The sequence below is a fragment of the Mesorhizobium sp. WSM4823 genome (assembly GCF_055811195.1).
Window position 1 is genome coordinate 154,907 of record NZ_JBVVQL010000003.1, and the last position, 108,288, is coordinate 263,194.

Genomic DNA, 108,288 nt, shown 5'->3' on the forward strand with positions numbered 1-108,288 from the left:
AATACCCCGGGCCCCGCCCGGGGGGGGGGGGGTTTTGGGGCTCACCATTTGCGGGGCCCCCCCCCCACCCCCCCCCCCTCCCCCCCCGCCCCCCCCCCCGGCGGGGGGGGGCGCGGGGGGGGGGGGGGGCGCTTCGGGGGTTTCCCTGAAGTGAGCCTGAAACCGAATTTGGGAACGAAGAGATGAACACGAAATTTGCTGCTACGGTGCTTTCCGCACTGCTTTACGCGCAGGGCCTGCTCGGCTTTGCCGGCCTCGCCACCGTGCTCCTGAAAGATCGGGCCCATGCCAGTGAACTCGGTACGGCCAACGAGATACCGTCAGGTCCGCCGCTCCTCGTGGTGCGCTGAATGGAAGCGCATGATCCCGAAATCGGAGACGATTTTCGCTGGGAATCATGCGCAGAATTGAAGGGCTGCAGCAGCCTTAGTGAGACAGCCCAGCCGTTAGTCGGCGAACTGCGTCGGCGGATCGAACCGGTAGCCCGCACCACGTATGGTAGTGATGGTTTCGGTGTCGAGCTTGCGGCGCAGCCGCACGATGCGCGAATCGATCGAGCGATCGAAGGCATCAGCATTCTCGGCGGGCGCGGCGGCGATGATGTCGTCGCGCGTCAAGACCTTGCGCGGGCTGGCCAGGAACAGCCTGAGCAGCGCCACCTGACCCGGCGACAATTGTTCTTCGGTGCCGGAGCGATGCATGACCATGGCCGACCGGAGGTCGACCGTCGCGTTCTCCAGCACCACCAGTTCCCCGGCATTCCTGCCGCGCCGCGCCAGCAAGCCGCCGATACGGGCTGCGAGTTCCCTGACGTTGAGTGGGCTTTCGACAACGTCGGCAGCACCAAGTTCGAGCGCCAGGACTTTGTCGACGAGATCGGCCGGCCGGCAGATCAGGATGAAATCCGGACCGCCCTCGCCGCCATGGCGTCTGAGCAGATCACGCCCTTCCGCTTGGCTGAGGCTGTCGCCGACGACGACGACATCGATGTCCTTTCCGGAAAGCAAGGATTCGGCCTCCCACGGCTGCCGCACCGCCCGCACGTCGTGACCGCGCCGCTTGAGATGGTCGGCGAGATCGGTCGCGACCACTTCGGCGACGGAAACAAGCGCGATGATCGATCGTGCAGCCATTTTTTGCGACCCTGCAACCGGCAACCCAAGATGAGCGCTGGACATGATGTTTATACCCAATCTACTTTCCGCTGAAAGCGGGAGCGAGAGCATAGTGCGGGCACGAATTGTCATCGTCGAGGACGAGCCCGATCTGAGAGACGCGGTCGCCGAGTATCTCGGCGCCAGCGGCTACGATGTCGCCACGGCCGAGAGTGCCAGCGCCGCGCGAACCTTGCTGGAGACGCAGTCGTTCCATTTGGCCATTCTCGACATCGCGATGCCGGGCGAGGACGGCCTGTCGCTTGGCCGCTGGCTGCGCTCGAAAATGCCGATCGGCATCATCTATGCCACCGCCGCCGGCACTGCGCTCGACCGCATCGTTGGGCTGGAACTCGGCGCCGACGACTATATCGTCAAGCCTTACGAGTTGCGCGAGGTGCTGGCGAGGGTGCGCAGCGTGCTGCGCCGCGTTCCGCAGCCGACCGAGCCGCAGGGCGCCAAGGCCGAAGCAACTGCCAACCGCCGTTTCATGAGCTTTGGCTCCTTCCATGCCGATCTCGACGGCAGGTTTGTCACCGGCGCCAATGGGACGGTCATCGACATGGCCAAGAGCGAGTTCGACGTGCTGGAGGTCTTCCTGACACGCGCCAACCGATTGTTGACGCGTGCGGCGATCTCCGAGGCGATCGGCTTCTTGGAAGACACTGAATCGTCGCGCGCGGTAGACATCCGCATCATGCGGCTGAGGAAAAAGATCGAGGCGGACCCGGCCAATCCGAAATTCCTTCGCACGGTCCGCGGCGAAGGCTATATCTTCTCGCTGCCGACCGGCGAAAGCAACTGAGCGGCGCCACCGCTGGCACCACTCTGGCCTGGCGTCACTCCGGCCTGACGTGACTCTGGGCTGTATGACTCTGGCCTGACGTGACTCTGGGCAGGCATGATTCTGAATGACGATTGACCATGACGGTTGAGGCAACACGCACCGATATGCAAGGCGTCAAGCAGGGCGCGGCGATGGCTGCTGTCCATATCGTTCGCCGGCTTCGCGAAGCTGGCGACTGGCAGCGCGAGATCGAGAACATTCTTGAAACGCTCTGCGGGCCCATGGATTGCCAGCGCGGCATCCTTTTTCGTCTGCGCGAGCTGCCCGGCCAGGGTTTTGCCCAGTCGGTCGCGGCCTACTGGATCAACCCCCGATTTGGCGGCGAACTGGCATCGCCGACCGTGATCGTGCAGTCGGTGGTCAATTCGGACCCACTGCTGGAGCGGCTGGCCGAGGACGAGCGGCAAGGCAAGATCTTCGCCGGACACACGCGCAACCTCGAAGGCTTTCTGAGAGCCGATTTCGAAAAGCAGCACATCAAGTCGTTCCTGTCGGTGTCGGTCTTTGCGCATGGCCATCTGTGGGGCACGCTGGCTGTCAACGATTGCGTGAACGAGCGCGAATGGACCGACGAGGAAGAGGCGACGCTGCATATCGTGGCACTGGCCATCGGCGACGCCATCGAACGATCGCTTTCCGATGCCCATGCCAGCGAAGTCATCCGCCGCACCATGCTGCAGGCTTCGCTCGACGCCATCATCGTCATCGACGAGACCGGTTCGATCATCGAATTCAATCCCGCCGCTGAAAAGATGTTCGGCTACCAGCGCAGCGACATCCTCGGCAAGGACCTGCTCGACACCGTCGTTCCGGAATATTATCGCAAGGGCTATGTGTCGGGCGCCGAATACATGTCGGGCCGCGGCGCGCCGATGGTCGGCCAGCGGATCGAGACCGTCACCCAGAATGCGGCCGGCGAGGTCTTTCCGATCGAGCTGACGGCGACCGAGATGCGGGTTGCCGACCGGCGTCTGATCTTCGGCTCGATCCGCGATCTGCGCGACAAATTGCGTGCCGAGGAGGAAATCGGCCGGCAGCGTGAAAAACTGCACCAGAACGAGAAGATGGCGGCGATGGGTTCGCTGCTGGCCGGCGTCTCACACGAACTCAATAACCCGCTTGCCGTGGTCGTCGCCCAATCGACGCTGCTGCACGAATTCGCCTCAGACCCACAGACCAAGGTGCGGGCCGAGAAGGTGCGCGCCGCCGCCGAACGTTGCGGCCGCATCGTCAAGAGCTTCCTGTCGATGGTTCGCCTGCATCCCGCGTCGCAGGCCGAGACCGACCTTAACCAGGTCGTTCGCGCGGCGCTCGAAGTAACCGCCTACGGCGCCAGGTCGAGCGGCATCATCATCGATACCGATTTCGCCAGCGGCCCGCTGCTGGCCATGGCCGACGCCGACCATGTGACGCAAGTGGTCGCCAACTTCCTCATCAACAGCCAGCATGCTTTGGCCGGCATTGCCGGCGACCGGCTGATCAAGGTCCGCACGTTTCGCAGCGACCGCGGCAATCCCTGTTTCTCGGTCGAGGACAACGGGCTGGGCGTGCCGGAAGCGATACGCTCCCGCATTTTCGAATCCTATTTCACCACCAAACCGGTCGGCGTCGGCACCGGTATTGGCCTGTCGATCTCCAAATCGATCATCGAACGGCACAATGGCAATGTCTGGTTCGAGGAAGTTCTGCCGAGAGGCGCGCGTTTCGTCGTCCAGCTGCCGGCGATCTCCGCCGGCGTCGCGACTGCCGGCGAAGGCCCGGCGCGATCGAGCGGATTGCGCCATGCTTTGATCATCGACGATGAGCCGGATGTCGCCGCCTCATTGTCCGACATTTTGGAGTTGATGGGCATCAAATCGCGGATCGTGCCGGCCTGGGCATCGGCCGCCGCGACCTTGACCGGCCATATGCCGCCGGACATCGTCTTTTCCGATCTGCGCATGCCCGGCATCAGCGGCATATCGATCTATCGCGAACTGCTCGCCGAAATGCCTGATCTGGCACGGCGCTTCGTGCTGGTCACCGGCGATCTGATCGGTGCGAAAGCCGAAATCGAGGCGTTGCCTGCGCCGCAGCGGCCGCAGATATTGGAAAAGCCGTTCAGCACGCTGGACGTGCGCGGCGTGCTGTCTGCCATTGCCGAGCAGGTCGCCTTGGGCAGCTAAGGTCGGATTGTAGAACCTTAAAAGAAAGCTCCCGACCGGCGATGCGGCGGGAGCTTGCCTGGAGCGCTGGAGGTCGCTCGGGGCCTCAAAAAACGTTCGGCGTACCGGTGGCTGGCGCGGCATTGGCGATCACGCGGACCGCGCGAGCCTTGTGGATGCCGGACTGCTCGGCGATGACGCGCAGGCAGTCCGCACTCTCGGCGCCCCAGGCCTGCCCCTTGCAGACAAAATCGATCTCCGGCATCGGCAGGCGCGAGGTCTTTGTCGTGGTCGGCGCACCGTCGACGATATTTGCCGGCGGGTTCAGCGACGCGAAGGCTGGGCCAACCGTCGGCGCGAACGCCATGCCGGCAAATGCGGCGGCGGCCAGTACCACGAACAGCGCCATCGGATGGTCGTTGGCGCGCTGGCGCAGCGCCAGTCTCGGCCGCCGGTCGTTGCGCTCCGGAGCTTGCAGACGGAGATCACGGTAGGCAGGCTGGATTTTCGTATACATCGCCGTTCCCTTCGTTGATTTTCTTTTTCTGATGAAACGACCCTAGTCGCGCTCTGTAACAGGCCAACGATGATGCGTATTCGGCATTGTAACGGGCACGAAACCGATGTTTCGGACACGTCTCGGAAAAACCGGTCACAAACCGCAGAGCGGTGACGCTTTAAGTCTTGCTGATTGTAACCGGGAGCGCGCCCCTTTGAGCATCGGACCGGGCAAACCCTGGGCTGCCTTTCCACCATCTGGAGCTCTGTTTTTCCACACCGCTTTCATGGCTCAAGCCGAGATGGGGACGACTATTCGAACCTTGGCTAACACCCGGATTTCTTGGGGATTTCCACAGCCTTGAGCGTTTCGATCTCGACCTGGAAAGCCGAAGGAGCTGAAATAGGAAAATCACCTAATCACTCAACCCATTGCATTTCAATGAAAAATATGGTTTTATTGAATGAGCATTCAACAAAAGAAGAGCCATTTTATGAACCCGCACCTCCGTGACGTGGCGATCCCCAACAATTGGGACCGGCGGGGCCTGCCGGGCTGGAGTTATCATTCCAACGCCCTTCTCGAACTCGAGAAAGAGTACGTCTTCCGCAATCACTGGCAGATCGCCGGCCATATCTCGGACGTGCCGAATGCCGGCGACTATTTGACCATGGACGTGGTCGGCGAGCGGGCGCTGATCGTGCGCGGCAAGGACGGCGTGGTGCGCGCCTTCAACAATATGTGCCGCCATCGCGGCAGCCGCGTCGTCGCCGACAGCCAGGGCACCTGCAAGAATGCTCTGGTCTGCCCTTTCCATGGCTGGGTCTATAATCTCGATGGCACGCTGCGGGGCGCTGCCCGTCCGCGCTCTTTCCCGGATCTCGACAAGACCGAATTCGGCCTGATGCCGCTCGATCTCGAGATCTGGATGGGCCTCATCTTCATCCGCTTTCGCAAGGGTGGCCCGCAGCCGCCGGTGGCCGAGATGCTGAAGCCGATTGAGGCCGAGAGCGCCCATTACGGTGTCGCCGAGATGGTGCCGTCCTGGGGTATCTGGACTCAGAAGAGCCCGGTCAACTGGAAGTCGGTGCGCGATGTCGACAATGAGGGCTACCATGTCGCCATGGCGCATCCCGCATTGCAGGATCTTTACGGCGCGACTTATTTCGACGAGCCGTTCATCAACGGCGTGTCACGCTCCTTCGCCACCTACAATCCGCATGCCGGACGGCGCTGGAGCGTCGCGCAATACCTCAAGATCGCGCCAGAGGCGACGCATCTGCCAGAACACCTGCGCAAGGCCTGGATCTACTACGGCATCTTCCCCAACAACGCGCTGTCGATCATGCCGGAATCCGTGCAGTTCTACCAGGAATTCCCCCTGTCGACGGGCGAGACGCTGCTGCGCGGCGCCATCTACCGCTATCCCGACGAGACCAGGGAGCAGGCAGCGGCGCGTTATCTCGCCTACCGCATCGATCGCGACACCATGAACGAGGACGTGCAGCTTTCCGTCTGGTCGAACGAATCCATGCTGTCGGAAGCGTTCGGCGGCTTTTATCTCTCCGACCTCGAATATGGCGTGCGCACCCACCACGATCATCTGCGCAAGCAAATCCCGGTGCTCGGGCTAGAAACGGCGCCGGAGGAAAAGGACATGTGGGCGCTCAACGACGCATTGAGGTCGCAAGTATAAGGCGAGGCGCCGAAGCTGCCGATCTCCCCTCTTGAGGGGGAGATGGCCGGCAGGCCAGAGGGGGTCGCTTCACATAGAACGCCAACCTCGATCTACCGCAGTAGTCTCGCCCGGCGGACCGACCCCCTCTGTCGCCTTTGGCGACATCTCCCCCCCAAGGGGGGGAGATCGGCTCTCACCCCTGCCACACCCCTTCTCTTCGCAAATCGTCCATCGTGCGCGAAATGCCTTCGCGCAGGATCGACACCATGTCATCGATCTGCTCTCGCGTAATGATCAGCGGCGGCGACATCACGCACATGTTGATCAGCGGCCGGACCAGCAGGCCAAGTTCATGGCAATGCGCGTCGATGCGCTTGCCGACATCCTTGTCGAGCTGCAGCGGATCCTTGCTTTCGCGATCGGCGACGCACTCGACGCAAGCCATCAGCCCGAGGCCGCGCACTTCGCCGACCAGCGGCAGCTCTTCCAGCGTCTTCAGCTGCGCCTGGAAATAGGGCGCAACCTCACGCGCGTGCGTCAGCACGCTTTCTTCCAGGATATCGAGGTTCTTCAGCGCCACCGCGCAGCCGACCGGATGGCTGGTGTAGGTCAACCCATGGCCGAACATGGCGTCCGGATGGTTTGAGCGGCGCAGCTCCTCGAGAAGCCGTTCAGAGATGACGACGCCGCCAAGCGGGAAATAGCCTGACGTGACGCCCTTGGCAAAGGTGATCATATCAGGGTCGATGCCGAACATATCGCCGGAAGCAAAGACATGGCCAAGCCGGCCGAAGGCGGTCACCACCTCATCGGAAACATAGAGAATGTCGTTGTCGCGGCAGATCTCGCGGATGCGCTTGAGATAGCCGTCTGGAGGCACGACGACGCCACCCGACGCCTGCACCGGCTCGCCGACGAAAGCGCCGATCCTGTCGGCTCCGACACGGGCGACAGTATCGCGGAATTCGTCGACCAGGACATCGGTGAAGGCTGAAATGCTCATGCCGCGCGGGCGGCGGAACGGATCGGGCGACGACAGCTTAACGACCAGATCGTCGGCGCCGTCCATCCAGTCGCGATCGCGCGGACGCCCGTTGAGCGAAGCCGAGAGATAGGTCGAGCCATGATAGGCGCCGCCCCGGCTCAGGATCAGCTTCTTTTCCGGACGGCCGCGGACATTGTTATAGAACTGCATGAAGCGCAGCGCCGTCTCCACGGCCGAAGAGCCGCCGGTGGTGAAGAAGACATGGCTGAGGTCGCCGGGCGCATGGCCGGCGATGCGCATGGCGAGTTCGGCAGACGGCGCGTTCATCGTGTACCACGGCGTGTTGTAGGACAGCGCCATCGCCTGGTCGTACATCACCTTCGCGAGCTCCTCGCGGCGGTGGCCGATATTGATGCACCACATGCCGGCCGGCCCATCGATCAGCTTTTTGCCGGTGCTGTCGGTGATGTAGATGCCGTCGCCTTCACCGATCAGGGCGCGCGCCTCTGCGCCGACCGAACCGGCGAACGGCCAAGGCTGGACGAGGTGGCGCTTGGCCAGCTCGACGGCATCGGCGGGCCCAGCCGTTTCAGTCGCCCTCAAATCTCTTGCAGCCGCCATCCGTCGCCTCGCATTGTTTCGTCGCAAATACCATCGGACACGAAGCCCGGCACCAAGCACCGGAAAAACCGGTCTTCTTCGCCACATTTTGAATATCCGTTCAATCAATATTGCAGAAATAGCGCTTGATTTCAATCGGCGGATGCGCGCATGATGAAAGAAAGCCGGCAAGCTCGGAGCGCGATCAGCAAAATGGTCACCGGTTTTGCTTATCGATCGCGCTCCAGGCATATAATTGGGAACAAGCCGCCGGAACCAATGGGATGGCGAATGGCAGGACAGTCCGGGCCAGAAACCGAAAACGCGCCTGGAGCCCTGCCCGAGGGCTTGCAATGACGGCGGCCGCGGAAGGGTCGCCCGCGTTTGGCATGACGCGGGCCAGGCGAAATGCCCTTCTGCAGTCCGAACCCGTCCAGGGCTTTGCCCTGATCAGCCCGACCTTTCTCTACGCGCTCATACTTCTGGTCCTGCCTATCCTGGTGGTCGTCGCGCACTCTTTCTGGACCCAGAACTACCTCACCATCGATCGTACCTTCACCCTGGAAAACTACCGCATCGCGCTGACCGAGCCGATCTATCGCGACCTGCTCTGGCGCTCGCTCTACATTTCGCTGATGGTGAGCTTCTTCACAGTCGTCCTCGCCTACCCGATTGCCTACTTCATTTCGTTCCATGGCGGCCGCCACAAGAGCCTGTGGCTGTTCCTCATCACCATCCCGTTCTGGACCAGCTACCTGCTGCGGGTGATGTCGTGGAAGGTTATCCTCGGCTACAATGGCGTGCTCAATTCCGGCTTGCTCGGCCTTGGCATCATCGACGAGCCGTCGACCGCGCTTCTTTACAATTCGAGTGCCGTCATCATCACCTTGACCCACGCTTGGGCGGCCTTCGCCATTCTGCCGATCTTCGTCTCGCTGGAAAAGATCGACCGCACGCTGGTCGAGGCGGCCAAGGACCTCGGTGACGGTCCCATCCGTTCCTTTCTGCGCGTGACACTGCCGCTGTCGGCGCCCGGCATCATCTCGGCGGCGCTGATCGTCATGATCCCGACCGTCGGCGACTATGTCACCCCGAAGCTCGTCGGCGGCAAGGATGGCGTCATGATTGCCAACGCCATCCAGGCGCAATTCGGCAAGGCCTCCAACTGGCCGCTTGGCGCGGCACTCTCGGTCACCACAATGCTGATCGTGACGCTGATGGCCGGCGCCACCGTGCTGATTATCCGCGCCGCCCAGAGGATGGCACGATGAGGGCTGGCACGATGAGGCTGGCGCGATGACGACGATGCGGCGCTTCCTGGCCAGCAGATGGCTGTCGGCCTATGCGTTTCTCTATGTCGTGTTCCTCTATCTGCCGGTCATTTTCCTGCCGATTTTCTCGGTCAACACCGCCGCGACGCCGAAATTCCCGCTCTCCGGCTTCACGCTCAAATGGTATGAGGATCTGCCGCGCACCCCGGCGCTGCTTGACGCCGCCTGGAACAGCCTGGTCGTCGGCGTTTCGGCTTCCATTCTCTCTACCGTGCTCGGCATTCTCGCCGCCCGCTCGATCACCCGCTACCGCTATCCCGGTCGCCGCGCCATCAACGGCCTGATTATGGCGCCGCTGGTGCTGCCCGAAATCATCATCGCCATCTCCATGCTCCTGGTGATACTGCAACTGGGTTTGAGCCTGTCGCTGCTCACCATCGTGCTCGGCCATGTCCTGATCTGCGTTCCCTATTCGATGACCGTGCTGACCGCCGGCTTCGAAGGCTTCGACCGCAGCCTGGAGGAGGCCTCCGCCGATCTCGGCGAGAGCGCCTTCGGCACCTTTCGGCGGGTGACGCTGCCGATGGTGGCGCCGGCCATCATTTCGAGCCTGCTCGTCTGCTTCACCATTTCACTCGACGAGTTCATCATCGCCTTCTTCCTGACCGGCACCGAGGCGACGCTGCCGATCTACATCTGGGGCCAGTTGCGCTTCGCCTCGAAACTGCCTGGCGTGCTGGCCCTGGGCACGCTCCTGCTGGCTGCCTCCTTTCTGCTGATGACCGTTGCCGAGATCCTGCGCCGCCGCGCGGCCAAACGCACCCAGAACGAGGGAGGCCTCTATGGCTGAGCGGCTCCAAACCGAACGACCCCACCAGACCGAACGACCAATGATCGAGATTCGCAACGTCACCCGAAGCTATGGTTCGTTCAAGGCGCTGGACGACGCCTCGCTGACCATCAAGGAGGGCGAATTCTTCTCGCTGCTCGGTCCGTCCGGCTGCGGCAAGACTACGCTGTTGCGCATGATCGCCGGCTTCGACAATCCGACCAGCGGTTTGATCTCGGTCGACGATCAGTCGATGGAGGGTATCCCGGCCAATCGCCGGCCAACCAACATGGTGTTCCAGAGTTATGCGATTTTCCCGCATCTCAATGTCGAGCAGAACGTCGCCTATGGGCTGAAGCGGTTGAGGCTCGAACGCTCGGAAGAAAAGCGCCGCGTCGAAGAGGCGCTGGCCCAGGTGTCGCTGACCGGCCTCGGCAAGCGCCTCGCCACCGAGCTGTCCGGCGGCCAGCGCCAGCGCGTCGCGCTGGCCCGTGCGCTGGTGATGCGGCCCAAAGTGCTTCTGCTCGACGAGCCGCTGTCGGCGCTGGACAAGAAGCTGCGCGAGCAGATGCAAGTCGAACTGCGTCGCTTGCAGCAGGCGGTCGGCATCACCTTCGTACTGGTCACGCACGACCAGTATGAGGCGCTGGCGATGTCGGACCGCATCGCCGTGATGTTCGGCGGCAGGATCGCGCAGGTCGCTTCGCCCAAGGAGATCTACCAGCGTCCGGTCAATCGCCAGGTTGCCGATTTCCTCGGCGGCATGAACTTCGTCAAGGCCGAAATCGTTGAGGAGGACAGCGCTTCGCTGGTCCTCGACACGCTGGGCTTCGGCCGCGTCAAGACCGACAAGCCCAGGGCTTTCGTCCGCAATGGCGGGGCTGCAACGCTCGGCATCCGACCGGAGCGTCTGCGCGTGCTGTGGGACAATGCCACGGCGAAATTCGAGGTGGCCGGCAAGGTGGTGGAGCGCCATTACTTTGGCGAGATCACCCATCTGATCGTCGAGATACCGGGGTTGGAAAAGCCGCTTTCGGTGACCGAAACCAACGATTTCGGCGCCGACGACATACCGGTCGGCACCTCGATCCGTCTCGCCTACGATCCCGAGGCGCTGGTGGCGATGGCAGACTGAAGGCCCGAGATGATCTTTCGTGCAGCGATGCGCCCGGCCACAACAGCGCCCTCAATGTAACCCGGGAATGACGGCGACAGTTCGGACGCGGCGAAGTGCAGCGGCGGCGCGCCGGCCAGGATGATGCGTTCGGCGTCGGTCGCCGTCGCATCGACGATGAGATCACTGTAGCCGCCGCCGCTCCAGCGATCATGCGTCCAGTCGCGATAGCTGAAATCGAGCATGTCGGCGGCCTCCGTGCCGAGCGCATCTTCGAGCCTCGTCATCACCTCGGCGCGCAATGATGCGTCGCCGAGCTCACGCCAGCGCAGGGCCAGCGGCCCGCCAACGAAAACGACCAGCGCGGCATGGTCTTCGTCCTTGCTGGCGTCGCAGGCAAAGAGACCCGATGGATCGCGCCACATCACCACGCCGCTCAAGCCTCTTGCACGCCAGAAGGCACTGGGATAGCGCACCAGCACCTTGATCACCGCGCCGCTTTGCCAGACGTCAAGCGCCCGTTTCAGGGCAGCCGGCAACGGCGGCACGAAATCCAGCTTAGAGGCCATCATCGGCGGCACGGCAACAAGGGCCACCCGTGCTTCCACCGAGCCGGTCGCCGAAACCAGGCGAACCCCTTCCGGCCCGTGCTCGATGGTTCCGACCGGCGTGTCCAGCCACACACGATTACCGAGGTCACCGGCCAGATCGTCCGCCAGAGACTGCATGGTTTCACGCACAAAATATTGCAGCTCCGAAACCTCGTTGGTGATGCGACTGTCATTGTCGATCAGATGCCACAGCGGCAGCTTTTCGAGCGCCTGGCACCACAAGCCCTCGATCATCGAGCGGAAGGCGGCCTTGGCTTCGTTGGTGTCATGCTGGCGATCGAGCCAAGCGGCGACGGTCAATCCGGCAATCGTTTGATCGTCCGGCGCGATCGCATTCATGCGATCGCGGATAGCCGTTGATGCAACGTAGGTTCGCTCGGCCTGCCGCGCGCCCATCCGCGGCCGGGTGATGAAATGCCCCTCGACATAGGTCTCGACCAGCGTCTTGCCGCGCGCCTGCAGCAGCGCCATCAGCTCCGGCATGTCCTGGCACAGGAATTGGGCGCCGCTGTCGATCCGCTCGCCGAGTCCATTCTGCCTGGACTCCACGCGCCCGCCGACACGATCGCGCGCTTCGAGCAACAGGAAATCGATACCGGCTTTCTTCAGCTCATGCGCGGCCGACAGGCCAGTGAACCCCGCGCCAACGATGACGACATCGGTTCTTTCGATTTCCGTCTTCAATAACCGGCCTTGATCTTCTCGAACTCTTCGATCATCCGCTGCTTGAGCTCCGGCGCCACCGGCTGCTGGAACAAGGTCTTGTCGAGGAATTTGTCGAGATCGTCAAAACCACGTTCAGCCAGCAGCTTAGGCTCGATCGCCGCCATGCCGGCGGCATTGCCATGGCCGTAACCGAATGTCGTGACCATGTAGCCTGACACGTCAGGCGCGTTGACCGCGTTCAGGAAATCATAGGCCTGATCGAGATTGCCCGGCGCATCCTTCATCAGCACATAGCCGCACACCCAGGTCGACAGGCCTTCCCTGGTGCCGCGGTTCATGGCAATCGGCACGCCCTGGCCCTTAAGCGTGACAAAGGTCTCGTTCCAGCCCCAGGCCAGATCGACCTCGTTGCCGGAGAAGGCCTGATTGATGTCGGTATCGTCGGTCCAGTAGAAGCGGATGTTCTTGTGCACCTGACGCAGGAAATCGGACGCCTCCTTGAACTGCGCATCGGTCATTTTAGTCCAGTCCTTCAACCCGATGACCAGGCTTGCCAGTGCATAGGCGTCGTCGACATTGTCGCCGATGGTAACGCGTCCCCTAAATTCCGGATCGGCGAAGATCCGCAGCGACTGCGCTTGTTCCGCCGTCACATTGTCGGTGCGATAGAGCAGCGATGTGTTGCCCCAATCGAAGGGCATGAACCAGGCCTTGCCGTCGGCGGTGGTGGCGAGATCCTTCATCGCCATGATGCCGGGATTGAGGTCTTTCCAGCCGGCGATGCGGCTGGTGTCGAGCGGCTGCAGCATGCCAGCCTCGCGCCACTTCACCACGCTTTGCGAACATGGGTGCGCAATATCGGCCTTGAAGCCGGCCCGCATTTTCTGGAAGGCCTCGTCCTCGTCGCCGAAGAAAGCGAAGGTCGGTTCAGTCCCGTTTTTGACGGCATAGGCCGGATGAAGCAGCGGATCCTCGTAGCCGGACCAGTCGAACACGACGAGGTCCCCCCCGCCCGCCGCAACGGCGAGGGCAGCGCCTGTGCCGATCGTGCATGCGGCAGCAACGGCAAGGCGGCGAAGCATGGAACCCATGGCGCGAAACTCCTCATCGCGGGAAGCGGCACAGCGACGTTACGGAATTTCAGTGACCTTGGCGAGCCCGTCTGCCCCCAGTTTGTTGGGCAAACGAAATAGGTGAGACAAGCTCAATAGCCGGCTTTGATCTTCTCGAATTCGGCGATCATCTTGAGCTTGATTTCCGAGGGAACCGGTGCCTGGAACAGCGTCTTGTCGACGAACTTCTGCACGTCGTCGTAACCCTTTTCCTTCAGCACGGCCTGGTCGACACCAGCCATGCCCTTGGCGTTGGCCTGGCCATAGCCCCAGTCCTTGACCAGGATGTTGGCGACTTCCGGATCGTTGACGGCATTCAGATAATCATAGGCCTTGTCGGTATTCCCTGGCGCATCCTTGAACAGTACATAGCCGCAGACCCAGGTTGAAATGCCCTCGTCGGTATCTTTCTTGGCCTTGATCGGCACCCCAGCGGCGACCGACTGCACCGTCGCGTCGTTCCACGCCCAGGCAAGGTCGACCTCACCGCCGCCCAACAGCTGAACGATATCGGTGGAATCGGTCCAGTAGGAACGAACATTCTTATGCACCTCGCGCAGGAAGTCCGACGCCTGCTTAAACTGGTCGTCGGTCATCTTGGTCCAGTCTTTGAGACCGATCGCTAGCGAGGCCAGCGCATAGGCGTCGTCGACATTGTCGCCGATGGAAACCCTGCCCTTGAACTTGGGATCGGCCAAGGCCTTCAGCGACTGGACGTCCTTCTCATCGATCTTGTCGGAATTATAGGTCAGCTGCGAGTTGCCCCAATCCCAGGGCATGAACCAGGCTTTGCCGTCGGCGGTGGTGGCGAGATCCTTCATCGCCATGATGCCGGGATTGAGGTCGTTCCAGCCCGATATTTTCGACGTATCGAGCGGCTGCAGCAGTCCCGCCTCGCGCCATTTCACTACGCTTTGCGAGCAGGGATGACCGAGATCGGCCTTGAAGCCTGCACGGGCTTTTTCGAACGCCTCGTCCTCGTCGCCGAAAAAGGTGAAGGTTGGTGAGTCACCGTTCTTCTCGACATATTTCTGGTGGAAACCGGGGTCCTCGTAGCCGGACCAGTCGAACACGATCAGGTCCTTGTCCGCGGCAACCGCAAGTGCGACGGCCGAAGCCGCCAGCACACCGCTCAGCGCCAATGTCAGTGTGAGGCGTCGGGTCATTGTCTTCATTGCTGTTCCATCCTCTTTTTTGATTGTTCAGGCGGTCTTGTCGCCGCCGGCTGTTGGCCACGGATAATGCTTTGGAAATGCCGCTGACAGGAACTCATTCGCCGCCTGCAGCGCGGTTTCGCGGGTGACGTCCTCTGTTCCCATCATCAGGCGCAGCCACAGACCCTCCAGCATGGCACTGAGTGCCAGCGCCATGACTTGCGGCTCGAAGGCGTAGCCGCCGCTTTGCTTGAGCGTCGCGCAAAGGTCGATGAAGACTTTCTGATAGGCCGCGTCGCGAGCACCGCACAGCGCTTGATAGGTTGGACGCGATTTTGCCTCGCCCCAGAAGGCGCACCAAGCGGCCAGCTTGCGCTTGTTACAGATCGATCGGTCGAAATCGGCAGCAACCAGGGCCTGCAACTGGCGGGCAGGATCGTTGCCGGCCCTGGTGAGGGCAGCGCGCCAGTGCGCGGCATATTCGTCGGCCATGTATGCTAATGTGGCGACGAGCAGCTTCTCCTTGCTTTCGAAGTGGAAGTTGACGATGCCGCGCGACAGGCCGGCGCCATCGGCGACATCGGCCATCGTCGTCTCCGAATAGCCGCGCTTGGCCAGCGAATCGATTGTCGCCTCGATCAGCTGCAACTGCCTGACCTCCTTCGACGCCTTGCGACCGCGCTTTTCGGGCTCGTGTTTGCGCGCTGATTCGAGGAGGGCCTCCTTGGCCTCGGCTGTCTTCATGGGCGTGATGGTCTCCAGCATCGCCGGCTATCCAACCGGCTTTCGACCGCGAAGATGAGTGGGGCGGTGCTCGCCGCTGTCAAGAACCTTCTGCATGGCTTCCCAGGTTCGTATGTTCTTGTCGACATAGGCCGCTCCGACGGCTGCCGCGGCTTCCGGGTAGAGCGGCCCTTTGAGACGGTGCAATTCCTCTCGTGCGACCTCGCGATACCAGGCATTGCGGTCGCGCACCGTGACATCGGCAAAGCCTGCCCGGCGCATCGCCGCGGCATAGCGGGCCGGCGACGCCATGGCGAAGGACAGGCCTTCTGCGGCGACATAGGCCTTCATCTCCGGCGACGGCTCGCCGTCATGCGAAATCATCCAGTTCGAGGCAGCGAAGACCCCGCCCGGCTTCAGCACGCGAAAGATCTCGGCAAACAAGGCGTCCTTGTCAGAAACATGCAGCAGCGCATCCTTGGAGAACACGACGTCAAAGCAAGCATCCGTGAACGGCAACGGCCCGGGCGGCGTCTGGACGAAATTGGCGCGATCGGAAAGCCCTCGTGCGGCCGCCCGTTGCCTGGCCATCTCGATCACCGGCCGCTCGACATCGAAGCCGGTGACATGGGCAGCGCCATGGCGCTCGAGCAGATGCAGCGTGATGCCGCCGGAGCCGCAGCCAATGTCGAGGATCGTTCTACCCTTGAGCGCAAGGCCCTCGACAATCCGGTCGACCTCATCGGGCCCGCCGGGCGACAGGTAACCATCGCCCCACAGCGCCTCGAGGAAGCGGATGGCGGTATCGTCATACTCCGGCTCGGCGTCCGCCGTTTCGATCATCAGACTTAGTCCCAGTCCACTCTCGAATGCCGGCAAAGCCTAGCGCATATCGCCGAAAACGCAACATCATTTGTTGAACATTCATTCAGAATGGCTGGACAGAATGGCCATCGTCATGCGAAATTCCGCGCATTCGGGAGCAGATCACGCGAAAATGGCGGGGCGAGCGGGATGAGGATTGGGCCACAATGAAAGCCTGGGATGCGATCGTCATCGGCGGCGGGCACAACGGTCTGGTCAATGCTTGCTACCTGCAGCGTGCCGGCCTCGACGTGCTGGTCGTCGAGAAGAACGACTGGGTCGGCGGCGCCGCCACCAGCCGGGAACTGACGCCCGGCTTCCTCTATTCCAACTGCTCCTACGTCTGCTCGCTGTTTCGCCCCGAGATCATGCGCGACCTCGAACTGCCGCGCTTCGGCCTGCAGGTGATCTCCTATGAGGGCGGCGCGGTGTTCACCCGCGACGGCGACTACCTCGCCAACTACCGCGACCACGATGCCCACCGGCGCGAATTCGCCCGCTTCTCCAGGCGCGACGCCGAAGCCTATGACCGCTATTCCCGTGACGTGACGCGGCAGTGCCGCTTCATCCAGCCGCTGCTGATGCGCACGGCGCCCGACCCGACCAGTTTCCGGCCACGCGACCTCGGCGAGCTTCTTTACCTCGGCAAGAAATTCGCCGGGCTGTCGGCCGAGGAAATGGCGCTGACGCTGCGCTTCTGGACGATGTCGATCTCGGACTTCCTCGACGAATATTTCGAGACCGACGTCATCAAGGCGAACTTCGCTTTGTCAGGCATCATCGGCACCGCACTCGGACCGATGTCGCCGGGCACCGCCTATGTGCTGCTGCACCATTATATGGGCGAGGTCGACGGCTCGGTCGGCGCCTGGGGCTATGCGCGCGGCGGCATGGGGGCCATCACCAAGGCGCTCGCCGCGTCCTTCCAGGCCTCCGGCGGCACTATCCGCACCGGCGCCGAGGTCGACCATGTGCTGATCCAGCGCGGCAAGGCCAAAGGCGTGGTCCTTGCCGGCGGCGAGGAGGTCCACGGCCAGCTCGTCGTCTCCAATGCCGACGTGAAACGCACCTTTCTCAAGCTGGTCGAGGAGAAGGAGCTGCCTGACATCTTCCTGCGCCGGGTCAGGAACTTCAGGATTCGAGGCTCGTCGGGCAAGGTCAACATCGCGCTGGATTCGCTGCCCGAGTTTCCGGCGCTGCCGAAGGATTCGCCGGTCTATCGCGGCGATATGCACTTCACCGACTCGATGGAGCGCATGGAGCGCGCCTATGACGACTGGAAGGCCGGACGCTGGTCATCAGACCCTTTCCTCGACATGGTGATCCCGACGACGCTCGACCCGACCATGGCGCCGCCCGGCAAGCACTTCATGAGCTGCTTCGTGCAGTACGCACCACCGAAGGTGAACGGCCGCGACTGGACCGACGCCGACCGCGACGGTTTTGCCGAAAGCGTGATCGCCCAGATTTCAGACTATTCGCCCGGCTTTCGAGACCGCATCGTCCATATGGAGGTGCGCACGCCGCGCGAGATCGAGGCCGAGGTCGGGTTGACCGAAGGCAATATTTTTCAGGGCGAACTGACGTTCGATCAATTGCTGTTCAACCGCCCGGTGCCGGGCTACGCGCAATACCGCTCGCCAGTCGGTGGGCTCTATATGTGCGGCTCCTCGACCCATCCCGGCGGCGGCGTCATGGGCGCGCCCGGTCGCAATGCAGCGGCCGAAATCCTGCGCGATCTTGCCAAGCCGACTAAGCATATGAGCCCGGCCCATGACGTCATTTGATAAATGGGATGTCGCGGTCGTTGGCGGCGGCCATAACGGGCTCGTCTCAGCTGCGGTTCTGGCGAAGAGCGGCCGCAAGGTGCTGGTGCTGGAAGCCGCCGGCGACGTCGGCGGCGCGGCGCGCACCGAGGAATTCGCGCCGGGCTTTCGCGTCTCCTCGATCGCCCACCTGCTGAACCGTCTTCACCCCGAAGTAGTGAAGACGCTGGAGCTGGAGAAGCACGGGCTGCAATTCGCGCGCGGCGACCTCGTGCCGTCCGTGGCGCTGTCGAAAGACGGCCCGCCGCTTGTCCTGCACGGCGCCTATGGCGAGACGCTGACCGGCGCCACTTCCACGGAGCAGACCGCCTGGACGGAACTGCGTGCGCAGCTGCTGCGCTACGCCGGCATCCTGAAGCCGTTCCTTGCGCGCCGGCCGCCCGATCTCGGCGTGATGTCACTGCTTGAGACGGTGTCACTCGGCCAGGCTGCGATGGCGTTGAAGAAGCTCGGTAAGGAGGACATGCGAGACTTCCTGCGCGTGCTGCTGATGAATGTCGCCGACCTGCTCGACGAGCAGCTTGCCGATATCAGGCTGAAGGGGCTGCTCGCCTTCGATGCTACGCTCGGCAGCCATCTCGGCCCGCGCTCGCCGACCTCGCTGCTCGGTCTCTATCATCGGCTGGCGGGCGAGGCAGGCGGCACTGCCGGCGCGCAGATCCTGCCAAAGGGCGGCATGGGTGCTGTCGTTTCAGCCATCCGCGCAACGGCGGAAAAGGCCGGCGCGACGATCCGCACCGGGACGTCAGTGGCGAAGATCATCGTCGAGAAGGGCCGCGCCGTTGGCATTACGCTCGACAATGGCCAGGAGATCCGTGCCAGGACGATCGTCTCGGCCATCAATCCGGCGACCACGTTTCTCGATCTTGTTGGACCGCGCGAGATCGACACCGGCTTCGTGCGCAAGGTGAAAAACATCCGCATGAAGGGCGATGCATCGAAGCTTCATCTGGCGCTCGACCGGCAGCCTGAATTCGCCGGCGTCGATGCCGCCGGCCACAAAGGCCGGCTGGTCATCGCGCCTTCGCCCGATCACGTCGAGCGCGCCTTCAATCCGTCGAAATATGGTGAGTTCTCGCCCGAGCCGGTGATGGAGATCACGCTGCCCAGCCTTGCCGACTCGTCGCTGGCGCCGGACGGCGCCTGTGTGCTGTCTGCGATCGTGCAGTATGCGCCCTATACGCTGAAAGAAGGCTGGAGTGCCGGCAAGCCGAAATTCCTCAGGGCGATTATGGCTCAATTGGAGACCTATGCGCCGGAAATCGGCAAGACTGTGCTCCATGCAGAGCTGCTGACGCCGGCCGACATCGAGGCGCGCTACCGAATGCCGGGCGGTCACTGGCATCACGGTGAACTGCAGGCCGACCAGATGCTGATGTCGCGCCCTGTCTCCGGCTGGTCGGGCTACGACACGCCGGTCGACGGGCTGTTCCTCGCCGGCGCCGGCTCGCATCCGGGCGGCGGCGTTTCCGGCGCGCCCGGCTTGAATGCCGCCAAACGCATCATTGCGATGAAGGGGTAGGCCATGAATATTCAATCGGCAAAGGCCGAGCTCTACGGCGCCCCCCTCTGTCCTGCCGGACATCTCCCCCACTTGGGGGGAGATTGGCCGTCGTCATCCCGGCTTTCGCCAATTCCCAACGCCCGAGGAATGAGCGGAGGCGCCCAAGCTGCCGATCTCCCCCCTCGTGGGGGAGATGTCCGGCAGGACAGAGGGGGGCGCGAAGGAACGCCGTCATGAATCATCAACCCACCGTCGATCCTTCGACAGCCCGCACCGCCGCACAATCCCATTTCCGTACCCTGCGGCTCGGCACGCCGTTCCAGCCGCGCATCGACGCGCTGGCCAGGACCGACGACTGGTACAATTGGGCCGGCTACCGCGCCCCACATTCGCTGTGGGACGAGGAACTCGAATATTTCGCCATCCGCAGCCAGGCGGCCCTGTTCGATATCTCGCCGATGACGAAGTACCGCATCGCCGGGCCGGACGCCGAGGCCTTCCTCAATCGCGTCACACTGCGCGACGTGACAAAACTCAAGCCCGGCCGTGTTCACTATACCGCCTGGTGCGACGACGAGGGTTTCGTCCTTGACGACGGCACGCTGTTCCGCCTGTCGCCAACGCGGTTCCGGCTGTGCTCGCAGGAGCGGCATCTGCCCTGGCTGCTGGATAGCGCCGTGGGTTTCGACGTGACGGTCGAGGAAGAAACAGAGGCCGTCGCCGGTCTGGCGCTGCAGGGGCCGACCTCGTTCGCCGTATTGCGCGATGCCGGTTTCGCCGGCGTCGAAAGGCTGAGGGTTTTTGATCTAGCCGAGTTCCCGCATGATGGCGGCACGGTCACCATCTCGCGCACTGGTTTCACCGGCGATCTCGGCTACGAGTTGTTCGTGCAGTCTGGGCAGGCGCTGAGCCTCTGGGACCGGCTGATAACAGCAGGCGAATTGCGCGGCATCCGCGCCATAGGCTATACCGCACTCAATCGCGCCCGGCTCGAAGCCGGGCTGATCGTTGCCAATTCCGATTTCGTCACGTCCGAGCATGCCATCCGCGCCGACCGCTTGCGCATGCCGGACGAGATCGGTCTCGGCTTCATGATCGACATGGAAAAGGACCATTTCAACGGCCGCCGTGCCATCCTCGAAGCAAGGGCCAAACGCAAGCTGCGCCATGTGCTGGTCGGGCTGGAGATCGAGGGCAACGTCCCGGCCGAACACGCCATCGTCTATTACAGGAAAAACCAGGAGGTCGGGCTGGTCAGCGCTGCCATGTGGTCGCCGATGGCCAAGCGCAACATCGCCATCGCCTCGCTGGCGCGGCCGTTCGGAGACACGATTATCGACGACCTCTGGGTCGAGATCTACGCCATGCGCGAGTTGCAATATCAGAAGCTGATGAAGCGGGCCAAGTTGGTGCCGCGACCCTTCATCAAGCTCGACCGCCGCACCGCCACTCCGCCGGCTGATTTCTGACCATGACCAGCGAGAAGTACGAATTCGACGGGGAAGCCACTGAGCAGTGGCAGCTGATCAACACGCCGCTCGGCGAAAAATGGTCGGGTCGCACCCGCTACGCAGCCGCCATGTTCTTCTACAAGCGCGGCGAGATGAGCGCCGAGACGCTCGAAGTCTACCGCATCTGCGCGCGGCTGGATGCGACGGATCCGCTGCCGATCATCCGCGATCGCGGCATCGGCCAGGACTGGCTGAAGCGCATGGGTTTCGAGTAAGCCCTCACGCACTTAACCAATCGTTTTTTCCAGCATGTTGATCCAGTTGCGATAGGCGATCTTCTCGATCAGCGCCCGACCGAAGCCCCGCGCGGCGAACGCATCGATGAGCTTCGGCAGGCCGGTGACGTCGCCGATCGCAGCCGGGATCATGGCGCCGTCGAAATCGGACCCGAGGCCGACGCCGTCTTCGCCCAGCGCCTGCAGCAGCGAATCGACATGGCGCACCATGATGTCGAGACTGGTGTCGGCATTCATCCTGCCGTCTTCGCGCAAGAACCCGGTGGCGAAATTCAGCCCGACCATGCCGCCCGACTCGCGAATCGCGCCGAGCTGCCAATCGGTGAGGTTGCGGGAATGGCTGCAGATCGCATGCACATTGGAATGGGTCGCGACCAGCGGTGCGTCGCTGATCTCGGCGACGTCGCGAAACCCTTTTTCGTTGAGGTGCGAAAGATCGACCATGATCTTGAGTTGGTTGCAGGCCTTGACCAGCGCCTTGCCGGCATCGGTCAGGCCCGGCCCCGTATCGGGCGTCGACGGAAAGCGGAACGGCACGCCGTGGCCGAAGGCGTTCGGCCGGCTCCAGACGATGCCGAGCGAGCGCAAGCCGGCCGCATGCAGCACGTCGAGCATCGTCAGTTCGGGGTCGGTCGCCTCGACGCCTTCGATATGAAACACCGCCGCCATCGAACCTTGCGCCATCGCGTTTCGCACGTCGCCGGCGCTGCGGCAGACGGTAAGCGCCGATGCTCGTTCCAGCCTGAACAGGATCGAGGCCATGGCGATGGTGGAATTGAGCGCAACGGCACGGGGGAGTTCCGGCGGCAACGGTTCGTCGTCTCTTGGTGCTGGCGGCACCGCGCTGCGTTTGGCTCTCTCGACCGGCGGCGGAAAAATCGCGAACATGCCGCCGGCAAATCCGCCCCTCTTCGCCCGCGGCAGGTCGATGTGGCCGCCTTGCGTCCCCTCGATGAACAGCTTCTCGACGTCCGCGTCCTTCGACTGATAGAGCCTGAGCAGCGTGTCGTTGTGGCCGTCGAAGACGGGAACGAGATCGGTTTCGGTCATCAGGGGATCATTCGGTTCGATTGGTCGGGCGGGCAATACACCTACTTAGGCAAGACGATACCCACTAGGCAAGACCGATACCCACGAGACGAGACCGGCGACCTACGCGAATGCCTCGGCGATGCATGCTCTTGTGGCTGCCCCGACTATCATCGCGCGCCAAGGCCTATGGGGTAGGATCAACGCTATCGCTTCAGCACGTCGGCCCATTCCTGGTGGCGACGGAACTGGGCGTTGGCGAACGGGCAAAGCGGGATGATCTTCTTGCCCGCCGCACGCGCGTCCTCGACGGCGCGGGTGACGAGGCGAAGCCCCGCACCCTGGCCGCGAAACGCATCCGGGACCTCGGTGTGGTCGATGATGATCTGGTGCTCGCCGATCTTGGTGAACGTCATCTCCGCCTCGGCGCCATCAGGCCCACGCAAGAGATAGCGGCCCTTGGAGCCGCGGTCCTCGAGTTCGATCTCCGGCAGTTGGTCAGGCATTGCTATGCTCCTTCAGCCGGCATAGCGGACAGGAACCGCCGTGCCGCCTCGATCTCGTTCGACTGCACCTCATGGCCGCCGTCGTGCCACTCCACTGTGACATCGGCGCCATCGGCACGCAAATAGGCCTCCAGCCGCGATGTCAGGTTGGGCGGGCAGATGGGATCGCGCCTGCCTGCCGTGACCAGAATGCGGCGGCCGGCGAGGCTGCCCTCGATCTCCGGCTCGAACGGGATCAGCGGATGCATCAGCACCGTCGCATCGAAAAGCGTCGGTGCCGCAAACACCACCGAGGCCAGGATGTTGGCGCCGTTGGAATAGCCGAGGCCAAGCACCAACGAGGGTTTCGCCGCCTCGACATGCGCCTTGACGAAGCCAGCCATCTTGTCGGTCGCCCGCGCCAGGTCGCCCATGTCGTAGACACCCTCGCCAGCGCGGCGGAAGAAGCGCGCAGCACCTTGTTCCGAGACATCGCCGCGCGGCGAGACGATGGTCGCCTGCGGCGAGAGATCGCGCCCAAGCGATAGCAGCTGGCTCTCGTCCGCCCCAGTGCCGTGGAAGACGAAAAGCAGCGGTCCATCAGGCGGACCGGACAGCACCTTGTGGATGTAAGCGTCCTTGCTCATGACCTTGTCCTCAGTCTTCCAGCTTCTGCAAATGCTGTTCGAGATAGGGCCTCAGATGCTGGTGCTGCGTCGGCAGCTTCAGCGCCTCGCCGAGATGGGCCATATCCTCGTCGCGGTCGAAGCCCGGCTCGTTGGTCGAGACCTCGAACAGCACGCCACCAGGCGTGCGGAAATAGATCGCCCAGAAATAGTCGCGATCGATCACCGGCGTTACCTGGTAACCAGTGTCCATCAGCGCCTTGCGCACTTCGAGCTGCTTGGCGCGGTTTTCGACGGCGAAGGCGACATGGTGAACGGAGCCAGCGCCGAGGTCGGCAAAAGCAGCGCCCGGCAGCGACTCGATGTCGACGACATTGGCTCCATTGCCGTTCCTCACCGCCAGCCGTCTGACATTGCCTGCCTTGTCGATCTCCTCATAGCCCATGAATTTCAGCAGCTCTTCGGTGGCGCCGCCATCCTTCAGCCTGAGCGACACCGAGTGAAAACCGCGGATCGCCTCGTCGGCGGAAATGCCAGCTTTTACCCAGGGCGCTCTGGTGTCCGCCTTGTCTTCGACCAGCGCAAACCCGTCGCCATCGGGACCGGCGAAGGCAAGCCGTTTTTCGCCGAATATCTCTTCGCGCGACAGTCCCGTGACGCCCTCATCGGCAAAACGCTTCTCCCAATAGGCGAGCGTGCCCTGGGGCACGGAATAGATCGTCGTGCCGACCTCGCCGACCCCGTGGCGGCCCTTGCCGATGTTGGGGAACGGGAAATACGTCATCACCGAGCCGGGCGTGCCGACCTCGTCGGCATAGTAGAGGTGGTAGACATCCGGCGCGTCGAAATTGACAGTCTTCTTGACCCGGCGCAGGCCGAGCTTTTTTGTGAAGAATTCGTTGTTCTGGCGCGCATCCTTGGCCATCGAAGTGACGTGATGCAGGCCCTTGATTTGGTCGAGCATTTTCCTGCTCCTTCCCTTGTTCCGTGCGGCCCATGCCGCGGTCCACGCCAATATGAGGATACAGCCGTCATTGACAAAGGCCGCAAACGCAGAATGGACTGTGCTGTAAAAGTGAACAATCCGACGACTATGTTCACTTCTCGGAAAATCTGTCAGGCTTGCGCCGTCACCAAATTTCGGCTCCATGAGCGGCACGCTACACATTGAAAGATACAGCGAATGGCCGAAAGAGGCAGACGCCCGAACATTCTCCTGATCACCTGCGACCAGTGGCGCGGTGACTGCCTGTCGGCTGTCGGCCATCCGGTTGTGCGGACCCCGAACGTCGACGCACTCGTTGCTGAGGGCGTACTGTTCAGAAAACATTATGGCGGGACCGCACCCTGCTCGCCGGCACGCGCCTGTCTCTACACCGGCCTCTACCAGATGAACAACCGTGTCTGTCGCAACGGCACGCCGCTCGATGGGCGCCACGGCAACATCGCGCTTTCCCTGCGCGGTCTCGGCTATGATCCGACGTTGTTCGGCTATACCGATGTGTCGCTCGATCCGCGTATGCTGGCACCGGGCGACCCGCGGCTGAAAAGCTACGAAGGCGTGCTGCCGGGCTTCACCGCGCGCCAACTCCTGCCGGAGCACCAGAAACCATGGCTGTCCTGGCTCAAAACACGCGGCGTCGATGCCGCTGTCGGCTTTCCCGACATTCATCGCCCAGCGGGCGACATCCATGGTGGCAGGGTGGAAGGCACGGTGACCAACGCGCCGCCCATCTACTCGAAGGACGAGACCCCAGCAGCATTCCTGACCGGCGAGTTCGTCCGCTGGCTCGGCGAACAGGAGCGCGATACACCGTGGTTCGCGCATCTTTCCTTCCTCAGCCCGCATCCACCCTTCATCGTGCCGGAGCCTTACAACAGCATGTACGACCCGGCCGACATTACAGCCTTCCGCCGCGCCGCGAGCTGGCAGGCCGAGGCAGAAAGCCATCCCTATCTTGCCTATGATCTTGACCGGCAGCAGCGGGCGAATTTCCGTCCCGGCGCCGACGGCAAGGTCCGCGATTGGGGCGACGACAATTTTCGCCGCCTCCGCGCGCTCTATTACGGTATGATCTCGGAAGTAGATGCGCAGCTTGGCCGCATCTGGCAGGCGGTCAAGGCGGCGGGTTCATGGGATGACACCATAATCGTGCTAACCTCGGACCACGCCGAGATGATGGGCGACCATTTCATGCTGGGCAAGGGCGGCTTCTTCGACGGCAGCTTTCACATTCCGCTGATCATACGCGACCCGCGTCGCCGCACAGCGGCCGGCACTAGCATCGACCGCTTTACTGAGGCGGTGGACATAGTTCCGACATTGCTCGATCTGCTTGACCAGGAAACGCCGCCACATCTCGATGGGCACTCGCTGAAGCCATTCCTGGACGCCAGAGAGCCTGACACCTGGCGCGAGGCCGCCCACTGGGAGTTCGATTTCCGCTCGGTTGCCGACGGCGATGCCGAACAGCATTTCGGCATAGGTCCACGCCAGTGTAATCTCGCAGTCGTCCGCACGGAAAAATTCAAATATGTACATTTCGGCGGCCTGCCGCCGCTGCTGTTCGATCTGGAGAAGGATCGAGACGAATTAACCAATGTCGCTGCCGATCCGGCCTATCTGCCGGTCCGGCTGGAGCTTGCCGAAAAATTGCTCGCCTGGCGGGCCAAACATCTCGACCAGTCGCTGGCGCTTGCCGAACTGACCGAGGATGGCGTTGTCGGCCACGTCGCAGGTCTGCTACCTTTCCAGTCGTGAGAAAGGCCCGCGCCGTTGCCGGCACGGGCCTTTTTCATCGTGGGAGCAAACTACCGCATGATCATGCGCTGCTCGTCGCGCTTCTCAGCATAGGTGCCCTTGTCGTAGGCGACCTGCGCTTCGAGCTGCTCCTTGGTGAAGTTCGTATAGAGATAGCGGTTGCCATCCTTGTCGGTCATGAATTTCAGGTTATCCATACCGATCGCCACCTCCTTCTCGCCGACGCCTAGGAAACCGCCAACGTCGATGACGACGGCATCGACCTTCTTGTCGCCCGTCAGCACGACGTCGCCAATCTCACCGACGTTGACATCATTGGCGCCATAGACGGTGGTTCCAACCAAATCCTCCGACCGGATTTTGTCGACCGGCATTTCGGTCAGCGCCGACTTGTCTATCGCCGCGGTCTGGGTCTGGTCGGGAGCTGACGCGTCAGGCGCTGTTGCAGCGGGAGCCTCGGCCTTCTGGTCCATTGGCGCCGGAGCAGCGGTGTCGGGCTTTGCCTCAGGGGCTTGCGCCGTCTTCTCCGCCGGTGCTGGAGCCGCGGTGACGGTAGGAGTGGTGGCTACCGGCGCCGCCGCGTCATTCGATGCGGTGGTTGCCGGGGCGGGATCATAGGACCTGCGGTCGAAATCCGGCAACGCCTCCAGATCCTCCTTGGTCGTCTCGGCCACTAGCCAGCGATCGCCATCCCTCTCCGCCCATTTGGCCTTGTCGAACTGATAGGCCACGTTCTTTTCGCCAACCTCAAGGAAGCCGCCGACGCCAATGATCAGCGACTCGGCCTTGCCGTCCTTGGCCAGGACGATGTCGTTCACGTCGCCGATGTTTTGAGCGTCGTCGCCAGTGCCGTTGTAGACGGTTTCGCCAATGATATTGGTGGCAAGGTTCCCATCGGCGCGTTTCACGGGTTCGGCCGGAGCCGCCGGAGCGTTCTGCGCGGTGGTGTCGGTCGAGCCAGATGGAGCGGCAGGAGCCGCAGCCGTGGTGTCGTTGGCCGCAGGAGCCGGATCATAAGGCTTGCGATCAAAGTCCGGCAGAGCAGTCAAATCGTCCTTTGTCGTTTGGGCGATCAGCCAGCGGTCGCCATTCCGTTCGGCCCATTGCAGCTTGTTGTAATCGAAAGCGACATTCTTGGCGCCAACGCCAAGGAAACCGCCCACGCCGATGACGACAGACTTCGCCTGACCATTTTCATCGAAGACGACATCACTGACATCGCCAATGTTCTCGGCGTCGTCACCTGTCCCATTATAGACCGATTCACCGATGATATTGGTTACCAGGCTGCCTTCAGCGCGTTGAACGGGTGCAGCCGGAGCGGTCTCCTGAACTGCCGGGTCTTGCGACGGTGCCGGGGTTGTGGACGACTGCGCATAAGCACCGGTCGCAAGCAACGCTGCGAGTGCGGTTGTGGTTAAAAGGGTGCGGATCATCGTAATCTCTCCTCGTGCGTTATTCATACGCGCCACGCCCCGCCGGGTGGGAGATCGGTCGCGGCGTCTTCACATATTCACAACGTCGTGACCACGCCGTTGTTCCGACACCGTGGCGCGCACCGCGAAAAAACAATCCGAATCGCTCTCGAAGATGCAGTCGGCCAAGGAGGTCGCTGCTGTATTTTTGCCAGAGCTGCGGAACTTTTTTTCAGTCGCCCCGTTTTAGCCTGCGGCTGGGTCTGTCCTGGCCGATGATGGTCGATGGTTGCCAAGAAAAAACGGAGCGGGGGGATGCGATTTGCGGCGGTGCTGAACCAGGAGGGCGGCACCTTGCGCACAATTGACCTTTCCGCCTTCACAGACCGAATGCGCCAGAAATTGGAGGCAGCAGGTCACTCCATCGATATCGACGTCGTTGCCGGCAAGGACATCGTCGCGACGTTGGACCGCGTTACGTCGAAGCGGGGCATCGACATTGTGCTGGCCGGCGGCGGCGACGGCACCATTTCGGCAGCAGCGGCTCGGTTGATGGGCAGGAAGACGGCACTTGCCATTTTGCCGGCCGGCACGATGAACCTGTTTGCGCGCGGGCTGGGCATCCCACAAACGGTTGACGCGGCTGTGGAATCCTTTGCCGACGGCGACGTGATCGCAGTCGATATTGCAACCGCCAACGGCCGCCCGTTCGTTCATCAGTTCTCGATCGGCATGCATGCCAAGATGGTTCAGCTTCGCCAGACCATGGAGTTTGGCTCGCGATTGGGAAAGATGCGGGCTTCAGTGAAGGCTGCCTGGGCGGCGATCAACAACCCGTCGGCAACGAAGGTGACGCTGACCATCGGCGAAGCCGAGATTGTGACGCGCACTACTGCCATCGGCATCACCAACAATCTGTTTGGTGAGGGTCATCTGCCCTATGCCGACAATCCCGCCGGCGGCGTGCTCGGCATCTATATCACGGTGGCGCGGCGGCGTGGCGAACTGGTCGGGTTCCTCTTCGACATGGCGCGCGGCAAATGGCGCGACAGCGAGCACGTCGAAATCCACCAGGCCGACCGAGTCGTTTTGAAAGTCCATTCGAAGGCCAGGAGACTTCGCGCCGTCATGGATGGCGAACTGGTCAGGCTTGACAGCGAAACGACGATCGAAATCCATCCTGGCGCGCTGAAGGTTCTCGTCCCGGCATGCGTTGCCCAAGCGAAGGCTGCGTGATGCACCCCCGCACGGCCAACAGGGAGGCATCAGCCTTTGGGAAGCTGTTCGTTCCCAGGAAGCTCGCCCTGTTCGGTGGTCGGCGTTTTGTCTATCATGTTGCCGTAAATTTCCGCGATGCCCCAGGCGATAAATGCCAAAAGCAGCGCAGCGATCAGGATACGGAAAGTGTGCCACCCCCATCGTCCCTGGCGGGCTTTGTCTTCAGGAACGGTCTTGGGCATGATCGGCCTCCATATCGATTGGTGCAGGCATGTCGTTTGGCGCGGAAATGTCGTTTGGCGCCGGCGGGCACGGCTGGGCAAACGTGGTTGGGTAACGGTTCCTCAAGGCGAAGGTTCCGGTTTCGGAGCCAGGCAACGGACCTAGCGCGAATGGCTGCAAGCTGATGCACCTGGGGGCCTTGTGGATAGCAGGGTAGAAAAAAAACCGAATCTGCCGGTCAATGTCCTTAGCGCCGTAAGGGCCCAGGATCGACTTGCCGTACTCCACGGTCTCGACGCATTCGACACGGCGGCCGATCCTGACTTCGATCATATCACTCGACTCGCCGCCGCAGTGATGCAGGCGCCAATCGCGCTGGTGACACTGCTCGACGCCGAACGGCAATGGTTCAAATCCTGTGTCGGACTGGATGAAACCGAGGCTGCTACCGATACATCTTTCAGCGCCCATGCCATTGCCGCCGCCGACGGGCCGATGGTGGTGACCGATGCGACCACGGATTCACGTTTCAACGCCAGTCCGCTGGTCACTGGCGAGCACCATATCCGCTTTTACGCGGGTGCAGCGATTGTAGTGGCCGGCGCCCGGATCGGCACGCTCTGCGTGCTTGACCGAAAGCCGCGCGCGTCCCCGTCTGCCGCCAAGCTCAAACAATTGACAACGCTCGCCAGCCTCGCCGCCAGCCTGTTCACATTGAAGGACGCCACCCGCAACGGCGCCAGCGCCGCAGCCGCGCTGGCGCGCGAGGAAAAACGGCGCGGCATTGCGCTCGATGCCGCCTCGCTTGCCAGCTGGGCATGGGATATTCACACCGATATGATTGAGTGCGATGTCCGGCTGTCCGAGTTGTTCAACCTGCCGCGCTCGACCCGGCTGAGGGCGCGCGATATCCTTGCCGCCATCGACCCACGCGATATCTACCAGACCGAGACGCACTTTCGCGACGCGCTGGCCGGCGGTGACGACTATTTTGGCGAATATCGCATCAAGGGCTTCAGTCCGCCACGCTGGGTGGCTACGCGCGGTCGTGTCATCGAGCGCGACAGCCACGGCAAGCCGACGCTGATCTTCGGCGTCAATTATGACGTCACCGAACGCAAGCTCGGCGACGAGCGGCAACGACTGTTGCTGCGCGAGCTGAACCATCGCGTTAAGAACACGCTGGCCACCGTTCAGGCGCTGGCGACGCAGACGGTTCGCCATGCCCACCAGCCGAGCGAGTTTCTTGAGGCGTTCAGCGCCAGGCTTCAGGCGCTGGGCGCTGCCCACAGCCTGCTGTCCGACCGCGAGTGGCGCGGCATCGGTATTCGCGAACTCGTGCAGATCGAGGTCAAGCCGTTCGACACCGCCGCACAGCCGCGCATGACGATCTCGGGCGCCGATCTCCTGCTTTCGCCGGATCAGGCAGTCGGGCTCGGCCTGATCCTGCATGAATTGGCCAGTAATGCGCTGCAATACGGATCATTGTCGGCGGCTGCTGGTAAGGTCGACCTCGAATGGAAGGCACAAGGCCGCAAAGGCGCACGGCGCCTGGTGCTGACCTGGCGCGAAAGCGGCGGGCCCGAAGTTGCCTCGCCCGAACGCCACGGCTTCGGCTCGATCCTGATCCGCCGCAGCCTGGCCAAGGTCATCTCCAGCGAGGTGACCCACGAATTCCGACCGGAAGGCGTGTTCGCTGAGATATCGATGCCGCTGGAGGATCTGTCGAAGTGACGTTGCCGCGATTGTCTGGACGCGAAATGCACAAAAAGAACTAAGTGGACCGCAAGAACTTGTCAGACGCGACGCACTCTTAGGCCATGATTCCGAACCCGAGGTCCGGGTCGGCGAAGAGTGCAGCTTGGTTCTCGGATAAGGCCGGACAAGAGTCCCATCCCGGGACGGGACAGGATCCTGAATCGCTGCGAATTATTTTGCTTCGCCGGCATCCGGATCGTCGGTGTCGGGCTTTGTGTTCTCGCGGTAAATGGCGTAGGCGGCGAGTGCAATCGCTGGGCCGAGAATGGTGCCAAGGCCGCCCTTCCCCTTGAGCAGCGTCGGCAGCACGGCCAGCGCGGCCGTCATGCCGACCGCCTTCATGTCGGCATTGCGCCTCTGCGCTCCGCGTCGGGTGCGCGCGCCAGCCGACAGCTTATGGATGAGCAGGAGGAGCCCTGCAATCACCAGGAAGCCGGCGCCGAAACCAAGGCAGGCTGTTATCGGCCCGTAACGGCCCGCCACCCAGACGTAGGCAGCTCCGATGAGGAACCCAACCCCGCACAGCGCTGCAAGTGCCGCGAGCGCATAGACGATGGCAGCCGTGCGTGCGCGTCGCACGGCTGCCATGGTTTCACCCGCGGCGAACCCCGAGATCAGCGATGCCAGCATTCCCATCTGGCTGAGGCTAACGGCGCGCGAGAAGCGCGAACAAAAAGCCGACGCCTGCGGCAATCGCCAATGACGTCACTGGCTTTTCGCGCACGCTCGCCGCCACTTGCGCTTCGATGTCCTTGGCGTTGCCGCGCAGGGTGTCGAACGCCGCTTCGCCCTGGGCGCGCAATTGTTCGACGCCTTCGGTAGCGGCGCGACGAGCAGCCCCGTAACCATGTTGGCCGGTCTCGGCCAGCTGTTCGGTGAGTTTCTGGATGTCGGCTTTCAACTGCCTGATGTCGGCTTCAAGGTCCGAATTCGTCCGGCTTTCGTTCGGGGACTTTCCTGCGGCAGTCGCCATCACTTGACTCCTTGCGTTTTGCTCGGGTCGAAACGTTCAATCCCCCCCAAGGTTCCGAAATAGGAACAAGGTCTATGAAAGGTTGTTTTCGAAGGTAAGTCCAGCCGGCTGGTCTTCAGCCGGGCGCTCAGATCAATGGCCGGCGATCTTCGTTCAGCCCTTCCCAGCGTGCGAGTTCCTTGAGCCCGTCGCTGTCGACCACCTCGCAGCCGCCGTCGCGCCAGAGGATAAGCCCGCGATCCATTAGTTTGCGGATCGTCTTGTTGGTGTGGACCAGCGACAGGCCGAGCGTATCGGCAACGTGCTGCTGCGTGATCGGAATCTGCAGGGGGGTCCTGCCATTGAGCCCGACCGTCCTGGCGCGGCTGGAGATGAAGGCGATAAGATAGGCTGCACGCTCGAGCGCGGTGCGCCTGCCGATACTGAGCAGGTTTTCGTCCAGCATGCGCTCCTCCCGCGAAGCGATCCAGGTGATGTCATAGGCGAGGCCCGGATGGCCGCGGTAGAGTTCGGGAAGGACTTCTCGATCGAAGACGCAGAGCAGCATCGGCGACAGCGCTTCGACGGAGTGTTGCATCTCGCCCATCAGGCTCCCCTGCAAGCCGATGAGGTCACCAGGCATGGAATAATTCATGATCTGACGGCGGCCATCCGACAGCAGCTTGTAGCGGAATGCCCAGCCCGAAAGCACAGTGTAGAGATGAGCGCTGCGGCTTCCCTCAACCAGAACCGTAGCCCCCTTCTCGACGGCCAGTTCGCCCTTCTTGACCGTGTCGACGAAGACAAGTTCCTCCTTCTCGAACTCCCGGAACGCCGGCAACGGCCGCAGTGGGCAGTTGTCACATGAATAGCGGCGGGTGGAAAAAGAACGGCCGTTCTGGCTAGGCATCAATCCCCCTTCGAAAGCGTCGCCCTCTTCCAAAGAGGCGAGAGCAAACGCCCTGTGGCCACGGAGGTTCCGTCATCTGGGACGGCATGTCTTTTTTAAATGACAGAACGCCAAATAACTTTAGATGACAGGAACCCAAATACAGACCATGACTCCCCTGTTGCCTGCGTTTGCCCTTTTTCTACGCGCCACGGAGACACTGCCACGTGCCACCCTTGCTTGACGGATTGCGGATACTTGTTTTGGAGGATGAATTCCTGATCGCCATGGATGTCGAGCAGCTTTGCCGCGACTATGGCGCCGGCGAGGTGATCATCGCCCGCGATCTGGCTGAAATCGATCGAAAGAGCATCGCCTCGCAATTCGATGCGGCCATCGTCGATCTCATGCTAGGCGGCACTTCGACGCTCGATTTTGCTTCACGGCTGCGCGAATCGGGGGTGCCCTTCGTCTTTGCGTCGGGCTATTCGGACATGGACGAAATCAAGGTGTCCTTTCCCGATATCAAATTGGTCGCCAAGCCCTATTCGGGAGACGATCTGGTGCAGGCGGTGGCGGCGGCGTGCGGGCGCGGACCCCTTGCTTGATGCCCGAACTTGCTTGATCTTGAAGCTCTGAGGTGCGGAAAATCGGCGGCCGTATTCAGGCGGCGTTCGACCCCGTCACCTGAGCCGAAATCGCATCCGGGCCAAACTCGTCATCGGCGGAAATCTTCAGGATTTCCTGCAATCGGGTGCGGGCTCGGCTGACGCGGCTCTTGATCGTTCCGACCGCACAGCCGCAGATCTCGGCGGCTTCCTCATACGAAAAGCCCGAAGCGCCGATGAGAATGATGGCTTCGCGCTGGTCCTCGGGCAATTGCTCGAGCGCGCCACGAAAGTCCTTGAGATCGAGCTGGCCGTGCTGGGCCGGATGGACGGCAAGCCTGGCCGTCATGACGCCGTCGCTGTCCTGCACCTCGCGACCGCGTTTGCGCATCTGCGAATAGAATTCATTGCGCAGAATAGTGAAAAGCCATGCCTTGAGATTGGTGCCTGGCTCGAAGCTTTCATGCTTGTCCCAGGCCTTGACCAGCGTTTCCTGCACCAGATCGTCGGCCTTGTCAGCGTTTTGCGTCAACGACACGGCAAAGGCTCGCAGGCTCGGAATCGAGCCGAGCAGATCCGTCTTGAAGCTCTGGGAGACGGCCGCCATGCCTCAGTCCTTTTTTCGTGCGGGTTGGGCCTGTTCCAACTGGCTGAGCAATTGGGCGAAGCGATCCGGCACACTGTCGGAGACCAGCTCGTCATAATACTGTTTGAGTTTTCGGCCGATTTCCGAGTTTGGCCCGAGCGGGTCGCCGGAAGCAGCCCGGCGCCTGGGTGGAGCGCCAGCCGTGGTGTCTTTCGTCATGTCTTCATTTTGCCCTTTATTTCCAGTACCTGCCGCCTTTCAATACACGACGCAAAGCAAGCGGCACCCCCTCGTCTGGTTGCCCATCCGATCTCAAACGCCCTCCCCTTATATTAGTTCCAAAGCATCGGAACTTTTTCGGAAAGCCGGCGTTTGTATCTCTAGCGCCGATTTTCGGGGCTTGTAATCGGCTTGGCCCGCAATTTATGCAATTACGTCAGAGGGAGACGTCCATCATGAGCCTATCCGCAACCATCGCACCGCACCTGCCGTTCCTGCGCCGCTTCTCGCGGGCCGTTTCGGGATCGCAGGAGAGTGGCGACGCGCTGGTCGCCGCGATGCTCGAAGCCATCATTGCGGACGTTGACATCTTTCCGAACGCGTCGAGCGACCGCATCGCGCTCTACAAGGTCTTCGCCAAGCTGTTCACCTCGGTCGCCATCCGCGTTCCGCAAGAACACCCACAGTCGGCGTGGGAACAGCGCGCCGCCGCCAATCTGAACGCGATCTCACCCCGTCCCCGCCAGGCCTTCCTGCTGGTCGCCGTCGAAGGTTTCAGCGAAGACGAGGCGGCAGAGATTCTCGACGTTGACGATCAGGAGTTCTCCGAACTTCTGGCCGAAGCCAGCAACGAGATTTCCCGCCAGGTGGCAACCGATGTTCTGATCATCGAGGACGAGCCGCTGATCGCCATGGACATCGAGCAAATGGTCGAAAGCCTCGGCCACCGCGTCGTTGGAACCGCGCGCACTCATGCCGAGGCGGTGGCGATGTTCGCAAAGACGCGACCAAAGATGGTGCTGGCCGACATCCAGCTTGCCGACGGCAGCTCGGGCATCGAAGCGGTGAACGAGATCCTGTCGTCAACGCCGGTGCCGGTGATCTTCATAACCGCCTTTCCGGAGCGCCTCTTGACCGGCGAGCGGCCGGAGCCGGCCTTCCTCGTCACCAAGCCGTTCAATCCTGACATGGTCAAGGCGCTGATCAGCCAGGCGCTGTTCTTCGACCGACACGCAAAAGCCGCTGCATAGATTGCTCGTTTTCCACAGATGAATCAGGTTGGCCGCTTGTGGCGAGCAAACGTCGCTTGCGCGCCGAACTTCGCCTGCGCATGACGTTTGAATTCGGGCCGAAAGATTTCCAAGAACGCCTTTTTCGGGAAATGGCGGAACAAACGGCAGCGAGCAACGTTTTTGCCGTACCATTTGAAGGAGATCGATCATGCTTTACTGGGCGCTGGTATTTCTCGTCGTCGCGATCATTGCAGGCGCTCTTGGTTTCGGCGGCATCGCCGGCACCTCGGCCGGTATAGCGCAGATATTGTTTTTCATCTTCCTCGCGTTCCTGATCATCTCGCTTATCGCCGGCTTGTTTAAACGAGCGTCGTGAACGCTCAGTGCGATCGAACACTGGGAGCCGCACCCCTCAAGCGGTTTCCAGCTACCGCCGAGCGGTGTTCTTAACGGAACGTCGCTCGGCGGACCGCTTTTTGGGAACCCATTTTTTCGTCAGCCGTTCAGCCTGGATTGGGCGGATAAGGGCCGATGCAATCCAGACCCGGAGATACCAAAGACAGCGGACGGAGTGATGAGATCATCGCTTTGCGTCCCGCTGAAAGTGGGATGCAGCTTGGCCGGGCCCTTCTTCACGCGTTGCACAATGCCGGCATCTCGGTTCTCTACCAGGATCGCGAGATGAAAACCGTCTGGGCCCGCAACATGCGCCCGCCATGGGCTTCCGATGCGGCCGACAGCGACGGCATCCTGCCGGTGGCGCAGGCGGAGCGTATCGGCGCGGCCAAACGCAACGTCGTCGCATCAGGCAATCCGGAACATCTTGAGCTCAGCATTCCCGCCGACGACGGCGTACGCTGGTTCCAAATATGGGTAGACGCCGATCGCGACGACGGCGGCGCCGTGCAGGGCGTCGTCACCACCATGGTCGAAACGACCGAGCAGAAACGTCGCGAGCAGACCTTGAAGACGCTGCTGCGCGAGGTCAGCCACCGCTCGAAGAACCTTTTGGCCATCATCCAGAGCATCGCTACCCAGACCAGCCGTTATTCAGACACGCTCGGTGATTTCCTGACGCGTTTTCGCGGCCGGTTGCAGTCGCTCGCCTCATCCCAGGATCTGGTGACCTCTTCCAACTGGCGGGGGGCGGCACTACGCGAACTCGTGTCCGGCCAAGTCGGCCGCTATGGAGCCGAGCCCTCGCACAGCCTGCGTTTCCGGGGTGCAAATCCATACCTCAACCCTAATGCCGCGCTGCATATCGGCTTGGCCATGCACGAGCTGGCCGTCAATTCGGTCAGCTACGGCGCTCTGTCGCGAGCTGACGGATTCGTTGAGGTGACGGCTGATCTGACGGCTGCTTCCGCTGGCGAGACCGCCCTTTCGCTGACATGGGCCGAAGCCATCGGAGCCAATGACAATCAGCCCAACGAGAAGCGTTTTGGCAGCGTCGCGCTCGAGCGCATCGTGCCTGCGTCGTTGAACGGTACGGCGACATTTGAAATCACTGGGGACCGCCTCGAATATCGCCTTGTCGTTCCCCGCGGCAATTTCGAGATGGATTGAACGGACAACGTTCAGCCAAACACGGCTCAGGATGAACCCGGCCGCGCCGGCTTTAACCACCTGTTCACCATAACGTCCGATGCTGTTTTCCCAAACACCGCTCCGCACGTCGTTTTCGATCGCAGTTTGCTGCGCAGCAAGGGAGGAATGGCTTTGACGGTTGCCGACATCGACAGGCTGGAACAGGCCGCACGCGTTTCGATGGGAGGATTTCAGGATCTCGAAGCATCCGCCATGCCGTCGCCTCGTACGCCCGGTTACGCCGCAATCGCGCTGGCTGCGGCGGTCGTTCTAGCGGCCGCGTTCCAGTTGATCTAGAGCACCGACCCAAAGTGGCCGGCGGCTTCGCTTGCCTTATGTCGACTTGTTTCTCCAGTCAGTCGCGCGCCAGCCTGCATCGCAGGAACTTTGGCGGATGATGCCCGTTCTTATGGCGAGAGGACTGTCGCCATGGAACATATCGCTGCCCTGCTGCTGGTCATTGGCTGCTCCAACACGATGACCGAGTGCCGTGAACTGCCGGTATCGGTGAGCGTTTTCGAAACCGCTCAGGAATGCACCGCCGAACGCCCGTTTGCGTTGGAAGACGTGCAAGGTCAGGCTCCGCGCATAATTGCCAAATGCCTTTCCGTCGATCCGGCGCTGGAGGATGATTACGACCAGATCGTCTGGAATGTGCGCCCGGACGGCACGCTCGACGCTTCCGTGGAGATTTCCGACCTTGTGGTTGCCTCGAACGATGCGAGCCAGAAACAAGATTCTCTTAGCCAATAACGAAATCGAACAGGCAAAGCCCTTTTTCGCGTGGTAAGTGACGGGTGGAGCTACAAGTGAGGACAAAAGCGAGGAGTAACTCTATGCGGAAGATGATTATTGCCATGGTTGCCTTGGTCGCGGTCAGCGGTTGCAGTACCACCGAGCAGGATGTCGGCGTCGGCGCCGGTGTCGGCGCTCTGGCTGGCGGCCTGATCAACGGCGGCAAGGGTGCGCTGGTGGGCGCAGCCATCGGTGCCGGTTCCGGCCTGCTGGTGCGCAACCTGCGCAATGGCTATTGCCAATACCGTGACAACCGTGGCCGTCTCTATACGGCTCGCTGCTGATCCGTTTCAAAACGCATGAGCAATAAAAGCGGAGACCGGCTCGTCCGGTCTCCGTTGCTTGTGCCCACCAAAACGGTCGCCTTGCGGCAACTTTTCAGCCCGAAAGTGGAATCCTGATTTCCACGTTCAATCCGCCATCGTGAAAATCGCGATTGATCGTACCGCGCAATTCGCGTGTCACGTTCAAGTCGATCAGCTTGGTGCCAAAACCGGTTTTAACAGGCGCTTCAAGCTTCTTCTGGCCGAATTCGCGCCAGTTGAGAACCAGCGTCCTGTCTCGCCTGCGGCCTTCGACCGACCAGTCAACCTTGAGCGGCCAGTCGCCCTTTTTAGCATTGGCCGAATTGCCGGTTTCGCCATATTTCAGCGCGTTCGTCGCCAGTTCGTGAAAGGTCAGGCCCAACGCTTGCGTCGTCGTCTCGTCGAGCAGCACCTCCGGCCCCGACAATATCCCCTCGGGAAGCTCCTTGCCGAACACCTGGCCGAGCTCGATGCGCAAAAGATCGCCTAAATCGGCCTTCTGCCAGCGCGAACGCGTCAGCATGTCCTGGGAGGCCGCCATCGCTTGCAGCCGGGCCGAAAAAGATGACGAAAACTCCTGAACGTCGGTAGCGTGCGACGCCGTCTGGCGCGCGATCGCCAGCACCCGCGTGATCGAGTTCTTGATGCGGTGCTTCATCTCCTGCAGCATCAGATCTTTTTCGAGCAGGCTTTTTTCCGTCGTTTCGTGAAGCAGCGAGACCGCGTCGTAGGCCCGCTCCTGATAGCGTGCCACCAGCGCGATCGTTCCCGCGAGCAGCAGCCCGAACAGGCCGAGCATCACCGGAATGGCGCGCGAGGACGGCTGCGAGAAGGCGCTTGTCGGCCTGAACAGGACAGTCCACGGACGCCCGGCGATGGTGACCTTACGGGAAACCAGCAGCCTGTCGCCGAAAGTCGACACCGGCGGCGTTTCCGACTGGAACAAAAGATGGTCGGCATCCACCTTGCCGTCATAGATTTCGATGTTGACCGGCAGCAGCGGCGTCCGGCTGAGCGCTGTCTGGAACAGATCGCGGGCGCGGAAGGCTGCATAAAGAAAGCCTGACGTCGAGGATCGGGACGCATCGATGCCGTCCGGCGCGGTTTCGACGTTGAGTCGCACGAAAACCAGGAAGCCGGTGAAGGTCTGCGCAGCACCTGTTTCCTGGCCTAGCTGCACCCGCCCGCTGGCGTGTTGCTGGTCGTCGGCCATCGCCCTTTCGATCGCCTCGCGCCGCACCGGTTCGGTGAACATGTCATAGCCGATGCTGGATTGATTGGAAGGATCAAGCGGCTCGAACATCACGATCGGCGTGCGCCATGGCAGCGCCGTCGTAGCCGGATAGATGGGATGGCTGGCGCCATAGTCTTGCAGGATGGCACGCTCGACCGCTGCCTCGTCGCCGGCTCTCGCCAACCGGAGAAAGCCGATGCCGCGCAGGCCGGCGAAATTGTCGTCAATATCGAGCGCGTCGAAGAACGCCTTGAATTGGCCCCGCGAAATCCCGCCATTGCGAGCGTTGAACAGCGCCTGGGTCGATCGCAGCAGCGACAGATGCAGGTCGATGCGGCTATCGATCCGGTTGAGCGCGTCGTCCGCCGTCGCTTCGAATTTGATGCGCGCAGCTTCCTGCGTCGCGAAATAGGCGAATCCTGCCATCGTCAGGCTGATCAGCGCGACGGCAATGAAAGCGACGATCGGGAAGAACTTCTTCAATTGCTGATGCGGCCCATGCGGTTCCCCATCTTTATGCGCAAGTCGTTGCGCCAACACAATGGCGAGGCCAAGCCATCATGGCGGCTGGCATACTACACTACTGGTACTTAGCCGGCTTATTGGAGGGCTTTAGGCGGCGATCTTGAGCGCCCCAGGCCCCGGAATGGCACCGGGCGGGCACTTGCCCAGGATGATCATGCCGAGCACCTCGTCCTGGGTCACATCGCTCGTCCGCGCCGTGCCAACCACCTGACCGTTCTTCATCACGCAGACGCGGTCGGCAAGCTCGAAAACATCGTGGATGTCGTGGCTGATCAGGAAGATGCCGATGCCGTCGGCCTTGAGCTGCATCACCAGTTCGCCGACCTGCGCGGTTTCCTGCGGCCCCAGTGCGGCCGTCGGCTCATCCATGATCAGGATGCGGGCGTTGAACAGGATGGCGCGTGCGATCGCCACCGACTGCCGCTGCCCCCCGGAAAGCTTGACCACCGGCTCCTTGAAGCGCTGAAAGCGGGGATTGAGCCTGCCCATCACCTTGCGCGCCTCGGCCTCCATGGCGCCATCGTCGAGCGTGCCCCAGCCGGTCATCAGTTCGCGGCCGAGGAAGAGGTTGGCGGCGGCGTCGACATTGTCGGCGAGCGCCAGCGTCTGGTAGATCGTCTCGATGCCATATTTCTTGGCGTCGCGCGGATTGGAGATCGAAGCCTCCTCGCCATTGACGAAGATCTGGCCCGAATCGCGCTTATAGGCGCCGGACAGGATCTTGATCAGCGTCGACTTGCCGGCGCCGTTGTGACCGAGCAACGCCACCACCTCGCCCGGGAAGAGATCGATCGACGCATCGTCGACGGCGCGAATGCCGCCGAAGGCAATCGAAATGTTGCGCATATCGATCAGTGGCGTGGGAGCAGTCGTGTCAGCCATAATCGCCTTCCTTAAACGCGCTTGCGGTAGACGGTGTCGAGCCAGACCGCGATCACCAGGACGGCACCGACGACGACGCTCTGAAGCGGTGAATCGATGCCGAGCAGCACCATGCCGGACTGCAGCGACTGCATCAGAAGCGCGCCCAGCATGGCGCCGAGCACTGTGCCGGAGCCGCCGGCCAGCGATGTACCGCCGATGACGGCGGCGGCGATGACCAGCAACTCGTCCAGCGTACCCAGCGCATTGGTCGACGCATTGAGGCGAGCCGATGCAATCGCCGCGCTGATTGCGGCCAGCACGCCCATGATCATGAACACCTTCATCGTCACCCAGCGCGTGTTGATGCCGGCGAGCTCCGCCGCTTCCGGATTGCCGCCGATGGCAAAGACATAGCGGCCGAAACGCGTACGCTTGGTAATGAATGTCATGACGATGCCGACTGCGACCGCGATCAGCACCGGTATGGCGATGCCATGGGCGATGAACAGCCCGCCTTCGGGGACGGTGATGCCGTTCCGTTGGGCGTATTGGCGAACGATGCCGACCGGCCAGGGATAGGAATTGGCGATCCAGACGGCGCCGAGGATGGCGGCGCAGGCAACAACACCAAGCAAGCTCTCCGCCCAGACGGGGCGCAGTGGAAATTTGAACCGCTTGCGCTGCGACCGGCCGTTGAGCAGCATGAAGGCGACGGCCATACAGGCCAGAATGCCGACGATCCAGCTTGCGGTTGCGCCGATCGAGCCACGCGGCCCGCCCCCCATGAGCTGGAAGGTGGCGTCGAGCGGCGCGACGGTGCGCCCGCTGGTCATCAGCCACGCCATGCCGCGCCAGATCAGCAAGCCGCCCAGCGTCACAATGAAAGCCGGAACCTCGAGATAGGCGATGATGAAGCCCTGGAGCGCGCCGATCATGAGGCCGAGCACCACGCCGGCAGCAAGTGCGATGATCCATATCCAGGGATTTCCAACCTGAAATCCCAAGACGCGGATGAGGAATTCGGCCTGGGCCACGCCCATCACCATGCCGATCACGCCTTCGACGGAGCCGACCGAAAGATCGATGTTGCGCATTACGATGACAAGAACCATGCCGGTCGCCATGATCGCGACCGAGGAGGTCTGCACCGACAAGTTCCAGAGATTGCGCGGCGTGAGGAAAAGCCCGCCCGACAGGATGTGAATTCCAACCCAGATGACCAGCAGCGCGCCGACCATACCGAGCATGCGTATATCGAGCTCGGTTGCCTTGAGGAACCGCCCGACTGCGCTGAGCTCGGATTCGCGCGCCCGGTCTTCGGCCGTGTTGGCCACCGGTGAGTTGGATGCCGTGTCGGTCATGATGTCCTCCGACCGGGTTGCCGTCTGGCGCGGATGCCGGAACAGGATGCTATTTGCTTTCCCCAGTCATTTAAAGCGGAAGTCATTTGAAGTGGAAAGCCTCTCGAAAAACGCCGCGGCCTGACAGCCGCGGCGTTCGTTTCCCTGCGAAGTTGTCCAGATCAATTGCAGGCCGCAACGCTGCCTGCGGCGACGCCTGCACAGACTTCGTCCTTCTTGATCCAGCCGGCGTCGATGACAACGTTGAGATTGTCTTTGGTGATGGCAATCGGTGTCAGGAACAGCGACTTGACGGCATTGCCGCCCGGCGTGGTGAAGTCCTTGACGCCCGCAATGTCGGTCATCTGCTTGCCATCGGCCAGCTGCGAAGCGATCTCGGCAGCGTTCTTGCCGAGCTCGCGCGCGTCCTTCCAGACCGATACGGTCTGTGTGCCGAGCGCGATACGGTTCAGCGCCGCATGATCGCCGTCCTGACCCGATACCGGGACGGATCCGGCCAGGCCTTGCGCCGTTAGTGCCGCGACGACGCCGCCGGCGGTGCCGTCATTGGCGGCAACCACCGCGTCGACCTTGTTGTCGTTGGCGGTCAGGAACTGTTCCATGTTCTTCTGGGCATTGGCGGGAAGCCAGCCGTCCGTATAGGCCTCGCCGACATTCTTGATCTTGCCGCTGTCGATGGCATCCTTGAGCACTTCCATGGAGCCGGCGAACAGGAAATCGGCATTCGGATCGGCGCCGGAACCCTTGATGAAGACGTAGTTGCCCTCCGGCTTTACCTTGAACACTTCGCGGGCCTGCATGCGGCCGACTTCCTGGTTGTCGAAAGTCAGATAGAACACGTCCTTGTTCTCGATCAGCCGGTCATAGCCGACGACCGGAATGCCTTCGTCCAGGGCCTTCTGCACCGCCGGCCCGATGGCCGAGGCATCCTGCGCCAGGATGATCAGTGCATTGGCGCCCTGCGAGATCAGGCTTTCGACATCGGTCAGCTGCTTACCGGGATTGGACTGCGCATCGGCTGAAATATACTTGTCGCCGGCGGCCTCGATCGCCGCCTTCATGGCGGCTTCGTCGGTCTTCCAACGCTCTTCCTGGAAATTCGACCACGAAACGCCAATGACCTTGTCCTTGGCCTGTGCGACCGATGCGAGCGTCAGCGACATGGCGACCCCCGCCAGAATGGCGGCTGTGAATCTTTTCATGATATTCCTCCCTGCACCGCGTGCGGCGCGACCAGACTGACCCGAGGGTCGGCACAAAGGCTCTATTTTTTCGAGCCTCGAAAAAACACTGATCCAACGCCGAAGCGCTGTCAACATCAATTCTGATGGATTTTGATGGCTTTCCGGCTTTTTTTCGAGCCTCGGAATAAACCGTGACAGCGGCTTCTGCTTCTGCCACTATTTGTCCGACATTATCGACGGCTTCCGATTTATGAGTCGCCGCGGTGACAGGGAGGAAGCAACAGGATGTCGGTTGGAATCCGTCATGACGATTTGCGCCGGCGCAACCGGGCGATGGTGATTTCGGCCGTACGCCGGGCCGGCCAACCATCGCGAACCGAGATCGCGGCAACCACCGGCCTCAGCCATTCGACGATATCGGCGATCTGTTCAGACCTGATCCAGGAAAGCATCCTGACCGAGAGCAGGGCGAGCGAGGCCGTTTCGCTGAAACGCGGCCGGCCGCAGGTCGGCCTCGGCCTCAATCCGGAAGCGGCAGCGGTGTTGGCCGTCGTGTTGTCGCTGAATTTCCTGTCGGTCGCCGTCATCGATTATGCCGGACAAGTCGTCGCCGAGGAACAGCGCCGGCTGGACACGCTGACCATGTCGCGCGACGAGCTGATCGGCGAATGTGTCGCCATCGTCCGGCGACGGCTCGAAGATCCCGGCCTCGACGTCCAAAGCGTCGCCCGCATCGCACTGGCGATCCAGGGTATTACCGATTCCCATGCGCGCGCCATGTTGTGGTCGCCGATCACGCCGCAAACGAACATCGCTTTCGCCGACATTCTTGAACGCGAATTCGGCATCCCGGCCATCATGGAAAACGACTGCAACATGATGGCCGTGGCGCTGCGCTGGCGCGACCCGGATCGCTACCGCAACGATTTCATCGCCATCCTGCTCTCACACGGCATCGGTATGGGGTTGGTGTTGAAAGGCGAATTGTTCACCGGCACCCATTCCTCAGGCGGCGAATTCGGCCACATGATCCATCGGCCGGGCGGCGCGCTTTGCCGCTGCGGACGGCGCGGCTGCGTCGAAGCCTATGCCGGGAACTACGCCATCTGGCGCAATGCAAGGCAATTGAGCGAGAATGCCGAACCGGTCGCCGATGTCAGCGATGCCGACATGCGGGCATTGGCGGCACGGGCGCGCGAGGCGGACGGACCGGAGCGCGAAGCCTACCGCAAGGCCGGCGAAGCGCTCGGCTTCGGGCTAGGCAGCCTGTTCGCGTTGATAGATCCAGCGCCGGTCGCCATGGTCGGCGCCAGCGCTGCCGCCTTCGACCTGATCGAGCCGGCCCTGCGCGAAGCCATCGCCCAGACCGCCGGCGGCCAGCATTCGGGTTCCATTTCCTTCGACACCGAGCCGAACGAATTGCCGCTGATCCGCGAAGGCTGCGCCATGCAGGCGCTGAATTTCGTCGACCAGGAGATTTTCGCGCCGGGCGCGCAAGGAAAGTCCGGCACGAGCAGGAAGGACGTGGCCTGAGTTGACCCGAAAGAGCGCGCGAATTCCTAACTTCGTCATCCCTGGGCGAAGCAGGAGCGAAGCTCCGTCGCGGAGACCCTGGGATCCATGCCGTAACCTTAGCCGAGGAGTGCAGCGGAGCAGAATTCTGGATCGCAGCAGCGCACTTAAGTCGCCGCATGGATCCTGGGGTCTGCGCCGCGTCGCTTCGCTCCTTGCTCCGCCCCAGGATGACGAGTGAGGAGCGTTTCGGCTAATCGCAGAGCATGCGATCCGCACGCCCGACCTGTCAGAACTTACGCGCCGAGGAACTAATCTTCCCTGATCGCATAGCCCGCGCCGCGGATGGTGCGGATGACATCGGGCATGCGACCATTGTTGACCGCCTTGCGCAACCGCCCGACATGGACGTCCACCGTGCGTTCATCGATGTAAATCGTCTCGCCCCAGACATTGTCGAGCAACTGGCTGCGCGAGAAGACGCGACCGGGGTGCCGCATCATGAATTCGAGCAGCCGGAATTCGGTCGGCCCGAGCCGGATCTCGCTCTTCTTGCGGTAGACCCTGTGCGATTCGCGATCGAGCATGATGTCGCCGACCTTCAGCACGCTGGACAGCACTTCCGGCTTGGCGCGGCGCAGCAGCGCCTTGACCCGGGCCATGAATTCCGGTGTCGAGAACGGCTTGACCAGATAGTCGTCGGCCCCGGTCGAGAGGCCGCGCACCCGGTCGCTCTCCTCGCCGCGCGCGGTCAGCATGATGATCGGCAACCGCTCGGTTTCGGGACGCACCCGAAGACGCCGGCAAAGCTCGATGCCGGAAACTGCCGGCACCATCCAGTCGAGCACCAGAAGATCGGGCACGTTTTCCTGCAGCCGGATTTCGGCCTCGTCGCCGCGTGTCACCACCTCGACCTGATAGCCTTCGGATTCCAGATTGTAGCGGAGGAGGACGCCCAGCGGCTCTTCATCCTCCACCACCATGATGCGCGGCGCGATCATCGATCGGTCACCCCCGTCATGTCGCCGGCGCCGTCGTCGTTTCGTCGAGCTTCGGGCGATCCGCCGGCAATTGCTGTCCGGTCACGACATAGTAGGCGTTTTCGGCGATGTTGGTTACATGATCGCCAATACGCTCGAGATTCTTGGCGCAGAACAGAAGATGCGTGCAGGCGGTGATGTTACGAGGGTCCTCCATCATGTAGGTCAGGAGCTCCCGAAAAACCGCCGTGTATTTGACATCGACCTTCTCGTCGGCGGCGCGTAGTTCCTTCAACGCGTTGGCGTCTCGCGACACGTAGTGCTCGACCACGCCACGGAGCTGTTCGAGAACGAGATCCGCCATTGCGTCGATACCATGCGAGAGATTACGCGGCGTGGCGCTCTGTCCGACTGCGCTGACCCGCTTGGCTATGTTCTTGGCCAGGTCGCCGATGCGCTCCAGATCGCCGGCCATCCGGATTGCGCCAACCACGGCGCGCAGGTCTTGCGCCATCGGCTGCCGCTTGGCGATCAGTGTGATCGCGCTGTCGTCGAGCTCGCGCTGCCGGGCATCCATGATGGCATCGTCCGAGACGACGCGCTGCGCCATCGCATTGTCTGACGCGAGCAATGCGCGGATCGACGCAGCTACCATCGCGGCGGCAAGCTCGTCCATGTCACGGATCAGCCTGTCGATGTGTTCCAATTCCTCGTCGAAGGAGGCGACGGTATGTTCACCCATGATGCTGTCCTCGTGTTCGAATTCGCCGCCGGACCGCTCAGCCGAACCGGCCGGTGATGTAGTCCTGGGTGCGCTTGTCGTCGGGGTTGGTGAACATCTTGTCGGTCGCGCCTTCCTCGACCAGATAGCCGAGATGGAACATCGCCGTTCGCTGCGACACGCGCGCTGCCTGCTGCATCGAATGGGTGACGATGACGATCGTGTAGTTTTGACGCAGCTCGTCGATCAGCTCCTCGACGCGGGCGGTGGCGATCGGATCGAGCGCTGAGCAGGGCTCGTCCATCAGGATCACTTCCGGCGACACCGCGATGGCGCGCGCGATGCACAGGCGCTGCTGCTGTCCGCCGGAAAGGCCGGTGCCCGACTCGAGCAGGCGATCCTTGACCTCGTTGAACAGGCCGGCCTTCTTCAGGCTCGATTCGACGATGCCGTCCAACTCCGCCTTGCTCCTGGCCAGACCGTGAATGCGCGGACCGTAGGCGACGTTTTCGTAGATCGACTTCGGAAACGGGTTCGGCTTCTGGAACACCATGCCGACGCGAGCCCGCAGCTCGACGACGTCGATTTTCGGGTCGTAGACATCCTCGTTGTCGAGCGTGATCTTGCCGCTTACCCGTGCGATGTCGATCGTGTCGTTCATTCGGTTCAGGCAACGCAGAAAGGTCGACTTGCCGCAACCCGATGGGCCGATCAACGCCGTCACCTGGTTCTCGCGGACATCGAGATCCACGTCGAACAGAGCGCGCTTCTCGCCATAATGAACAGAGACCTTTTCGCCCTTCATCTTGATCGAAGGTTCGTTGGTTCCGCTATTCAGTTTCTGTTCGACGCTGGCTTCCGTCATGATGTTCATATCCTCTAACTCCTTACCAGCGCCGCTCGAAGCGCCTGCGCAGTATCACCGCTATGGCATTCATGATGACCAAAAACACCAGCAAAATCAAAATCGCCGCCGAAGTCTTCTGCTGGAATCCAGCTTCCGGGAAATCGGCCCACATGAATATCTGCACCGGCAGGATCGTCGCGGGATCGGTGAAGCCGCCGGGAATGTCGACAATGAAGGCGACCATGCCGATCATCAGCAACGGCGCGGTTTCGCCCAGCGCATGCGCCATGCCGAGGATGGTGCCGGTCATGATGCCCGGCATCGCCAGCGGCAGGACGTGATGGAATACGGTCTGGACCTTGGACGCTCCGATGCCAAGAGCTGCCTCGCGGATCGACGGTGGCACCGCGCGCAGCGAAGCGCGTGAGGCGATAATGATGATCGGCAGGGTCATCAATGCCAGCACCATGCCGCCGACCACCGGGGCCGAGCGCGGCAGGCCGAAGAAATTCAGGAATACGGCAAGTCCAAGCAGGCCGAAGACGATCGAGGGCACCGCCGCCAGATTGTTGATATTCACTTCGATGATCGTCGTCAGTCGATTCTTGGGTGCAAATTCCTCAAGATAGATCGCCGCCGAAACACCGATCGGGAATGCGATGGCGAGCGTCACGATCATGGTCAGGAACGAACCGACGACCGCGCCCCAGACACCAGCCAATTCCGGCTCGCGGCTTGCGCCGGTGAAGAAGAAGATCGAGTTGAACCGGCTTTCGATCAGGCCGGCGCTCTTCAGCGTATCGAGCCAGACGATCGTCTTGTCCGAAATCTTTCGCGATGCTTCCGGCGTATTGATGACGCGCAGGAATGCCTGGCCACTCGCGGCGGGCGTCGTGCTGTCGAGCGCCTCGATCACCGTGCCCTTTGCGATCGCCGTCCCGTTGGCCCCAGGCGACAGCGCGGTCAGCTTGACCGTGCCGCCATTGAACGCGACCAGCAGCGACGACGCGCCGCTCGTCAGCATGAGCATGCCGTTTTCGCCTTCGGTCGCACCATGGCCGCGCGCCAGCGCCAGCATGGCATCGTCGCCGAAGGTCAGATCGATGTCGCCGCTGGTTTGCGAAGGCGTGACGCTTGTCGAAATCGCTTCGTCCGAACCGACGTCGGCAAGCAAACCCTTGAGATAAAGATCGGCAAAATCGTCAAGTGGGACCGCATAGTCCACCGTTTTTCCGAGCATCCCCGGATCAGCAGCGATATCTTTGCGCAGGAACACGCCTGTGCCCGTGGAAATCAACCCGCGCAGCAGGCGCTTGTCCTGACGGCTCGTCACATCCGGAAATTTTGCCGTAAGCGCTTCCTGGGCGATGGCGTCGTAGTTGACGGCATCGAGTTTCGCCGGGTCGACCTTGGCCGCCGAAAGATCGATCGGCAGCGTCAAATAGTTCTGCCGCAGCGCCGGGATCGCCTGCGTGACGATCGTCGACAGAAGCAGCACAAGGAAGAGGCCGGCCAACGCGACGGCTGCGGCGCCAAGCCATTTGAACCACGTTTCCGTGCGGTAACGGCCCTTCAGCCGCGCCTTCGCGGCATCGTCGGTATGAATGCTGACGGGGCGTCCGACGACGCCGAATGACGAGATCGCATCAGTCATATTGTTCTCGGTATTTCTGGACGACGCGCAAAGCGACGATGTTGAGGGTAAGCGTGATGCAGAACAGCACCAGGCCGAGCGCGAAGGCTGCAAGCGTCTTGGCGCTGTCGAACTCCTGATCGCCCACAAGCAGCGTCACGATCTGCACCGTCACGGTGGTGACGGCTTCGAGCGGGTTCGCCGTGAGATTAGCTGCCAGCCCCGCCGCCATGACCACGATCATGGTTTCACCGATTGCGCGGCTGACGGCGAGCAGCATCGCCGAAACGATGCCCGGAAGGGCCGCGGGAAGGATCACCTTTCGGATGGTTTCAGACTTGGTCGCGCCGAGGCCGGCGGAACCGTCCCTCAGCGATTGCGGAACGGCGTTGATCACATCATCGGAAAGCGAGGAAACGAAGGGAATGATCATGATGCCCATGACCACGCCTGCGGCGAGCGCGGATTCTGACGCAACGTTGAGGCCCAGGCTTTCGCCGAGACCACGGAAGTAGGGTGCAACCGTCAGCGCGGCGAAGAAGCCATAGACGACAGTCGGAATGCCGGCGAGGATTTCCAGCACCGGCTTTGCGACCGCGCGGACGCTTTTGGAAGCGTAATCCGAAAGATAGATCGCAGCCATCAGCCCGATGGGCGCAGCTACCAGCATGGCAATGAAGGTGATGAGCAACGTGCCGGCAAAGAGCGGCACCATGCCAAAAATGTCCTGGTTGACCGCCCCGGCTTCCGCTCCGGCGCCGGTAAAGGCGCTCTGTGGCGACCAGTGCGTGCCGAACAGGAATTTATAGAGCGGCACCTGTTGGAAGAACCGCAAGGATTCGAAGATGAGCGACAGGACGATGCCGATCGTCGTCAGGATCGCGACCGCCGAACAGGTGATCAAGAATGCGCGAAGAACGCGCTCGACCACGTGGCGCGCCCGGTAGGCCTGTGCGATGCGCGAATAGGCCCAGTAAAATCCGGACGCGGAAAGCAGAAGCGCGACGGCCCAGATGATCCAGGCGCTGGTCGCATGGATCGATTTGTAGACGGCCGCGGCTGCCTCTTTCGTAGGATCGGCGAAGCCGACAAGCCCGCCAAAGGCCATCGCACGAGCGTCGCGGATGAAAGCTTCGACTTGCGGAATGCCCATTCCCGACAACTCGGCGGAGAAGCGGTCGGCGACGATTGACGATTCAATTCCCGGCGTCACCATCGACCACAACACGATCGCAAGCAGCGCGGGACCGGCAGCAAAGAGCGCCAGAAACATGCCATGCTGCCCAGGCAGCGAATGCAGCCGCGCGACGTCGCCATTGACACTGGCAATGGCGCGTGTGCGGCCTATCCAATAGGCCGCAGCAGCCAAAACTAACAGAAGAACAACGAGATAACCGACCATGATTCAGGACGTCCCCTCGACCGCCGGCCATCCACCGGCTCAAAGCACGGGACGTTGGTCCCGCGCTTTGTGCTTTAGAGCATGAGGATCAGAGCGGATATTTGCCCGGACCCCGAAAAAATCAGGAGCCCATGCCCTTCAGGGCCTTGGCGTTTTCGGCCCACGTGGCGCGCTCGGCGTCCGGCAGCGGGATCAGACCCTTGTCGGCCAGATAACCCTCAGGACCCCATGCACCCTCCGAGGTATACTCGGCGATGAACTCTTGCATGCCGGGGATGACGCCGACATGCTCTTTCTTGGCATAGATGTAGAGCGAGCGGGAAACGCCATACTTGCCGGATGCGATGTTCTCGAAGGTCGGCTCGACGCCGTCGACCTTGTGGCCCTGCAGCTTGTCCGCGTTCTGGTCAAGGAACGAGAAACCAAAGATGCCGAAGGCATTGGGGTTCGCTTCCAGCTTCTGGACAATCAGATTGTCGTTTTCGCCGGCCTCGACAAAAGCGCCGTCTTCGCGGATTTCGCCGCAGCCCTTTTCATTAGCCGCCTTCACTTCTTCCTGGCAGGCCGCGTCCATGACGAGTTCAACGAACGCGTCGCGCGTGCCGGACGTGGGCGGCGGGCCAAGCACTTCGATCTTTGTCGCGGGAAGCGACGCATCGACATCCGACCAGTTCTTGTAGGGGTTGGGAACGACCTTGCCGTCAACGGCGACATTCTTGGCGAGCGCCTTGAAAACCTGTTCCTTGGTCAGATCAACGACAGTGCCTGCCTTCGAGTTGGCGAGCACGATGCCGTCGAAGCCGACCTTGATCTCGACCGGTGTCACGCCGTTTGCCTTGCAGGTTTTGAGCTCGCTGTCCTTGATGGCGCGCGAGGCATTGGTGAAGTCGGCGGTATTTTCGCCGACGCCCTGGCAAAACAGCTTCATGCCACCGCCGGTGCCAGTCGATTCAACGACCGGGGTCTTGATCTGGCCGCTCTGGCCGAGCTTTTCGGCGACAGCCGTGGTGAAGGGGAATACTGTGGACGAACCGACGATTTGGATCTGGTCGCGCGCGGCGGCATAACCAGCCGACGCGGCGAGCGCAAGCGCCGCGGCCGACGCCGTAAGGAGGAATTTCTTCATGTGGCCTGCTCCTGTTCGGAAGATGGTCTCTCGGCGCCTTCCTTCGGCGCCCGCTGAGGCCAATAGCCCCCGATTATTACAGTCTCATGACAGTTTGATGTCAGCCCGGTAACGCCGCACAGCCATGCCGAAAAGGTAGCGTTGCGAGTCTCGCTGACGCAGCCGCGGTTTGCCGCTGGAATCAGCAGCTTGCACGATTTCCAGCCGCCATCCCTCCTCGACAGGCGCTGCAGATGGCGTCGAAAAAGAAAATCCGGGCGGGAGCGCGTTGCATGCGGCCAAAGGAGGTCATGGGCCGCGCCATCGCCGAAACAGGTCCGTTGGGGTAAATCTGACCCTGTTTCTTGCCGGCGGTCGCTGCTCCCGCCCGTAACTGGAGGAGCGGAACTCGAATATGCCTATTGTCCCAACCGGCGCGCGCTTTGGTATGGTGCGATCGCACCATAGTCTTGCTCCCCGACGCGTCGCCGAATCTCGGCTGAACTATACAGCCTGACGGGATTCCTATACGCGTTGCGCTGGATTTCTCCGTCCGCACCATGCCCGCGCTCGACATTTCGAGCAAGGCTCTAGGGCTGATGGGCTTGGGAAGCTAGCCGTCCATGCCCGCATCCTGGCATCGTTGGCAAGCTCCTTTCGGTGCGTGCGCGGTGACGTCGACGATCGGCATGCCTATCGCGGTATTCCGACGTTGTCGGCAGAACCGAAGCCGCGTTATAAACCCTGTAGGGGTATTGCCGATGTTGGGACGGATCCTGCCTTTTTTCCTGTGCCCGATGCTGATATTCGGGAGCGGCTGTTCGCGCAGCTATGACGGCAGCGTCATCATTCCAAGGCCGCTCGATGTCCGGCGGTTCTGGGACAGGCAGCTGCAGCCGCAAGCCGAGCAGCCGCAGCTGCAAACCGATGTGTTTCCTGTAGCGCCCGAAATGCCGGAAAGCGCGGCGACCCGCAGAACCAACACCCCCGCCGCGTCGAGAAGGCGCATTACCAGGATCTCCAACGATCGGCCGGCGCCGTCATCCGAGCCAGCAAAACCGCTCACCTGCAAAAACGTCAGCCAGCCTGGAAAGCGCGTCCGCATGGTTTGCGAATAGCGGGATCAGTTTTCTGGGAAAAAAGCCGGCCCGACCACCCTTACCGGCCGCGTTTCGGTCAATCTTTCGATCGACTGATGTTGGGCGGCGCCTTTGGCTTCCACATTGAGAGCCGTGCCATCCGGAACTTTGGCCTCGAGCACCGGAATTTCCGCAACGGCGGCCACATCCGGCTTTATCGTCGGCAATGGAATGATGGCATTGGCCATGTTGGCCGGCGTTACCGTCCGTGCCCTGAGTTCGGCGACACGCTTGTTGTAACGCTTGACGTCACACGCCTCGAATTTCGCGTCCTCCCGGTACCTGAAAGCGGTCGCAAGCTCCGTATAGGGTCTTCGCGTTTCGATAGCGACCATTTCTTCGGTCTCACGGCTGGGATCTTCCAGCGTGTAGAGGTCGACGCCGGCATCCTCGCAAATGTAACGGCACTGATCGACAGTTTCCGTCAGATCGTCTCTTTTGGCGAACTGCGATTTTGGTGCAGGGAAGAAATATCCGTCCGACAGGCGCACACAATACAGCATCGGACCGCTGGCATAGTTCGCGCCAGTGGACCGGTTTTTGGGCGCCGAGCGCTGTTGCGCTTGCTCTTCCCGTTCCTGCCTCTCCTGCTTCTTGGCGGTCGTGCAGCCCAGGGCGACGAACCTGGCCCGCAGACCGGACGTATTCCGGCCCGAATTCGATGCGGCCGCAATCCGGCGTTGCACCTCCGCCTTACTCCTGACGAGATCGGCACAGGGGTTGAAAAAGAATCCGACCAGCGAACTTTTGGCCGAGCATTGACGCTGTTTCTCCAACCTCTGGATCGCAACAAGCTGCCGGCGAAACTGCGCAAGCTGCGGGCTCGACCCGCCGCGATCGGCCGAACGCATCTGGCTTCTGATCGCACTGCAACTATCCGCGTATGAAGAGGAAGTGCCTAGCATAAATGCCGTCACCAACACCAGCATAAGAAACATGCCAGACCAGAAGCGTATCACCGGAACGACCATTGCCCTTGTCTCCGCCGAGAACCTGGAGCCGCATTCTTTGTTGATCATGAATAAGGATTCTCTAAATGAGGTTTACCTAATTCCAGCAAGACAGCGGTTTCCAGAAGCTTTAATACTTGTGCATTATATGTACTCTCGTAAATTCAATATTGCACTTTTGTTTCAAGATTGAGACGAACCCCAAAGCAACACCAACTCACCCGCGCCGCTGCCGGAAGTTTGACCTGAATGGCGGGTTTCGGACCCCGATCGATCGGTGAATCCCCGATCAATCCGGCGCTACCGGCAGTTCCGCACTGAAACCTTTGTCCCCCTTACGGCGTTAAACTAGCCGGGTGTGCCGTTAGGCGCGCAAAGAACATTGTAACGTTTTGATCTGGCGCATGATTTCGTTCCGATTTCAGGGTCATGCGCTGGATGGTCAAAGGAGACGCACATGTCGATTCACTTCACTGTCTCGGGCCTGACCAGAAATCTCTTTCATTCGCTTGGATTGGATCACGAGCGCGCGCCGAGGCCTCTCAGCCCCGAGCAAAGTCTTTTGCTGGAATGCTATCTGGCCGGCCAGATTCCAGAATCGGCCTGGAGCGACTACGTCTTTGAGACGCCGGAGTTGGCACGCCATGTCAATGCGAGACGCGGGCAGCACTGAGGTCTGTGGACAGAGCGGTCCGGCGTTTCCTGGGGGAGATGAATCGTTCTCAGCCCGAGTGGCTTTTGCTTGGAATGACACCGGTTATTGTTTGGGCGAGCCGAATCGCAGGGTAAAGACATTGCCCGCAATCCCTTGGGCGAGCGCCGGCGAAAAGCTCAGTGGCAAGCACCGTTGCACGGCGGCGATCGCGGCATCGACAAAGGATTGCCGCGCCTTCGCGTCGCCGGTCACTTGGATGGCAGTCGGCTTGGGCGGGCCAATCAGCGTTCCGTCGCGTTTGAAGCTGAAGCTCAATGTGACGGTTGCATTTCCGGTATCCGCCGGCGGGGTCCAGCACGCCTGGATCGCAGCTCCGACATCGTCCATGGTGTTGAGCGATGCGGCATTCGATTGACAGGTGACGCCTGCCAATATTGCGCCCGCAATCGCCGGCAGTCCTGCGGCGCGTTTCCCTGCAGCGCGTTTCATTGCAAGTCCTCGTCCTTCCGCTTGCCCGCACAGCGACATGGTAGGGACAATGCAGGCAATGACAACATGTTTTGCAAGAGATTGATATTTTACAAGAGCTTGATGTTTCGCAACAGCTTGATGCCGCTGACAATCGCGAAATCAGGCCGCAGTTTCCCAGAATGACAGCCTTTGAAAGCAAAAAGGCCGGCGCATGGCCGACCTTTCCTTTCCACCTCGACGCGCGCCAGTACATCCGTGGTCACGAAATTGGAGGTGAATTGCCGACCAATAGACAGGGCTTTGGTTAACAAATCCTTAACTGACGGGGCTGGTCGTCGACGCATCCTGACCAATCCGATCTGCGTTTTCGTCACGAATGCAGAAAGTCGTTTTTAAAAGCAGCACAGACTCTTAATCGTTGTGCACCAACATGTTGGCGCGTGAGACATATCTAAGTAACTATTGTGTCCTGGAAGTCGATTTATGGCCGTACTTGGCGCCCTCCCTCCCGACGTTCTCTGTCGACCAATTCGTGAAGCTGATTGGGAAGGAGTGGTCGACTGCCTCTGCCGGGGCTTTCCGGAGCGTGACCGGAGTTACTGGACACAGGCGCTGGCCCGTTTGTCGCAACGGCCTGCCGTCGCCGATTTCCCACAATACGGCCTGGCTTTGGAGAAGGCTGGTCGGATCGTCGGCGTTGTGCTGACGCTTTATACCCGTTATCGCGGGCAGGAAGGCGACGAGATCCGCTGCAATCTGTCAAGCTGGTCCGTCGACGCGGAATCCCGTCCCTATGGCGCCAAATTGGTGACGACGATCCTGAAGCAAAGGGACGTGACTTACACGAACATTTCGCCGGCGCCCGCGACATTGAAGGCTAACTGGGCGCTCGGCTTTCGCCCCTTTTCCACTGGGCAATTCGCCTTCTTGCCGGCTTTGAATTCGGTGCCGCGGTCATATCGCGTGCTCGAGGTTCGTCCCGATCTTGCGGAAATGGCGATGCTGCCCGACAGTGAGAGATACATACTTTCGGAACACGCCGCATTGGGTTGCCTGTCATTGATTTGCATTTGCGACGGAGTGGCGTTCCCTTTCGTGTTGATGCCGCGCCGAATATTGCGCGGTCTTGTCCCGTGCTATCAGGTCATCTATTGCCGCTCCCTCGAGGATTTGAGCCGGTGCGCCGGTGCTGTGGGGCGCTTTCTCTTGCGAAGTGGCATCCTGCTTTGCGTCGTCGACGCCAAGGAGCCGATTGCAGGTCTGTTCGGGCGGTACCGCCACAACAGCGGGCTGAAATATTTCAAGGGCCCCAGACCACCCTCGCTTGGCGATCTGACGTTCACCGAGCTGGTGGTATTCGGTCCCTGAACGACAGGCGCAACAACGTGTGGTCTCTGGCGATGCCGAAAGCGAACCCCCGCTCGGGGCGAGGATCCGACCTTGTAAAAACGACGATCCGCTACTGAACGGGGGCGGGCTGAGCCGGTGGCGGAGTTGCGGGGGTCGGCGTCATCGTGTCGGCTGGAGGTGGCGGCAGTTGGGCGGCGGTCGTCGTTCCTCCCGATGAGTTTGGTCACACGCCGCCAGGGCAGCAAGCGCCAGACCGAACGCGGCGAATAAGGGTAGTTTGCGGATCATTTACAGTCCCTTCCATGGACGCCACCCGCGCGGCCTGATCATCGGGATCGAGGCCTCCAGGTCAACCTCGCTTCTTCATCGACGCTTCAAACATTCTTACGTCCAGTAAGGCAGCGGGCCGGCCTCGCTTAGGTCGGCCAGTGGCGAAAATCTGACAATCGGCATCCGGTGCGGAACACCTGTTCCGGCTGCGCCCGCCGTCATATTGTCTGCACGGTTGGCAATGCTGGAGGATGACGGCTGGCTAGTCGGGCTGCCTTATGGCGACGCCCGCGTAATGGCTGCCCAACAGCCAGAAGGCAGGCGGAAACCCTTCCTGCAAAGCGTCTCGAACGTCGAAACGGGCACTCGCGACGAGCTGAAACGGGTTGCGGTTGAGATTGCAGCCACCGGCAAGAACGCCCCAGAGCCGGTTGGACCGGTCCTGCAGCCTTCTCCGCCAGCCGGCATTCGCCTGCCCGTGTTCGAGAAAGATCAGCCGCCCGCCAGGCTTCAAGATGCGCCGGATCTCCGCCAGCGCGGCTCCGGGGCGTGGAATGGTGCAGAAGGCGTAAGCGACAACAACCGTGTCGGCGAAACCATCCGCCAACGGTATGCTTTCGCCGCCGGCCTGCAGGCATTCGAGTTCAAAGGGCAAGGCGTGGTCCTGCCGTTTCGCTACGGCGAGCATTGCGCCGTCGGGATCGACGCCGACGAGCCGCCGGACTTTGGCCGTATCGTAGTAGGGCAGGTTCAGGCCTGATCCGAAGCCGACTTCCACCACAACGCCCTTCGCCAGCGGCACCATGCGCTGCCGCATGCGCGAAAAGGCGTTCGCCGAACAGCCGGCGCTGACGACATAAGGAGCTATGCGTCGTCCGTACCAGGAGAGACAGGAACGGCACATGGCTCAGCCTCCTCGTCCTGTACTGCGAGTGCTGACACGACCGAGGAATTCGTCGACAACCGGCCTGATCGTGTCGACGTCGAGAAAGGCAGTCACATGGTTCTTGCCCACAAGCGGCAGGAATTCGCCTCCGGTCAGTTCTGCGAACTTACGGGCGGCATCGCATCGGGGATCGAGCGTGCCGCTGATCGCCAGCACTGGTATGCCAAATCTAGCAAAGGCTGCAGCGAAATCAGGTCTGTCCCTGGCAAGGCTTGCCTGAACGGCGGCGAGATCATTGCCACGGATGCGCCGGCAGCTGTCCGGCGAAAGGTCAGGGGCCAATTGCTTCAGGAGAGCGAGCCACGTCTCGAAGTTATCCTCAAATGCGGCTCGCAAGGGGATCAAGTCCTCCGCGAAGGGATGTGCGCCGTTGACGATCAGTGCGGTAACGCGGTCCGGGTGATACGAGGCAGTGGCCAGCGCGGTGACGCCGCCCATCGAATATCCCATAAGCGCGGCACGGCGAATGCCGGCATGGTCGAGGACGGCAACGATATCCGCCGCCCGCCTGCGGCCCGAATAGGCGGCTGGATCGTGTGGCTTCCCGCTCCGGCCATGGCCGCGGCAATCGACGAGGATCAGCCGCCGTTCGCGCTGCAGGAATTGCTCGACATAACCGGCCTCATGCCAGGACTCATGGCTTTCGGTCATGCCGTGTAGCAGCACGAGCGGCTCGCCGTGGCCGCGGTCTTCATAAGCTATCGGGACGCCGTCCTCGGCAATTGCCTCGGAAAGGCCTTGAGAGGTGGAAGTATTGACCCGTGACATTTCTCGCTCCAGGAAACTCTTCGGGCGTGAACGGCCCGGTGTCGAAGCAATAGGCGGTCGGCGTCCCTTCAACGTCCCCTGCCTGTACATTTGTCGAGTACGGATCGATGGAGCGATTGACGTTTCGGCTTTTGGGCTTTCCGGAATTCCGTATGAACGGACGGCGGGTGGAGCTCGCCCTGCGCAGGGCGGCCGCGCTCCTTATCTTTCTTGCCGAGGCCGGCAGACCCGTCGCGCGCGAGACTGCGGCCACGCTGCTATGGCCCGAAGCCGACGAAGAGACTGCTCGGGCGCGGCTTCGGCGTACCCTCTACAAGATCCGGGTCGCCTTTCGCCGCGAGCTCGTCACGGCGAGCGGAAGCTCCCTCAGCCTGCACCCGGCGCTTTCGGTCGAGATTGACTCCAAGGCTTTCGAGTACGCCTGCGACCGCGGCCCGCTTGAAACGGCGACCAACACTTACGCGAGCGATTTTCTTGCGGGCTTCTCCCTGCCGGATTGTCAGGAATTCGAGGAATGGGCGTTCTTCAGGCGCGAAGCCTTGCGTAGCCGCCTGACACAAGCGTTGGAGCGCCTGATCGAAACGCAGATAGCCGCCGGCGAGGCGCGCACTGCGGTTGTGCATGCGACGCGTCTGGTGGGACTAGACCCGTTAAGCGAAAGCGCGCACCGCCATCTGATCCGCGCAAACCTGGCGGCCGGCGACAGGGCGGCAGCCGAGCGCCAGCTCAAAGCATGCGCCCGGCACTTGCGAGATGAGCTTGGCGTGCCCCTTGACCCGGCTACGGTTGCCTTGTTGCAGGAGCCACGCAAAGCCGCTGAGACGCCGCGAACGCGCTATGTCGAAGTGGAAGGTATCCACCTCGCGTACCAGACCGTCGGCAATGGTCCGCCAGATATCGTGCTCGTCCCGGGCTTCGTTTCGCATGTGGAGCGTATCTGGGAAGACAGCCGCTGTCGTTCGTGGATCGCGGCGGTTTCGCGTATCGGCCGCCTGATCCTGTTCGACCGGCGCGGCGTCGGCCTTTCCGACCGCGTCGGATCGCGTCCAACCGTCGATGCGACCGCAAAGGATATATTGGCGGTGATGGACGCGGCCGGGAGCCGCCGCGCTCTACTCATCGGGACTTCAGAGGGCGGACCCGGCTGCATCCGCTTCGCGGTCGACCGTCCCGATCGCCTGGTCGGGCTCGTTCTCTGGGGCTCCCTGGCCAAAGGCAGCCATGCGCCGGACTACCCCTTCGCCTTGACCGCCGAGCAATATGACCTCTGGAAGCGACGCTTGATCGCCAACTGGGGTGGGCCGGCCGAAATCGAGACCTTTGCCCCGAGCCTCGTCGGAGACCGTCAGGCGGAAGCCTGGTGGGCCGGGTTGCTGAGGGCGGCCTCCAGTCCAGGCGCTGTCACGGGCGTGCTCGAAGCGCTGCGCGACACCGACGTCCGCCATCTGCTTGCAAGTGTCTCGGTCCCAACACTGGTGCTGCATCGCTCGGGCGACCGCGCGGTCCGCTCGGAGGCGGGTCGTTCCCTTGCTGCGAAAATTCCCGGAGGGCGGTTCGTGGAGATCCCCGGCGACGACCACTGGTTCTGGGCCGGTGACCAGAACCCGCTCCTCCGCAGCATCGCGGAGCTTGCGGGACACGACCGCTGATTGCTCAGCTTGCGCAAACTCGGGCAGCGCCAACAAGTAGCCGACGGGCAGCACATCAAACGACCAGCCTGGCGCAACCAAATCGTTCCGAAAGCCGCGCCGTACGGCAAAGTTCCTCCCTGAGCCGGCTTACGACTCCGGTACAAAGCGTCAGATTTTGACCGCTGGAGGCAACCTTCAGAGCGAATGCCTCACGCCTCGGCCTGCGACTTCACATAGGCGATATAGCCGCGCACGTCGCCGGCCGGCTCGGCATAGGCCTTGCCAAGCTTCTTCTCGATCGCCGCCATGTAGTCTTTTGCCCATTGGGGCAGCGGGTAGTCGATGACGGCTAGGAATTCGAGCGTCGCTGCCAGGCGGATGTCGGCGATCGACGGGGTCTTGCCGCCGATGAACGGCTTGTCGTTCCTGAAGAAGGAGTGAAAGACCTCCAGCGGCTCGGCGATTGCGGCCGCCGCAGCCTTCTGGGCCTCCGATTTCCTGTCGGGGTGGGCGTCGCTGTGGCCGACCTCGCCGGCATATTGCGGAAAATTCAGCGCAGGATAGGTGGCGCGCGCCACATAGGGGTAGAGCGTGCCGATCAGGTAGAACATGGCGCTGTCGACCATCGCCCGCTTGGCCGGGGCCTTGGGATATAATTTCTCCAGCCCGTGCTTGTTGGCGAGATACTGCATGATGGCGCAGCTTTCCCATAAGACGCCTCTCGGCAAGCCCTTGTCCTCGATCATCGGCGTAAGATGGGCCGGGTTTCGCGCCATATATTCAGGCGAGCGCGTGTGGCCCCATACGTCGGTCTCAACATGGTCGAGCCCGGCCGCGCGCGCAAACACCCGAACGCTCATATTGTTGACGCTCGGCTTCAGCATACTGAGCTTCAACCCGCTTTTCCCGGCCTTCGCCGGTTTCGCCTTTGCCTTCGGCGCGGATTTCTTGGCGGAAATTTTGGCTGCGGATTTAGCGGCGGCTTTCGGTGCCGAGTTGACGGAAGCTTTCGACGTCTTGGCTGCAGGCTTTGTGGCGGCCCTGGCAGCCGGTTTCGTGGCGGCCTTGGCAGCCGGCTTCCTCGCACGCTTCGTTGTCGTCTTTGCCATTGTGTTCCTCCCTCAGTTTGGCTGTCGTCAGTATGGATTCTTTGGCGCCCGATCGTCCGACAAGGTGGCGCGCGAGCGCTCGACAAGCGCCTGGATCGCATCGGCGAGATGCACTTCGGCGATTGCGTAGTCGCCGCGCGCGACGCGAAGCTTGTGCGCCTGCATCAGCACGTCGGCATGGGTGAAGCCCGCCGGCGGTTCGAAACGGTAGGAGGCGAGTTCGATCAACAGGCCGAGCGGATCCTCGAAGTAGATCGAATCCATAAAGCCGCGATCCTTGACGCCGCTGTGCTTGATGGCGCGCTCGTCGAGGCGGGCAACCGCCTGCAGGAAGGTGACACGCGACACCGCAAAGGCGATGTGATGGACGCAGCCCGGATCGGTCGGCGTGCGCCGTTTCTCCGGCGTGCGGCTCTCATCGGTGAAGACGGTGATCAGTCGGCCATCGCCCGGATCGAAATAGAGGTGGCTTTCGCTGGCCTTGTCGAGATTTGGCTGCTCGAAGATGAAAGGCATGCCAAGCACGCCTTCCCAGAAGTCGATCGAGGTCTGGCGCCCGGCGCCGACCAGCGTGATGTGATGGACACCTTGCGATTGCAGCTTCTGCATTGGCTCCTCCCGGCCACGCCGCGCCTTGCCGGCGGACGGATTTCAAGTGCCCAGTCGCACTTGGATCAGCCCCGGCATGTGACCGCCGCCCGGCTTCGCTCCCCTGCGCTCCGCATTTCCGCATCCTGCGGGATTGCGGCCGAAGCTTTGATGAACGGATGCTAATTCAATCCGAGGCGTTGCGCCAGAAGCGCTGAGTTTCAAGAACTCCACGCAGGCGCCAAGCGGCACCCGGGATCGCGGACGCCTCCGCCGAGCTCGCCGAAACGATCCGTCGCCGGCAGCTGTAATGGTGCGGCAGCCCGCAGGTCGCTGGGTTTCCCGAGCGGCCGGTTTGGCGACGGCAGGTCAAAGGGCCTCGTTGACGCATGCCGCGCCTGGTTCGGATTACGGGCACCCGCGGCCCTTAGATGAAAATCACATATTCTTCATCGGCACGTCGGGATCGACATGTCCCCCATCGGCAGTGATCTTCAGCCTTGAGAGGTAGTGCTCCCATCCCCTTCGATGGCTGTCACGCTCCTTTGCGTTCGGCAGTCCGCTGTGCGTGAAGCGGATCAGTGTCCCCGCATCCCTCGCGATCAGGTCGATCTCGACATGGCTGGAGCCGGGCGGCACGGTCTCGTTGTCTTCCCAGCCAAAACTGTAGGCAAGACGGTGGACCGGAATCACCTCGGTGAACTCACCGCGCGCCATATGGCGACCACCGACATTGACGAGGAACAGACCGCCCGGCGTTGCATCCAAATTCGCTTCGGTCCCGATCCATCGCACGATCTGGTCCGGATCCGTCAAGAGCGCGAACACGGTCGCTTGTGGCGCCGCGACCTCAATCTCTGTGTAAACCGATTCCACCATTGCTCACTCCAGGTCACATCCGCATCGAATGCCGTGCATGATTGGAGCGAATGTGGGCAGTTGCAAGAAGATGTTCGAGGCGTAAACATAAGCCGGGGCCGAGTGACCTTCTATCGATGCTTCTCGCAAACTCGCTTTCATTCCTTCTGGACGACGCCGCGCATATTGGCGACGGTGGGCGACTTCTATTGCAGCTCTCAACGCATTTGATGGAAGACGGCTTGCCGATCATCGCCGGAGCGCTGGCACAGGATGCTCCCGACCCGATCATTTCACGCCGCATCTGGCTCTGGCGAGCGCCTAGCGGTGAAGTGCTCGAGGCTTTGGGGATAGGCGCCGACCGCCAGAATGCCGATCCCCGGCTCGTGCTGCGGGAATGGCTTGGCACGACGCGGGCGATCGTGTTTGACGAGGGAGCTGGCGGTGTCGCACCGACTTTGGCGTGGGCGTTCGATCATACTCCGGATGAGGCGCAGTCAGAGCTACTGCGGCAAATCTCCCGGTTTGCTGCGGCTCCGATGATCGCACTCGCAGAACGGTCTGCGAAACGCGCATTGCTCGAAGCATATTTGGGAAAGCGCAGTGCAACACATGTGCTCAACGGTCATTCTCGTCGAGTAAAGGGAGAGACGATACGGGCTGCGCTTCTGTGCGCGGACCTTCGAGGTTTCACCGATCTATCCGAGGTTCATGATCCAGACGAGATCGTATTGGTACTTGATGCCTGGTTCGATTGCGTCGCCGGCGCGGTGCACGCATTTGGTGGTGAGGTTCTCAAGTTTATAGGTGATGGCGTCCTCGCAATTTTCCCGATTGGCGAGCGCGATGCAAATGCCGCATGTGACGCTGCGGTACGCGCCGTGAAGGCCACGCGCGCCGGGATAGATCATCTCAACCAAACTCGGCGCCGCAATGGCGGCCCTGAGCTCGGATATGGCATTGGCCTGCATGTCGGCGAGATACTCTGGGGGAATATCGGCACTGCCGGCAGGTTGGACTTCACCGCGATCGGCAAGGCTGTAAATCTTGTCAGCCGCATCGAAGGGCTGTGCAAGCCGTTGGGACGGACGGTGCTCGCGTCGACAGTGTTCGAGGCAGAAACTACCGAGCCGATGATCGCCATGGGCAGTCATCCGCTCAAAGGAATAGCAGGCGCGCAAACACTTTTCGGCTTACCGGAATAGATCGAATGGTTGAGCGCGCCGTGGATGTGTCGTTCACCGCATATCTTGGTTTCGTGCGAAACCATGACTCGGAGAAATTCGAACTGCAAAGAAGCTACGATACTACAACGCGTTTCTGGGGCATGGCGCGTTTAGAGCCTAGCCACGCGCGTCGTGCGCAGCTTCGCTGGCCGGTGCTAAGGGCCGACTATTCCTGGCATCCACCCTTCGCCGAAGCGCCTGGAAGCGCCGAACAGATCGGCCAGCTCGCGCGGTCGAACGTCAAGTTCGTCAGCGCCAAGAGCGGCGGGGATTGTCGACGCCTTCGCGGAACTCGCCGAAAACGATCCCTCGCCGGCAACTGTAGCGCGGCAGTAAAGATCCAATTTGTTTGATTACTTGGTACGCCCAAGGGGAATCGAACCCCTGTTCCCGCCGTGAGAGGGCGGTGTCCTGACCGCTAGACGATGGGCGCGTTCAAGAACCGGCGATATAGGCTGACGGCTGGGAAAAAGCAACTGGGCTTCGGACAGTCTGTCGTGCCGGGAAAATATCCATTGCGGGGCTAGCGTTTTGGCTCGATCAAGTCCCAGAGATTTCCGTGGAGATCGGCGAAAACCGCCACAGTGCCATAGGGCTCAACGCGGGGCGCCTCACGGAATTCGACGCCCTTTGCGAGCATCGTCGCGTGGTCGCGGACAAAATCGTCGGTTTCGAGAAACAAAAAGACTCGACCGCCGGTCTGGTTGCCGATGCAGCTTGCTTGCGCCTCGTCCGACGCTTCTGCCAGGAGCAGCCGCGCGCCTTGTCCGTTCGCTGGCGCAACCGTGACCCAGCGCCTGCCGCCGCCAAGATCGACGTCCTCGGTGAGCAAAAAGCCCAGCTTGCCGACATACCAGGCGATCGCCTCGTCATAATTTCTGACCACGAGCGCGACTGTCGCGACGCGGCGACCTTCAGCAAAGCCGGTCATTGTTGCGACCACCAATCATTGTTGCAGCGAAATCATCGGTTGCGGATCGAAAAGCGACCGATGATGCGGCGCTCGGTGATATCGTAGACAAAGATGGCACGGCTGCCGTCGGCAAGCTCCGCATCGATGGAGACGCGATTGCCGGAGAGCGACTGGCTGATGACCCTGGCGCCCACCGGCAGCACGATGTCGCCGGTCAGCGGCTCGCCTGCCGGCACCTGGATGTCGCCGGCCAGCGGCGGTGTGGCTGGCGGCGGCGCGGTGCGCGTTTTGTAGACAAGGGCTGCGATCACCACCATAAGGGCAAGGAACAGCAGGCCGAGATTGATGGCGACGAAGCGGACCAGCTTCTTGCGCACCTTTTCGACTTCGGGGTCGAGCGGCTTTTCCTCGTCTTCGTCGGCAGCAGCCATGGCAAAACATTCCGGAACTTTTTTCAATGAGCGCTCATAACGAAGAGGCCCCCATATTGATAGAGGATGGATTGATGGAGGGCGGATCGCCAGACGGGGGATCGATCATGCTGGAAGCGGGTCCCGATGCGGCTGGCCAGCGGCTCGACCAATGGCTGGCGGGTAAGCTCGGACCGGACATGTCGCGCAGCCGGGTGCAGATGCTGATCCGGCAGGGCGCCGTCAAGATCGGCGGTCAGTCGGTCGACGAGACGAAGCGCAAGATGGTGGCCGGTGATCGCGTGTCGGTCGACATGCCGGAGCCGGAGCCGGCGGAGCCGCAAGGCGAAAACATCCCGCTCGACGTCCTCTACGAAGACAATGAATTGATCGTCATCAACAAGCCGCCGGGGCTGGTCGTCCATCCCGGCGCCGGCAACTGGACCGGCACGCTGGTCAACGCGCTGATCCACCATTGCGGCGACAGCCTTTCAGGCATCGGCGGTGTGCGGCGGCCGGGCATCGTCCACCGCCTGGACAAGGAGACCAGCGGCGTCATGGTCGTCGCCAAGACCGATCGCGCCCACAAGTCGTTGTCGGAGGCCTTTGCCGATCATGGCCTGACCGGCGATCTCAAACGCGCCTATCTGGCTTTGGTCTGGGGCATACCGACGAGACCGACAGGCACGGTCGACGAGCCGCTTGGCCGCGCCGCCGACCGCGTGCGCCGTGCGGTGGTGCCCGAAGGCCGCGACGATGCCCGCCACGCCGTCACCCATTTCGCCGTGATCGAGCGCTTTGGCGAGCAGCAAAAGGAATTCACCACGGCAAGCCTCGTTGAATGCCGGCTCGAGACCGGCCGCACCCATCAGATCCGCGTCCACATGGCTCATATCGGCCATCCGGTCGTCGGCGATCCCGATTACGGCCAGGCCTTTCGCACCAAGGCGAACCGACTTCCAGAGCCGCTGAAAGGCCGGGTGAAGGCATTTCCGCGACAGGCATTGCATGCCCGCCTTCTTGAATTTCGGCATCCGGCTACCCATCTAACGATGAGGTTCGAGGCGCCGGTACCGAGGGACATGGAGGAACTCGTCGGCGGTTTTCGCAAACTCTGAACCCCGTTCCATTCGTTCAAAACCTGATTGGCAAAAACCTGACCGGCGTTGTTCACTTTGGTGTGACACACTGTTTCGTGTTGAACCAATGCTGTCCTTTCTGGTTTTGTTCCTGTATACACCTGACGTCGCGAACGAGCCTTTGGCGTTCGCAACATATGCCCGCCGCGTTTCGGGGGCACCACTCCAGAGAGAGAGGGGCGCTATCATGGCCCAGTCACTACCCAGTATTGTTTCCGGCGAAGGCGGCCTCAGCCGCTACCTGGAAGAAATCCGTCGCTTTCCGATGCTTCAGCCGCAGGAAGAGTACATGCTCGCCAAACGTTACGCCGAGCATGAGGACACCACGGCTGCACACAAGCTCGTCACCAGCCACCTTCGGCTCGTCGCCAAGATCGCCATGGGCTATCGCGGCTACGGCCTGCCGATCGGCGAGGTGATCTCGGAAGGCAATGTCGGCCTGATGCAGGCCGTCAAGAAATTCGAGCCGGAGCGCGGCTTCCGGCTCGCTACCTACGCCATGTGGTGGATCAAGGCCTCGATCCAGGAATACATCCTGCGCTCGTGGAGCCTGGTCAAGATGGGCACGACCGCCAACCAGAAGCGCCTGTTCTTCAACCTGCGCAAGGTTAAGGGTAAGATCCAGGCGCTCGACGATGGCGATTTGAAGCCCGACCAGATCACCGAGATCGCCACCCGCCTCAACGTGTCCGAAGCGGAGGTGGTGTCGATGAACCGCCGCCTGTCGGGCGATGCCTCGCTCAACGCACCGATCCGCGCGAGCGAAGGTGAGTCCGGTGAATGGCAGGATTGGCTGGTCGACGACCACGAAAGCCAGGAAGATGCGCTGATCGAGCAGGACGAGCTGGAAAACCGGCGCGGCATGCTGTCCGGCGCTCTTGCCGTGCTCAACGAGCGCGAGCGGCGCATCTTCGAGGCGCGCCGCCTGGCCGAGGAGCCGCTGACGCTGGAAGAGCTGTCGGCCGAGTTCGACATCAGCCGCGAGCGCGTGCGCCAGATCGAAGTGCGCGCCTTCGAGAAGGTGCAGGACGCGGTCAAGGCCGCAGCCAAGCGCCAGATGCAGGCCCTGCGCACCATCGAGGCGCAGCCGGCGGCGTAAACTTCCGACGGAAAGAAATAATGGCGGCGTCAGGTAACTGGCGCCGCCGTTTTTTATGGGTCCTCCGACTGCCGGGAGAACTGTCCCTTGGTGCCATATTCTAGCTAGGGTTGCCGGTTCCCGCCGCGCCGTGGTTCCACGGCTTTGATAGACTGGGCGATAATGTCGGTTGTTTGCTGCCTCGCCATCGCGTTCGCAAACGATCTTATTCAGAGCGGCATTATAGCAATTTTCCCCAAGCCCTGGAGACCGCAACGCTGCAAATTGTGGCGGCAACGCTCCGGCGCCGACACGGCTTCCGCAGTCTATTTGGAAACCAAAGGCAGTATGACGATGACGATTTCTCGGTTTCTCACCGCTCTCGGATCCGAAGGTCCCCCAGCCGACCGAGCGAAAGACATGGATCTGTATGGATGGCTAATTGGAAGCTGGGAAATGGACACGGTCCACTACCTCGACGACGGCACAATCCAGAAATGGAATGGAGAATGCCATTTTGGCTGGGTGCTCGAAGGCCGCGGGATTCAGGACGTTTGGATCAGACCCAAGCGCCCTGCGCCGTCCACAATGTATGGCACGACTCTGCGCATCTTCGATCCTGGGATCGATGGCTGGCACATCATATGGAACGACCCGCTCAACCGAGATCACTCGCGCCAGATCGGGCGGGCCGAGGGTAAGGACATTGTCCAGCTCGGCAGTGACTCGCGCGGTCTGAAAACTCGATGGCGTTTCACTGAGATCACTGCCAACAGCTTCCATTGGATCGGCGAGGAGAGATCTTCCGAGCGCGACCCTTGGCAAATCACGTATGAACATTTAGCCCGCCGAACAAAACCCTGAAGCTAGACTAGCTGGCGCCATTTCATCAAAGGCAATCCAACGGAAATTTTAAATACCGGCGGCCGTTGGATTCCGGTTCCGGCAGGCGGCCGCCATTCATGTTGACCTGCAGCGCATGCAGGATAAGCCTGGGCATCGGCAGCGTCCTGTCGCGTGCCTCCCGCATTGCCACGAAATCGGCCTCTGTCCTGCATGCCGTAATATGGGTGTTCTTGGATTTCTGTTCCGCTACCGTGCTCTCCCACAAGGGTTCGCGTCCTTCTGTCTGGTAGTCATGGCCGACGAACAGACGTGTCTCGTCCGGTAGCGCGAGGATATCCTGGATCGAGCGCCAGAGCCGCGCGGCACTGCCGCCGGGAAAATCCGCTCTCGCCGTGCCGCTGTCCGGCATGAACAGGGTGTCATGGATGAAGGCGGCGTCGCCGATCACATAGGTGACAGAGGCCAGCGTGTGGCCCGGCGAAAAAAGCACCTTTACCGGAATGCCGCCGACCGAAAAGCTTTCGCCATCGGCAAACAGCCTGTTCCACTGAGATCCGTCGGCAGGAAAATCCGGCCAGTTGTAGATCGCCTTCCACAATTTCTGGACGTCGACGACCTTCTCGCCAATCGCTGTAGGCGCTCCGGTCTTCTCTCGGAGATAGTGTGCCGCCGAGAAATGGTCGGCGTGCGGGTGGGTGTCGAGGATCCACTCGACCTCCAGCCCGTTTTCCCTGATAAAATCGAGCAGGGCGTCGGCATTCTTCGTCGCTGTTGCGCCGGATTTTTCATCGAAATCAAGGACAGGATCGATGATTGCGCATCGTCGCGTCTGCGCGTCGGCGACGACATATTGGATGGACCCGGTCGGCTTATCGTAAAAGCCTGCCACCTGCAGCTTGGCCGATGTCACGTCCAATCCCGGCTCCCCTCAGTTCCCACCCGGCAGGAATGATTTTCTCTGCCGGGTTAAAAGAAGAGCATGGTCATCCGCCAGCACCATGCCGTCAAGCACCGCATGCTTTGCTGAGGCAAAAAGGCCGAAAATCCTTCCGTGCCGTTTGGGTCAGGCAGAGGGCTGTTTGGTCTTCCTGAGATAGGGCAGGATCGTCTCATAGGCGCCGAAACGCTTGATTGCATCCTCATTGGAAACGGCGGCGGTGATGATGACGTCCTCGCCCTGCTTCCAGTTCGCCGGCGTCGCCACCTGGTGCTTGGCGGTTAGCTGCATCGAATCGATCGCGCGCAGGATCTCATCGAAGTTGCGGCCGGTGGTCATCGGATAGGTGAGCACCAGCTTGATCTTCTTGTCGGGGCCGATGACGTAGACCGAACGCACCGTCGCATTATCGGCGGGCGTGCGTCCTTCCGAGGTTTCGCCGGCGCCCGCCGGCAGCATCTCGTAGAGCTTGGCGACCTTGAGATCCTTGTCGCCGATCAGCGGGTAGTTCACCGAATGGCCGGTCGCCGTCTTGATGTCGTCCTGCCATTTGGCGTGGTTCGCGACTGGATCGACGGAAATGCCGATGATCTTGACGTTGCGCTTCCTAAACTCGCCTTCCAGCCCTGCCATCGTGCCAAGCTCGGTCGTGCAGACCGGCGTGAAATTTTTCGGATGGCTGAAGAGCACCGCCCAACCGTCACCGATCCATTCGTGAAAGCTGATCGTCCCTTGCGTGGTTTCAGCAGTGAAATCCGGCGCGATATCATTGATACGAAGGCTCATGACGTGTCCCTACCCTGTGAGTGCAGATTGCAGCCGGCACCGCCAGCGCTGCTTTTGTCTTTCTATCACTCCGGCGTCATCCTTCAAACGCCTGTTGCCGCCGGCATTGAAGTCGGCGGCGAAAAATTTTCATTGCTTTTCGGCAAATGCAGCAGGAATTTTCGCTGCCTTGGCTCAGGCCTTGTTCACCGCCAGCGTCGTCGCCAGGTCTTCCATGCGCTGGGCGAGCGCGCCAAGCGCACCGGTCAGCACGGAATCGTTCTTGTCGGCCTTGGTCAGCGCGTCGTCACGCGTCTTGCGTAGCGTCAGCACTTCGCTTTCCATGCCCTTGACGCGTTTTTGCAGTTCCGAAAGCTCGTCCATGACCATGATGCCGGCCATCACGGTCAGCCGCTGGTCGCCAATCTCGCCGAAGGAGTCCTTCAGATGTGAGACATAGCGGTCGAAGCGCTCGGCAAGGTCGATCAGATGTTCTTCCTGGCCCTCGTCGCAAGCCATGCGATATTGCTTGCCGTCGATGGAAACCGTGACTTGTGCCATTGGGCCAGCCTCCTATCTGTCCAACACGGCGCGGATGGTTTCCATGGCGGTCACCAGCCGACGCGACACTTCCTTGTTGGCGTCTTCCAGCCGTTCGGCGCGCGCTTCGGAATTGTCGAGTTCCTGCGCCAGCCGCGAGCGATCAGCGTTCATGCGCTGCACCTCCGCCTCGGCTTCGGTATAGTCGCGCTCGTGCTCGAGCTTGGCCGCGACGGCATTTTCCAGCCCCTCGATGGCCTTACCCAGCCTCGCGATGACTTCCTTGAGTGTCGTTTCCCCGGTCATGGCTTTCGTCCTGCGCCCTGCCCATCACCGAATCATCCACGTTCAGAACGCGTTATGTCTGAAACATTATGCGCCGTGTGAAGCCAACGTCAATAAAGCTCTCGCGACTGTCCCCTGCTAACGCTAATGTAGGGCCTCCATGACCCTTCTGGCAGCATCACAAGACCGGCAAAAGCGCCGGTTTATTGACTAGCAAGATTGGCAAAAGCGCGCCGGTTTATTGACTAAAAAGCCGCGCCTGCTATGTGTCGCGCACCCTTTTCAAGGGCTCTCCCAAGGCCCCAAACCCCCACACTGGAGGAAGCATGACCTCGCGCGAACAACATGACCGGATGGCCAATGCGATCCGTTTTCTCTCCATGGACGCCGTCGAGAAGGCGAACTCCGGCCATCCCGGCCTGCCGATGGGCTGCGCCGATATCGCCACGGTGCTGTTCACGCGTTTTCTGAAATTCGACGCCAAAGCTCCACACTGGGCCGACCGCGACCGCTTCATCCTGTCGGCCGGCCATGGTTCGATGCTGCTCTATTCGCTGCTTCATTTGACCGGCTACGAGGACATGACCCTCGACCAGATCAAGCATTTCCGGCAACTGGGATCGAAGACCGCGGGCCATCCCGAATACGGCCATGCTACGGGCATCGAGACGACGACCGGGCCGCTCGGCCAGGGCCTTGCCAATTCGGTCGGCTTCGCGCTCGGCGAGCGCATCATGAACGCCGCCTTCGGCAACGACCTCGTCGACCACTACACCTATGTGCTGGCCGGTGACGGCTGCCTGATGGAAGGCGTTTCCCAGGAAGCCATCGCGCTTGCCGGGCACCTCAAGCTCAACAAGCTGATTGTCTTCTGGGACAACAACAACATCTCGATCGACGGTCCGGTATCGCTGGCTGACAACACCGACCAGGTCGCCCGCTTCCAGGCCTCCGGCTGGAACGCCAGCCACATCGACGGCCAGGATCCCGAAGCGATCGCCTATGCCATCGAGGCCGCCCGCCACTCCGACAAGCCGACGATGATCGCCTGCAAGACGACCATCGGCTTCGGTGCCCCGACCAAGGCCGGCACCAACAAGGCGCATGGCTCGCCGCTCGGCGCCGAGGAAATTGCCGGTGCGCGGAAGTTCTTCGGCTGGGACTATCCTCCCTTCGAGATTCCAGCCGACATCCTCGATGCGTGGCGCACCGCCGGCAAGGCTGGCGCCAAGCCCCGCACCGACTGGGAAGGCCGCCTTGCCAAGGCCGACGCCCAATTGCGCAGCGAATTCGAGCGCCGCATCAGTGGCAAGCTGCCGGCGAATTTCGACGCCGTCGTCACCGACTACAAGAAGAAGCTCGCCGCCGACAAGCCGAAGGTCGCCACCCGCAAATCGTCGGAGATGGCGCTTGAGGTCATCAACGGCGCGGTGCCGGAAACCATCGGCGGCTCGGCCGACCTCACCGGCTCCAACAACACCAAGACCAGCCAGACCAAGAACATCACGGCAGACGATTACGGCCAGCGCTACGTTCATTACGGCATCCGCGAGCACGGCATGGCGGCCGCGATCAACGGGCTGACGCTGCATGGTGGCCTCATCGCCTATGGCGGCACGTTCATGTGCTTTTCCGATTACGCCCGCCCGTCGATGCGGCTTGCCTCGCTGATGGGCATCCGCTCGATCTTCGTCATGACCCATGATTCCATCGGTCTTGGCGAAGACGGCCCGACCCACCAGCCGGTCGAGCATCTGGCCGCACTGCGCGCCATTCCGAACCACAATGTCTTCCGCCCGGCCGACGCGGTCGAGACCGCCGAATGCTGGCAGTTGGCCCTTGAATCGGAAAAGACGCCGTCGACGCTGGCGCTGACCCGGCAGAACCTGCCGACCGTGCGCAACGACTTCGTTGCGGAAAACCTCAGCCGTCAGGGCGCCTATGAGCTGGCTGCCGCCAATGGCGATGCGGCGGTGACGATCTTCGCCACCGGTTCCGAAGTCGAAATCGCGCTTGCTGCCCGCGACTTGCTGGAGAAGCACGGCCACCCAACCCGCGTCGTCTCGGTTCCCTGCTTCGAATTGTTCGACAAGCAGAGCGCCGACTATCGCGACAAGACGATCGGCAACGCGCCGATCAAGATTGCCATCGAAGCCGGCATCCGCCAGGGCTGGGATCATTTCATCGGCACTGACGGCATCTTCATCGGCATGACCGGCTTCGGCGCCTCTGGTACGATCGAACAGCTCTATCCGCATTTCGGCATCACCGCCGAAGCGACGGTGAAGGCGGCGGAAGCCCGCCTGCACCACTAGCAGGCTAGGCGCCCGCGAAAACACGCATCGTGATTTTGCGGGCAGCCTCAGTTTGGTGGACTTAAATCCAACCCCTCGACGGCTGGATTCTTTGGCAGCCCGCCGTTATGAAGCTGCGGACTTGATCTTCGGCCTCCAACTCCCAGGGAGAAAAAAATGACCGTCAGAGTTGCCATCAACGGATTCGGCCGCATCGGCCGCAACATCCTGCGCGCCATCCACGAATCTGGCCGCAAGGATATCGATGTGGTCGCCGTCAACGACCTCGGCCCGGTCGAGACCAATGCGCATCTGCTGCGCTTCGACAGCGTGCACGGCCGCTTCCCGCATGAAGTGACGGTTGACGGGGACCAGATCACTGTTGGCACGGAGAAGTTCAAGGTCACCGCGATCAAGGATCCGACGCAGTTGCCGTGGAAGGAGCTCGGCATCGACATCGCGCTCGAATGCACCGGCATCTTCACCGCCCGCGACAAGGCAGCGGCGCATTTGACCGCCGGCGCCAAGCGGGTCCTCGTCTCGGCGCCTGCGGAGGGCGCCGACCTCACCGTCGTCTATGGCATCAACCATGACAAGCTGACCAAGGACCATATCGTCATCTCCAATGCCTCCTGCACCACCAACTGCCTGGCGCCGCTGGCAGCCGTGCTGCATGAGGCCGTCGGCATCGAGAAGGGCATGATGACGACGATCCACTCCTACACCGGCGACCAGCCGACGCTGGACACCATGCATAAGGATCTCTACCGCGCCCGCGCCGCCGCCCTGTCGCAGATCCCGACCTCGACCGGTGCGGCCAAGGCGATCGGCCTGGTGCTGCCAGACCTCAAGGGCAAGCTCGACGGCATCTCCATCCGCGTGCCGACCCCAAACGTCTCGGTCGTCGATTTCAAGTTCATCGCCAAGCGCTCGACCACGGTGCAGGAGATCAACGAGGCGGTGATCGCCGCCTCCAACGGCAAGCTGAAGGGCATTCTCGCGGTCACCCATCACCCGAACGTGTCGATCGACTTCAACCACGATCCGCATTCCTCGATCATGGCGCTCGACCAGACCAAGGTCATGGACGGCAACTTCGTTTCGGTGCTGTCCTGGTACGACAATGAGTGGGGTTTCTCCAACCGCATGTCTGACACGGCGGTCGCCTTCGGCAAGACCATCGCCTGATCGCAGAGCCATCTTCTTGCGACTTGGAAACGCCCGGCTCTGTCCGGGCGTTTTTGTTTAAGCCCCTTCGCTCGCGTTCTTGTGTCGGCAGATCGCACGTCTTGGGAGATTGGCCTGAACGACCATCGCGTTTCGTCATCCTGGGGCGGAGCAAGGAGCGAAGCGATGCGGCGCAGACCCCGGGATCCATGCCGTGCCGTTGGAGTGTTGCCGCCGTGCAGAATTCTTTGACGCAGCATTTCTCGGCTGATGTCACGGCATGGATCCCAGGGTCTGCGCGACGCCGCTTCGCGGCTGCTCCGCCCTGGGATGACGAAGTTGGAGCCGCATAGGGCAAAAAACCACCCTCCCGCCTTGCACCCGTCATGTCTTCGCCTCACTCTCCCGTAAAGCGAGAAGTACACGAATTTGAGGGGGCGGTTTTCGGATGGAGCATGCGATCTATCTCGTGACGCTGGTTGGCACCGCACTTGTCGTTGCCGCCGCGTTTTCGAGCCTGATCGCCTTCCGCTTCGGCGCTCCTCTCTTGCTGCTGTTTCTCTGCATCGGCCTAGCCACGGGAACCGACGGCCTCGGCATCCAGTTCGACAATGCGCGGCTGGCTTATTTTGCCGGCTCACTGGCGCTAGCGGTCATCCTGTTCGATTCAGGTTTCGGCACGCCGCTCAACGCCTTGCGGCAGGCGGCCGGACCGGCGCTGTCGCTGGCGACTGTCGGCGTCCTTTTGACCACTGGCCTGTTCGGCGTCGTCGCCTATTACCTGATCGATCTCAGCTGGCTGGAATCCTTCCTGCTTGGGGCTGCCGTCGCGTCTACCGACGCGGCAGCAGTGTTCTTCCTGTTGCGCGCCGGCGAGATCAATTTGCGCGAACGCGTGCGTTCCACGCTCGAGGTGGAATCCGGCACCAATGACCCAATCGCCATCTTCCTGACCATCAGCCTGGTCGAGATCATAGCCGCCAACGCCAGTCCCGAGACCAGGGTGCTGGTTACCGATCTCGTCCTCGGCTTCCTTCTCAACATGGGGCTTGGCGCCATCGTCGGGATTTTCGGCGGCCTCGCCATCGTGCGCCTCGTCGACCGGCTCAATCTCGACCACGGGCTGCTGCCGATCTTCGTGCTGACGCTGTCGTTGATGGTGTTCGCCGCCGCCGGCGCCATTGGCGGCTCCGGCTTTCTGGCGGTCTATCTCGCTGGCCTCATTGCCGGCAATTCCGACATCCGCGCCGTCACCATCCTCAAGCGCTTTCAGGACGGCATGTCGTGGCTGGCACAGATCATCATGTTCCTGATCCTCGGCCTGTTCGCGACGCCCTCGCAATTTCCGGCGATCCTGCTGCCGGCGATACTGCTGGGCCTGTTCCTGATATTCGTGGCGCGGCCGATCGCCGTCTGGCTTTGCCTGATGCCGTTCCGTCTGCCGCGCCCGGAAGTCGCCTTCGTCTCCTGGGTGGGATTACGTGGCGCCGTGTCTATCCTGCTCGCCATCACGCCACTGCTTGGCGGCCTTGAGAACGGCCGTCTCATCTTCAACACCGCCTTCATCGTCGTGCTGGTGTCGCTGGTCATCCAGGGATGGACCGTAGGACCGCTGGCGCGCCGCCTCGGTCTGATCGTGCCGGCCCGCCTGGGTCCGTTGGACAAGGTCGAACTCGAATTGCCGGGCTCCGCTCATCACGAGCTTCTCGCCTACCGCGTAGCGCCTGGCAGCCCGGTGGCGCGCGGCGAGCGCATTCCGCGCTGGGCGCGGCCGTCGCTGGTGTTGCGCGACGGCCGCTCGATGCGCTTCCAGGACATGGGCAGGCTTGCTGCCGGCGACCATGTCTACATCTTCGTGCCGGACCGCTATCCAGCCCTGCTCGACAAGCTGTTCGCCAGCCGCGCGGTGGTCGATCCGGAGGATGCGGACTTCTTCGGCGCCTTCGCCGTCGATCCGGCGCGCTCCGCCGCGGAACTGGAAGCCGCTTACGCGCCGGGTCTGACCGAGGAGGAACGCAAGCTGACCGTCGGCGATCTGGTGACCGAGCGGCTCGGCGGCCATGCCGAATATGCCGACCGGGTGCTGCTTGGCCCGATCGAGTTGATCGTTCGCGACGTCGACGACAAGGGCAAAATCACCGGTCTGGGGCTGTCTTTCGAGCCGACCGCGCCGGTGGCGCGGGTGCCGGTGTTCCTGAGCGCTGGCGAGATCGCCGACCGCATCGTTGCCTTTGTGCGCAATTGGCGCAAGCGGACCAAGATGCAGGGCGCCGAGGCGCCAGCGGACGCTGAACCGGCTCCACATCCAGTGGTGGAAAAGTCCACCGGCGAGGGCTGACGGCTCCGCGTACGAGCCGTGGTCATATTTTCCGTGTAGCACCATTGCAGGTCTTGCATCGTCGTTGGTGCGGGTTAAGGTCCCGGCGTTTTTCGCGAAAGGGAACAATATGGCCGGCTTTAAGACACTGGACGACATCGGCAATATCGACGGCAAGCGTGTGCTGGTGCGCGTCGACCTCAACGTTCCCGTCGCCGACGGCAAGGTCTCCGACGCCACCCGTATCGAACGCATCGCGCCGACCATCACCGAGCTTTCCGGCAAGGGCGCCAAGGTCATCCTGCTTGCCCATTTCGGCCGGCCCAAGGATGGACCCTCGCCCGAATTCTCGCTTGAGCCGATCGCCAAGGCAACCGCGGACGTGCTCGGCCGTCCTGTCGGCTTCGCATCCGACTGCATCGGCGACAAGGCCGCGAGCGCCATCGCCGCCATGGGCAACGGCGACGTGCTGCTGCTCGAAAATACCCGCTTCTACAAGGCCGAGGAGAAGAACGATCCGGCCTTCACCGAAAAGCTCGCCGCCAATGGCGACATCTTCGTCAACGACGCCTTTTCGGCCGCCCACCGCGCCCATTCGTCGACGGAAGGGCTTGCGCACTTGCTGCCAGCCTTCGCCGGCCGCACCATGCAAGCCGAGCTCGACGCGCTGGAAAAGGGCCTCGGCAATCCCGTCCGCCCTGTCGTTGCTATCGTCGGTGGCGCCAAGGTCTCGAGCAAGATCGACCTCCTGATGAACCTGGTAAGGAAGGTCGACGCGCTGGTCATCGGCGGCGGCATGGCCAACACCTTTCTCGCCGCGCGCGGTACCGATGTCGGAAAATCGCTGTGCGAGCATGATCTTGCCTCGACCGCCAAGCAGATCATGATCGAAGCGGCCGAGGCCGGCTGCGCCGTTATCTTGCCGGTCGACGGCGTCGTCGCCAGAGAATTCAAGGCGGGTGCCGCCAGCCAAACCGTCGCCATATCGGAGGTGCCGGCCGACGGCATGATCCTCGATGTCGGCGAGAAAACCGTAAAAACCGTTACCGACTGGATCGACCGCGCCGCGACGCTGGTTTGGAACGGCCCGCTCGGCGCCTTCGAGATCGAGCCGTTCGACCACGCGACGGTGGCGGCAGCCAAGCACGCCGCGGCCCGCACCAAGTCCGGCAAACTGGTCTCGGTCGCCGGCGGCGGCGACACGGTTGCCGCTCTCAACCACGCCGGTGTCGCCGACGACTTCACCTATGTCTCGACCGCCGGCGGCGCCTTCCTGGAATGGATGGAAGGCAAGCCGCTGCCCGGTGTCGATGTGCTGAAGCGCTGAGGCCCTGGGGTCCTGAGGCGGCAGGCGAACGGGGGCGTTTGCGCGTTTCAATCGATTCGAGCTTTCCGCTTGGAATGGTTCGACTTGAACCTGCCTTGCTCTAGTGGTCTGCTAGGCTGGAATAACCGTTTCAGGGAGAAGCACGATGAGCGAACGTCTCGAGGACATTGCCGCCGCGATGGTGGCCGACGGCAAGGGGCTTTTGGCCGCCGACGAAAGCTCCGGCACCATCAAGAAGCGCTTCGACGTGATCGGCGTCGAATCGACCGCCGACAGCCGCCGTGACTATCGCGAGATGATGTTCCGCGCCAACGCGGCGATGACCAGATACATATCCGGCGTCATCCTCTATGACGAGACCATCCGCCAGAAGGCCGCCGACGGCACACCGCTGGTCGACATCATCAAGGCGACCGGCGCCATCCCAGGCATCAAGGTCGATGCCGGCGCCAAGCCGCTGGCCGGATACCCCGGCGACACGATCACCGAAGGCCTCGACGGCCTGCGCGAGCGGCTTGCCGACTATTACAAGCTCGGCGCCCGTTTCGCCAAATGGCGAGCGGTGATCGACATCGACGCCGCCAAGGGCGTGCCTTCCGCCACGTCGATCGGCTCGAACGCCCATGCGCTCGCCCGCTATGCGGCGCTTTGCCAGGAGGCCGGCATCGTGCCGATCGTCGAGCCGGAGGTGCTGATGGACGGCGCCCATGACATCGGCACCTGCTACGAGATCAGCAAGGCAACGCTGACCAAGCTCTACACCGAGCTCTACGCAGCCCGCGTCGTCCTCGAAGGCACCATCCTGAAGCCGAACATGGTTCTCGCCGGCAAGAAGTCGGGCAAGGTAAGCAGCCCCGAAGAAGTCGCGGAGAAGACCATAAAACTGTTCCGCGAAACGGTGCCGGCGGCGATTGGGGGCATTGCCTTTCTCTCCGGCGGACAATCGGACGAGGAGGCGACCGCCAACCTCAATGCCATCAATGCCATCGGCCCGCATCCATGGAAATTGACCTTCTCCTACGGCCGCGCCTTGCAGGCGGCGCCACAGAAGGCCTGGAGCGGCAAGGCGGCCAACGTCGCCGCTGCCCAGGCCGCCTTCGCCCACCGCGCCCACATGAACCATCTGGCCGCGCTTGGAAAATGGCAACCGGACCTGGAACAGGCCGCCTGATCGGTTTTCTGCCTTCATCCGGACCCGGGTCATGTGCCCGGGTTCCATGTGCTCTGAAATCGCTCCAAAAAACGCGAAGGCCGTGTCGGCTTGCGTTGAGCCCAAACGTCCTTGGGTTCAAAGAGGAGCAGACTCATGCCAAACAACAAGGTCGTTTCACGGGAAGACTGGTTCGAGGCGCACAAGGCGCATCTGGCCCGCGAGAAGGAATTGACGCGATTTCGCGACCGGATCGCTGCCGAACGGCGGGAATTGCCTTGGTTGAAGATCCGCAAGGACTATGTCTTCGAGACCGAACAGGGGCCGAAGACACTGGCCGAACTATTCGTCGGCGCAAGCCAGCTGATCGTCTACCATTTCATGTTCGGGCCGGGCGCCGATTACCGTTGCGAAGGGTGTTCCTTCCTTGCCGACCACATCGATGGCGCCAACCAGCATCTCAAGCACCACGATGTGTCGCTGGTCGTGGTGGCGCGGGCGCCGCTGGCCGAACTGCTGCCTTACAAACAGCGCATGGGCTGGAAATTCGACTGGGTGTCGTCCTACGCCTCGGATTTCAATTTTGACATGCAGGTATCCTTCACCGACAAGCAGATCGCGGCCGGCGACACGATCTACAATTTCGAACAGCGCGCGCGCAAATCGAAGGACCTTCCCGGCACCAGCGTGTTCTACCGGGATGAGAACGGCGACATCTTTCTGACCTTCATGTCGCGCTCCAGGGGCGGTGATCCGCTGATCGGCGCCTATCACTATCTCGACCTGACGCCGAAAGGCCGCAACGAGACCGGTCCCTATCACAGCCTGATGGACTGGGTGCGGCTGCACGATGAATATGCAGACCGGCCTGAGATGCAGGACGCCTGTTGCCATTGACGGTGGCTGTCGACGCAAGGTCTTTCGCCTTCGGCCCGATATGCGCTAAGTGCTGCTCGCTATGCCCTTTAACGGACTTGCCCATTAACGGTTTGCGATGCAGCGCTTTCTTGCCCTCCTCACCTGGCTCGCCTTTCCGGTCTATGTCTGGCAGGGGCTCGGCGTGCGCCGCCGCACCACCCGCATGCTGCCGGCGCAAGGTCCGGTCATGCACGAGATACCAGGCAAGGCACCGGCGATCTCGCTTTTGATGCTTGGCGATTCTTCCGCCGCGTCCGTCGGCATCGGCAATTCCGAGTACGGGCTGGCCGCGCAGCTGGCCAAGCTGATCTCGCAACGCACTGGCCGTGCGGTGCGCTGGCGGGCAGCCGGCTTCAACTCGGCGACTTCGGGCCAGATCCGCGACCATGTGCTGCCCAACCTGTCGGCCGATCCTTGGACGCATATTGTGCTGGCCATCGGCACCAACGACACTAAGAACTTTCACTCGGTGCGACGCTTCAAGAGCGATTTTGGCGGCTTGCTCTACGCGCTGCGCGCCAAATGGCCTGAGGCGCGCGTGGTGTGGTCGCCAGTGCTGGAATTCACCCGGGCTCCGGCAATGCCGCCGTTGCTCGGAAAGATCCTGGAGATCCGCGCCGCCGAGATGAACCGGATGGGCGAGCGCCTTTGTCTCGAACGCGGCGCGGTGCCGGCGCCGCGCCTGCCGATCACCGACGCCGAAGCCGGCTTTGCGTCCGACGGATTTCATGCCTCGGAAGCCGGCTACCGGGCCTGGGCGGAACATCTCGTCGGCTTGGTGCTAGCCGACGAATTTCGCATCGCGTAACGGGCCGTCGGCCCTAACCCCAATGCCCCAGCGCCGCCGTTATCGAAATCGCGGCCATTGCCAGTACCGCCAGCTTCCAGAAATCGCTGCGCCGCCTCAGCCCCGGCCACCCGAGCGGCTTGATCAGCTGGATGACCATCATGGCGATGATGACGAGCGCAAGGAGTTTCGACATGCCGCCTTTGACCAGCATCGCGGCCGACTGTCAAAGCGCTCCTTGTGCGCTCATCCCTGGCCATTATTCACGACACGATCGCCGGCGCTCTGAATGCGACGTGGCGGATCGCGGAATCGGCAAACTGGCAGCGTCGTCAAAGGCCATCCATCCTCCTGACAGACTGCTGTCAGGAGGGGTGTGCGATAGTGTCTCCATCGAAAGAGAGGAGACCAGCTATGAACGGTTTTACCATTCTGCGCAGCGTGCAGCACTATGTCGGCAAGATCCGGACGATGCGCAACGAGATCCGCACCCAACGTTTCATGAATGACTTGCCGCAGAGCATCCGCAAGGACATCGGTTGGCCCGATAATTACGAAGGCCGCCACGGCCGCGGGTGATTTTTCGCCGTAGTGCTTGGATGCGGGCGCTACGGCGCCCAGATAATAGGTCCGGCGGGCCGAAGGGCGGAGCAGGAAATGTCCGAACAGAAGACCATCGGTGTCGTTTTCATCGATCGCTTTGCCGACTGGGAATACGGCCTGCTGGCAGCTTCGGCGGTCGAATGGTTCGGCGCCCGCGCGGTGTCGCTGACGCCGGGCGGTAGGCCGGTGACGTCGGCCAGCGGGTTTCAGCTGACGCCCGACCGCTCCGCCGAGATTGATGAAAACACCGATCTCGACGCCGTCGCAGTCATCGGCTCCGACCAGTGGGTCGATGCACCGCCTGATATCTCCGGGTTGCTGACGGCAATTGCGGCGCGCGGCGGCGTGGTCGGCGGCATCTGCGCCGGCACGCTGGCGCTGGCGCGTGCCGGCCTGTTCGACAAGGCCAAACACACCAGCAATGGTCGTGACTGGATCAATGAAAAGGAACCGGGCTATCCAGGCGCCCAGAACTATCTGGATGTGCCCTATGCCGTCGCCGACGGTCGCATCGTGTCTGCGCCGGGTTCGGCTCCCGGCACCTTCGCTCTTGCCTATTTGACGACGCTCTATCCCCAGAGAAGCAGCGACCTCGCTGAGATGCGCAGGCTGTTCGCCAAGGAGTATGCCGAAGGGGAACGTACTGAAGCCTCCTGACAGTATGGTGTCAGGAGCGGCGTGCGATAGTGCGACAGTATCAGGAGACTGGCATGGCCTTCATCCCCGCAAAAGCCTCGGCATGGTTCGAGATCCCCGTCACCGACATGGATCGGGCCCGCGCCTTTTATGGGTCGGTGCTTCAGAACGATCTCGCTCTGGAGGAGAGCGGCCCGAACCCGCTGGCCATGTTCGCCGCGCAGGACCGAATGGCCTCCGGGCACGTCTACCCCGGAAAACCCGCGGCACCGGGAACCGGCCCAACCATCCATCTGTCGGTTGCCGCACCGATCGAAGACGCCATGGAACGGGTGAGGCAGAACGGCGGTCAGGTCGTCTCGCCGGCGATCTCCATTCCGGCCGGCATATTCGCCTATTGCCTAGACCCGGACGGCAACAGTTTCGGGCTCTTTGTCTAGGTGGCGCATGGCAAAAAGCTGGAACGACAGGCTGAATACGCCGGGCATCAATGGCATCAAGCCGTCGCCGCGCACTGTCGGTGACGTCGTCGAGGGCCAGCCGATGCTGGTGCCGACAGCGCGGCAGGTCGATGATTTCATCCGCTCCATCCCAAAGGGCGTGGACATAGATGTCCGCGCATTGTGCACCGCCCTGGCCATCGAGCACGGTGCCGAAGTGACATGCCCGGTTACTATCGGCTATCATCTGCGCACTGTCGCCGAGGCCGCCAACGAGGATCTGGAGCGCGGCATGACGCTGAGCGACATCGCGCCGTTCTGGCGGGTGCTGGATGCAAAGACGCCGACAACAGGGAAATTGTCCTTCGGCGCGGCATTCGTCGCCGCGCAGCGAAAGCGCGAAGGGCTGGAACCATAATGCATGTCGCCCAAAAGTGGGAACCGGTTTTGGGACCACGACATGCATAGAAACAACACCGAGGGACCATACGATGCGCCGCGCCGACAGGCTCTTCCAGATCGTGCAGCATCTGCGCGGTGGCCGTCTGGTCACCGCCCAGAAGCTGGGCACGTGGCTCGAGGTTTCCGAGCGAACCATCTACCGCGACATCGCCGACCTGCAGTCGACTGGTGTGCCGATCGACGGCGAGGCCGGCGTTGGCTACATGATGAGGGAGGGTTTCGACCTTCCGCCGCTGATGTTCACGCGTGACGAGATCGTGGCGCTGGTCGCCGGCGCCCGCATGGTGCGCGCGTTTGGCGGCGCTGCCATGGCGCGGGCCGCCGACGAGGCGCTGGTCAAGATCGGCGCCGTGCTGCCCGATGCCGAAAAGGACCGCATCGCCCGCACCGAAATCCACACGCCGATGTGGGTGGTGAGCGACGCCGCGCGCGAGGCAATCGACCTGATCGAGCGCGCGGTGGAAAAACGCCAGGTGCTGACCATCGACTATTCCGACGAGGCCGGGCGCAGCACCGCGCGCGATATCAGGCCGCTAGGCCTATGGTTTTGGGGCAAGGTGTGGACGCTGGTCGCCTGGTGCGAGATGCGCGACGATTTCCGCGCCTTCCGCATCGACCGCATCGCCTCGGTGGTCATAGCCGGCCGCGTCTTCAAGCCCGAGCGCGGCAAGCAGCTCGCCGATTTCTATCGTGCGGTCGAGCGCAGCGAGGATTACGGCATGGCGCCGGACCGGGCCGCGCGAACCTGACACGCACGATCGCAAAAAAAGCCCGCGTCAGGCGGGCTTTTTGTAATTGATTGGCTATAGCCGCCGCTTCTCACTCCTCGTCGTCGGTGTCCTCGTTCTTCGACTTCAGCGCCGAAAGCTTGGCAAAGACGGCGTTGGCGTCGAGCTCGGCATCCTCGTCCTTCGGCTTCTCCGGTGTCGGCACCAGCCGCTCGGTCAAAGCCGCCGGCAGCAGCGTGTCGCCGGCCGGCTGTGCCTGCTCGCGGCCACGCGAAGCGCGATTGACTTCCATGTCGAGGTCGATCTGCGAGGCGAGACCCAGCGTCACCGGATCCATCGGCTGCAGATTGGCCGAGTTCCAGTGTTTTCTGTCGCGGATCTGGTCGATCGTCGACTTGGTGGTGCCGACGAGGCGCGCGATCTGCGCGTCCTTCAGCTCGGGATGATTGCGCACCAGCCAGAGGATGGCGTTGGGCCGGTCCTGGCGCTTCGACAGCGGCGTATAGCGCGGACCCTTGCGCTTGGATTCCGGCACCCGCACCTTGGGATCGGACAGCTTCAACCGATGGTTCGCATCCTTCTCGGCGCGTGCGATCTCGTCGCGGGTCAACTGGCCGGTCATGATCGGGTCCATACCCTTGATGCCTTGCGCCGATTCGCCGTCGGCGATCGCCTTGACCTCAAGCGGATGCAACCCGCAGAACTGCGCGATCTGCTCGAAGGAGAGCGCGGTGTTGTCGACCAGCCAGACGGCGGTCGCCTTGGGCATCAGCAGCGTATTGGCCATTGCAAATATCCTTCTCGTTCGCCCGCGTTCCCGCGCGGGCGGTGGTTTTAGAGCCACCAAAATGGGAAATTCGCTGCGTGTATAACCGCTCTCTCACCATTTCGCAACGTTTTTGGGAAAGGCGAGCGTAAGGATGGTAAGGATGGCGGAGGACCATGCGAGGACTGTCAAAGGGCCTTTAGCGGATCAATGCCAAGCCATTCCGCCAGCTACGGCTTGGCCTGTTTGTTCATCTGCCCAGCGGCGTATCTTCCATTCGCTATGGTTCCCCGAAATTTAATCAACGAGCTGATGCGAGCCTAACCGCTATTCATCTTGCCTTCATGGATACGTTCGAGAACTACACGTGCAGCTTCGGCTCGGTCCTTCGTCCGGCCAGTCAGGTGGCGACCTCTTAGCGAGGCCGGTATCTCCATCTCGCAATCCCAGACCGTCCATGCGTTTGTCGGGTCAAGTATGCAAACATACCTCTGACGCGTTTTTTCGTTAGTCAATTTTGATGCAACTCCCGATATCGGATCCGAGCAAAAGGACTTGGGAGCACGACGGCCCCTACGCTCCGTTGCTACGGCTTGACCGGTTTGGTTTTCTTCTTCGGCTGGACGGCAATCGAAGGTGCGTCCGGAGGCAGCGCGGTATCGGCTGGCTTCGGCTGCTCGCCGGCTTGCGTGTCCGGCGCCTGCGGTCCACCGGACGTGAGGTTGACCGACACCCCATAGATCTTCCATTGCCGGTTCACCGGCTCGAACAGCAGTTCAAAATTGACTTGCAGCGGCACCGACGGGAAGAAGCCCGCCATGTGCAGCATGCCGTTCGGTTCGATCTGCGGCAGCAGCGTCAGTTGCGGCTCAAGCACGGCGACGGCGCCGAAATCGAGCGCCTGCTTGCGCTGGCTGGCAAAGATATCGCCGAGTTGCGCGGCGCTGTTGGCCTGAAAGTTCGGCGAACCGAGATCGCGTAGAACGGTGTAGTTGCCAGTCTTGTTGGCCTGGTCGAGCGCCAGCAGCGCACTCCTTGTCAGGATCAGCACGCCGTTGCGATCGATGCTGGCCGGATGAGCCGCCTTCTGGCCGACCCTCTTTTCCTTGGCCTGGGCCCAGGCTACGGGCGGCGGCCCTGCGATCGTTGCCAGTGCCAACAAGGCACCGGCAACGATCGCCCCCCGCGCAAGGCGGCTTCCCCGCACGCTTTGACGCCGCGTGCGTGCGGTCGGCGCCGTCCTTGCCAACATCAATTAAGCGTCCACGATGCACCGAGGCTGACGCCAACATCGCGACGGTTGGTGGTTGCCGAGATGGCGCCGTTGAGGCGGAAGTCCAGGCTGGGATTGTACCCGAGGCCGAGTGCCAGCCCTGACTGTCCCTTGAAATTTCCAAAGCCCCCGGCGAGCGACAGTTTGCCGGGTCGATCGTCGTAACGCAGCCCCGCCGTGGCAAGTGCCAGTGCGGTTCCGGCACGCGCCTCTGTGCGGTTCTCGCTAACCTGGTCACCGAGATCCTGGAACCCGGCCTCCAGCCCACCGACGCGACCGTCGAGCGCGGCTATGTTGGTGGTGTTGGTCGTCACCCTCGTATCGAGGTCCGCGATCTCAGTGGTGTGCACATTCAGCGTATTGGTGTTGCTGGTGATGCGCGTCTCATGATCGGAGAGCTCGGCCGTGTTGGCAGTGATCTGTGTCGTATTGTCGGTGATGCGCGTCTCGTGATCGGCGAGCTCGGTCGTGTTGGCCGCGATCTGTGTCGTGTTGTTGGTGATGCGCGTCTCGTGATCGGCGAGCTCGGTCGTGTTGGCAGTGATCTGTGTCGTGTTGTTGGTTATGCGCGTCTCGTGATCGGCCAACTCCGTGGTGTTGGCCGTGATCTGCATCGTATGATTGTTCACCGTGGTGCCCAGATTGGCGATATCGGTGCTGTTCTGGGCGACTTGTGCCGGTAGATTCTCCAGTGTCGCGACATCGAATGTGGACGCCGCCAGATTGCCGTCGCCGTCCGTCGTCAGCAGATATTTTGTGGCTCCTTGGGCGTCCTTGCTTGCCTGCGAGTTGACGCCGGCCAGCGTGTAGGTGTTTCCGCCCGTGCCGATTGCGATCTGATTGTCTCTGCTCGCCACCGCATCGGCGCCGAGCGCCATCGAGTTTTGGCCGTACGCTTTCGCCAGTGAACCCAGTGCCGTTGTGGAACTTTCGGCTGCATAAGTGTTGTAACCTATTGCTGTACCCTGAAATCCCGCCCATCCGGTGGAGCCGTCGGGATTTTGAATTGGATGGCCCACTACCGCGCCATAACCTACGGCCGTAGCCGCCGACGCGTTGGTGTTGGTAGCCGACAACCCGGAATCACCGGACGAACCGATGGCTACTGAGTATCCGAAACGTGTGGCGGCACCTTCGCCGCAGGCAAAGCTTGTTCCTTCATTACCGTCGGTGCCGCCCTCGCATTCGCTTGCCGATGCGTTCCCCGGGGCGGCCATAACCATCAAGCCGACCAAGGCGGGCGCCAGGGCCAGAACGCCACGCAGGCTAAAATGCCCGGTGAGTTTCACGCATCCCGATAAGAGCATCAGCCGCCCCGTGCTCCCGGAAACGAGTGTCACGCCGTTCCGTTCCATCTGCTTGATCATGCTCGCCATTACGCTCAGTGCCCCACAAATCGAATTGCCAATGCGGCGGGAGACTGCGGACAAGGCCACGATCCAAACAATCGTCATATGACGACTCCTAGCCGGTTTGTGGCGCGGCTGCTGCCTTGCTGGAACAGGCTGTTGCCGCAGGGTTACACATTCGTTTGTGCCAATCATCGGCGAGGCGGGATTGGGGGCAGCATCGACTGGTTCATCGACGATGCAACTTGCGCGAGAGCTTCCGTATGCTAGGCTTCATCAGCCAAATGTCCGCAGCAACGGAGGCCATCATGACTGAGGTCACCATTGAATCAGTCTCCACCGTTGTTGGTCAGATCTACGAGGCCGCCTATGATCAGGAGCGTTGGTCTAATGTGGTTGTAGGGCTGCGCGATCTGTTCAAGGCATCGCGAAGCTGTATCGCGCGGCTCGATCAGCAGGCGTTCAGCGCGGTCGGGACTGTCGATGACCCGGGGCTGTGTTCTCCCGAAGCGGCAGCCGCACACATGCGTGAACCCATTAGCGCGGTCGCGGCAGCGCTGTCGGTGGGCAAAATCTATGATCGCACGCGGATAGCTGAAGACGTGGCGGCGTTCCGCCGCCGCGAACTCTGGCAAGACTGGATGAGGCCGCGCGACATGCATCATGGGCTCGCTTCCAATCTTCTGGCTTCGAACGGCTCCTATTGGTTTTTCGATATCCATCGCGGCTCAAGGCAGGACGCGTTCGGCGCCGACGACATCGACCTGCTGCAGAAGATCGTGCCGCATATGCTGCGCGCCGGGCAGATCAGCCGGCGGCTGGAGAACACTTCGGCGCTGGCATCGGCCTTCTCGCATCTGCCCTTCGGCGTGTTTCTGGTGGACGGCTTTCAGCGTATCGCCCAGATGAACGAGGCCGCCGAGGCGATGCTGGCGCGACTCGACAGCCCTCTGGCGCTGAATGGCGGCGCGATCGTCGCCTCCAATTCCAGGGATGCCCAGGAGCTTCAGCAGCTGGTCGCGGATGCCTGCTCGTTGCGGGACGGCACCATGCCCGGAACCGGAGGAACGCTGATGGTGCCGTCGGATCACAAGCGCTCCGACTTGACGCGGCTGATGCTGTCGGTTGCGCCCTTCGTCGATGCCCGCGCCTATGGCCTGGCGTCGGAACGGTGCGCGGTGATCATGGTCACGGAGGTCGCCCGGCGCATTCCCGATGGCTTCGAGACGCATGTCCGCAGCCTGTTCGACCTGACGTCGGCCGAAGCCCGGCTTGCCGCCGCATTGGCGTCCGGGCGGACGCTGAAGGAAGCCGCCGCAAGTTCGAACATCACGGTGAAGACCTGCCGGACCTACCTCGAACGGATTTTCTCCAAGACCGGCACCCGGCAGCAGAGCGAACTGGTTGCGCTGCTCAAGAGCACGGAACCGCTCAGCGGGCGCGGCCGGTAGCCCGGCAACAAAACGTCCTCATGTCGGCATTTGCCGACTGTTAGAGGGGAAGTGTTTCATCCACATTTCGCTTCGGTAGCGGCGATCTGCTTTCAGGAGAGCAGGCGCCGCCGATGTGGGCTGATCGATGTTGGAAACCGGGCATGCTGTTGCGGCGGGGTTGTTTCCGTTCGCCATTTCCTATGCGCTGTTGGCAATGCTGCCGGGCGCCAATTTTGCTCTCGTCGCGCAGGCCGGGCTAACCGCTTCGCGTGCCACGGCGCTCTCGGCTGCCGCTGGTATTGCCCTCGGCGCGAGTTCGCTGGCGGCGATCGTCGCGACGGGAGCCGGCGCGCTGCCGCCGGGAGGCATTGCACACCAGATGGCCGCCAGCCTTTACGGCGCAATGTTGGTCTTCATCGGCTGGAATTCGATGCGGCGGGCGCTGTCGATCAAGACTGGCGCCAACGAGCCGAAGCCGGTTGCCATCGTTCGGTACTTCCGGCTGGGCTTTATCACGGCAGCGGCAAATCCTGCCACCGCATTGTTTTTTGCTTTCTCTACGCTAAGCTTAAATACCCGCGGAGCAATTAGCTTATCCGTGGTCGCGCTGGTTTTCACCATAGCAATCGCTTGGTTTGGCCTCGTCGGCCTCGTGATTTCCCAGCCAGCGATGCGTCAACTTTACAACCGTTTTCGAAAGCACGTGGACATCGTATTGGGAGGAGCTTTGATAGCGATCGGTTTTGCCGCGCTTAGCCATTGAAGCGACAGATGTACCGGGCGCCAACATTTTTAACCGATCGTCATCTGCGGTTGAGTGGCTCTGTGCTTTTGAGCAGGGCCACGAGCTGACTTTGCTGGCGGGTCCCCGTCTTGGCAAAGATCCGTTCAAGATAGGTCCGGCTGGACTTTACGGTGATCTTCAAGTCGGACGCAGCATCCTTCAAGGGCCGCCCTTGCGAAAGCGCAGCCGCCAGACGTGCCTCCGAGGGTGTCAGGTCGAACAGGCCGGCCAGGATGCTTGGTGAAGGCACAACGGAACTGGCGCTTACTGCTGTCGCCGCAATCAGGATGTCTGCGCCGAAAAAAACGTCATGTGCGGCGCGCCGCAGCGGCAAGAGGTGAATGATCAGGGCCGGCCGGCTTTCGCTCGCCGCGACGGGAATGGAGCGCACTGCCGAATTGTGCCGGTTCTCGACGATGGCCTGCTGGAAAAGCGCATTGGCGGAGGCACTGGCGATCGCCATGCCGCCATAGGCGGTTGGCAGAAACATCTCGGGCATTTCTTCCAGGAGGCTATTGGCCGTCAGCACGCGTCCCGATGCAGTCATTACCGCCGCGGGCAGCCCGATAGTCTCTAGTGCCGAGACGGTCGCCCTGGCCTGCTCCAACCCCAATCGCGCCGAGATCATGCCGGCACGCGCGAAATGCGGGCGCAGCTGGCCGAGCCTATCGACCGACGCCCGATCGTAGGTGCCATCCTTGATCCACCGCTGAAAAACGAATGTGACCAGCTCGCCGCTCGGCATGGCAACTGCCGAACAAAGGTGCGAGCCGATACCTGCTGCTCTCAGCTGTGTCCGCACCGGGTCACGTTCGACCTCTTCGGCTGTCAAGAAATCTTCGACCTGCACAAAGCTCGCCGGCTGCATGCTGCACATGCGCTGTATCGCCTCAGAGAATTTCCAGGCATCGCTGGCGACAAATTCATTAAACAAGGATCGGAGGGAGTTGCCGTGAACCGGAGAAATGTCACTCAATTTGCCGCGGACCGGAGAATCGGCACTGAACAGGAGGATGGCGCCGGTGGCCGAACCAGAAAGACGGCCGGCAGCTTCCAGCGTATCCCCCCAAAGTTCCGGCACGAAAGCCGCCTCGTAGATCTTGTCGGTAAGATCATCAAACATGGGGCGCACGGCCTCGTTCAGAGCGTCTTGCTGGCCGGATCGCCTACGCTCCCCGCGTTAACCGATTCCCGCACGACCAAAATGCCATGGCGGAGGCTAAGGTCAACCGCAGATTGCCGTCGAGTCGAATTGGTTGTTGCAGCCCCAAAACAAAACCCGCCGGACAAGGTCCAGCGGGCTCGGAACCGGCGGCGGGAGACCCGCCTGCCTCGGCTCTTGCTTAGCGGATCAAAGCCCCTGGCGGGCAATCCTCTCGATGTCGCCACGGTTGATGCCGAGATCGTTGAGCTGGCGAGCGTTCAAGCGGTTCAGTTCGCGCACGGTCTCATTGTACATGCGCCAGTTACGGAAAGCGCGGATCGGGTTCATGGTAGTCCTCCATCGTTTCGATGCCGCTCAAATAGGCATCGTTGATGAAAAGTTGAACAGACGCTTTTGCATGGCCGCAATGCGTTTGTTGCATTGCACAATTAAGCTCTTGTTCAGCTTGTTACCGACCGTCAGCCGACGTCGAGCACGATCTTGCCGATGTGGTCGCCCTCCTCCATCCGCTCATGTGCCCGCCACGCTTCCTTGAGCGGGAAGATCATGTCCATGACGGGTGCAACCTTGCGGGTGCCGAGCAATTGCCACACCTGCGCCTCAAGTGCTGCGGCGATTTCCGCCTTGAATTCTACCGTGCGCGGCCGCAGCGTCGAGCCGGTATGGGTGAGCCGCTTGACCATGAGCTTCGAGAAATCGGCGCTTGCGACTGCCCCGCTTTGCGTGGCGATCTGAACGATGCGGCCTTCCACCGCCGCGGCCTCGTAGTTTCGCGCCACATAGTCGCCGCCGACCATGTCGAGGATGACGTTGGCGCCACGGCCGCCGGTCGCGTCCTTGACGGCCGCGACAAAATCCTCCTCGCGATAGTTGATCGCCCGGTCGGCGCCGAGCTTCAGACAGGCGGCGCACTTGTCCTGGCTGCCAGCAGTGGTGATGACATACGCGCCGAAGGCCGAGGCAAGCTGGATCGCGGTGGTGCCGATACCGGACGAGCCGCCATGCACGAGCAGCGTCTCACCGCTCTTCAAGGCCCCGCGCTCAAAGACATTGTGCCAGACGGTGAAGTAGTTTTCCGGCACCGCCGCCGCTTCGGTGTGGGTAAAGCCGGCGGGCAGCGGCAGCACGCTGCCGGCGTGAACCTTGACATATTCGGCGTAGCCGCCACCTGGCGTCAGCGCGCAGACCCGGTCGCCGACGCGCCAGCGCGATATCTCGTCGCCAAGAGCTGCAACTTCGCCCGACGCTTCGAGGCCCGGCAGGTCCGACGCACCGGGTGGCGGCGGGTAGGCGCCCTTGCGCTGCTGCACATCCGGCCGGTTGATACCGGCGGCGCGCACCCGGATCAGGATTTCGCCGGGACCCGGCACGGGTACGTCGCGCGTTTCCGATTTCAGCACCCGCGGCCCGCCGGGTTCCGAGATCGCAATGGCGGTCATCGTCGCCGGAATCTTGTTCTGTCCACTCACCATGAATTTTCCCGTCTCGCTTCGCCAGTTTCTTGCCAGCTGCCAGTTTCTTGCCGACTATTTGCATCCGTGCCCCTGCCCTATGTATGCTGATTGCCAAATCAGGCAAATGGCCACTGCAGCGCCGAGCGTCCGATTGGACGCGCAAAGGACGCTGTAGCAGTCTAATTTTTGCGCATCAGCGAGGAGCGACGATGGCGATCTTCGACGACGAACCCAAAAAGAAGGCGCGCCCGCACGAGATCGGCCAGGACCTGTCGCTGCTCTCGGTCGACGAACTGTCCGAGCGGATCGGCATCCTGCGCGACGAAATCGTCCGGCTCGAGGCCGAGCTCAAGACCAAGGGCACCACCAAATCAGCAGCCGAGGCGCTGTTCCGCCGCGGGTAGTTTCCGGAGCCGAAGCGCCCGCCGCCGAAAAGCCCGAATGCGACTGTCTTCAGAGACCTCCCCTAAAATTCCAGCCGGACCAGCTAAATGTTTGCAAGCTACCGACCGATCCTCTCGCTGCTTCGCGGCACCGCTTTCCTGCTCGCGGCGACCGGGCTGCACGGACTGCTATTGCCGCTGCGCGGTCAGTTGGAAGGTTTCTCGACCGCATCGCTCGGCCTGATGGGCACGGCCTGGGCCGGCGGCTTCGTCACCGGCTGCTTCTTTGCGCCGCGCATCGTGCGCCGCGCCGGTCACGTACGCGCTTTCGGCGCCTTTGCGGCATCGGGAGCCATCGTCGCACTGCTCACCGGCCTGATCATCGACGAATATTTTTGGATCCTGCTGCGCGCCTTTACCGGGTTCACCATGGCCGGCGCCTTCATGGTCATCGAAAGCTGGCTGAACGAGAAGTCCACCAACGAGAACCGCGGCGCCGTCTTTGGTCTCTACATGATGGTCACTTATGCCTCGATCATGGGTGGCCAGATGATCGTGGCCGGGGGTGACGTGAAGTCGGCCTCGCTGTTCATGATCACCGGCATCCTGTTCTGCCTCTCGCTCATTCCGACCGCGGTCTCGACGGCTTCGCACCCCAAGCCGCTGCAGGACGTCTCGCTCGACGTCCAGGGGCTCTACATCAATTCGCCGGTGTCGGCGATCGCCTGCGTTTTGATCGGCATCGCCAACGGCGCCTGGGGCACGCTCGGTGCCGTCTATGGCGCCCGCATCGGCATTTCTACGGCCGAGATTGCGCTGATGATGAGCCTGGTGGTCGTCGCCGGCGCCGCCATGCAACTTCCTGCCGGGCGTCTTTCCGACAAGACCGACCGCCGCTTTGTGCTTGCGGGCCTGGCCTTCGGCGCAGCGTTGTTCGCCCTCGCCGTCTTCCTGTTCGAGCCGCGCTCCGGCGTCTTCGTCATCGTCTGCACTGCCGCCTACGGCGCCTTTGCCTACACGCTGTATTCGATCGCCGTGGCCCATGCAAACGACCACGCCCGGGCGGAGGATTTCGTCAAAGTGTCGGGCGGTCTGCTGCTGCTCTATGGTTTTGGCACGATGATCGGGCCGCTGCTGGCCGCCGGCCTGATGGGCTGGATGCGACCGGAAGCCCTGTTTCTTGCGACTGCCTTTGCGCATCTTTGCCTAGCAGGCTACACGCTGCTGCGCATCAGCCGGCGCGCGCCCGTGCCGATCGAGGACCGCGACGCCTTCAAGACGCAACCGGCCGAGCGCTCGATCACGCCGGAAGCGCTGCGGCTCGATCCGCGCAGAAAGCCTGAAACCAACGGTTGAGATTTGGAAAACTTTGCCTCACAAATAAGGCATGATGTTTTCCGACGCCTTCATGGCGATTGCCGACCCCAACCGGCGCTATCTCTTGGAAGAGCTCCGGCGCGGCCCGAAGACCGTCAACGAACTGGCCGCCGGCTTGCCGGTCTCGCGCCCGGCGGTGTCGCAGCATCTGAAAGTGCTGCTCGATGCCGGACTGGTCAACGCCAAGCCGGAAGGGACAAGACGCGTCTACACCGTCAGCAGCGCCGGCTTTCTGAAGCTCAACATCTGGCTCGACCAGTTCTGGGATGCAGAGCAGCTTGGTTGACCGCAGGGCTGACGCACCTCGGGCAAGCTGATCGCGCCATAGAAGGTGGCAGGCAGCTGTCGAACGGGAACGATCTTCACGTCGTCAACTGTCTGCTGGCAGCGCTGCAGAGGGAATTTGACGAGTTGGATACTCGATGACGATCGTCGGTTGCGGCACGCTGGGCCGGCATTGGTGTCGAGGTAGTTCGCCCGCTACTTACCTGACCTGACTATGGGCGACGATAGCATCGACAATCGTGGGCCAATCGTTGGGATGCAGCTCATGGCCGCCGCCTACGATACGGACAAGCTTGGCACCGGCAACTGCTTCGACAAGGGCGGCGCCATGCTCGACCGGAAAGATCGGATCCTCGGTGCCGTGGATGACGAGGAGCGGGACCTTTAATGCCTGCAGCCCGCCCTTCCGGTCCTCGCCGCCCCGATCTTCGCCGCTCTTGAGCATGAAATGATTGGTCGCGCTCAAGAAGCCGCCGGATCGGTCGTAATCCTGTTCGACGAACGCTCTCGTCCGCTTCTCGTCGAAAGGATGCGCCGTGCCGGCGATCGCATGCGCGTCCTTGACGACGAAATCGATGGCCTGATCACGATCCGACCAGTCGACATCAGCGCCTTCGGCCGAATGCCTCCTATAAGCCTCGGTCATCCCAGGCAGATGCGACGTGTCGGTTTCCACAGGAGAAGTGCTGATCGCCGTAAGCGAAATGACCCGCGACGGGTGTTTCAGCGCGACAAGCTGCGCCATCATGCCGCCCATCGACATGCCGACGACATGCGCTTTCGCGACGCCATGTCTGTCGAGGACGCGGATGGCGTCGTCGGCCATGTCGTCGAATGTGTAAGGCGGCTCCCCCGGCACATATTTGGTCGAACGGCCGGTATCGCGATTGTCATAGCGGATCACGAATAGACCCTCGTCGGCCAGCTTCCGGCAGAACGCCTCGGGCCACCAGAGCATCGAAGCCATGGCGCCCATGATCAGCAGCATCGGTGGATGCGCGGGATCGCCAAACGTCTGGGACGCGATTTCGAGTTCCGCAGCCTTCATCATGATCGGTGTCTCCTCTCCGCAAACCAATTGCATTTTGCAATCGGTTGCAGCATAATAAAACTGATATAATAATGCAACCGGTTTCTTTCGGAGAATCGCATGAGCATCGATCGTCGGTCTGGGTGTCCGATCAACCTGTCCCTTGAAGTGTTTGGCGACCGGTGGAGCCTGATCATCCTTCGTGATATGATTTTCGGAGGCAAACGCCACTTTCGCGAGCTGCTCAACGGGTCGCTGGAAGGCATCGCTTCCAACATCCTCGCCGATCGGCTGAAGCGGCTGATGGAGCTCGGCATGCTGACCAGGGCCGACGATCCCACCCATAAGCAGAAGGCGATCTACTCCCTCACCGAAATGGCGATAACACTGGTGCCGATCCTGGCGCATCTCGGCACCTGGGGTCGCGTCTGGCTACCGGTCAGCGAGGAACTCTCGATCCGCGCCGAACTTTTGGAAAAGGGCGGCCCGCCAATGTGGGAAAAGTTCATGGACGAGCTGCGCCACGAACATCTGGGCACGCCTTCCGACACGCCGCTGGAAGCTACCGTGCGTGCGACCATGCAGGCCGGATACGAGGCGGTTGTCGCTGGAAAGGCGCCGGGGGCCGGGTGCGATCCGCGCGTCTGACCAACTTATTTTCCCCATGGCAGGTCGGCTCTGCTATTAAGGGATTGAAAACTATAATTTACGGGATTGGAAAAGCCCTTGGTCGAGAACTCTAAGGATACTGCCCGCGCGCGAGCAGATTTGCGTTTCAAGAAGCAGGAAGAGGCAGCCACGGTCCGTCAGAAGGCGATGGCGGAATATGTCGCCGAGAGCGACGCCCGTCAGATAAAGACCAACAAACTGCGGGCGCTGCGTCTCGCCAAGGAAGCCGAAGACCTCGCCAATGCGCCGGCTGCTCCGGTGAAGAAGCCGGCGCGCGCCAAGAAAAAATAGAGCTGGCTCGTCGCGACCGGCGTCGGCGGCATTTCCGGCGACAGATCGACAACACTGAACGGGTCGGCATCGAACGGCCGACACCGATCCAGGGCTTAGCCACTAATTCATGTTTATGTCACGGGTGGCCGCCCGCATCGACACCGAGAAGCCGGCCAGCACGTCGACCAGTGCGATCACCATCAGCGTGAAGAAAACCGAATGCGCCGCGCCCTTGACCAGCAGGAACTCGACCAGAAAAGCCACGAAGACGAAGGTCGACAACAGGTGGTCCATGATCGAGGCGCTAGTCGTACGCGTCGATTTCACGATTTCGACGAAGAAGAGGATCAGCCCGATCAGCACGATCAGATCGCCGAGCGTCATCGAGAACACCCCGCCCGACATCATGCGGATCGAGAACATTTCGCTTGCCCAGGGATCGTCGCCGCCGCCGAATATTCCCAGAAGCCCGAGATTATAGAGGACGAAGGGCACGATCAGCAGCGGGATGGCACCGAACATCAGGCGGCTCCGGTTGGACTGCCTTCTGTAGAATGCGCCCGGCGTTCGCCGTCAAGAATTTTCGTGTGCCACCGCGAACACGGACAAAGACGGTGCGAAATAACAATGTCAGCCGGAAACGCCTTCCGGCTGACATTCGACATGCCGAAGCTCAGCGCTTGAACTGTCCGGCGCGCACGGCGGCGCCTATGACGTTGAGGATGATATGGCCGGCAGTCATCGAGGTGATCTCGTTGATGTCGCGGGCAGGTGCGATCTCGACGATGTCCATGCCGACGACTTTTCCCTTGGCGAACAGTCCCTTGATCAGTTCGATCGTCTGGCGATAGGTGACGCCGCCCGGCTGCGGCCCTTCGACCGCCGGCATCACGGCCGGATCGAGCCCGTCGGCATCGATGGTGAGATAATACCGGCCGCCGTCCGGAATGCGCTTGAGCAGCGCAGCGGTACCGATATCCTGCCATTCGTCGGTGGTGATGATGTTGGCCCCATAGGCCCGGGCTGCTTCGACTTCCTCCGTGCGGGCGCTGCCCTGGCCGCGAATGCCGACCTGGAAAATCTCCTTGATGTGCGCCATTTCGGAGGCGCGGCGGATGGTGCTGGAGTAGCCTTCCTTGACGCCGTTGACGTTGTCGCGCCAATCGAGATGGGCATCGAGCTGCACCAGCGTGATCGGACCCTCGCCGTCGAGCGCCCGGAAGATCGGGATCGGGACGCCGTGATCGCCACCGATGGTGATCGGCAGGGCGCCGGCCGCGCGTATCTTGCGGATCGCCGCTTCGGCGCGCTTGTAGTGCCCAACATGGTCGGCGGCGTTGCCGGGAACATCGCCAACGTCGACAACCCTGATGTCCTGCCCGGCAAAGACCGGCCCGCCAATGTCGAAATCATAGCGGTCAAGCGCCTGGCTGATGCGCTGCGAAGCGCGGCGCACGGCGGTCGGCGCGTTCGTCTGGTCGTTGATCAGTTCGTCGATCGTGTAGGGATCGCCATAAGGCATGCCGATGATCGCAACATCGGCTTTCAGCGTATCGAGGTCCTCCGCTAGCGGGAAGTTCAGGAATGTCTGAAACACATCGCGCGGCGCGGTGGTGAGCTTGGGCATAGGGTCTCCTTTGTGTTGAAAGTCTTTTGTGATCAGGCGCCACGGCGGGCTGCGAGATGAGGTTGCAGCCTATGCTCCAGGCTGCGCGAGATCGCTGCCACAAGGGCGGTCAGCCCCCAGTACAGCAATGCGATGGCGGTGAAGATCTCCACTGGCGAGAAGGTGCGGCCGATGATGTTCTGCGCCACGTAAGTGAGTTCCGGTACGGTGATCGCCGACAGGATCGCCGATTCCTTGATCAGCGTGATGGTGAGGTTGGTGGCCGCGGGCAGGATGTAGCCGATCACTTGGGGCACAAGGATCTTGTAGAAGATGGTGAGGTAGCGCATCCCCAGTGCATAGCCTGCCTCTACCTGCCCATGCGGTATCGACTGGATCGCACCTCTTATGATTTCGGCGGAATAGGAGCTGGCATAGGCCGACAGCGCGCCGACCGAGACGATCATCGGCGAAAGCCTGACGCCGAACATCGGCAATGCATAGAACAGCAGGAAAATCTGGATCAGGAACGGAATGTTGCGGAATATCTCGACATAGGCCGAAACGATGACTGCCGGCAGTCTTCCGCCCCGTAGCCTGATCAGCGCCAGCACGGTTCCAAGGGCTAATCCGAGCGGCAACGATACGACGCACATCAGCACCGTATTGCCAAACCCATTGGCAAGTATCTGCCAATTGTCCGCTATGAGGGAGAAGTCGAAGCTCATGCGCGAGCTCCCCCCGCGTTGCGTTCCAGATGCCTGGTCAGCAGACTGCAGGAGAACAGCACGATGAAATACAGCACCGCCGCGATGCAGAACGCCTCGACCGGCCGGTAGGTGGCGTTCATGATGTTCTGCGCCGTGCGGGTCAGTTCGACCACGGCAATCACCGACAGGATCGATGACGCCTTCACCAGCATAGTGAACTCGTTGACCATCGGCGGGATGATGGCGCGGAAAAGTTGCGGCAGGATAACCTTGAACCAGGTCACCACCGGCTTCAGGCCTAGCGCCTTGGCCGCTTCATATTGGCCCGCGGGAATGCGCGTCAGCCCGGCGCGCAGGATTTCGGCCACGAAGGCGGCGCTGTTGAAGCTGAGCGCCAGGATGCCCGCCAACAGCGGCGGCAGGTCGATGCCGACCAAGCCTGGCAGCACATAATAGACGACGAATATCTGGACGATCAGCGGCGTGCCGCGAATGAAGCTGGTGTAGAGCGCACCGATCCAGCGAACGGCACGCCAACGCGACCTGCCGCAGGCGAGCAAGCCGAAGCCGATCACCGTGCCGACGGCGAAGCCCAGCACCGAGACGCCGAGGGTCACGCCGGCACCCATAAGGAATTGCGGCAGGAAGCCGAGGGTTCTGGAAAAGTCGAACATCTTTCAACCGGCGGTTTGGCGCCGTCCGGCGCATGTTGCTGGAATCGATTCCGACAGGAGGTCGGCTCCTTCCGCAATGCGCCGGACAATGCGTGGATTCTGCTAGAGAGCTCCTTCCGGCAAATATCCCTCGGCGGGTGTCTTCATCTCGAAGCCGAACCACTTCATCTGCAGCTCTTTCAGCTTGCCGCTGTCCTTGATCTCGCCGATCTTGGCGTTGATGAACTCGCGCAAATCCTTGTCCTCAGGCCGCACGACCCAGGAAAGGTAGGAGAATTCGCCGATCGGGCCGACGACCTTGTAGGTCTCAGGCACGTTCTTCATCAGCACGGCTGCCGACGGCGAGGCGATGACGATCGCGTCGACCTGTCCTGAAGCGAGCGCAACGTGGGTTTCCGGAAAAGACGTGAACAGCTTCAACTCGCCAAGGCCGGCGCCACCCTTTGCCTTGAGTTCCTTGTCGTAGGCTTCGATGATCGGCTGCACCGACGAGGCAAGCTGCGTGGCGACGACCATGCCGTTGACGTCCTCCGGCTTCTTGATGCGGTCTTCATTGGCGCGCACGACAATGACATTCTCGAAGGAGCCGGTCGGCCGGGTGTAGGCGTATTTCGCCGCCCGCTCGGCATTGATGCCGGTTGACGTCGCCATCAGGTCGAACTTCTTGGCAAGCAGGCCCGGCAGCAATCCCTGGAAAGGCAGGTTGAGCTGTTCGAGCTTCACGCCCAGCTGACTCACCACATAGTCCAGTATGTCCTTGTTGTAGCCGACGATCTGACCGTCGCGCACGAACTCGAACGGCTCGAAAGCTGCCTCGGTACCGACCACGATGGTGCCGCGCTGCTTGATTTGGTCGATCAGGCCGTCGGCATGCGAGGAGGTCGCGAACGACAAGAAAAACGGCGCGGCGGCCAGCAGAGACAGGACGCGGCGGCGCGAAGCAGAAAAGAACTCACCCATTGTCACCCTCTTTTTTCTTCGGTTTTGCTGTGCTGGTAGGCCCGGCCGCTGTGCTTGAACACGCGGCCGATCATGTAGCTCTCTGAATCCTTGATTCCGGGAACATTGGACAATTCGCTGACCAGGAAGTCATGCAGGCTTGTCGTCGACGGCAAGGTCAGCTGGATGATGATGTCGAACGGACCGGTCATCGCGTAGACGCTGTCTACGAACGAATATTCCGACAGTTTCCTGGCGACGCTGATGATGTGTTCGCGGTCGACGTCGAGGCCGACGATGGCGGCGATGCCGACATCGCTACGCAACGGGCGCACGACCGCCTGTATACAGATATCCGGATCTTCGAGGATGCGAGCCATTTTCCGCCGCACCGTCGCCTCGGTCACGCCGATGCGCTTGGCGATGTCGACGCTCGACATGCGCCCGTCGCCTTTCAATTGTGAAAGGACGGCCTGTTCGGTGTCATCGAGATCGCTGGTGCTGACGAAATCCCACATAGAACCTCACATCCGTGTCGATTTCCGACTATAAAACATAAATTCACATAAGAATTCGTCATTTGCAAGCCCGCCACAAGCGAAAACCAGGCCCCGACCGAAGGCTGGCGGGAGGGGCACCGGATATTCGAATGTTGCTGGGATTTGGGAGGAGGCGCGACCCGCCGACAGGTCAGCTCGGCGTCAACCGGAGGCCGAACGCAAAAGACCGACCAGAGGCCGGTCTTTCGATAACTCAAAACTTCGGAGAAGCTGCTCTCAGCTTTCCTTGGGCGTCAACACCTGGCGACCGCGATACATGCCGGTCTTCAGGTCGATATGATGCGGGCGGCGCATCTCGCCGGAATTCTTGTCCTCGACATAGGTCGGGGCCTTCAACGCATCGGCCGAACGGCGCATGCCGCGCTTCGACGGAGAGGTTTTTCGTTTCGGTACGGCCATGGATATGCTCCACTACATGGTCAAAACGCCCCAGCTGGCCCTCGTGAAAGGGCCGCGTCAGGGCCGGAATCTGAGAAAGTCGGCTGCCTATACACGCCCCGCGCCGTTTTGGCCAGCGCCGCGACGAATTTTTTTGAGCTATCGCAGACAGCCGACATAGGCGCCGGACCGGCCTGCGCGCCGCTCGATCAGCGCGGCCAGCCGTCTCAGCCCCGGTCCGGGTTTCGCCGGATTGCGCGCGATCGGATTTGGCAAGGTGACGGCAAGCAATGCCGCCTGGCGACGCGACAATCGTTTTGCCGAGACCCCGAAATGGTGCTGGGCGGCGGCCTCGATGCCATAGATGCCCGGCCCCCATTCGGCGATGTTGAGGTAGATCTCCATGATGCGCCGTTTCGACATCACCATGTCGACATAGACGGCCAGCGGCAGCTCGACCACTTTCCGGACTGAGCCCAGCGGCCGCGACCACAGATAGAGGTTCTTCACGGTCTGCATGGTGATGGTCGAGGCGCCGCGCGTCATCTCACCGGCCAGCGCATCGTCGACGACGCCCCTCAACTCGCCAAGGTCGATGCCGCGATGGAAACAGAACTGCCCGTCCTCCGACATGATAACCGAATTCGCCAGCGCCGGCGCCACATCGTCGATCGGGACCCAGCGCCGGTCATAGCCGGAAAACGTCGCCAGATCCTTCAGCATCAGGGTCGACACCGGATGCACGAACGGCGGCAGATACAGAAACGTCAACACCACTGGTAACAGCGCCAGCACGACGGCGACGGTGATGCCGCGCCGGGCCCAGCGCCGGGGCCAGCGTTTGAGACCGATGCGGTTGCCGCGTTTCGGCCTCACCATGTCCAACCCTTCGGTTTCGTGATCGACGATCGGTTCCGCCAAGCCGCCCAATCCATGCTACTCCCTGCCCCGGCATAATGGCGCTTGGCTTCTTGCGCAACGTCTGAGTGTCGGCTACCGGTCCCGGCCATGACGAAAGACCATCAAATTCCGTTCGAGGCAGCCCTTGTCGCGCGCGCAGGTCCGATCGAGGCGTTGCTCAGGCGGCTCCTCGACGACCGCCCGCTTTCAGGTGAGATCACGCGGCCGCAACGTCTGATGGCGGCGATGCGCCACGGCGTGCTGAACGGGGGCAAGCGCCTGCGCCCCTTCCTGGTCATCGAAAGTGCCGCGCTGTTTTCCGCTGACGGCGAGGCGGCGCAGCGCGTCGCGGCGGCGCTCGAATGCGTGCATTGCTATTCGCTGATCCATGACGATTTGCCGGCCATGGACGACGACGATTTGCGCCGCGGCCAGCCGACCGTGCACAAGGCCTTCGATGAGGCGACCGCCATCCTTGCCGGCGACGCCTTGCTGGCGCTGGCCTTCGACATCATTGCCGACGAAGCGACCACGCTGCCGGCCGAGCGAAGGGCGGCACTGGTGCTGGCATTGGCCCGCGCCGCCGGAGCCGGCGGCATGGTTGGCGGCCAGATGCTCGACCTCGAGGCCGAGCGTATCAGGCCGGACGAAGCCGGCATCATCCGGCTTCAAGCGATGAAGACCGGCGCCCTGATCCGCTTCGCCTGCGAGGCGGGCGCGATCATTGCCGGCGCGCCATTGGCCGACCGTGAAAGGCTGGCCGAGTTCGGCTCGGCGATCGGGCTTGCCTTTCAACTTGCCGACGACCTCCTCGACCTGACGGCGGACGCGCAGCAGATGGGCAAGGCGACCGGCAAGGATGCAGCCGCCGGCAAGGCGACGCTGGTGGCGCTGCACGGCGCGAACTGGGCGCGGGACCAGCTTCAAGGCCTCGTCGACCAGGCCCATGCCTTACTTTACCCCTATGGCGAAGACGCCGTGCTTCTGAAGCAAGCGGCGGAATTCGTGGCGACCCGCAACAGCTGACGCTGCTCTAAACTGTATTCCCAACGTCCTGTGGCGCGCCGTGTAGCCAAGGAGGGTTGGCGAACTGTTCGGCCAGAAAATCCACGAACACGCGGACACGTGGCGACAGGATCCGGCCAGGTGGATAAACGGCGCAGATTGGCGGTCCGTCATGATGATTGTATCCGGTGAGCAGTGCGGCCAGCCTGCCTATCCTGATATCCGGCCCGACCAATATCTCCGACATCCGGATGATGCCGACACCGGCGAGCGCCAGCCGGCGCAGGGCTTCAGTGCTGTTGGCCTCGATGGGGCTGCGGATACGCATGCTTTGCGGGCCATCCGGGCCGTCGAATTCCCAGATGTTGAGGCCGCCGCGTGATGTGATGCCAAGGCATGTATGGTGTTGAAGGTCGCCCGGCGTCATCGGTATGCCGTGTTTTTCGAGATACTGAGCTGACGCGCAAATGACACGGTGATTGGGCGCCAGCCGGCGCATCACCAGCCTGGAATCGCTCTGGGCAGCAACGCGGACGGCGACGTCCGTTTCCTCAGCCAACAGGTCGACAATCGCATCTGTAAACATCAGCTCGAGCTCAATGGCCGGGTAGCGATCGATGAAAGCCGGTAACATCGGCACGATCAGACGATGGCCGAAGGCGCTCGGAAGACTGATACGCAGGCGGCCGCGCGGTTCTGCGCCGGGTTGAACCGCGATTTCAGCCTCTTTGATGTCGTTCAGGATACGGCGAGCGCTGTCGGCATAGGTGCTGCCTTCTGCCGTCAAGCTGATGCGCCGCGTCGAGCGTTGCAGCAAGCGCACGCCGAGGCGGGACTCGAGCCGACCGATGATTTTACTGACGGCCGACGGTGTCATCCGCAGCCGGCGTGCCGCTGCCGAGAAGTCCCCTTCCTCGACAACCGACAGGAACACGCCCATCGCTTCCTGCCGGTCCATCATGCTTATTCCAATTCGTCACAGATGAACGGAAATTATCACCGATTATCGGCGACAGCGATACATAATATGACTTCCTCCTCAGCATACGGAAATGCTGGCGAGGAGGTGCGATGCGTTCAGAACAGCCAAATCTGCGCGATGGCCACGAGCTGCATCGGTGGGCACGTCGCCAGCGCAGCGCCGCAATTGGGCGGTGGTGCCTCCGGATTATCCGCGTACTCAGTCGGGTGCGGCATAAAGCTGGGGAACCGCTTAAAGCGAAGCGACGGCCGGGCTAGCGCAACCGGCCAATCGGGATGATTTCCGGCGTGGCCGGGCCATATGGCTCACCTTGCCAGTTGCCGAGCCATTCTTCGACGAGCAGCCCGGTCTTATCCAGCATCTGCGCAAGGCTTTCCTTTGCCGGGAAGGCTATTTTCGACTCGGCGCTGAGCACCCGCCCACTGGTGGGGATTTCATAATGGGTCGAGTAGGTGACGACACCGGTAGCGCGATCGCGCCGGAAATCGTTCCATGCTCTTACCGTGCCCAATCCGGGATGACTCAATTCCCGTTCGGATTTTTCCGGCGTCCACTCGAGCCATTCCTCCGTCGCTGGATTTCGCGTGTCGAAGATGAAGCGCCCGTCGGGAGCCAGATGTGCCGCGATCGTGGCAAGCACCGCCTCTCGATCTTCCGGCGTCAGAAACACCTGGAAGGCGTGACCGGTCAAAAGCACCAGATCGAAGCGTCGTCCGAGCCGGACGTCGCGCGCATCGGCCTCGACCCAGTCGACCCTCTGGCCGCCAGCTCTGCGGCGCGCGATGTCGAGCATCGCCGACGCGGGATCTACGCCGGTCACGCTACGCCGGTCGGCGAGCGCGGCGGCCAACTGCCCGGTGCCGCAGCCGAGATCGAGAACCGACGCGGCACCCTTGGCAAAGCCGACGCAATAGTCGAAGTCGACGCCGCCTTCGTTCTCGATGTCGTAGAACTGGACAAGGTCGGGATCGCTGTAGAGACGGTCGGTCATGGTGGTCCTATAGCTGGGTGGTGCTATAGCTGGAACTTCGCTTTTATGCGCCTGGCGCATTCCAGCGGCGTCAGTATGCTGGTGTCGATTTCGAGATCGTAGCCGATATTCTTGTGCACGCGGTCATATTGCCAGCGCGCCAGCCCCGGCAAGCGGTCGGCCCGCTGGATTTCGCGAGCCTCGAGAACGTCGAGCGGAGCGAACACGCCGACCAGGTGAAGATCGAAGTTCGACAGCAATTCTAGATATTCCGGCATTTCGCCGTTGCAGAGCACATCATCGACGATGAGGTTGTTGCCTTGTGCCGCCATCGCGGCGATTGCGTGCCGCATGCCTCGCAAGGTTTGCTCGCCGACCGGCCCGGTTTTGATGACGACCTGCGGCTTGCCGTCTTCTTCGACCGTTTCGTAGGAGAAGCCGTCGGCATGATTCTGGAGGGCCTCGGGCAGCATCTCGACGAACGCGTCCATCTGAACATGCAGGAAGGGTTCGGTGGTCATCGTCTGCAACGCCTTGGCGATCGAACTTTTGCCGGCGCTGCCGACGCCGTTGAGAAGCACGATCTTGGCGGTCATGTTCCAGCACTTTCAGTGACGGCGAAGCGCAGACTTTACCGATTCCGCACCACAATGCATGCACCGCCGACGCTTTGCAGTTTCTGGCAGATGTTGTCGGCCTTGGCTTTGGAGTCGGCGCCGATCCGGACCGCATAGATGCCACGCCTGCCGATCGGCGAGCGCACCCGGCTGACCACCGGATCATGGCCCTTGAGCAAGGCCGGAAACCGGCGCTTTACACCGTTCCATTGACTGAGCGCCGCGGCGCGGCGGAAGTTGCCAGCCACCTGCACGCCCCATGGCTTGACGTTGATCGACGCCATGGCCACGGTTCTGGACTTGATGACCGGCAGCCTGCGGCAGGCGACCGCGAAGCTCGATTTCTTGTCGAGCGGCCGGATGATGCCGGCATAGGCGGTGTCGGTAAACCTGTCGGCCGGCTCGCCCATAATGTCCAGAACGTAGTTTTCGGTCTCCATCGGCAGGAAGCCACCGGAACTCAGCCAGCGCGACACCCGGGTTTCGCCTGCATTGTAGGCAGCGGCGGCCAGGCCCAGATTGCCGAAGCCGGTTTTCATTTCGGCGAGATATTTTGCCGAGGCCGGGATGGCCTGCTCGATATCGAAAGAATTGGCGAGACCGCGTATCTTGGCCGTGCCCGGCATGAACTGGGCAATGCCTTCGGCGCCGACCGGGCTGACCGCATTGGGATCGAAGCGGCTTTCCTTCCAGATCAGCCGGGCAAAGAAATCTTTGGGCAGGCCGTTCTGGTCTGCATGGACCTCTATCAGGTTGCAAACCCGGTCGAGCAGCCGCTGTTTGGCGGGGCGCGGCGGATCGGCCTGGGCGGCTGTCGGCCAGCCCAGCGCGCCAAACAAGCCCAGCCCAATGAGCAAGACCAGCGTCGCCCAGGGGAGGTGCATCGACCTACTCCGCCGCGGCCTTGCCAACTCGCCCAAACCGCTGCTCGATATAATCGGCGACCATTTTCTCAAAGTCGGCGGCGATCGAAGGACCGCGCAGCGTCGCCGCCTTCCTGCCGTCGACGAACACCGGCGCCGTCGGTGTCTCGCCGGTGCCAGGCAGCGAAATGCCGATATCGGCATGCTTGGATTCACCCGGACCGTTGACGATACAGCCCATCACCGCCACCTTGAGGTTTTCGACGCCGGGATATTTTTCACGCCACACCGGCATGTTCTTGCGCAGATCCGCCTGGATATTCTGGGCGAGTTCCTGGAACACCGTAGAGGTCGTGCGGCCGCAGCCGGGGCAGGCGGCGACGATCGGCACGAACTGCCGGAACCCCATGGTCTGCAGAAGTTCTTGCGACACCTGCACCTCACGCGTGCGATCGCCATTCGGCTCCGGTGTCAGCGAGATGCGGATCGTATCGCCAATGCCTTGCTGGAGAAGGATGCCCATCGCCGCGGACGAGGCGACGATGCCTTTCGACCCCATGCCGGCCTCGGTGAGGCCAAGATGCAGCGCGTGGTTGGAGCGGGTGGCAAGCTCGGTGTAGACCGCGATCAGGTCCTGCACGCCGCTGACCTTGGCCGACAGGATGATTTTTTCACGGCCAAGGCCGATCTCCTCGGCCATTTCGGCCGAAAGGATCGCCGACTGCACGATCGCCTCGCGCGTCACTTCCTGCGCGGTCAGCGGAAAGCCTCGACTCTGGTTGGCGTCCATCAGCCGGGTCAGAAGCTCCTGGTCGAGCGACCCCCAGTTCACGCCGATGCGCACCGGTTTGTCGTAGCGGATCGCCATCTCGACGATATTAGTGAACTGCCGGTCTTTCTTGTCCTTGAAGCCGACATTGCCGGGATTGATGCGGTATTTCGCCAGCGCCTCGGCGCAAGCCGGATGGTCGGCGAGCAGCTTGTGGCCGATATAGTGGAAATCGCCGACCAGCGGCACATTGATCCCGAGCCGTTCAAGCCGCTCGCGGATGGCGGGCACGGCGGCAGCACTCTCGTCGCGGTCGACGGTGATGCGCACGATCTCGGAGCCGGCGCGATGCAGCGCCGCAACTTGAGCGACCGTCTGGTCGACATCGGCGGTGTCGGTGTTGGTCATCGACTGAACGACGACAGGCGAACCTGCGCCGACCATCACGCCGCCGACATCGACACCGACAGATGTGCGGCGCGGGAAGGGTGAGGAAAAATATCCGGTCATGGCCGGTGCCTTTTATCTAGAAGGTCCGGGCATGAGGTGGAGGAGCAAAGATGGCTTGTCAATGGCGACAGGCAGGCAGACCTAGCAAATCCATAACGAAAGACAGCAGCACCATCTCCGATATCGCCGGCGACCGGAGCCATAATACGCGAAATGTAAAATAAAACCTCTATCCGGCGGCATGGCTGCCACCGGAAGATGGTTGCGCGCCGAAGCGGCGCGGCTATTCCAGGAAGAGGGTCAGTGCGTGGTCGGTTTCGCTTTCAGTTTTTCAATCTCGTCCTTGAGTGCCAGCTTGCGCCGCTTGAGATTCACGATTTCGAGGTCATCCACTGATGGATGGTTCATCGCGTCATCGATCTCGCGTTCGATGTCGCCGTGTTTCCGCTGCAACTCATCAAGATGGGATGCAAGAGACATGATTGGTTCTCCCTTTCATGGTTTCCTCGATTGCAGCCGTCAAAGGCGCGTCCACCGCAGGTTCGCTTCTGTGACGGCATAATGACAGTGTGCCACCATCGAGCACCGATGTCGAATGCTGCGTGGTAGCATTCCACGACAATACGAAATGTGATATTGGCTGCGCGCCGGTGCAAGAGAGCCCCCGGCCCCGCCCAATCAGGCCCATTTTTGGGCGCCGCAGACGTGCAGACGGTAGATAATGTCCGAACAGGAACAGGCCGATATCCGCCTCGAATATTCTCGGCTGAAGCAAGAGCACGCGGATTTCGACGCGGCCATCAACGCGATGATCGCCATGGGCTGCGACCCGCTGCAGATCCAGCGGATGAAGAAGAAGAAGCTTTTCCTGAAAGACCGGCTGATGGCTCTGGAAGACCGGATCATTCCCGATATCATTGCCTGAGCAAATCCACTTACCGTCTCGGCAAACCCGTTCATCCCGTGATCGAAAGCCTAGCGGCACGTTCACGCAGCAGGGCAATCAGATCGGCGGTTTTTCCCTCGGACGTGTCTATCGGGACCACCAGGCATATCGTCGCCTCGACTTTGCCGGGCCCCGAAAAGATCGGCGCGGCAAGGCATTTAGTATAGGCGTCGACAAGGCCTGAGGTCACGCAGTAGCCGGCAGCCCCGGCCAGGGCAATATCGGCGATGAAGTCGTCGAGTAGCAATCTGCGGCCGTCCGGCAGGACGAGATCATCCTCGGACACCATGTCCTCGATCACGGCTCGTTCGAAACCGGCGAGAAGCAACCGCCCGGAAGCGGTCCAGGGAAGCGGGATCTGCAGACCTGTGGCCGAGCTGATCCGGAACGGCCTAGTGCCCGGACTTGAATGGACGATCGTGTAGCGGCCGCTTTGCAGCATGCACAATTCAGAGGTCTCGCCCGTCTCGCGCGACATATTGTCTACTTCCTGACGCCCTCTCCTGAGCAGGTCGTTGCCGCGCACATAGTCCATTCCGTAGAGATAGAGTTTCTTCCCGAAATAGACGCGGTTACCGTCGCCGGCCATTTCGAGCAGGCCCGCTTCGACCAGCGAGCGCACAAGCGTGTAGGTCGTCGAGCGCGGCGCATTCACGCCCTTGGCGAGGTCGCCAATCCCGATCGCACGCTGGGTCGCGTGAAGAAACTCCAGGATCTGGAGCACCCGGTTAAGACCCTTCTCGCGAGAGCCCGAAGCCCGGTCTTCGTCCAGCCCGGCGGCCGGCCGAACTGCCAAGGCATTGCTATCTTG

At 61.8% G+C, this 108,288-nt stretch carries 118 protein-coding genes and 1 tRNA gene (1 of these 119 running past the window's edge); 53 read left to right on the forward strand and 66 right to left on the reverse strand.

The annotated features are described in order from the left end of the window. Window positions 1-182 precede the first annotated feature (182 nt). Window positions 183-350 carry a hypothetical protein gene (locus AC0L26_RS09390; protein ID WP_473632286.1) on the forward strand — a complete coding sequence of 56 codons (168 nt, stop codon included), beginning with the start codon at window positions 183-185 and terminating at the stop codon, window positions 348-350. 96 nt (window positions 351-446) lie between these two features. Here the strand turns inward: AC0L26_RS09390 and AC0L26_RS09395 are convergent, their stop codons facing one another. Then, on the reverse strand, window positions 447-1,133 hold the full coding sequence (locus tag AC0L26_RS09395) for a response regulator transcription factor (RefSeq protein ID WP_352927731.1): 687 nt from the start codon (window positions 1,131-1,133) through the stop codon (window positions 447-449). Window positions 1,134-1,179: 46 nt separating this feature from the next. Here AC0L26_RS09395 and AC0L26_RS09400 point away from each other — a divergent pair, with 46 nt between their 5' ends. Together AC0L26_RS09400 and AC0L26_RS09405 are read left to right on the forward strand one after the other, a co-directional pair. Then, window positions 1,180-1,959, forward strand: a complete 780-nt coding sequence (locus tag AC0L26_RS09400) for a response regulator transcription factor (protein WP_352928751.1) — start codon at window positions 1,180-1,182, stop codon at window positions 1,957-1,959. 119 nt (window positions 1,960-2,078) lie between these two features. Continuing rightward, complete coding sequence (locus AC0L26_RS09405; protein WP_473632287.1) at window positions 2,079-4,166, forward strand: GAF domain-containing sensor histidine kinase; 2,088 nt, start codon at window positions 2,079-2,081, stop codon at window positions 4,164-4,166. 85 nt (window positions 4,167-4,251) lie between these two features. Here AC0L26_RS09405 and AC0L26_RS09410 read toward each other — a convergent pair whose 3' ends face one another. Then, complete coding sequence (locus tag AC0L26_RS09410) at window positions 4,252-4,662, reverse strand: hypothetical protein (protein WP_473632288.1); 411 nt, start codon at window positions 4,660-4,662, stop codon at window positions 4,252-4,254. 475 nt (window positions 4,663-5,137) lie between these two features. On the opposite strand from AC0L26_RS09410, the gene AC0L26_RS09415 reads away from it, so the two are divergent. Further along, complete coding sequence (locus tag AC0L26_RS09415) at window positions 5,138-6,340, forward strand: aromatic ring-hydroxylating oxygenase subunit alpha (protein WP_473632289.1); 1,203 nt, start codon at window positions 5,138-5,140, stop codon at window positions 6,338-6,340. Window positions 6,341-6,515: 175 nt separating this feature from the next. On the opposite strand, the gene AC0L26_RS09420 is transcribed toward AC0L26_RS09415, so the two are convergent. After that, window positions 6,516-7,928, reverse strand: a complete 1,413-nt coding sequence (locus AC0L26_RS09420) for an aminotransferase (protein ID WP_473632290.1) — start codon at window positions 7,926-7,928, stop codon at window positions 6,516-6,518. Between the two features lie 332 nt (window positions 7,929-8,260). Between AC0L26_RS09420 and AC0L26_RS09425 the strand changes: the two genes are divergently transcribed. Genes AC0L26_RS09425 through AC0L26_RS09435 form a run of 3 tightly spaced genes read left to right on the forward strand, consistent with a single transcriptional unit; the run spans window position 8,261 to window position 11,142 of the window. Then, on the forward strand, window positions 8,261-9,178 hold the full coding sequence (locus AC0L26_RS09425) for an ABC transporter permease (RefSeq protein ID WP_352927744.1): 918 nt from the start codon (window positions 8,261-8,263) through the stop codon (window positions 9,176-9,178). 25 nt (window positions 9,179-9,203) lie between these two features. Then, complete coding sequence (locus AC0L26_RS09430; protein ID WP_473632291.1) at window positions 9,204-10,028, forward strand: ABC transporter permease; 825 nt, start codon at window positions 9,204-9,206, stop codon at window positions 10,026-10,028. A gap of 40 nt (window positions 10,029-10,068) precedes the next feature. After that, a complete protein-coding gene (locus AC0L26_RS09435; RefSeq protein WP_473632700.1) occupies window positions 10,069-11,142 on the forward strand; it encodes an ABC transporter ATP-binding protein in 1,074 nt (357 codons plus the stop codon). On the opposite strand, the gene AC0L26_RS09440 is transcribed toward AC0L26_RS09435, so the two are convergent. The 5 genes from AC0L26_RS09440 to AC0L26_RS09460 form a co-directional block, all read right to left on the reverse strand. Further along, window positions 11,106-12,416 (reverse strand): flavin monoamine oxidase family protein, encoded by a 1,311-nt coding sequence (locus AC0L26_RS09440; RefSeq protein ID WP_473632292.1) that lies wholly within the window; start codon window positions 12,414-12,416, stop codon window positions 11,106-11,108. The genes AC0L26_RS09435 and AC0L26_RS09440 overlap by 37 nt on opposite strands. Then, entirely contained in the window at window positions 12,413-13,489 is a 1,077-nt protein-coding gene (locus AC0L26_RS09445) for an extracellular solute-binding protein (RefSeq protein WP_473632293.1), read from the reverse strand. The genes AC0L26_RS09440 and AC0L26_RS09445 overlap by 4 nt, the downstream gene beginning before the upstream one ends. 113 nt (window positions 13,490-13,602) lie before the next feature. Next, the gene (locus AC0L26_RS09450; RefSeq protein ID WP_473632294.1) at window positions 13,603-14,685 is read right to left on the reverse strand and encodes an ABC transporter substrate-binding protein; all 1,083 of its coding nucleotides are present in this window, start codon (window positions 14,683-14,685) and stop codon (window positions 13,603-13,605) included. 27 nt (window positions 14,686-14,712) lie between these two features. Further along, window positions 14,713-15,429 carry a transcriptional regulator BetI gene (gene betI / locus AC0L26_RS09455; protein ID WP_473632295.1) on the reverse strand — a complete coding sequence of 239 codons (717 nt, stop codon included), beginning with the start codon at window positions 15,427-15,429 and terminating at the stop codon, window positions 14,713-14,715. A gap of 6 nt (window positions 15,430-15,435) precedes the next feature. Next, window positions 15,436-16,230, reverse strand: coding sequence for a class I SAM-dependent methyltransferase (locus tag AC0L26_RS09460; RefSeq protein ID WP_473632296.1), 795 nt, complete (start codon window positions 16,228-16,230; stop codon window positions 15,436-15,438). A 188-nt stretch (window positions 16,231-16,418) separates the two neighbouring features. On the opposite strand from AC0L26_RS09460, the gene AC0L26_RS09465 reads away from it, so the two are divergent. The 4 genes from AC0L26_RS09465 to AC0L26_RS09480 all read left to right on the forward strand — a co-directional run bounded on the left by AC0L26_RS09465 (window position 16,419) and on the right by AC0L26_RS09480 (window position 21,307). After that, window positions 16,419-18,038: a phytoene desaturase family protein gene (locus tag AC0L26_RS09465; RefSeq protein WP_473632297.1), complete on the forward strand. Its 1,620-nt coding sequence runs from the start codon at window positions 16,419-16,421 to the stop codon at window positions 18,036-18,038. Then, on the forward strand, window positions 18,025-19,599 hold the full coding sequence (locus AC0L26_RS09470; RefSeq protein WP_473632298.1) for a phytoene desaturase family protein: 1,575 nt from the start codon (window positions 18,025-18,027) through the stop codon (window positions 19,597-19,599). Before AC0L26_RS09465 ends, AC0L26_RS09470 begins: the two co-directional genes overlap by 14 nt. Window positions 19,600-19,814: 215 nt before the next feature. Then, window positions 19,815-21,050, forward strand: coding sequence for an aminomethyl transferase family protein (locus AC0L26_RS09475; protein ID WP_473632299.1), 1,236 nt, complete (start codon window positions 19,815-19,817; stop codon window positions 21,048-21,050). A 2-nt stretch (window positions 21,051-21,052) separates the two neighbouring features. Next, the gene (locus tag AC0L26_RS09480; RefSeq protein WP_473632300.1) at window positions 21,053-21,307 is read left to right on the forward strand and encodes a hypothetical protein; all 255 of its coding nucleotides are present in this window, start codon (window positions 21,053-21,055) and stop codon (window positions 21,305-21,307) included. Window positions 21,308-21,319: 12 nt separating this feature from the next. On the opposite strand, the gene AC0L26_RS09485 is transcribed toward AC0L26_RS09480, so the two are convergent. The 4 genes from AC0L26_RS09485 to AC0L26_RS09500 form a co-directional block, all read right to left on the reverse strand. Beyond that, window positions 21,320-22,378 carry a dipeptidase gene (locus tag AC0L26_RS09485; RefSeq protein ID WP_473632301.1) on the reverse strand — a complete coding sequence of 353 codons (1,059 nt, stop codon included), beginning with the start codon at window positions 22,376-22,378 and terminating at the stop codon, window positions 21,320-21,322. A 185-nt stretch (window positions 22,379-22,563) separates the two neighbouring features. After that, a complete protein-coding gene (locus AC0L26_RS09490) occupies window positions 22,564-22,863 on the reverse strand; it encodes a GNAT family N-acetyltransferase (RefSeq protein WP_352927781.1) in 300 nt (99 codons plus the stop codon). A 2-nt stretch (window positions 22,864-22,865) separates the two neighbouring features. Next, complete coding sequence (locus tag AC0L26_RS09495) at window positions 22,866-23,489, reverse strand: alpha/beta hydrolase (protein WP_473632302.1); 624 nt, start codon at window positions 23,487-23,489, stop codon at window positions 22,866-22,868. A 10-nt stretch (window positions 23,490-23,499) separates the two neighbouring features. After that, entirely contained in the window at window positions 23,500-24,432 is a 933-nt protein-coding gene (locus AC0L26_RS09500) for a VOC family protein (protein ID WP_473632303.1), read from the reverse strand. Between the two features lie 219 nt (window positions 24,433-24,651). Here AC0L26_RS09500 and AC0L26_RS09505 point away from each other — a divergent pair, with 219 nt between their 5' ends. Beyond that, window positions 24,652-26,229, forward strand: coding sequence for an alkaline phosphatase family protein (locus tag AC0L26_RS09505; RefSeq protein ID WP_473632304.1), 1,578 nt, complete (start codon window positions 24,652-24,654; stop codon window positions 26,227-26,229). A 50-nt stretch (window positions 26,230-26,279) separates the two neighbouring features. On the opposite strand, the gene AC0L26_RS09510 is transcribed toward AC0L26_RS09505, so the two are convergent. Continuing rightward, window positions 26,280-27,665 (reverse strand): PRC-barrel domain-containing protein, encoded by a 1,386-nt coding sequence (locus AC0L26_RS09510; RefSeq protein ID WP_473632305.1) that lies wholly within the window; start codon window positions 27,663-27,665, stop codon window positions 26,280-26,282. 294 nt (window positions 27,666-27,959) lie between these two features. On the opposite strand from AC0L26_RS09510, the gene AC0L26_RS09515 reads away from it, so the two are divergent. Next, a complete protein-coding gene (locus AC0L26_RS09515; RefSeq protein WP_473632306.1) occupies window positions 27,960-28,880 on the forward strand; it encodes a diacylglycerol/lipid kinase family protein in 921 nt (306 codons plus the stop codon). A gap of 29 nt (window positions 28,881-28,909) precedes the next feature. Here the strand turns inward: AC0L26_RS09515 and AC0L26_RS09520 are convergent, their stop codons facing one another. Beyond that, window positions 28,910-29,104, reverse strand: coding sequence for a hypothetical protein (locus AC0L26_RS09520; protein ID WP_352927798.1), 195 nt, complete (start codon window positions 29,102-29,104; stop codon window positions 28,910-28,912). A 181-nt stretch (window positions 29,105-29,285) separates the two neighbouring features. On the opposite strand from AC0L26_RS09520, the gene AC0L26_RS09525 reads away from it, so the two are divergent. Next, window positions 29,286-30,818 (forward strand): sensor histidine kinase, encoded by a 1,533-nt coding sequence (locus AC0L26_RS09525; RefSeq protein ID WP_473632307.1) that lies wholly within the window; start codon window positions 29,286-29,288, stop codon window positions 30,816-30,818. 195 nt (window positions 30,819-31,013) lie between these two features. On the opposite strand, the gene AC0L26_RS09530 is transcribed toward AC0L26_RS09525, so the two are convergent. The 3 genes from AC0L26_RS09530 to AC0L26_RS09540 all read right to left on the reverse strand — a co-directional run bounded on the left by AC0L26_RS09530 (window position 31,014) and on the right by AC0L26_RS09540 (window position 32,704). Next, window positions 31,014-31,478 (reverse strand): hypothetical protein, encoded by a 465-nt coding sequence (locus tag AC0L26_RS09530; RefSeq protein WP_473632308.1) that lies wholly within the window; start codon window positions 31,476-31,478, stop codon window positions 31,014-31,016. A 10-nt stretch (window positions 31,479-31,488) separates the two neighbouring features. Continuing rightward, window positions 31,489-31,815 carry an ElaB/YgaM/YqjD family protein gene (locus AC0L26_RS09535; RefSeq protein ID WP_352928753.1) on the reverse strand — a complete coding sequence of 109 codons (327 nt, stop codon included), beginning with the start codon at window positions 31,813-31,815 and terminating at the stop codon, window positions 31,489-31,491. Window positions 31,816-31,942: 127 nt separating this feature from the next. Continuing rightward, a complete protein-coding gene (locus AC0L26_RS09540) occupies window positions 31,943-32,704 on the reverse strand; it encodes a Crp/Fnr family transcriptional regulator (RefSeq protein ID WP_473632309.1) in 762 nt (253 codons plus the stop codon). A 266-nt stretch (window positions 32,705-32,970) separates the two neighbouring features. On the opposite strand from AC0L26_RS09540, the gene AC0L26_RS09545 reads away from it, so the two are divergent. Continuing rightward, window positions 32,971-33,291, forward strand: a complete 321-nt coding sequence (locus AC0L26_RS09545; protein ID WP_473632702.1) for a response regulator — start codon at window positions 32,971-32,973, stop codon at window positions 33,289-33,291. 55 nt (window positions 33,292-33,346) lie between these two features. Here AC0L26_RS09545 and AC0L26_RS09550 read toward each other — a convergent pair whose 3' ends face one another. Then, window positions 33,347-33,898, reverse strand: coding sequence for a sigma-70 family RNA polymerase sigma factor (locus AC0L26_RS09550; RefSeq protein WP_352927812.1), 552 nt, complete (start codon window positions 33,896-33,898; stop codon window positions 33,347-33,349). A gap of 3 nt (window positions 33,899-33,901) precedes the next feature. After that, entirely contained in the window at window positions 33,902-34,096 is a 195-nt protein-coding gene (locus AC0L26_RS09555) for a NepR family anti-sigma factor (protein WP_352927815.1), read from the reverse strand. A 236-nt stretch (window positions 34,097-34,332) separates the two neighbouring features. On the opposite strand from AC0L26_RS09555, the gene AC0L26_RS09560 reads away from it, so the two are divergent. The 6 genes from AC0L26_RS09560 to AC0L26_RS09585 all read left to right on the forward strand — a co-directional run bounded on the left by AC0L26_RS09560 (window position 34,333) and on the right by AC0L26_RS09585 (window position 37,775). After that, the gene (locus AC0L26_RS09560; RefSeq protein WP_352927818.1) at window positions 34,333-35,127 is read left to right on the forward strand and encodes a response regulator; all 795 of its coding nucleotides are present in this window, start codon (window positions 34,333-34,335) and stop codon (window positions 35,125-35,127) included. 190 nt (window positions 35,128-35,317) lie between these two features. Further along, window positions 35,318-35,485: a DUF1328 domain-containing protein gene (locus AC0L26_RS09565; RefSeq protein WP_023797107.1), complete on the forward strand. Its 168-nt coding sequence runs from the start codon at window positions 35,318-35,320 to the stop codon at window positions 35,483-35,485. 155 nt (window positions 35,486-35,640) lie between these two features. Further along, window positions 35,641-36,675 carry a sensor histidine kinase gene (locus AC0L26_RS09570; RefSeq protein ID WP_473632310.1) on the forward strand — a complete coding sequence of 345 codons (1,035 nt, stop codon included), beginning with the start codon at window positions 35,641-35,643 and terminating at the stop codon, window positions 36,673-36,675. Window positions 36,676-36,822: 147 nt separating this feature from the next. Beyond that, entirely contained in the window at window positions 36,823-36,993 is a 171-nt protein-coding gene (locus tag AC0L26_RS09575) for a hypothetical protein (protein ID WP_473632311.1), read from the forward strand. A gap of 132 nt (window positions 36,994-37,125) precedes the next feature. Further along, window positions 37,126-37,449 carry a hypothetical protein gene (locus AC0L26_RS09580; protein WP_473632312.1) on the forward strand — a complete coding sequence of 108 codons (324 nt, stop codon included), beginning with the start codon at window positions 37,126-37,128 and terminating at the stop codon, window positions 37,447-37,449. Window positions 37,450-37,532: 83 nt separating this feature from the next. Beyond that, window positions 37,533-37,775 (forward strand): YMGG-like glycine zipper-containing protein, encoded by a 243-nt coding sequence (locus AC0L26_RS09585; RefSeq protein ID WP_473632313.1) that lies wholly within the window; start codon window positions 37,533-37,535, stop codon window positions 37,773-37,775. Window positions 37,776-37,869: 94 nt separating this feature from the next. Here AC0L26_RS09585 and AC0L26_RS09590 read toward each other — a convergent pair whose 3' ends face one another. From AC0L26_RS09590 to xylF, 4 genes are all read right to left on the reverse strand, one after another. After that, complete coding sequence (locus AC0L26_RS09590) at window positions 37,870-39,513, reverse strand: CHASE domain-containing protein (RefSeq protein WP_473632314.1); 1,644 nt, start codon at window positions 39,511-39,513, stop codon at window positions 37,870-37,872. A 129-nt stretch (window positions 39,514-39,642) separates the two neighbouring features. Further along, window positions 39,643-40,437: an ATP-binding cassette domain-containing protein gene (locus AC0L26_RS09595; RefSeq protein WP_473632315.1), complete on the reverse strand. Its 795-nt coding sequence runs from the start codon at window positions 40,435-40,437 to the stop codon at window positions 39,643-39,645. Between the two features lie 11 nt (window positions 40,438-40,448). Beyond that, entirely contained in the window at window positions 40,449-41,780 is a 1,332-nt protein-coding gene (locus AC0L26_RS09600; RefSeq protein ID WP_473632316.1) for a sugar ABC transporter permease, read from the reverse strand. 161 nt (window positions 41,781-41,941) lie between these two features. After that, window positions 41,942-42,982, reverse strand: coding sequence for a D-xylose ABC transporter substrate-binding protein (xylF, locus tag AC0L26_RS09605; protein WP_354492897.1), 1,041 nt, complete (start codon window positions 42,980-42,982; stop codon window positions 41,942-41,944). Between the two features lie 267 nt (window positions 42,983-43,249). Between xylF and AC0L26_RS09610 the strand changes: the two genes are divergently transcribed. Next, window positions 43,250-44,497: an ROK family protein gene (locus AC0L26_RS09610; protein ID WP_473632317.1), complete on the forward strand. Its 1,248-nt coding sequence runs from the start codon at window positions 43,250-43,252 to the stop codon at window positions 44,495-44,497. 290 nt (window positions 44,498-44,787) lie between these two features. On the opposite strand, the gene phoB is transcribed toward AC0L26_RS09610, so the two are convergent. The 6 genes from phoB to AC0L26_RS09640 form a co-directional block, all read right to left on the reverse strand. After that, complete coding sequence (phoB, locus tag AC0L26_RS09615; protein ID WP_031254097.1) at window positions 44,788-45,477, reverse strand: phosphate regulon transcriptional regulator PhoB; 690 nt, start codon at window positions 45,475-45,477, stop codon at window positions 44,788-44,790. Window positions 45,478-45,493: 16 nt separating this feature from the next. Continuing rightward, window positions 45,494-46,198, reverse strand: coding sequence for a phosphate signaling complex protein PhoU (gene phoU, locus AC0L26_RS09620; RefSeq protein WP_352927850.1), 705 nt, complete (start codon window positions 46,196-46,198; stop codon window positions 45,494-45,496). Between the two features lie 37 nt (window positions 46,199-46,235). Next, the gene (gene pstB, locus AC0L26_RS09625; protein ID WP_352927853.1) at window positions 46,236-47,051 is read right to left on the reverse strand and encodes a phosphate ABC transporter ATP-binding protein PstB; all 816 of its coding nucleotides are present in this window, start codon (window positions 47,049-47,051) and stop codon (window positions 46,236-46,238) included. 13 nt (window positions 47,052-47,064) lie between these two features. Then, complete coding sequence (pstA, locus tag AC0L26_RS09630) at window positions 47,065-48,678, reverse strand: phosphate ABC transporter permease PstA (RefSeq protein ID WP_473632318.1); 1,614 nt, start codon at window positions 48,676-48,678, stop codon at window positions 47,065-47,067. Next, a complete protein-coding gene (gene pstC, locus AC0L26_RS09635) occupies window positions 48,671-50,059 on the reverse strand; it encodes a phosphate ABC transporter permease subunit PstC (protein WP_473632319.1) in 1,389 nt (462 codons plus the stop codon). The genes pstA and pstC overlap by 8 nt, the downstream gene beginning before the upstream one ends. A gap of 121 nt (window positions 50,060-50,180) precedes the next feature. Next, window positions 50,181-51,185, reverse strand: coding sequence for a PstS family phosphate ABC transporter substrate-binding protein (locus tag AC0L26_RS09640; protein WP_354492892.1), 1,005 nt, complete (start codon window positions 51,183-51,185; stop codon window positions 50,181-50,183). Window positions 51,186-51,787: 602 nt separating this feature from the next. Between AC0L26_RS09640 and AC0L26_RS09645 the strand changes: the two genes are divergently transcribed. After that, window positions 51,788-52,282: a hypothetical protein gene (locus tag AC0L26_RS09645; RefSeq protein WP_473632320.1), complete on the forward strand. Its 495-nt coding sequence runs from the start codon at window positions 51,788-51,790 to the stop codon at window positions 52,280-52,282. Between the two features lie 5 nt (window positions 52,283-52,287). Here the strand turns inward: AC0L26_RS09645 and AC0L26_RS09650 are convergent, their stop codons facing one another. Beyond that, window positions 52,288-53,322 (reverse strand): DUF2865 domain-containing protein, encoded by a 1,035-nt coding sequence (locus AC0L26_RS09650; RefSeq protein ID WP_473632321.1) that lies wholly within the window; start codon window positions 53,320-53,322, stop codon window positions 52,288-52,290. 388 nt (window positions 53,323-53,710) lie between these two features. Between AC0L26_RS09650 and AC0L26_RS09655 the strand changes: the two genes are divergently transcribed. After that, complete coding sequence (locus AC0L26_RS09655) at window positions 53,711-53,926, forward strand: hypothetical protein (RefSeq protein ID WP_292401395.1); 216 nt, start codon at window positions 53,711-53,713, stop codon at window positions 53,924-53,926. An 84-nt stretch (window positions 53,927-54,010) separates the two neighbouring features. On the opposite strand, the gene AC0L26_RS09660 is transcribed toward AC0L26_RS09655, so the two are convergent. After that, window positions 54,011-54,397, reverse strand: a complete 387-nt coding sequence (locus tag AC0L26_RS09660) for a hypothetical protein (protein WP_473632322.1) — start codon at window positions 54,395-54,397, stop codon at window positions 54,011-54,013. Between the two features lie 71 nt (window positions 54,398-54,468). On the opposite strand from AC0L26_RS09660, the gene AC0L26_RS09665 reads away from it, so the two are divergent. Further along, complete coding sequence (locus tag AC0L26_RS09665; RefSeq protein WP_473632323.1) at window positions 54,469-54,687, forward strand: hypothetical protein; 219 nt, start codon at window positions 54,469-54,471, stop codon at window positions 54,685-54,687. 175 nt (window positions 54,688-54,862) lie between these two features. Then, on the forward strand, window positions 54,863-55,747 hold the full coding sequence (locus tag AC0L26_RS09670; protein WP_473632324.1) for a hypothetical protein: 885 nt from the start codon (window positions 54,863-54,865) through the stop codon (window positions 55,745-55,747). 514 nt (window positions 55,748-56,261) lie between these two features. Here AC0L26_RS09670 and AC0L26_RS09675 read toward each other — a convergent pair. Both AC0L26_RS09675 and AC0L26_RS09680 read right to left on the reverse strand, forming a co-directional pair. Next, complete coding sequence (locus AC0L26_RS09675) at window positions 56,262-56,903, reverse strand: class I SAM-dependent methyltransferase (protein WP_473632325.1); 642 nt, start codon at window positions 56,901-56,903, stop codon at window positions 56,262-56,264. A 3-nt stretch (window positions 56,904-56,906) separates the two neighbouring features. Further along, the gene (locus AC0L26_RS09680; protein WP_473632326.1) at window positions 56,907-57,713 is read right to left on the reverse strand and encodes an alpha/beta fold hydrolase; all 807 of its coding nucleotides are present in this window, start codon (window positions 57,711-57,713) and stop codon (window positions 56,907-56,909) included. Between the two features lie 107 nt (window positions 57,714-57,820). Between AC0L26_RS09680 and AC0L26_RS09685 the strand changes: the two genes are divergently transcribed. Beyond that, window positions 57,821-59,362: a bifunctional AfsR/SARP family transcriptional regulator/alpha/beta hydrolase gene (locus AC0L26_RS09685; RefSeq protein WP_473632327.1), complete on the forward strand. Its 1,542-nt coding sequence runs from the start codon at window positions 57,821-57,823 to the stop codon at window positions 59,360-59,362. A 191-nt stretch (window positions 59,363-59,553) separates the two neighbouring features. Here the strand turns inward: AC0L26_RS09685 and AC0L26_RS09690 are convergent, their stop codons facing one another. The 3 genes from AC0L26_RS09690 to AC0L26_RS09700 all read right to left on the reverse strand — a co-directional run bounded on the left by AC0L26_RS09690 (window position 59,554) and on the right by AC0L26_RS09700 (window position 61,920). Beyond that, entirely contained in the window at window positions 59,554-60,453 is a 900-nt protein-coding gene (locus tag AC0L26_RS09690) for a glutathione S-transferase family protein (RefSeq protein WP_473632328.1), read from the reverse strand. Window positions 60,454-60,480: 27 nt separating this feature from the next. Continuing rightward, a complete protein-coding gene (locus AC0L26_RS09695) occupies window positions 60,481-61,062 on the reverse strand; it encodes a VOC family protein (RefSeq protein ID WP_473632329.1) in 582 nt (193 codons plus the stop codon). Between the two features lie 417 nt (window positions 61,063-61,479). Continuing rightward, window positions 61,480-61,920, reverse strand: a complete 441-nt coding sequence (locus AC0L26_RS09700; protein ID WP_473632330.1) for an SRPBCC family protein — start codon at window positions 61,918-61,920, stop codon at window positions 61,480-61,482. A 116-nt stretch (window positions 61,921-62,036) separates the two neighbouring features. On the opposite strand from AC0L26_RS09700, the gene AC0L26_RS09705 reads away from it, so the two are divergent. Both AC0L26_RS09705 and AC0L26_RS09710 read left to right on the forward strand, forming a co-directional pair. Further along, window positions 62,037-63,104, forward strand: a complete 1,068-nt coding sequence (locus tag AC0L26_RS09705) for an adenylate/guanylate cyclase domain-containing protein (RefSeq protein ID WP_473632331.1) — start codon at window positions 62,037-62,039, stop codon at window positions 63,102-63,104. Window positions 63,105-63,109: 5 nt separating this feature from the next. Next, the gene (locus tag AC0L26_RS09710; RefSeq protein WP_473632332.1) at window positions 63,110-63,478 is read left to right on the forward strand and encodes a hypothetical protein; all 369 of its coding nucleotides are present in this window, start codon (window positions 63,110-63,112) and stop codon (window positions 63,476-63,478) included. 5 nt (window positions 63,479-63,483) lie between these two features. On the opposite strand, the gene AC0L26_RS09715 is transcribed toward AC0L26_RS09710, so the two are convergent. From AC0L26_RS09715 to AC0L26_RS09725, 3 genes are all read right to left on the reverse strand, one after another. Next, window positions 63,484-63,558 (reverse strand) — tRNA-Glu (locus AC0L26_RS09715). A 90-nt stretch (window positions 63,559-63,648) separates the two neighbouring features. Beyond that, a complete protein-coding gene (locus tag AC0L26_RS09720; RefSeq protein ID WP_473632333.1) occupies window positions 63,649-64,056 on the reverse strand; it encodes a VOC family protein in 408 nt (135 codons plus the stop codon). A 32-nt stretch (window positions 64,057-64,088) separates the two neighbouring features. After that, window positions 64,089-64,469, reverse strand: coding sequence for a fimbrial protein (locus AC0L26_RS09725; RefSeq protein ID WP_473632334.1), 381 nt, complete (start codon window positions 64,467-64,469; stop codon window positions 64,089-64,091). A 26-nt stretch (window positions 64,470-64,495) separates the two neighbouring features. On the opposite strand from AC0L26_RS09725, the gene AC0L26_RS09730 reads away from it, so the two are divergent. The 3 genes from AC0L26_RS09730 to AC0L26_RS09740 all read left to right on the forward strand — a co-directional run bounded on the left by AC0L26_RS09730 (window position 64,496) and on the right by AC0L26_RS09740 (window position 67,529). Next, window positions 64,496-65,566: an RluA family pseudouridine synthase gene (locus AC0L26_RS09730; protein WP_473632335.1), complete on the forward strand. Its 1,071-nt coding sequence runs from the start codon at window positions 64,496-64,498 to the stop codon at window positions 65,564-65,566. 208 nt (window positions 65,567-65,774) lie between these two features. Next, entirely contained in the window at window positions 65,775-66,686 is a 912-nt protein-coding gene (gene rpoH, locus AC0L26_RS09735; protein ID WP_352927893.1) for an RNA polymerase sigma factor RpoH, read from the forward strand. Between the two features lie 435 nt (window positions 66,687-67,121). Next, entirely contained in the window at window positions 67,122-67,529 is a 408-nt protein-coding gene (locus AC0L26_RS09740; RefSeq protein WP_473632336.1) for a hypothetical protein, read from the forward strand. A 25-nt stretch (window positions 67,530-67,554) separates the two neighbouring features. Here the strand turns inward: AC0L26_RS09740 and AC0L26_RS09745 are convergent, their stop codons facing one another. The 4 genes from AC0L26_RS09745 to AC0L26_RS09760 all read right to left on the reverse strand — a co-directional run bounded on the left by AC0L26_RS09745 (window position 67,555) and on the right by AC0L26_RS09760 (window position 70,059). Continuing rightward, window positions 67,555-68,427, reverse strand: a complete 873-nt coding sequence (locus tag AC0L26_RS09745) for an MBL fold metallo-hydrolase (RefSeq protein WP_473632337.1) — start codon at window positions 68,425-68,427, stop codon at window positions 67,555-67,557. Window positions 68,428-68,574: 147 nt separating this feature from the next. Further along, window positions 68,575-69,234, reverse strand: coding sequence for a peroxiredoxin (locus tag AC0L26_RS09750; protein WP_473632338.1), 660 nt, complete (start codon window positions 69,232-69,234; stop codon window positions 68,575-68,577). A gap of 174 nt (window positions 69,235-69,408) precedes the next feature. Further along, entirely contained in the window at window positions 69,409-69,774 is a 366-nt protein-coding gene (locus AC0L26_RS09755; RefSeq protein ID WP_254816554.1) for a cell division protein ZapA, read from the reverse strand. Window positions 69,775-69,786: 12 nt separating this feature from the next. Next, on the reverse strand, window positions 69,787-70,059 hold the full coding sequence (locus AC0L26_RS09760; protein ID WP_023797069.1) for a DUF4164 domain-containing protein: 273 nt from the start codon (window positions 70,057-70,059) through the stop codon (window positions 69,787-69,789). Window positions 70,060-70,364: 305 nt separating this feature from the next. Between AC0L26_RS09760 and tkt the strand changes: the two genes are divergently transcribed. From tkt to AC0L26_RS09795, 7 genes are all read left to right on the forward strand, one after another. Continuing rightward, complete coding sequence (gene tkt / locus AC0L26_RS09765) at window positions 70,365-72,353, forward strand: transketolase (protein ID WP_473632339.1); 1,989 nt, start codon at window positions 70,365-70,367, stop codon at window positions 72,351-72,353. Window positions 72,354-72,509: 156 nt separating this feature from the next. Beyond that, window positions 72,510-73,520: a type I glyceraldehyde-3-phosphate dehydrogenase gene (gene gap, locus AC0L26_RS09770; protein ID WP_473632340.1), complete on the forward strand. Its 1,011-nt coding sequence runs from the start codon at window positions 72,510-72,512 to the stop codon at window positions 73,518-73,520. A gap of 427 nt (window positions 73,521-73,947) precedes the next feature. Beyond that, window positions 73,948-75,837, forward strand: a complete 1,890-nt coding sequence (locus AC0L26_RS09775) for a potassium/proton antiporter (RefSeq protein ID WP_473632341.1) — start codon at window positions 73,948-73,950, stop codon at window positions 75,835-75,837. A 109-nt stretch (window positions 75,838-75,946) separates the two neighbouring features. Next, window positions 75,947-77,143, forward strand: coding sequence for a phosphoglycerate kinase (locus tag AC0L26_RS09780; protein WP_473632342.1), 1,197 nt, complete (start codon window positions 75,947-75,949; stop codon window positions 77,141-77,143). A gap of 145 nt (window positions 77,144-77,288) precedes the next feature. Further along, window positions 77,289-78,314 carry a class I fructose-bisphosphate aldolase gene (locus tag AC0L26_RS09785; RefSeq protein WP_473632343.1) on the forward strand — a complete coding sequence of 342 codons (1,026 nt, stop codon included), beginning with the start codon at window positions 77,289-77,291 and terminating at the stop codon, window positions 78,312-78,314. 135 nt (window positions 78,315-78,449) lie between these two features. Further along, on the forward strand, window positions 78,450-79,190 hold the full coding sequence (locus AC0L26_RS09790) for a DUF899 domain-containing protein (protein WP_473632344.1): 741 nt from the start codon (window positions 78,450-78,452) through the stop codon (window positions 79,188-79,190). Between the two features lie 97 nt (window positions 79,191-79,287). After that, the gene (locus AC0L26_RS09795) at window positions 79,288-80,019 is read left to right on the forward strand and encodes an SGNH/GDSL hydrolase family protein (RefSeq protein WP_473632345.1); all 732 of its coding nucleotides are present in this window, start codon (window positions 79,288-79,290) and stop codon (window positions 80,017-80,019) included. Between the two features lie 13 nt (window positions 80,020-80,032). Here AC0L26_RS09795 and AC0L26_RS09800 read toward each other — a convergent pair whose 3' ends face one another. Next, complete coding sequence (locus AC0L26_RS09800) at window positions 80,033-80,194, reverse strand: hypothetical protein (RefSeq protein ID WP_352927925.1); 162 nt, start codon at window positions 80,192-80,194, stop codon at window positions 80,033-80,035. A gap of 218 nt (window positions 80,195-80,412) precedes the next feature. Between AC0L26_RS09800 and AC0L26_RS09805 the strand changes: the two genes are divergently transcribed. The 5 genes from AC0L26_RS09805 (at window position 80,413) to AC0L26_RS09825 (ending at window position 82,888) form a co-directional block, all read left to right on the forward strand. Continuing rightward, on the forward strand, window positions 80,413-80,577 hold the full coding sequence (locus AC0L26_RS09805) for a hypothetical protein (RefSeq protein ID WP_354492866.1): 165 nt from the start codon (window positions 80,413-80,415) through the stop codon (window positions 80,575-80,577). 78 nt (window positions 80,578-80,655) lie between these two features. Beyond that, complete coding sequence (locus AC0L26_RS09810) at window positions 80,656-81,258, forward strand: DJ-1/PfpI family protein (protein ID WP_473632346.1); 603 nt, start codon at window positions 80,656-80,658, stop codon at window positions 81,256-81,258. Window positions 81,259-81,311: 53 nt separating this feature from the next. Continuing rightward, on the forward strand, window positions 81,312-81,677 hold the full coding sequence (locus AC0L26_RS09815) for a VOC family protein (RefSeq protein WP_354492864.1): 366 nt from the start codon (window positions 81,312-81,314) through the stop codon (window positions 81,675-81,677). Window positions 81,678-81,684: 7 nt separating this feature from the next. Continuing rightward, on the forward strand, window positions 81,685-82,095 hold the full coding sequence (locus tag AC0L26_RS09820) for a hypothetical protein (protein ID WP_473632347.1): 411 nt from the start codon (window positions 81,685-81,687) through the stop codon (window positions 82,093-82,095). 73 nt (window positions 82,096-82,168) lie between these two features. After that, window positions 82,169-82,888: a helix-turn-helix transcriptional regulator gene (locus AC0L26_RS09825; RefSeq protein WP_095487267.1), complete on the forward strand. Its 720-nt coding sequence runs from the start codon at window positions 82,169-82,171 to the stop codon at window positions 82,886-82,888. 70 nt (window positions 82,889-82,958) lie between these two features. Here the strand turns inward: AC0L26_RS09825 and AC0L26_RS09830 are convergent, their stop codons facing one another. From AC0L26_RS09830 to AC0L26_RS09840, 3 genes are all read right to left on the reverse strand, one after another. Continuing rightward, entirely contained in the window at window positions 82,959-83,654 is a 696-nt protein-coding gene (locus tag AC0L26_RS09830; RefSeq protein WP_473632348.1) for a DUF1013 domain-containing protein, read from the reverse strand. A 565-nt stretch (window positions 83,655-84,219) separates the two neighbouring features. After that, window positions 84,220-84,840, reverse strand: coding sequence for a hypothetical protein (locus AC0L26_RS09835; protein ID WP_473632349.1), 621 nt, complete (start codon window positions 84,838-84,840; stop codon window positions 84,220-84,222). Window positions 84,841-84,884: 44 nt separating this feature from the next. Then, on the reverse strand, window positions 84,885-86,360 hold the full coding sequence (locus tag AC0L26_RS09840; protein ID WP_473632350.1) for a YadA-like family protein: 1,476 nt from the start codon (window positions 86,358-86,360) through the stop codon (window positions 84,885-84,887). A 203-nt stretch (window positions 86,361-86,563) separates the two neighbouring features. Between AC0L26_RS09840 and AC0L26_RS09845 the strand changes: the two genes are divergently transcribed. Continuing rightward, complete coding sequence (locus AC0L26_RS09845; RefSeq protein WP_473632351.1) at window positions 86,564-87,706, forward strand: helix-turn-helix transcriptional regulator; 1,143 nt, start codon at window positions 86,564-86,566, stop codon at window positions 87,704-87,706. A gap of 127 nt (window positions 87,707-87,833) precedes the next feature. Further along, entirely contained in the window at window positions 87,834-88,451 is a 618-nt protein-coding gene (locus AC0L26_RS09850; RefSeq protein ID WP_473632352.1) for a LysE family transporter, read from the forward strand. A 40-nt stretch (window positions 88,452-88,491) separates the two neighbouring features. Here the strand turns inward: AC0L26_RS09850 and AC0L26_RS09855 are convergent, their stop codons facing one another. The 3 genes from AC0L26_RS09855 to AC0L26_RS09865 form a co-directional block, all read right to left on the reverse strand. Beyond that, window positions 88,492-89,595, reverse strand: coding sequence for a helix-turn-helix transcriptional regulator (locus AC0L26_RS09855; protein ID WP_473632353.1), 1,104 nt, complete (start codon window positions 89,593-89,595; stop codon window positions 88,492-88,494). A 228-nt stretch (window positions 89,596-89,823) separates the two neighbouring features. Then, complete coding sequence (locus tag AC0L26_RS09860; RefSeq protein WP_023720976.1) at window positions 89,824-89,964, reverse strand: DUF1127 domain-containing protein; 141 nt, start codon at window positions 89,962-89,964, stop codon at window positions 89,824-89,826. A 131-nt stretch (window positions 89,965-90,095) separates the two neighbouring features. After that, the gene (locus AC0L26_RS09865; RefSeq protein ID WP_473632703.1) at window positions 90,096-91,076 is read right to left on the reverse strand and encodes an NAD(P)H-quinone oxidoreductase; all 981 of its coding nucleotides are present in this window, start codon (window positions 91,074-91,076) and stop codon (window positions 90,096-90,098) included. Between the two features lie 224 nt (window positions 91,077-91,300). On the opposite strand from AC0L26_RS09865, the gene AC0L26_RS09870 reads away from it, so the two are divergent. The 3 genes from AC0L26_RS09870 (at window position 91,301) to AC0L26_RS09880 (ending at window position 93,137) form a co-directional block, all read left to right on the forward strand. After that, window positions 91,301-91,495 (forward strand): DUF1192 domain-containing protein, encoded by a 195-nt coding sequence (locus AC0L26_RS09870; protein ID WP_473632354.1) that lies wholly within the window; start codon window positions 91,301-91,303, stop codon window positions 91,493-91,495. Between the two features lie 87 nt (window positions 91,496-91,582). Continuing rightward, complete coding sequence (locus tag AC0L26_RS09875; protein WP_473632355.1) at window positions 91,583-92,830, forward strand: MFS transporter; 1,248 nt, start codon at window positions 91,583-91,585, stop codon at window positions 92,828-92,830. 31 nt (window positions 92,831-92,861) lie between these two features. Next, the gene (locus AC0L26_RS09880; RefSeq protein ID WP_095487281.1) at window positions 92,862-93,137 is read left to right on the forward strand and encodes an ArsR/SmtB family transcription factor; all 276 of its coding nucleotides are present in this window, start codon (window positions 92,862-92,864) and stop codon (window positions 93,135-93,137) included. 198 nt (window positions 93,138-93,335) lie between these two features. Here AC0L26_RS09880 and AC0L26_RS09885 read toward each other — a convergent pair whose 3' ends face one another. Further along, entirely contained in the window at window positions 93,336-94,187 is an 852-nt protein-coding gene (locus AC0L26_RS09885; protein WP_473632356.1) for an alpha/beta fold hydrolase, read from the reverse strand. Between the two features lie 99 nt (window positions 94,188-94,286). Here AC0L26_RS09885 and AC0L26_RS09890 point away from each other — a divergent pair, with 99 nt between their 5' ends. Further along, window positions 94,287-94,814, forward strand: a complete 528-nt coding sequence (locus tag AC0L26_RS09890; protein ID WP_473632357.1) for a winged helix-turn-helix transcriptional regulator — start codon at window positions 94,287-94,289, stop codon at window positions 94,812-94,814. Window positions 94,815-94,892: 78 nt separating this feature from the next. Further along, the gene (locus tag AC0L26_RS09895; RefSeq protein WP_029348749.1) at window positions 94,893-95,126 is read left to right on the forward strand and encodes a hypothetical protein; all 234 of its coding nucleotides are present in this window, start codon (window positions 94,893-94,895) and stop codon (window positions 95,124-95,126) included. Between the two features lie 102 nt (window positions 95,127-95,228). Here the strand turns inward: AC0L26_RS09895 and AC0L26_RS09900 are convergent, their stop codons facing one another. The 8 genes from AC0L26_RS09900 to AC0L26_RS09935 form a co-directional block, all read right to left on the reverse strand. Continuing rightward, window positions 95,229-95,630, reverse strand: a complete 402-nt coding sequence (locus AC0L26_RS09900) for a hypothetical protein (RefSeq protein WP_352927979.1) — start codon at window positions 95,628-95,630, stop codon at window positions 95,229-95,231. Window positions 95,631-95,781: 151 nt separating this feature from the next. Next, entirely contained in the window at window positions 95,782-96,735 is a 954-nt protein-coding gene (locus AC0L26_RS09905; RefSeq protein WP_352927982.1) for an agmatinase, read from the reverse strand. 32 nt (window positions 96,736-96,767) lie between these two features. Next, window positions 96,768-97,442 carry an amino acid ABC transporter permease gene (locus AC0L26_RS09910; RefSeq protein ID WP_473632358.1) on the reverse strand — a complete coding sequence of 225 codons (675 nt, stop codon included), beginning with the start codon at window positions 97,440-97,442 and terminating at the stop codon, window positions 96,768-96,770. Further along, the gene (locus AC0L26_RS09915; protein WP_473632359.1) at window positions 97,439-98,098 is read right to left on the reverse strand and encodes an amino acid ABC transporter permease; all 660 of its coding nucleotides are present in this window, start codon (window positions 98,096-98,098) and stop codon (window positions 97,439-97,441) included. Before AC0L26_RS09915 ends, AC0L26_RS09910 begins: the two co-directional genes overlap by 4 nt. Before the next feature lie 102 nt (window positions 98,099-98,200). Next, window positions 98,201-99,058, reverse strand: a complete 858-nt coding sequence (locus tag AC0L26_RS09920) for a transporter substrate-binding domain-containing protein (RefSeq protein ID WP_473632360.1) — start codon at window positions 99,056-99,058, stop codon at window positions 98,201-98,203. A 2-nt stretch (window positions 99,059-99,060) separates the two neighbouring features. Next, window positions 99,061-99,555, reverse strand: coding sequence for an Lrp/AsnC family transcriptional regulator (locus tag AC0L26_RS09925; protein WP_352927991.1), 495 nt, complete (start codon window positions 99,553-99,555; stop codon window positions 99,061-99,063). Between the two features lie 258 nt (window positions 99,556-99,813). Next, entirely contained in the window at window positions 99,814-99,996 is a 183-nt protein-coding gene (gene rpmF / locus AC0L26_RS09930) for a 50S ribosomal protein L32 (protein WP_008834724.1), read from the reverse strand. Window positions 99,997-100,134: 138 nt separating this feature from the next. Beyond that, the gene (locus AC0L26_RS09935) at window positions 100,135-100,905 is read right to left on the reverse strand and encodes a biosynthetic peptidoglycan transglycosylase (protein ID WP_352927993.1); all 771 of its coding nucleotides are present in this window, start codon (window positions 100,903-100,905) and stop codon (window positions 100,135-100,137) included. A 78-nt stretch (window positions 100,906-100,983) separates the two neighbouring features. On the opposite strand from AC0L26_RS09935, the gene AC0L26_RS09940 reads away from it, so the two are divergent. Then, on the forward strand, window positions 100,984-101,901 hold the full coding sequence (locus tag AC0L26_RS09940; protein ID WP_473632361.1) for a polyprenyl synthetase family protein: 918 nt from the start codon (window positions 100,984-100,986) through the stop codon (window positions 101,899-101,901). A 7-nt stretch (window positions 101,902-101,908) separates the two neighbouring features. Here the strand turns inward: AC0L26_RS09940 and AC0L26_RS09945 are convergent, their stop codons facing one another. From AC0L26_RS09945 to AC0L26_RS09970, 6 genes are all read right to left on the reverse strand, one after another. Then, window positions 101,909-102,841, reverse strand: a complete 933-nt coding sequence (locus AC0L26_RS09945; protein WP_473632362.1) for a LysR family transcriptional regulator — start codon at window positions 102,839-102,841, stop codon at window positions 101,909-101,911. A gap of 274 nt (window positions 102,842-103,115) precedes the next feature. Further along, on the reverse strand, window positions 103,116-103,853 hold the full coding sequence (locus AC0L26_RS09950; RefSeq protein WP_473632363.1) for a class I SAM-dependent methyltransferase: 738 nt from the start codon (window positions 103,851-103,853) through the stop codon (window positions 103,116-103,118). Window positions 103,854-103,876: 23 nt separating this feature from the next. Further along, on the reverse strand, window positions 103,877-104,428 hold the full coding sequence (locus tag AC0L26_RS09955) for a chloramphenicol phosphotransferase CPT family protein (protein ID WP_473632364.1): 552 nt from the start codon (window positions 104,426-104,428) through the stop codon (window positions 103,877-103,879). 35 nt (window positions 104,429-104,463) lie between these two features. Further along, on the reverse strand, window positions 104,464-105,333 hold the full coding sequence (locus AC0L26_RS09960) for a lytic transglycosylase domain-containing protein (protein ID WP_473632365.1): 870 nt from the start codon (window positions 105,331-105,333) through the stop codon (window positions 104,464-104,466). Between the two features lie 4 nt (window positions 105,334-105,337). Then, window positions 105,338-106,591, reverse strand: coding sequence for a flavodoxin-dependent (E)-4-hydroxy-3-methylbut-2-enyl-diphosphate synthase (gene ispG, locus AC0L26_RS09965; RefSeq protein ID WP_473632366.1), 1,254 nt, complete (start codon window positions 106,589-106,591; stop codon window positions 105,338-105,340). Window positions 106,592-106,831: 240 nt separating this feature from the next. Next, a complete protein-coding gene (locus tag AC0L26_RS09970; RefSeq protein WP_095487303.1) occupies window positions 106,832-107,011 on the reverse strand; it encodes a YdcH family protein in 180 nt (59 codons plus the stop codon). A gap of 241 nt (window positions 107,012-107,252) precedes the next feature. Between AC0L26_RS09970 and AC0L26_RS09975 the strand changes: the two genes are divergently transcribed. Further along, on the forward strand, window positions 107,253-107,456 hold the full coding sequence (locus AC0L26_RS09975; protein ID WP_023797035.1) for a YdcH family protein: 204 nt from the start codon (window positions 107,253-107,255) through the stop codon (window positions 107,454-107,456). Between the two features lie 31 nt (window positions 107,457-107,487). Here the strand turns inward: AC0L26_RS09975 and AC0L26_RS09980 are convergent, their stop codons facing one another. Beyond that, window positions 107,488-108,288 carry the 3' portion of an IclR family transcriptional regulator gene (locus AC0L26_RS09980; protein ID WP_473632367.1) on the reverse strand. 3 nt of this gene lie beyond the right edge of the window, so the window shows 801 of its 804 coding nt (coding positions 4-804); its start codon lies off the right edge, out of view — the gene reads right to left on this strand; the stop codon is at window positions 107,488-107,490.

Excerpts from the sequence above, each read along its gene's own strand:
- AC0L26_RS09565 (WP_023797107.1), top strand. The coding sequence starts at position 35,318 with ATGCTTTACTGGGCGCTGGTATTTCTCGTCGTCGCGATCATTGCAGGC.
- AC0L26_RS09775 (WP_473632341.1), top strand. The coding sequence starts at position 73,948 with ATGGAGCATGCGATCTATCTCGTGACGCTGGTTGGCACCGCACTTGTC.
- AC0L26_RS09915 (WP_473632359.1), bottom strand. The coding sequence starts at position 98,098 with ATGTTCGACTTTTCCAGAACCCTCGGCTTCCTGCCGCAATTCCTTATG.
- AC0L26_RS09740 (WP_473632336.1), top strand. The coding sequence starts at position 67,122 with ATGGACACGGTCCACTACCTCGACGACGGCACAATCCAGAAATGGAAT.
- AC0L26_RS09905 (WP_352927982.1), bottom strand. The coding sequence starts at position 96,735 with ATGCCCAAGCTCACCACCGCGCCGCGCGATGTGTTTCAGACATTCCTG.
- AC0L26_RS09790 (WP_473632344.1), top strand. The coding sequence starts at position 78,450 with ATGCCAAACAACAAGGTCGTTTCACGGGAAGACTGGTTCGAGGCGCAC.
- AC0L26_RS09705 (WP_473632331.1), top strand. The coding sequence starts at position 62,037 with ATGCTTCTCGCAAACTCGCTTTCATTCCTTCTGGACGACGCCGCGCAT.
- betI (WP_473632295.1), bottom strand. The coding sequence starts at position 15,429 with ATGCTGGAGACCATCACGCCCATGAAGACAGCCGAGGCCAAGGAGGCC.
- AC0L26_RS09925 (WP_352927991.1), bottom strand. The coding sequence starts at position 99,555 with ATGTGGGATTTCGTCAGCACCAGCGATCTCGATGACACCGAACAGGCC.
- AC0L26_RS09785 (WP_473632343.1), top strand. The coding sequence starts at position 77,289 with ATGAGCGAACGTCTCGAGGACATTGCCGCCGCGATGGTGGCCGACGGC.
- phoU (WP_352927850.1), bottom strand. The coding sequence starts at position 46,198 with ATGGGTGAACATACCGTCGCCTCCTTCGACGAGGAATTGGAACACATC.
- AC0L26_RS09840 (WP_473632350.1), bottom strand. The coding sequence starts at position 86,360 with ATGACGATTGTTTGGATCGTGGCCTTGTCCGCAGTCTCCCGCCGCATT.
- AC0L26_RS09545 (WP_473632702.1), top strand. The coding sequence starts at position 32,971 with ATGGATGTCGAGCAGCTTTGCCGCGACTATGGCGCCGGCGAGGTGATC.
- tkt (WP_473632339.1), top strand. The coding sequence starts at position 70,365 with ATGACCTCGCGCGAACAACATGACCGGATGGCCAATGCGATCCGTTTT.
- AC0L26_RS09780 (WP_473632342.1), top strand. The coding sequence starts at position 75,947 with ATGGCCGGCTTTAAGACACTGGACGACATCGGCAATATCGACGGCAAG.
- AC0L26_RS09870 (WP_473632354.1), top strand. The coding sequence starts at position 91,301 with ATGGCGATCTTCGACGACGAACCCAAAAAGAAGGCGCGCCCGCACGAG.
- phoB (WP_031254097.1), bottom strand. The coding sequence starts at position 45,477 with ATGATCGCGCCGCGCATCATGGTGGTGGAGGATGAAGAGCCGCTGGGC.
- AC0L26_RS09500 (WP_473632303.1), bottom strand. The coding sequence starts at position 24,432 with ATGCTCGACCAAATCAAGGGCCTGCATCACGTCACTTCGATGGCCAAG.
- AC0L26_RS09475 (WP_473632299.1), top strand. The coding sequence starts at position 19,815 with ATGAATCATCAACCCACCGTCGATCCTTCGACAGCCCGCACCGCCGCA.
- AC0L26_RS09710 (WP_473632332.1), top strand. The coding sequence starts at position 63,110 with ATGGTTGAGCGCGCCGTGGATGTGTCGTTCACCGCATATCTTGGTTTC.
- AC0L26_RS09435 (WP_473632700.1), top strand. The coding sequence starts at position 10,069 with ATGATCGAGATTCGCAACGTCACCCGAAGCTATGGTTCGTTCAAGGCG.
- AC0L26_RS09415 (WP_473632289.1), top strand. The coding sequence starts at position 5,138 with ATGAACCCGCACCTCCGTGACGTGGCGATCCCCAACAATTGGGACCGG.
- AC0L26_RS09505 (WP_473632304.1), top strand. The coding sequence starts at position 24,652 with ATGGCCGAAAGAGGCAGACGCCCGAACATTCTCCTGATCACCTGCGAC.
- AC0L26_RS09520 (WP_352927798.1), bottom strand. The coding sequence starts at position 29,104 with ATGCCCAAGACCGTTCCTGAAGACAAAGCCCGCCAGGGACGATGGGGG.
- AC0L26_RS09490 (WP_352927781.1), bottom strand. The coding sequence starts at position 22,863 with ATGCCTGACCAACTGCCGGAGATCGAACTCGAGGACCGCGGCTCCAAG.
- AC0L26_RS09425 (WP_352927744.1), top strand. The coding sequence starts at position 8,261 with ATGACGGCGGCCGCGGAAGGGTCGCCCGCGTTTGGCATGACGCGGGCC.
- AC0L26_RS09950 (WP_473632363.1), bottom strand. The coding sequence starts at position 103,853 with ATGACCGACCGTCTCTACAGCGATCCCGACCTTGTCCAGTTCTACGAC.
- AC0L26_RS09585 (WP_473632313.1), top strand. The coding sequence starts at position 37,533 with ATGCGGAAGATGATTATTGCCATGGTTGCCTTGGTCGCGGTCAGCGGT.
- AC0L26_RS09880 (WP_095487281.1), top strand. The coding sequence starts at position 92,862 with ATGATGTTTTCCGACGCCTTCATGGCGATTGCCGACCCCAACCGGCGC.
- AC0L26_RS09695 (WP_473632329.1), bottom strand. The coding sequence starts at position 61,062 with ATGCAGAAGCTGCAATCGCAAGGTGTCCATCACATCACGCTGGTCGGC.
- AC0L26_RS09570 (WP_473632310.1), top strand. The coding sequence starts at position 35,641 with ATGCAATCCAGACCCGGAGATACCAAAGACAGCGGACGGAGTGATGAG.
- AC0L26_RS09680 (WP_473632326.1), bottom strand. The coding sequence starts at position 57,713 with ATGTCACGGGTCAATACTTCCACCTCTCAAGGCCTTTCCGAGGCAATT.
- AC0L26_RS09645 (WP_473632320.1), top strand. The coding sequence starts at position 51,788 with ATGCCCGCATCCTGGCATCGTTGGCAAGCTCCTTTCGGTGCGTGCGCG.
- AC0L26_RS09400 (WP_352928751.1), top strand. The coding sequence starts at position 1,180 with ATGTTTATACCCAATCTACTTTCCGCTGAAAGCGGGAGCGAGAGCATA.
- AC0L26_RS09975 (WP_023797035.1), top strand. The coding sequence starts at position 107,253 with ATGTCCGAACAGGAACAGGCCGATATCCGCCTCGAATATTCTCGGCTG.
- AC0L26_RS09890 (WP_473632357.1), top strand. The coding sequence starts at position 94,287 with ATGAGCATCGATCGTCGGTCTGGGTGTCCGATCAACCTGTCCCTTGAA.
- AC0L26_RS09685 (WP_473632327.1), top strand. The coding sequence starts at position 57,821 with ATGGAGCGATTGACGTTTCGGCTTTTGGGCTTTCCGGAATTCCGTATG.
- AC0L26_RS09830 (WP_473632348.1), bottom strand. The coding sequence starts at position 83,654 with ATGGCCAATACGCTGCTGATGCCCAAGGCGACCGCCGTCTGGCTGGTC.
- AC0L26_RS09800 (WP_352927925.1), bottom strand. The coding sequence starts at position 80,194 with ATGTCGAAACTCCTTGCGCTCGTCATCATCGCCATGATGGTCATCCAG.
- AC0L26_RS09395 (WP_352927731.1), bottom strand. The coding sequence starts at position 1,133 with ATGGCTGCACGATCGATCATCGCGCTTGTTTCCGTCGCCGAAGTGGTC.
- AC0L26_RS09515 (WP_473632306.1), top strand. The coding sequence starts at position 27,960 with ATGCGATTTGCGGCGGTGCTGAACCAGGAGGGCGGCACCTTGCGCACA.
- AC0L26_RS09650 (WP_473632321.1), bottom strand. The coding sequence starts at position 53,322 with ATGATCAACAAAGAATGCGGCTCCAGGTTCTCGGCGGAGACAAGGGCA.
- AC0L26_RS09845 (WP_473632351.1), top strand. The coding sequence starts at position 86,564 with ATGACTGAGGTCACCATTGAATCAGTCTCCACCGTTGTTGGTCAGATC.
- AC0L26_RS09725 (WP_473632334.1), bottom strand. The coding sequence starts at position 64,469 with ATGGCTGCTGCCGACGAAGACGAGGAAAAGCCGCTCGACCCCGAAGTC.
- AC0L26_RS09955 (WP_473632364.1), bottom strand. The coding sequence starts at position 104,428 with ATGACCGCCAAGATCGTGCTTCTCAACGGCGTCGGCAGCGCCGGCAAA.
- AC0L26_RS09675 (WP_473632325.1), bottom strand. The coding sequence starts at position 56,903 with ATGTGCCGTTCCTGTCTCTCCTGGTACGGACGACGCATAGCTCCTTAT.
- pstC (WP_473632319.1), bottom strand. The coding sequence starts at position 50,059 with ATGGTCGGTTATCTCGTTGTTCTTCTGTTAGTTTTGGCTGCTGCGGCC.
- AC0L26_RS09875 (WP_473632355.1), top strand. The coding sequence starts at position 91,583 with ATGTTTGCAAGCTACCGACCGATCCTCTCGCTGCTTCGCGGCACCGCT.
- AC0L26_RS09825 (WP_095487267.1), top strand. The coding sequence starts at position 82,169 with ATGCGCCGCGCCGACAGGCTCTTCCAGATCGTGCAGCATCTGCGCGGT.
- ispG (WP_473632366.1), bottom strand. The coding sequence starts at position 106,591 with ATGACCGGATATTTTTCCTCACCCTTCCCGCGCCGCACATCTGTCGGT.
- AC0L26_RS09470 (WP_473632298.1), top strand. The coding sequence starts at position 18,025 with ATGACGTCATTTGATAAATGGGATGTCGCGGTCGTTGGCGGCGGCCAT.
- AC0L26_RS09885 (WP_473632356.1), bottom strand. The coding sequence starts at position 94,187 with ATGATGAAGGCTGCGGAACTCGAAATCGCGTCCCAGACGTTTGGCGAT.
- AC0L26_RS09555 (WP_352927815.1), bottom strand. The coding sequence starts at position 34,096 with ATGACGAAAGACACCACGGCTGGCGCTCCACCCAGGCGCCGGGCTGCT.
- AC0L26_RS09910 (WP_473632358.1), bottom strand. The coding sequence starts at position 97,442 with ATGAGCTTCGACTTCTCCCTCATAGCGGACAATTGGCAGATACTTGCC.
- AC0L26_RS09410 (WP_473632288.1), bottom strand. The coding sequence starts at position 4,662 with ATGTATACGAAAATCCAGCCTGCCTACCGTGATCTCCGTCTGCAAGCT.
- AC0L26_RS09815 (WP_354492864.1), top strand. The coding sequence starts at position 81,312 with ATGGCCTTCATCCCCGCAAAAGCCTCGGCATGGTTCGAGATCCCCGTC.
- AC0L26_RS09580 (WP_473632312.1), top strand. The coding sequence starts at position 37,126 with ATGGAACATATCGCTGCCCTGCTGCTGGTCATTGGCTGCTCCAACACG.
- AC0L26_RS09405 (WP_473632287.1), top strand. The coding sequence starts at position 2,079 with ATGACGGTTGAGGCAACACGCACCGATATGCAAGGCGTCAAGCAGGGC.
- AC0L26_RS09610 (WP_473632317.1), top strand. The coding sequence starts at position 43,250 with ATGTCGGTTGGAATCCGTCATGACGATTTGCGCCGGCGCAACCGGGCG.
- pstB (WP_352927853.1), bottom strand. The coding sequence starts at position 47,051 with ATGAACATCATGACGGAAGCCAGCGTCGAACAGAAACTGAATAGCGGA.
- AC0L26_RS09920 (WP_473632360.1), bottom strand. The coding sequence starts at position 99,058 with ATGGGTGAGTTCTTTTCTGCTTCGCGCCGCCGCGTCCTGTCTCTGCTG.
- AC0L26_RS09900 (WP_352927979.1), bottom strand. The coding sequence starts at position 95,630 with ATGTTCGGTGCCATCCCGCTGCTGATCGTGCCCTTCGTCCTCTATAAT.
- AC0L26_RS09495 (WP_473632302.1), bottom strand. The coding sequence starts at position 23,489 with ATGAGCAAGGACGCTTACATCCACAAGGTGCTGTCCGGTCCGCCTGAT.
- AC0L26_RS09720 (WP_473632333.1), bottom strand. The coding sequence starts at position 64,056 with ATGACCGGCTTTGCTGAAGGTCGCCGCGTCGCGACAGTCGCGCTCGTG.
- AC0L26_RS09755 (WP_254816554.1), bottom strand. The coding sequence starts at position 69,774 with ATGGCACAAGTCACGGTTTCCATCGACGGCAAGCAATATCGCATGGCT.
- AC0L26_RS09860 (WP_023720976.1), bottom strand. The coding sequence starts at position 89,964 with ATGAACCCGATCCGCGCTTTCCGTAACTGGCGCATGTACAATGAGACC.
- AC0L26_RS09730 (WP_473632335.1), top strand. The coding sequence starts at position 64,496 with ATGAGCGCTCATAACGAAGAGGCCCCCATATTGATAGAGGATGGATTG.
- AC0L26_RS09540 (WP_473632309.1), bottom strand. The coding sequence starts at position 32,704 with ATGCCTAGCCAGAACGGCCGTTCTTTTTCCACCCGCCGCTATTCATGT.
- AC0L26_RS09660 (WP_473632322.1), bottom strand. The coding sequence starts at position 54,397 with ATGAAACGCGCTGCAGGGAAACGCGCCGCAGGACTGCCGGCGATTGCG.
- AC0L26_RS09535 (WP_352928753.1), bottom strand. The coding sequence starts at position 31,815 with ATGGCGACTGCCGCAGGAAAGTCCCCGAACGAAAGCCGGACGAATTCG.
- AC0L26_RS09600 (WP_473632316.1), bottom strand. The coding sequence starts at position 41,780 with ATGACCGACACGGCATCCAACTCACCGGTGGCCAACACGGCCGAAGAC.
- AC0L26_RS09690 (WP_473632328.1), bottom strand. The coding sequence starts at position 60,453 with ATGGCAAAGACGACAACGAAGCGTGCGAGGAAGCCGGCTGCCAAGGCC.
- AC0L26_RS09655 (WP_292401395.1), top strand. The coding sequence starts at position 53,711 with ATGTCGATTCACTTCACTGTCTCGGGCCTGACCAGAAATCTCTTTCAT.
- pstA (WP_473632318.1), bottom strand. The coding sequence starts at position 48,678 with ATGACTGATGCGATCTCGTCATTCGGCGTCGTCGGACGCCCCGTCAGC.
- AC0L26_RS09550 (WP_352927812.1), bottom strand. The coding sequence starts at position 33,898 with ATGGCGGCCGTCTCCCAGAGCTTCAAGACGGATCTGCTCGGCTCGATT.
- AC0L26_RS09560 (WP_352927818.1), top strand. The coding sequence starts at position 34,333 with ATGAGCCTATCCGCAACCATCGCACCGCACCTGCCGTTCCTGCGCCGC.
- AC0L26_RS09865 (WP_473632703.1), bottom strand. The coding sequence starts at position 91,076 with ATGACCGCCATTGCGATCTCGGAACCCGGCGGGCCGCGGGTGCTGAAA.
- AC0L26_RS09805 (WP_354492866.1), top strand. The coding sequence starts at position 80,413 with ATGAACGGTTTTACCATTCTGCGCAGCGTGCAGCACTATGTCGGCAAG.
- AC0L26_RS09940 (WP_473632361.1), top strand. The coding sequence starts at position 100,984 with ATGACGAAAGACCATCAAATTCCGTTCGAGGCAGCCCTTGTCGCGCGC.
- AC0L26_RS09760 (WP_023797069.1), bottom strand. The coding sequence starts at position 70,059 with ATGACCGGGGAAACGACACTCAAGGAAGTCATCGCGAGGCTGGGTAAG.
- AC0L26_RS09420 (WP_473632290.1), bottom strand. The coding sequence starts at position 7,928 with ATGGCGGCTGCAAGAGATTTGAGGGCGACTGAAACGGCTGGGCCCGCC.
- rpmF (WP_008834724.1), bottom strand. The coding sequence starts at position 99,996 with ATGGCCGTACCGAAACGAAAAACCTCTCCGTCGAAGCGCGGCATGCGC.
- AC0L26_RS09640 (WP_354492892.1), bottom strand. The coding sequence starts at position 51,185 with ATGAAGAAATTCCTCCTTACGGCGTCGGCCGCGGCGCTTGCGCTCGCC.
- AC0L26_RS09595 (WP_473632315.1), bottom strand. The coding sequence starts at position 40,437 with ATGGCTGACACGACTGCTCCCACGCCACTGATCGATATGCGCAACATT.
- AC0L26_RS09700 (WP_473632330.1), bottom strand. The coding sequence starts at position 61,920 with ATGGTGGAATCGGTTTACACAGAGATTGAGGTCGCGGCGCCACAAGCG.
- AC0L26_RS09945 (WP_473632362.1), bottom strand. The coding sequence starts at position 102,841 with ATGATGGACCGGCAGGAAGCGATGGGCGTGTTCCTGTCGGTTGTCGAG.
- AC0L26_RS09445 (WP_473632293.1), bottom strand. The coding sequence starts at position 13,489 with ATGGGTTCCATGCTTCGCCGCCTTGCCGTTGCTGCCGCATGCACGATC.
- AC0L26_RS09465 (WP_473632297.1), top strand. The coding sequence starts at position 16,419 with ATGAAAGCCTGGGATGCGATCGTCATCGGCGGCGGGCACAACGGTCTG.
- AC0L26_RS09960 (WP_473632365.1), bottom strand. The coding sequence starts at position 105,333 with ATGCACCTCCCCTGGGCGACGCTGGTCTTGCTCATTGGGCTGGGCTTG.
- AC0L26_RS09485 (WP_473632301.1), bottom strand. The coding sequence starts at position 22,378 with ATGACCGAAACCGATCTCGTTCCCGTCTTCGACGGCCACAACGACACG.
- AC0L26_RS09850 (WP_473632352.1), top strand. The coding sequence starts at position 87,834 with ATGTTGGAAACCGGGCATGCTGTTGCGGCGGGGTTGTTTCCGTTCGCC.
- AC0L26_RS09430 (WP_473632291.1), top strand. The coding sequence starts at position 9,204 with ATGACGACGATGCGGCGCTTCCTGGCCAGCAGATGGCTGTCGGCCTAT.
- AC0L26_RS09795 (WP_473632345.1), top strand. The coding sequence starts at position 79,288 with ATGCAGCGCTTTCTTGCCCTCCTCACCTGGCTCGCCTTTCCGGTCTAT.
- AC0L26_RS09820 (WP_473632347.1), top strand. The coding sequence starts at position 81,685 with ATGGCAAAAAGCTGGAACGACAGGCTGAATACGCCGGGCATCAATGGC.
- AC0L26_RS09390 (WP_473632286.1), top strand. The coding sequence starts at position 183 with ATGAACACGAAATTTGCTGCTACGGTGCTTTCCGCACTGCTTTACGCG.
- rpoH (WP_352927893.1), top strand. The coding sequence starts at position 65,775 with ATGGCCCAGTCACTACCCAGTATTGTTTCCGGCGAAGGCGGCCTCAGC.
- gap (WP_473632340.1), top strand. The coding sequence starts at position 72,510 with ATGACCGTCAGAGTTGCCATCAACGGATTCGGCCGCATCGGCCGCAAC.
- AC0L26_RS09970 (WP_095487303.1), bottom strand. The coding sequence starts at position 107,011 with ATGTCTCTTGCATCCCATCTTGATGAGTTGCAGCGGAAACACGGCGAC.
- AC0L26_RS09670 (WP_473632324.1), top strand. The coding sequence starts at position 54,863 with ATGGCCGTACTTGGCGCCCTCCCTCCCGACGTTCTCTGTCGACCAATT.
- AC0L26_RS09530 (WP_473632308.1), bottom strand. The coding sequence starts at position 31,478 with ATGGGAATGCTGGCATCGCTGATCTCGGGGTTCGCCGCGGGTGAAACC.
- AC0L26_RS09855 (WP_473632353.1), bottom strand. The coding sequence starts at position 89,595 with ATGTTTGATGATCTTACCGACAAGATCTACGAGGCGGCTTTCGTGCCG.
- AC0L26_RS09810 (WP_473632346.1), top strand. The coding sequence starts at position 80,656 with ATGTCCGAACAGAAGACCATCGGTGTCGTTTTCATCGATCGCTTTGCC.
- AC0L26_RS09450 (WP_473632294.1), bottom strand. The coding sequence starts at position 14,685 with ATGAAGACAATGACCCGACGCCTCACACTGACATTGGCGCTGAGCGGT.
- AC0L26_RS09575 (WP_473632311.1), top strand. The coding sequence starts at position 36,823 with ATGGCTTTGACGGTTGCCGACATCGACAGGCTGGAACAGGCCGCACGC.
- AC0L26_RS09750 (WP_473632338.1), bottom strand. The coding sequence starts at position 69,234 with ATGAGCCTTCGTATCAATGATATCGCGCCGGATTTCACTGCTGAAACC.
- AC0L26_RS09510 (WP_473632305.1), bottom strand. The coding sequence starts at position 27,665 with ATGATCCGCACCCTTTTAACCACAACCGCACTCGCAGCGTTGCTTGCG.
- xylF (WP_354492897.1), bottom strand. The coding sequence starts at position 42,982 with ATGAAAAGATTCACAGCCGCCATTCTGGCGGGGGTCGCCATGTCGCTG.
- AC0L26_RS09460 (WP_473632296.1), bottom strand. The coding sequence starts at position 16,230 with ATGATCGAAACGGCGGACGCCGAGCCGGAGTATGACGATACCGCCATC.
- AC0L26_RS09480 (WP_473632300.1), top strand. The coding sequence starts at position 21,053 with ATGACCAGCGAGAAGTACGAATTCGACGGGGAAGCCACTGAGCAGTGG.